The sequence below is a fragment of the Halomonas sp. GFAJ-1 genome (assembly GCA_002966495.1).
GTDB lineage: Bacteria > Pseudomonadota > Gammaproteobacteria > Pseudomonadales > Halomonadaceae > Vreelandella.
Genome location: CP016490.1, coordinates 2,937,991 through 3,053,333 on the forward strand (window position 1 = coordinate 2,937,991; position 115,343 = coordinate 3,053,333).

Below are 115,343 nucleotides of genomic sequence, written 5' to 3' on the forward strand. Positions count from 1 at the left end.
TAAAATTATTTGCTCTAAAAACTGAGAAATCGATTCAATATCCGCTTCACTGAGCGTATTTCTACCTAGTATGCCGCTTACCTGGGCACTATATTCAGTGTAATGCTGAGTAGATGACCAGATCAAAAATATCAGCCAGCGCGGGTCAACATCGTCCATTTTACCCTGTGCTGACCACTGACGAATAATTACCGCCCGAGAGGCTACCCACTCCCTCAGCTCTCCCGATAAATAGTCGCTTAAAAACGGGGCGCCGGCCAAAATTTCAGCGGCGAAGAGCTTCGAACCTTCTGGATAGCGTTGTCCAAGCAACATTTTGGTGCGAATAAACTCACTCAGCACCTGTCCAGGATCACTTTCAGGGGTAATGTCTTCAAGAACCGCATTCCATCGGCTCATCATGCGGTTCAGCAAACGCACGTACAGTGCCTGCTTATTCCCCATGTAATACAGAATGTTTGCTTTAGGCAAACCGGCTTGGTCGGCAATCGCCTGTAGGCTAGCGCCGCGGTAACCGTGGCGAGAAAACACCTGCTCAGCGGCACTTAAGATACTTCGTTCAATACGGTCTCGACTGGCATTTTCATGGTTAGCGGTCTCAGCCGACATGGAGATAGCTCCTTGATTTTTATACAGGTAGTGGACACTGGCGTATTCATGACACTCGAACCTTTTAGCGGTAACCAAGCACTTAATGGTAAACCAAGGGCCTGGCATCCGCTGGCGTTAATACCACCAAAGAGAGCATCTTAACTTTTTTCCATCATCGACAGAACTGACTAATACAAGCTGCCGCTACCCAATGCTTTGCTAGCTTTTTTCCTGTGAGTAAATATCTGACGATGTCTGTTCCGGCCATTCAGCGCTGGGCTTCCGGGGCTTTACGCATATTCTCCTTGAGACTCGCCTTTCGGGCTCGCTAAAGCAGTTCCCGCTTGTGCCCGACAAACAAACCATAGGGGAGACGCTTGTTTTCTTTCGCCCAAACAAAACACCCCAGCCTCAAATGAAGCTGGGGTGTTTCTTAATAAGTGCCTGACGATGACCTACTCTCGCATGGGGAGACCCCACACTACCATCGGCGCTAAGCGGTTTCACTGCTGAGTTCGGCAAGGGATCAGGTGGTTCACGCTCGCTATGGTCGTCAGGCGTAACTTTTAATGTACATCATGCTGATGTCGTCGATGACGTGTTTTGTGATCGTCTCTTGTCAGCAAGCGCCTTGGCTTGCTGCTGCGTATCCGGTTCTCGTTATTACTACGACCAGACCCCTTGGGTGTTATAGGGTCAAGCCTCACGGGCCATTAGTACACGTTAGCTCAACGCCTTGCAGCGCTTCCACACCGTGCCTATCAACCAGCTGGTCTCGCTGGGCCCTTTAGGAGGATCAAGTCCTCGGGGATGTCTCATCTTGAAGGGGGCTTCCCGCTTAGATGCTTTCAGCGGTTATCCTGTCCGACCATAGCTACCCGGCAATGCCACTGGCGTGACAACCGGAACACCAGAGGGTCGTCCACTCCGGTCCTCTCGTACTAGGAGCAGCTCTTCTCAAACATCCAACGCCCACGGCAGATAGGGACCGAACTGTCTCACGACGTTCTAAACCCAGCTCGCGTACCACTTTAAATGGCGAACAGCCATACCCTTGGGACCGACTTCAGCCCCAGGATGTGATGAGCCGACATCGAGGTGCCAAACACCGCCGTCGATGTGAACTCTTGGGCGGTATCAGCCTGTTATCCCCGGAGTACCTTTTATCCGTTGAGCGATGGCCCTTCCATACAGAACCACCGGATCACTAGAACCTGCTTTCGCACCTGCTCGACGTGTCTGTCTCGCAGTCAAGCACCCTTATGCTCTTGCACTCACTGCACGATGTCCGACCGTGCTGAGGGTACCTTCGTGCTCCTCCGTTACTCTTTGGGAGGAGACCGCCCCAGTCAAACTACCCACCACACACTGTCCTCGATCCGGATAACGGACCTGAGTGAGAACGCCAATGATGCCAGGCTGGTATTTCAAGGTTGGCTCCACCCGAACTGGCGTCCGGGTTTCAAAGCCTCCCAGCTATCCTACACAGGCAACATCAGCGTCCAGTGTGAAGCTATAGTAAAGGTTCACGGGGTCTTTCCGTCTAGCCGCGGGTACACCGCATCTTCACGGCGATTTCAATTTCACTGAGTCTCGGGTGGAGACAGCGTGGCCATCATTACGCCATTCGTGCAGGTCGGAACTTACCCGACAAGGAATTTCGCTACCTTAGGACCGTTATAGTTACGGCCGCCGTTTACCGGGGCTTCAATCAAGAGCTTCGGCCGAAGCCTAACACCATCATTTAACCTTCCGGCACCGGGCAGGCGTCACACCCTATACGTCCTCTTACGAGTTAGCAGAGTGCTGTGTTTTTACTAAACAGTTGCAGCCACCTGGTATCTTCGACCGGTTCGGGCTTAGAGAGCAAGTCTCATCACCCTACGCCGGCGTGCCTTCTCCCGAAGTTACGGCACCATTTTGCCTAGTTCCTTCACCCGAGTTCTCTCAAGCGCCTTGGGATTCTCACCCTGACCACCTGTGTCGGTTTGGGGTACGGTCGCACATGATCTGAAGCTTAGAGGCTTTTCCTGGAAGCGTGGCATCAGTGACTTCCTGACCGTGGTCAGTTCATCTCGTGTCTCGGCTTTAAGGTGCCGGATTTTCCTAGCACCTCGGCCTACTCACTTTCACCAGGACAACCAACGCCTGGCTCACCTAGCCTTCTCCGTCCCCCCATCGCAATCATGTCCGGTACGGGAATATTGACCCGTTTCCCATCGACTACGCCTTTCGGCCTCGCCTTAGGGGCCGACTCACTCTGCTCCGATTAGCGTCGAACAGAAACCCTTGGTCTTCCGGCGAGGGAGTTTTTCACTCCCTTTATCGTTACTCATGTCAGCATTCGCACTCGTGATACCTCCAGCGAACTTCTCAATTCACCTTCATCGGCTTACACGACGCTCCTCTACCGCGCATTCCTAAGAATGCACCCGTAGCTTCGGTACCTGGTTTAGCCCCGTTACATCTTCCGCGCAGGCCGACTCGACTAGTGAGCTATTACGCTTTCTTTAAAGGATGGCTGCTTCTAAGCCAACCTCCTAGCTGTCTGAGCCTTCCCACATCGTTTCCCACTTAACCAGGATTTGGGGACCTTAGCTGACGGTCTGGGTTGTTTCCCTTTTCACGACGGACGTTAGCACCCGCCGTGTGTCTCCCACGCTGATACTCACCGGTATTCGGAGTTTGCCTCGGGTTGGTAAGTCGGGATGACCCCCTAGCCGAAACAGTGCTCTACCCCCGGCGGTAATACGTGAGGCGCTACCTAAATAGCTTTCGAGGAGAACCAGCTATCTCCGAGCTTGATTAGCCTTTCACTCCGATCCACAAGTCATCCAAATCTTTTTCAACAGATCCTGGTTCGGGCCTCCAGTTGATGTTACTCAACCTTCACCCTGCTCATGGATAGATCGCTCGGTTTCGGGTCTATATCCAGCGACTGTGTCGCCCAGTTAAGACTCGGTTTCCCTACGGCTCCCCTAAACGGTTAACCTCGCCACTGAATATAAGTCGCTGACCCATTATACAAAAGGTACGCAGTCACAGAACAAGTCTGCTCCTACTGCTTGTACGCACACGGTTTCAGGATCTATTTCACTCCCCTCTCCGGGGTTCTTTTCGCCTTTCCCTCACGGTACTGGTTCACTATCGGTCAGCCAGGAGTATTTAGCCTTGGAGGATGGTCCCCCCGTCTTCAGTCAAGGTTTCTCGTGCCCCGACCTACTCGATTTCACATGATCAGATTTTCGACTACGGGGCTATCACCCGCTACGGCCGCGCTTCCCAGCGCGTTCGTCTAATCAGTCACATGCTTAAGGGCTGGTCCCCGTTCGCTCGCCGCTACTAGGGGAATCTCGGTTGATTTCTTTTCCTCAGGGTACTTAGATGTTTCAGTTCCCCTGGTTCGCCTCTTACGCCTATATATTCAGCGTAAGATACTCATCTTATGATGAGTGGGTTTCCCCATTCAGAAATGCCCGGGTCAAAGGTTGTTTGCCACCTCGCCGAGCCTTATCGCAGGCTACCACGTCTTTCATCGCCTCTGGCTGCCTAGGCATCCACCGTGTGCGCTTAATTGCTTGACCCTATAACCCGAAGGAGTCTGGATTTCGCAATAATAACGATTGCCGGATACGCTTGAGACGTATCACAAAACAATTACGTATAAACACTTCTACGAAGCGTTTATGTCAGCATGATATACATTGTTAAAGAGCAGCTGTTCAATGAACAGTGATAAAGCAGTATGTTAAAACAACGTGTTAAAACACAGTGACTTATCAATGGTCACGAAACATTCACAAACGGTCGTTAAGGTACGATAAAACAATATGTACAACACAGTACGTAATGGTGGAGCCAAGCGGGATCGAACCGCTGACCTCCTGCGTGCAAGGCAGGCGCTCTCCCAGCTGAGCTATGGCCCCATTGTTTTTTGCTGACCTTACCTCTTGCCATTAATTTCTGTGAAACAAGGCAAAATGCGACGACGTATAGCCTGCTATACGAGGAGCATTTTAACGCAGTATCGCAGGAATTTGGTGGGTCTGGGCAGACTTGAACTGCCGACCTCACCCTTATCAGGGGTGCGCTCTAACCAACTGAGCTACAGACCCAAGAGGGGATCGTGCTTAAACCGTTTGCTCTATATCTGATCAGGTAATTCATTGTGAGCGCTTACCGCGAGGAGTGATGCATCGTTTAAGGAGGTGATCCAGCCGCAGGTTCCCCTACGGCTACCTTGTTACGACTTCACCCCAGTCATGAACCACACCGTGGTGATCGCCCTCTTGCGTTAGGCTAACCACTTCTGGTGCAGTCCACTCCCATGGTGTGACGGGCGGTGTGTACAAGGCCCGGGAACGTATTCACCGTGACATTCTGATTCACGATTACTAGCGATTCCGACTTCACGGAGTCGAGTTGCAGACTCCGATCCGGACTGAGACCGGCTTTTCGGGATTAGCGCACTCTCGCGAGTTGGCAACCCTTTGTACCGGCCATTGTAGCACGTGTGTAGCCCTACTCGTAAGGGCCATGATGACTTGACGTCGTCCCCACCTTCCTCCGGTTTGTCACCGGCAGTCTCCTTAGAGTTCCCACCATTACGTGCTGGCAAATAAGGACAAGGGTTGCGCTCGTTACGGGACTTAACCCAACATTTCACAACACGAGCTGACGACAGCCATGCAGCACCTGTCTCTGCGTTCCCGAAGGCACCAAGTGATCTCTCACAAGTTCGCAGGATGTCAAGAGTAGGTAAGGTTCTTCGCGTTGCATCGAATTAAACCACATGCTCCACCGCTTGTGCGGGCCCCCGTCAATTCATTTGAGTTTTAACCTTGCGGCCGTACTCCCCAGGCGGTCGACTTATCGCGTTAACTTCGCCACAAAGTGCGCTAGGCACCCAACGGCTGGTCGACATCGTTTACGGCGTGGACTACCAGGGTATCTAATCCTGTTTGCTACCCACGCTTTCGCACCTCAGTGTCAGTGTCAGTCCAGAAGGCCGCCTTCGCCACTGGTATTCCTCCCGATCTCTACGCATTTCACCGCTACACCGGGAATTCTACCTTCCTCTCCTGCACTCTAGCTTGACAGTTCCGGATGCCGTTCCCAGGTTGAGCCCGGGGCTTTCACAACCGGCTTATCAAGCCACCTACGCGCGCTTTACGCCCAGTAATTCCGATTAACGCTTGCACCCTCCGTATTACCGCGGCTGCTGGCACGGAGTTAGCCGGTGCTTCTTCTGCGAGTGATGTCTTTCCTAGGGGGTATTAACCCCTAGGCGTTCTTCCTCGCTGAAAGTGCTTTACAACCCGAGGGCCTTCTTCACACACGCGGCATGGCTGGATCAGGCTTTCGCCCATTGTCCAATATTCCCCACTGCTGCCTCCCGTAGGAGTTCGGGCCGTGTCTCAGTCCCGATGTGGCTGATCATCCTCTCAGACCAGCTACGGATCGTTGCCTTGGTGAGCCATTACCTCACCAACTAGCTAATCCGACATAGGCTCATCCAATAGCGGGAGCCGGAGCCCCCTTTCTCCCGTAGGACGTATGCGGTATTAGCCTGGGTTTCCCCAGGTTATCCCCCACTATCGGGCAGATTCCTATGCATTACTCACCCGTCCGCCGCTCGTCAGCATCTAGCAAGCTAGATCTGTTACCGCTCGACTTGCATGTGTTAGGCCTGCCGCCAGCGTTCAATCTGAGCCATGATCAAACTCTTCAGTTTAAAATCATTGTGATGCTTACTCGTTACTTAAGGACTAGCCGAAAGCAACAAAAGCGCATCAAACTTGGCTCAAGGTTCAAACGAATTCATTCAAACTTACGTTTTCATGACCGCTTGCCTTGATATTTGGTGATTTATCACCCTCATCGGCAAGCGCCCACATGAATTACCTGATCAAATTGTTAAAGAGCTATCGAAGACTGCTGCCGTTCGATGTGTGCACATCATACTGGTATTTTTTTTCTGGTCAAGCACATGGCATGAGTTTTTTACTCTTAACTTTTACTGGCGGTGAATGAATGCATCAATCAACCGAAAAACAACCAAACCAGCAAATAATAAAGCAAATATAGTAGGTAGCAGATAGTCAGCCCGAGTGAGAACCCACAGGTGGTATATGCCGAGACCTGCGGAGATATAGATCAGCCTGTGCAACCAGTGCCAAGCTTTCCAACCCATTTTAGCGGGCACCCATTGAAAAGAAGTCAAAGCTAACGGTATAAGCAGTAGCAGTGCAGCAGCTCCATAGCGTATGTATTCAAGGGCAACCATTTCATGCCAAATCCACTGCCACTCCCAGTACTGCTCCAACCCCATCCATGAAAGCATATGTAAAATTAGCCAAAAAAAAGACCACAACCCTATTTGACGACGAGCCTTCATAAACCCTAACCAGCGTGTAAGCCGAAACGCAGGGCTAAACGCTATCGTGGCTAACAATAGTGACAATCCAACCCTGCCAGAGAAATGAACAACGGCTTCCGCCGGATTAGCCCCTAGATCACCGTAATGCCACTGCCATGTTAACCATAAGCCTGGCAGTAGACCTGCCGCGAACACGCATAAACGAAAAAAAGATACTGGCGTTGCTTTAACTGCCATAAATCACTCACTGCTAATCAATAATGTTTTTGAAGATCCATACCTTTATAAAGATGAGCGACTTCCTCGCCATAACCATTGAACATCAGCGTTTCCCGGCGGCCTGACTCGCCAATCCTACGCTCTCTTGCCTGCGACCAACGGGGATGATTAACATCCGGGTTTACATTGGCATAAAAACCATACTCTTCAGGATTACGCGCTTGCCAAGAGGTAGTGGGCGGCTCTTCAAGAATACGTATTTTGGTAATCGATTTAATGCTCTTAAAACCGTACTTCCATGGCACAACTAACCGAATGGGCGCACCATTTTGATTAGGCATTTTTTCCCCATACATGCCCACAGCTAGCAACGTTAACGGGTGCATTGCCTCATCAATACGCAGTGCCTCTCGATATGGCCAATCGATAATGGAACGGCGCTGGCCTCTTAAATTATCTGGGTCATATAGCGACTCAAATTCAACATACTTAGACCGGGATGTTAGCCCATGGTGATTGAGCAGATCCGCCAGAGGTATCCCAATCCAAGGAATGACCATCGACCACGCTTCCACGCAACGTAATCGGTAAATACGCTCCTCTAAAGAGTGGCGCTTAAGCATATCTTCAAGTGGTATAGCCCCTGTTTTGTCCAGCTCCCCTTCTAGGGAGATACTCCAGGGGTCAACTGGCAAATTGTGAGCAAAAACTTCAGGATCTCGTTTTCCTGTCCCAAATTCATAAAAGTTATTGTAGGTAGTGGCATCTCGAAAGTCGGTAAGCGCTTCACCGCCGGCCAATTCTTGGCTCGGCAAATCATTCTCAAGCGCGGGCTTAAGTACACCTGCCCAAGCATGCGCTTTTTTTGTCAAAAACATGCTGGGAGCCAGCATGACGGCAGCCCCAACAGCAAAACCCTGACGCAAGAAGTGACGACGATTGTCGAATACTGCCTTAGGCGTCACTTCCGATTCAGGAATAACAGGGTATCGGTAACGCGGCATATCACCTCCTTACTATAAAAGACTTAAGACACGTTTTATCACCAGGGTACCTCACCCTCCTTCCTCCATAACCACCCAGCGTAGAATAAACACTAAGCTTAGACAGAAATTGCGAGAAAACTTGACCCAGCGCAAGCCACCCCCTTACCCGACTATTACACTTGGTTGAAAACTAATATTAAAAGCACCTACCTTGACTAAGGCTAGATTAGCAAACTGCAGGACTAGCCGTTGTAAGTGCTATTTATGAGTGCTACTCATGCGAGGGGATCATCGATGAAAATGACGAAAAAAATTCTGCCCGGCATTATTGCCAGTGCAGCATTAATATCTACTGGGGCCATGGCAGCGGAAGACGGTTTTGAGGATTACCGCGACCGATTTGAGGCGTTGCCATACTTACCCCCTATACCTGCGCACAACTCACTTACCAAAGAGAAAGTTGAGTTGGGTAATATGCTGTTTTTCGAGCCGCGAATTTCTTCCAGCGGTGTCATCAGCTGCGCGACCTGCCATAACCCTGCATTGGGTTGGGCTGACCGTATCCCTCGCGCAGTGGGCCATGACGGCCAAGTCGGTGAGCGCAATACACCAACAGTCCTAAATAGTGGTTTTTTTGAAGCCCAGTTCTGGGATGGCCGCGAACCAGATCTAGAAGGGCAAGCACTTGGGCCTATCGAAGCCGATGTCGAAATGGCAATGGATCTTGAAATGGCGTTGGAACGCTTAACGGAGTTTGATCTCTATCAGGAGAAATTTGCTGAAGCCTATCCTGATGACGCAGATCCAATCAATGCCGACAACCTGGCCAAAGCACTTGCTTCTTTTCAGCGCACACTTAATACGCCAAACTCACCGTTTGACCGCTACCTCCGCGGTGACCTAAGCGCCATCAGCGACCAAGCTAAAGATGGTATGGCTGCTTTTGTTAACAATGGTTGTATTGCTTGCCACAGCGGGCCAGCGCTAACAGATAGCCGCTTCCATGCGATCCAAGTTCCAGGCTCAACCGACCTAGGCCGCTACCTAGTAACTGGTGAAGAGAGCGATAAATATCGCTTCAAGACACCTACGCTTAGAAACGTAGCCGTCACCTATCCCTATATGAACAATGGCGCTACTGAAACGCTAGAGGAAGCGGTCGCTATCATGGGCGAGGAGATGCTTGGCCGGGAATTTGATGATGCAACGATTAACGACATCACCGCATTTCTGCATACGCTCACCGGCGAGATGCCTGATTTCGAAATTCCAGCTCTCCCCTGACGCAGGCATTACACCTGAGTTAGCTATCACAAAACTGCCGGCCTTGCGCCGGCAGTTCTCTTTTATATACTCAACTTAAGCACGCTCTAAACGCCGCTTAAGTTCTTCGCGGCGCCCCTCACTAGTAAATGCTTCTTCTATCGCATTGCGATTTAACGTGCGAAAAACATCCTCACTCCAACCAAATGCTTCAGCACACGCCAAGTGATTTGTAAGCAAGCCACCCCCAAAGTACGCCGGATCATCTGAACTGATCGTGACTTTTAGCCCTTCCGCTAGCAGGATCGGGAGCGGATGGTCGCTCAATTGCTCAACCACCTTTAAGCTAACGTTTGAAAGCGGGCAAACGGTTAAGACGGTTTGCTGCTCACGAAGGCGCTGGATCACAGCGTTACTCTCTAAGCAGCGCACACCGTGATCAATACGCTGCACATCAAGCACATCGAGCGCTTCAACGATATAGTCCGCAGGCCCCTCTTCACCAGCATGGGCCACACGCACTAAGCCAACATCTTTAGCACGTGCAAACAGTGCCTGAAATTTAACGGGTGGGTTATCGCGCTCAGCACTATCAAGACCAATCGCATCCAGATGCTTCCAATAAGGCGCCGCTTGTTCAAAAACATGCAGCGCTTCATCCGCTGGCCGATCACGCAGGAATGCCATGATCATGCCAACAGACAAATCTAACGATGTTTCAGCCTCTTCTTTTGCTTGCAACAAGCCCGCCATCACAACCTCAAGGGGCACGCCACGCAGCAAGTGCGCTTGCGGGTCAAAATGCATGTCTATATGCACTACTCCCTCTTCGCGCGCTCGTTTAAAATAATCCATCGCCAAATCATAAAAATCTTGCTGGGTGCGCAGTACATCCATGCCTTGGTAGTAAAGATTTAAAAATCCTTGCAGATCATCAAATTGATAAGCTGCTTTCGCATCTTCAACCGTTGCATAAGGAAGCTCAATGTTATTGCGTTTCGCAAGCTCAAACATTAATGCTGGCTCAAGAGAGCCTTCAATATGCAAGTGAAGCTCTACTTTTGGCAGCCGACGTAAAAACTCATGCATATCGAATTCCTTTTTTTGCTTAGGTAACTAGCTACTTATGCCAGTATCAGCAATTAGCTGTCCCTCAGCAAGCCGCCAAGTGTACTCAACTCCGGGCAATAAACTCGCATCATCTACTTGATGAACAAAGTAAATCACTGTTTTATCCTGCAACCAGTCATCTAAAGCACGCGCTAGATGCTGTGCCGTTTGCGCATCAACACCAGCAAAAGGCTCATCCAGCAGCACCACGTTTGGACTACGTAAAAATAAGCGCGCTAAGGCAACCCGCCTGGCTTGCCCACCGGATAGCTGCTGCCCCTTCTCCCCTACTGACGTGCCCAGCTTTTGTGGCTGCTGCTGCGCCCAATCGCTTAACGCCACTTGATCCAAGGCACGCCATAGCTCCTTGTTGCTAGCGCTAGGCTTTGCGATACGTAAGTTTTCCGCCAATGATCCATCGAAAAGATCAACCTGCTGGGAAAGCATAGCGAAATGTGCTGCCCGGCTATCTTCTGTCAATGTAAACGGCGCAAACCCTGCCACGCTGACATCACCACTAGAGGGTGAAGCTCGCCCCATAAGCAGCTGAGCAAGTGTCGACTTACCCGCGCCGGAGACCCCTGTTATCACCGCTCGCTTAGCGGCTGGCAGCACAAACGAAACATTACTTAACGCGGGCTCAAGCATATTTGGATAGAAAAATGAGACGCTATTCAAACGAAGGGAGTAGGTCTGGTTCTCGAGGGGAAAGGCCACGGAAGCAGGGATAAGCGTATTAACCGACAAAATATTCAACCGCTGAACCGCCGCATAGCTTGCCCCTAATTTAATAAAGGCTGAAGGCAATAGGTTAAATGCTTCATTGATCCCCAAAATAATTAATACGGCCATCACCATAATTGGCCCGTTGACACGCCCCTCTCCCAAGGCGATGCTGGCAAGCCACAATACGGCTAATACCAGCATACCGGTCACAATGGAAACTAGTGCGTTACCTAGCGCGGCCCTAAGCGTCAAGCGTCTCTGATTAGCCGCAGCATCCATTTCATGACTGGCAATTTTTCGCTGATGCCAGGCACTGGTACCGTAGCTCATCAGCTCCGCAGAGGCTTGTACTTGATCAAGCACTAAGTGGCGCAGTTCTCTTTGATCGACTGTCTGCTGGTGGCTATTGGCAAACCCAAGCCAGGCATACCCCAGGGTAATAACTAGCCACAGCAGCCCTAACGAAACAGCCACCATGAGAGCAACGCCAGGTAGCCAGATAGCGATAAATGCCGATACAACAAGCAGGCATAACAACGCAACAAAGGGCGGTATCAGTAGACGAAGGTAAAAATTATCTAGCGTATCAATATCTGCTGTCAGGCGGCTTAGCCAGTCACTGGCTCTACGACGACGTAAGCTAGCATCATCAAGTCGCGTTAAGTACCCGAACACACGAAAGCGTAGATCCGCCAGCAGCGTTAACACCGTATTGTGGTTATAAAGACGCTCTACGTAACGTGCAACCGTTCGCAGCAAGGCAAAAAAACGAATGCCTCCACCAGGCACATAAATATCCAAAGAAGAAGGCAGACCTGCCGCTAACGCAATACCCGCAAGGGCGCAGGCAGCTATGAACCAGCCGGACAAACCTAATAAAGAGAGCCCTGCTAGCAGCGTAATCCAAACGAGGAAGACGCCAACTAAGAAGCGTTGACGACGTCGCAGTAAGAGAGCAAGCCAGGGTTTGAACTCACGGTAGACACGCCTCATAGGCTTACCTCGTTGAGCTTGCCCGCCTCGCACACAAAGTGGCGAGTAGCCGCATGAACAATAGCGGGATGGTGAGTAGCAATCACTAGCGTTCGCCCCTCTTTAGCCCACTCAAGCAGCGCCTGAATAACGGCTAGTTCTGCTGAGGCGTCCAAATTCGCCGTTGGCTCATCCAATACGACTAGCGGCGCCGTACTTAAATAAACACGCGCAAGGGCAAGCCGCTGGGCCTGCCCTCCCGAAAGACCAACGGCGCGCTCGCCAACAATGCTCTCTAGCCCAGCCGGCAATGCTTCTAATAAGGCCCCCAATCCAGCACGGCGCAACGCATCCGTCATGGCTGCCTCATTCGCCTCTGGATTAGCTAATCGAAGATTATCCGCCATGCTGCCCTGAATAAGACACGGGCTTTGATCAAGCCACGCCACTTTTGCTGACCGTCGGCGATACTCGCCACTTAATGGCGCCATAAAGCCTGCCAAAATCGCTAACAGCGACGATTTTCCGCTACCTGACTCGCCAGTAATAGCCACAACATCACCGACACAAACCGTCATGCTTACTGCCTGCAACGTCGGTGTCCGTCCAACATAGCCCACACTGATACTGGCTAACTCACACTCAACGCCTGGCGCTTGCGGCGACGCTATATGATGAGGAACTAATGCTGGTTCATTAAAAATTGTAGCAATACTTTCCGCAGCACCTAACGCCGCCGCACGATCGTGGTAGTGCTGAGAAAGCGTGCGTAAAGGCTGGAAAAACTCAGGCGCCAACAGCAACACTGCCAAGCCAGTGAATAGCGTAAGTGATGGCGATGGACCGTAATCGATGTAGCCTAGCAGACCAAAACCCACATACATGGCAACAACCGCAATAGCGACAGACGCAAAGAACTCAAGCACAGCGGAGGATAAAAACGCCAGTCGCAAAGTACGCATACTTAAGCGGCGATACTCATCCGTGGCATACCAAACGTCCTGCTGAGCGGAACGGGTGTGACCAAAGAGCTGCAACGTCGTCATACCGCGCACGCGATCAATAAAATGCGCAGATAAGCGTGAAACCGCTGCAAATTGATCTCGATTCAAACGCTCCGCGCCCATCCCTACCAAGGCCATAAACAGTGGAATAAGCGGTGCAGAAAGGAGCAAAAAAATAGCTACTAAGTAATCGAGCCACCCCACCACGCAGGCAATTAACAGCGGCAACGCCACCACGATACGTAGCTGGGGGTAAAAACGCGCAAAGTAGCCATCCAGGGCATCAATAAGTTCCACAGCCTGAGTAGCCAGAGCACCACTCTGCCGCTGGGTCAACCAAACAGGGCCGAGTTTCGCGATCTTCGCTAGCAACTCGGCCCTGGCAAATTGGCGAATACGCAGACTCGCCTCAGCGCTTAAGACTTCTTGCCCCCACTGAAAAAGAGAGCGGAGCCCCACGGCTAGGGCCAGCCCGCCAAAGAAGGGCAAAAGCTCCGCAGGCGAACGGCCATGAATCACTAGCTGGTCTATCAGCCAGGCAAGGCCCACCACCAGCACTACGGTTTGAACGCCAGCTAAAACACCGCAGGCTGCCGCACCTACCAACCGATTTCGCTCTCTGCGCGCGAGCATGTGAAGCCAGCGGCGCGGCGTAATGAGGGGCTCTTCGCTTTGATCCCGACCGGACATAGGATTAGTGATACCCGTCACCCACTCGTACCTTGCCGCGGAACACCCAGTAAGTCCAAGCGGTATAAGTAAGAATAATCGGGATAACGAACAGCACACCAATCAGCAGGAAAAGCTGGGATTCAGGGGCAGACGCAGCGTCCCAAAGCGTATAATTAGGAGGCACAATCACTGGCCATTTGCTAACGATAAGGCCCAAATAGGTAAATACATAGATGCCTATCGTCGCAACGAAAGGGATACCTTCCCTACGCCGCTTCACCGACCTATACACAGTGAACGCACATAGCAGCGCAAGCGCCGGAAATATCCAGATGATCTGAAGATGACCAAACCAACGCTCCCACACCACAGGATTCACGAACGGTGTCCAGAGGCTAATAATAGCAAACACGCCCAGCACTATTGCTAACAGCAGTGGCGTAATTTTGTAGGCCCAATCCTGAATGTGGCCTTCCGATTTAAGAATAAGCCATGTGGCGCCTAGCAGTGCATAGCCCGCCATTAAACCTAAGCCGGTTAAAACCGAAAACGGGGTAAGCCAATCAAAAGGGCCGCCAACAAAGGCGAAATTTTCTACTCGAAAGCCTTGGATATAGGCACCCACCACGGCACCTTGCGCAAAGGCAGCAATAGAAGAACCCCAGCAAAATGCTCGGTTCCACCAGTGCCGGTTACGACGTGACTTAAAACGAAGTTCAAACGCCACACCCCGGAATATCAGCCCTGCCAACATAAGAAAGACGCCAATATACAGTGCTGGTAAAAACACGGAATAGACCAGCGGGAAAGCGCCAAGCAACCCTGCTCCGCCAAGCACTAGCCACGTCTCGTTACCATCCCATACCGGCGCTACAGAGTTCATCATGACGTCACGGGCATCTTCATCCGGGGCGAAGGGATAAAGTATCCCAAGCCCCAAATCGAACCCATCCATCAGGACGTACATCATGATGCCAAAGCCGATGATGAACGCCCATATTAGCGTTAAATCAAACATTTCCATGTTTAGCTCCTAGCCGGATCAACGTCATCATCAAAGGGGGTATGGGCAGCAGACATTGGACGCATAGGACGATGGAAGTTATCGCCCACCGTCTCCCGCTCTTCCTCTGGCAGCATGCCATTACGCACAACACGCGTTAAGTAATAAATACCGGCATAGAACACCACGCCATAGACGAGCACATAGCCAACCAGAGTAAACAGCGCCATCGGCCCTGTTAGCGACGGCGTGACCCCTTCGGCATGGGTCATCATCCCGTATACCAACCAAGGAGCACGGCCCGACTCAGTGACTATCCATCCGGCCAGTACTGCCACAAAAGGCATAGCAATCATGCCAGTCAGCGCTTTCAGGAAAACAGGGTTATGGTAGATACGCCCTTTGCGGCGCAGTATTAACCCTGCCAAAGCAACAGCGATCATCAACAACCCAATGCCAACCATTACACGGAAAGCCCAGAAAACAATCGCAACCGGTGGCTGCTCATCCGGCGCCGCCTCTGAAATTCCTGGCACTTCCCCGTCTGCTGAGTGGGTCAAAATAATGCTCGCTAAACTAGGAATGCCAATAGCGAAACGATTGGTCTGTGCCTCTTGATCAGGAATTGCAAACAGCAGTAGCGGTACGTTAGTTGAGGTTTCCCAATTGCCTTCCATCGCCGCCACTTTTGTAGGCTGATATTCCAAGGTATTCAAGCCATGAAAATCACCGACAACCGCTTGAGCAGGCGCCAGGAACAGCAATAACCATAAGCACATTGAGAGCGCCCGGCGATTAGCTTCCGGATCGCGACCTCTCAGTAAGAACCAAGCGCTAACCCCTGCTACAACAAAGCCACCGGTAAGAAACGATGCCATCGCCATGTGAGCAAAACGGTATGGGAATGAAGGGTTAAAGATGGCTTCCATCCATGAAACAACATGGAAGCGATTGTCAATCAGCTCGACCCCTGCCGGCGTATGCATCCAGCTGTTAGCTGAGAGAATCCAGAAGGAGGAAATGAACGTACCAACGGCCACCATGATAGCGGCAAACAGGTGCACGCCCTGCGGTACTTTTCCTCGGCCAAATAACAGCACCCCAAGAAACGCCGCTTCTAAGAAGAAAGCGGTAACCACTTCGTAGCTTAGTACAGGCCCTAAAAAATTAGACGCTGCCTGGGAAAAGTTGCTCCAATTCGTACCAAACTGGAAAGACATAACGATGCCCGACACCACCCCCATGCCAAACACCACAGCGAACACCTTTGTCCAAAACAGCGACAAACGATCCCACGCAGGGTTTTTGGTTTTAAAATAGAGGCCATGAAGCAGGGCAATATAAGATGCCAAGCCTATGGTAAAAACAGGAAAAATAGCGTGAAACGATACAACGAATGCGAACTGTATTCGCGATAGCACCAGGGGGTCGAGTTCCATCACACTCTCCTAAGACCTGAACAAATATCCCATCACTGGGTCACACAAGCTTAGTTGAGCCTTAGTGGCACTGCATTTTAGTTATAAGCACTAAGCTTATTCTTTATCTAACGCCTATCTTACAGCTTCGACAATGGCTATACAGAGAAAGTTTGCCGTTAAGCTGTGTCGCATTGACGCAGAGTTAAAAGCACTTTAGGTGGTGACTACGATGCTCACCATATAGCCGGTATAAGCCAAAAAAAGCGCCAGCAAAATACCGCCTTCAACACGATTTATCCGGCGCGGTCGACCTCGCCAGGAAAATGCGAATAGAACCATTAGCAGCGTCATGCAGGTCATCACACTCCAATCACGCACCAGAACTTCGCGCCCCATCTCAATGGGGTGAATAACCCCAGCCAAGCCAACCACAGCCAGGCTATTGAATAAATTGGAGCCCACCACGTTGCCCAGCACCATATCGTGCTCTTTACGGCGTAGCGCACTAATAGAAGACGCCAGCTCAGGCAAAGAAGTACCTATAGCAACCACGGTCAAACCAATAATCAGGTCGCTAACACCAAAACCAACCGCTATCTCGACCGCTCCCCAGACCAACAGACGCGAACTCACAATCAGCAACACTAACCCCACGAGCGTCCACATGAGCGCTTTGCCCCGGGTCATGGGTTTACTGTCCAGCGACTGAGCAACTTCATCAACCAGCGGATCATTCGCTTGCCCGCGTGAGCGCACGATACTTACACCGATAAAGAGTACCAAGGCAACAAGCAGTACAACCGCCTCCCAGCGTGAAATCCATCCATCAAACAGCATAAAGCCGGTTAAAAGCATAACGGCGACTAATAACGGCATCTCTTTGCGAATAACATCTGAATGCACCGCCAAAGGTGCAATAAGCGCTACAAAACCTAACACGAGCCCGATATTAGCAATGTTTGACCCGTACGCATTACCTACTGCTAAGCCAGGATTTCCCTGCATGGCGGCTAACACCGATACGGTCATCTCAGGTGCAGATGTTCCAAATCCAATCACCAGCATGCCAATAAGCAAGGGTGAAAGCCCCAGCCAGCGTGATGTAGCCGCAGCACCATCAATAAATTTTTCGGCGCTCCAAATAAGTAACGCTAATCCCACCAGCACCGCTATATAAGCGAGCAACATTTCAGTTCCTTAATGTCGTAATGTTAGGCACTATCGCGGGTGCATCCTTGTCCAACCCTTCACATCAGTCAAGAAGAGTTTATTCGCGGGTTTGACAGCCAAGCACGCCCGCCGTATTAGTGTTAACTACTTAATGTATTGAGAGCTCGCTGTTGCCCCACTACCCTCTAAAAAAACGCCACTTACCGGTTAATACACCGCTGGTTGATCGCCTACCGCCTGAGCTTCGCGTTCAGCGTAGGCGGCTGCGTGCCTGCCATGAGTGCGACTGGGTTTCAGCACTGCCCCCGCTTAAATCTGGGGAGAAAGCTTCCTGCCCACGCTGTTCTCACGTCCTGGTTAAGCGTAACCGCTTTCCAGCCCAACGCAGCATGGCGCTTGCTCTCGCTTCGCTTATTGCCCTGCTGATTGCAGTATCATTTCCGTTTATCAGTTTTAACGTAGGTGGCGTGGGTAACCGCATTGAGCTCTCGCAGACAGCCACTACACTAATCGCCTTTCACCAGCCTATTGTCGCAATTGCGGTCATCATGACGATTATCGTGCTGCCAGCGGTTTATCTGGTGGGCGTCATTTGGCTGCAGTACGGCCTTTTACGCGGCAAACATATGTCATTTAGCCGTGACATCGCGCGCTCTTTAGCCCACCTAACCCCTTGGATGATGGCCGATGTCTTTATCATTGGCGCCCTGGTCAGTTTAATTAAAATTGCCGGCATGGCGCATATTGAGCTGGGTATCTCTTTTTGGTCGTTTTGTATGTTTGCCGTGTTATTGCTAAAGACGTCACAGTCTCTTGACGCCGACTGGATGTGGTTCTCGCTGGAGGGCGAACCCCTCGCGCCAGAAGGAACAAAAACTGGCACCACCGGCGCCAGCCAAGGGGTGACAGGGTGTCCAACCTGCGGCTTAGTGAATCGCCTTTCTCCTCAAGGCCAAAACCGCTGCACACGCTGCCATGAAAAGCTCCACCAGCGCTTACCTCACAGTTTACAGCGCACTTGGGCACTGCTCTTTGCCGCCACCATTATGTATATCCCGGCTAACGTCTACCCGATTATGACCACGACTAGCCTAGGGCACACAACACCTTCCACCATCATTGGCGGGGTAGTGCAACTGCTTCAAATGGGCTCATGGCCGATAGCTGCAGTTATCTTTATTGCGAGTGTCATCGTACCCGTAGGTAAGCTCGTCGCCTTGGCGTGGCTCTGCCTTGTAATAAAGCGCAGCAACGAACTGAACGCCCAAAGCCGCACTAAACTTTACAGGCTCACCGAGTTTATCGGCCGCTGGTCAATGGTCGATGTGTTTGTTGTTGCTATCTTAGTTGCCCTCATACGGGCCGGCTCGTTAATGTCAATTACCCCTGGCCCAGCTGCATTGGCATTTGGAGCCGTGGTAGTGTTCACCATGCTTGCTGCCATAACCTTTGACCCACGCTTGATTTGGGACGCCCCACCCACATGCTCTACTCGCCGTGAAACGGCCACCAAGGAACCTGTTGATGGCTAATGATTCAACCCCGCAGCAAAGAACAACGCCTTCAGAAGAGAACGACTTGCACAGGGCGAAGTCATCGCCTCAGACTAGGCTTTCGCCTATCTGGATTGTGCCAATTGTCGCTGTCATTATTGGCATGTGGCTGGTATACGACAACTATACAAGCCGCGGCACGCTGGTAACACTCAATATGGAAAATGCTGAAGGCATAGAGGCAGGCAGCACATTAATTCGTAGCCGCAACGTTGAAATAGGTCGGGTACAAAGCGTGCAGCTATCTGACGATCTTTCCCACGCGGTCCTGACTGCCCGCATTCAACCTGAAGCTGAAACTATGCTGCGCGAAGACAGCCGCTTTTGGGTCGTCAAACCACGTATTGGAAGGGAAGGCATCAGCGGCCTTGGCACCGTGCTTTCAGGTGCTTATATTCAGCTTGAGCCGGGTAGGTCTGAAGAGCCACGCCGTGAGTTTCAGGTCAGCGACGTTCCCCCGGTCGCGCCTGCAGGCCAAGCTGGGCTGCACATCAGTCTAGTGAGCCAGCTGGGCAATTCACTGCGTGTAGGGGATCCCGTGTCCTTCCAAGGCTATACCGTTGGCCGCGTTGAAGACACACGTTTTGAGCCTGAAACTCGTACCATGCATCACCATGTCTTTATAGAAGACCCTTATGCACAGCTTGTCACGGACAGCACTCGGTTCTGGACGTCTAGCGGCGTTGATTTTCGTTTAGACGCCGATGGCGTCCGTGTCAACGTAGAGTCCCTGGAAGCGCTGCTGGGCGGCGGGGTTACCTTTGGCGTACCCGAGGATTTACCCATGGGCCGCCCGGTAGAAGCCAATGCCAGCTTTAGCCTCTATGCAGATGAAGATAGTGCCCGCGAGGGGACATTTAACCGCTATCTCGAATACGTGCTACTGGTTGAGGATACGGTACGTGGGCTCTCAAAAGGGGCGCCCGTGGAGTTTCGAGGTGTCCGCCTGGGCACCGTTGCCGCCGTCCCCTGGAACTTTACCGCTCCACAACCTGATTCACGAGCTCAGTTTTCTATACCAGTATTGATCCGCATTGAGCCGCAACGTTTAGGTATTGAAAATGAGGATATTGATTTAGAGATGTGGGAAGAGCGTTTTCAGCGCATGTTTGGCATGGGCCTGCGCGCATCCCTGAAAAATGGCAACCTGCTCACTGGCGCCCTCTTTGTCGATCTGAACTTCCAGCGGGATTTAGCCGATCAATATTTGGCTGAGTCTTTTTCAGAACGCACCGTTTTCCCCACGGTGGCAGGCGGGTTTGCACAAATCCAAGCGCAAGTGACCAATTTATTGGATAAACTTAACGGATTAGAGGTAGAGCCGCTGTTGGCCGGCCTAGATCGCAATCTGCAGGCGTCAGAGAGCGTACTCAACGAAGTTCGTGAAGTCAGCGCGGCAATGAACCAGCTTCTAAATGACCCAGATACCCAAGCACTTGGCGGCAACCTGAACGCTACACTCGATGAGCTACGCAGCACACTACAAGGTGTTTCGCCCTCTTCGCCTGCTTACCAGGAGTTAACCACCGCGATTCAACGCCTAGACCGTTTGATGCGTGACCTACAGCCCCTTACCCGCACGTTGAACGAAAACCCCAGGGCATTGCTATTTGATAACCTGGACACTCAAGATCCAATTCCCCGTGCTCCACGCTAACAAGGAATGACTATGCGCTTTCTGACCCTTAAGGCTTTACTGTTGCTCGGCCTGAGCCTTCTGCTGTCGGCCTGTGCAAGCAGCGTTACCCCCCCGGCACGCTACATGCTACCGAGCAGCCCAGCGGTTAACGCCCCGGTTCAACCCCAAGCCACGCTTAAAGTAAGCGCTCCACGGTTAGCACATTATCTAGATGTTGATGGTATTGTTATGCAGTTAGATGATATTGCCCTCAACGAAGCGCGGGAGCATCAGTGGGCGGAAAGCATAGGCCGTCAGCTGGAGCGATCACTGCGGGTGCACCTTGCCCATGAGCTACCCACTATCCAAGTAGTTCGGGAAGAGATCAATGCACCTAGCGGTCCAACACTGCAACTTGAAATTGATCAGTTCCAGGGAAGGTATGATGGGGTTGCTGTGGCCAGCGGCCAGTGGCAGCTTCGAAGCAACAGCAATGAACTTTTGGCGATGAAAAGTGTTACTGCTGAAACAGAACTCAATGAAGATGGCTACCCAGCATTGGTACGCTCACTAGGCGAGAGTTGGGCCAGCATTGCCGGCCAGATCGCACATCAGCTACGCCAAGGCAACTTTTTTGAGTAGGTCAGCTTGGGCACCTCATGTCGACCTGCCTATTAACGGCTAAGCTACGTCAGAGACTCGGACAAGGACGCGATATGAATAGTGACAACACGTTAGACGTTGAGGCGCTACACAAGCAGCTTGCTAGCCTAACGCACTCTCTAAAAGCATGGCTTGAGGGCGATACATCACTCTCCCTATTAGAGACGGCCCTAAATAGCCATGAGGCTATCACCGTCATACTGGTTGCCCAGGGAGCCCCTGCACAGGCTATTGAGACACTGGGACGCATTGAACAGTTTGTTGCTGAACAAGCCCTTGAGCTATACAGCGCCCCCAGCTCTGCCCAACAGCAAGCACATATTCTTGAAAACTTTACCCGCCCGTTAATGACCCTAGATGGCATTGGCCCTGCCACGGCGGCGCAGCTATTTGATGCTGGCATAGCGCACCCCAACCAACTCTTTGAGCTTAGCGCCGATGAAGTCGCCTCGCTGCCACTGCCTGCTGCCAGTCATGCGCGGGTTACCAGCCTTTATGCGCAGCACATTGACCACCAATAAGCACGTTGAAAGGCACCGCCAGCTAGCAATCGTGATACACTGTAATGGTGTATCACGGTTATTTTTCAGCACTACCCCGTCACTTCCGAACAAGGCTTTGTCATACGTACTTGCCTTTTGCGGCTAATAAATGTCCATCGCGGCAGCGCACTTTATCTGGCAAACTTCGCTGCCGCGACGGTGTATCATCCTCGCTTTTTGAACATTACGCTTAGCAAACTGCCGCCTGTCGGTATGACTTGCTAGGTGATTGCGGAGAACGCATGAGCTTTTCTGAACTTGGTCTGCACGACGATTTACTGCGCGCCGTTACCGCGCAAGGCTATACCCAGCCAACCCCTATTCAATTAAAGGCTATCCCCGTAGTACTGGAGGGGCGTGACCTACTCGCCAGTGCCCAAACCGGCACAGGTAAAACAGCTGGTTTTACGCTACCGATGCTTCAGCGGCTCGCTAACGGCAAGCGCCCCGCGAAACGCCAAGTAAGAGCTCTCGTCCTCACTCCTACCCGTGAGCTGGCCGCCCAAGTGGGTGAAAGTGTTTCCGCTTATGGCCAACACCTTGCGCTTCGCTCCCACATTATTTTTGGTGGCGTTGGTCAGCAACCCCAGGTTGATGCCTTAAAAGCAGGCCTTGATGTCTTGGTTGCCACCCCAGGCCGGCTGCTTGACCTTCAACAGCAAGGCCATGTCGATTTATCCGCAGTGGAAATCCTTGTTCTCGATGAAGCGGATCGCATGCTCGACATGGGCTTTATTCATGACATTAAGCGGCTGCTGCGCTTGGTGCCAAAAAAGCGTCAAAACCTGCTATTTTCCGCGACGTTTTCAAATGAAATTCAAGCGCTCGCCCAGCAACTACTCGTCAACCCTGCGTTGATTGAAGTTGCACCGCGCAACACCACAGCCGAACGAATTGAGCAGGCCATTTATCGCGTAGATCGCGATAAAAAGCGTGAACTACTCGCTCATTTGATCCAACAGCATGGCTGGTTTCAGGTGTTGGTGTTTACACGCACCAAACATGGCGCTAACCGCCTAGCAGAGCAGCTCTCCAAGCAAGATATTCCTGCGATGGCAATCCATGGCAATAAAAGCCAAGGCGCCAGAACTCGGGCTCTAGGCGCTTTCAAAAGCGGTGACCTACAGGTACTGGTGGCCACCGATATCGCCGCGCGCGGGCTGGATATCAATGAACTACCCCACGTAGTGAACTTCGACCTGCCTAATGTAGCGGAAGACTATGTGCACCGTATTGGCCGCACAGGTCGTGCAGGTAGCAATGGTGAAGCCGTCTCACTGGTATGTGTCGATGAGCATGGTTTACTCAGCGGCATCGAACGGTTAATCAAGCAGACACTTCCCAAGCGTATTGAGCCCGGTTTCGAACCTGACCCCAACGCCAAGCCCGAGCCGATTGAAAATGGGCGCCGGGGCCAGCGGCAACCCCGCGCCAAACGTAAGCCTGACGGGCAATCCGCGTCTTCAAGCGGCGAACGCCGCCGCGCCCGCCGCTAGCCTGCCGGCAAGGAATATGCGAAGGTTAGCGCCCTGCATATTCCAGCATTACCACTGAATTGATTCATGGAGTGATCATGGCGTCGAAGCAACTAATTAATGAGTACCGTCAGTGGCTTGCCTTTCAGCATCAAGAGCAGCTGAGTCGCGAACATCAAGGTATTTCACAGCGCCTAGAAGATGCGCGTGCTTCTTCAGGACAAGTGCTTCAAGCATATCGCAGCATGGCCGAAAAGGCGTCGGTGGAAGGTGCCTGCTACCGTACGCTTTTTTTGCGCGAGCGCGACAGCAATGACGCGCTCCCCTGCGAAGGCTGGCTCTTCGTGCGGCGTGTACTGAGCGAAGGCAACAGTACGCGGGTGCGCGTGACCCTGCTTGAAACGTTTACCCTTGAAGAAGGCATTATCGCTCCTGGCGATAAACCTGCGCGCAAGCTAACCCTGGAAATCTATGATAAATTAGATATCAATAAAGGAATGCGCACCCAGGTACGGGTAGACTGCTTGGACACTCCTCAGGACTACCACTTTATTACCCTGCTCGATGCGGTGCGTGGAGATTTACGTCCACACCTTAAATAAGCGTAAGCGCCCGCCATGGTCTCTCGTCGTGCATTCACCTTCATCTTACTGATGTTCGTAGTAGGGCTTAATTTGCGCCCTGCTATGTCATCGGTTGCCCCACTGCTAAACCGCCTACAAGAGACCGCCGGATTAACACCTGCGGCCGCAGGTATTCTCACCACCTTACCGGTACTTTTCCTGGGCTTGTCGGCCCCACTCGCACCAATGTTGGCCCATCGGCTTGGTAGTGAACGTGCGCTAAGCGGAGCGCTATTACTATTAGCCAGTGGGCTAATAGTTAGGGGGCTACCGCTGCCCGGCAGCCTATTTATGGGTTCTGCTATGGCAGGCACAGCTATCGGGATTAGTGGTACGTTGCTGCCCGCCTTGGTCAAACGAGAACTGCCTGAAAGTGCCGACTTACTTACCGGGCTTTACACCATGGCGCTCTGCCTTGGGGGTGCGCTGGGCGCTGGGCTTAGCGTACCACTAATGCAATGGCTGGGAAGTTGGCAGCTGAGTTTAATGAGCTGGTCCCTGTTAGCGCTTGTGGCATTACTTCTATGGATCGCGAAGGCCCCCAAAACCCAGCAATCTCAGTTACCCACTTCACCAAAAGCACCGCTTCTGCATTTGCTACGCAAACCGCTGACTTGGCATGTCATGCTGTTTATGGGCATCCAGTCCTCAATGGCGTATATCGTGTTCGGCTGGCTGCCCACACTACTGGTATATCGCGGATACGATGAGGCCGCCGCGGGCTGGACAATGGCTATTTCAATCATGTGCCAGCTAGGCGCTGCACTATCCGCCCCTTGGCTGGCTCGCTTAGGCAAAGACCAGCGCCCCGCCCTGCTGCTGGTTCTGTTCAGCACTGGATTAGGCCTTTGGATGCTGCTAATCGCGCCATTGGCCTGGAAGTGGCCAGGGGCAGCGCTACTTGGCATTGGTCAAGGCGGCAGCTTCAGCTTAGCACTTAGCCTTCTGGTATTGAGAACCGCTAACTCACGTTTAGCCGGGCAGCTCTCTGGCCTCGTCCAGGGTGGAGGTTACACGCTTGCATCCCTTGGGCCATTTGGCGTGGGCCTGATGCTCCAAGCAGGTGCCGGCACTGAAGACATCGCTTGGCTACTTATTTTATTGATTCTAATCTGCTGCGGGTTTGCGCTTCTCGCTGGTCGTAAACGTCGACTAGATGACCAGTCAGGCAAACTGATAGTACATAACAACTAACTTACTAGTGACACTAAAGCTACCGATGCAAAGCGGCCCGTTAACGCAGTCATCGACCATTTCAGGATAATGCTTTGAGCACGACGTCTCCTTTAACATCTTCAGCTCCCACTAAAGAGCGCCTGCTGGTCATTTATACCGGCGGCACCATAGGCATGTTGCAACAGGCGAATGGCCTTACCCCAGGCGGTAATTTTCGTGACCGCCTACATCAAGCATTAAGCCACCTTCCCCTGGCACAACGGCAAAGCCTACCCGCGTACGATGTTATTAGCTACGCGTCGCTAATCGATTCAAGTGCTGCCACACCGCTTAACTGGCAGCAGTTAGCAAGAGACATCGCCGATAACGTCAACGCCTATCGCGGCTTCGTGATTATTCATGGCACCGACACATTAAGCTGGACGGCCGCCAGCCTTGCTTATCAGTTACAAGGAATAGATCGTCCCGTAGTGTTAACTGGCGCCATGCAGCCGCTAGAGGCCCCGAATAGCGACGCCTTGGATAACCTGTACGGCGCATTCCGCTTTGCCGTCCAACCTGCACTGCAAGAAGTGGCTATCTATTTTGCAAACCGGTTGTTACGAGGCGTTCGCTCCATCAAGCAGCACAGCAACGCTGTAGATGCATTCTCCTCCCCCAATTACCCACTTATTGGGGAGCGAGTAGGCGATGACTTTATACACTATCCTAGCCGGGGACTGGCCTGCCAACAGCGAGGTGCCCCACGCTTTGAGCTAGCCGACTATCTTGCAGTAGCCCAGGGTGAAGTCGCAAGAGTCGTCCTTTGGCCTGGTATTAGCGCGTGGCAATTGGAGAGCATACTTGGCGACTCACGCATCAAAGGCGCGCTATTACAGCTATGGGGGGCGGGAAACATTCCTAGCAACCCTGACTTACTCGCGCTCATTGCTAAGGCAAGTGGTGAAGGCAAACTCATTGCAGCAATTAGCCAATGCCCCCAAGGGAGCATTCATTTAGGTGCCTATGCGGCAGGCGACGGCCTTGCCGACGCTGGCGTGCTCTCAGGCGATGACATGACGCCCGAAGCTGCCTATACCAAGCTGGTTCACTTACTCGCCCAACCGCTCTCTTTTGAAGACCAGCGTCGCCGCTTTTTGACACCACTCGTCGGAGAACGCTAACGCGCTTTTTGAGAAAAGAGACTGGCATAGTCGCTCATTCACGCTATGTTTAAGTGTACGTTAACCAACGGAAAGGAAAGCAAAATATGGAACAACCCGTACACCATTTTAGCGAACTTTTTGAGCAGCTTGGATTACCCTCTGATTCAGAATCTATCGAGCGCTTTATACAACGCAACTCGCCGCTCCCCGAAGAGATGGCCCTAGCAGACGCTCCCTGCTGGAATGAAGGCCAAGCAGAGTTTCTACGCGAAGCCGTTGAAGCAGATGCTGACTGGGCAGAAGTGGTTGACCACCTTGACGCATCAATGCACAAAACCGGCTAACCACACGCAGCCATGCCCTGCGCTAAGTAGCCAGAGAGGTTAATACTCTTCAATAACGGCTAAAAATCACGCGCCGCTTCAACGCGGCGCCGATACCAGCCACCTACTAATAGCAGTAATGCCAGCGCCAAAAGTGGGAATATAACCTCAAACTGAAGGGCATTTTCCTCTTCTATTGCCTCAAGAGCGCCATAAATGGCACTGCTATAGACCGCCCACTTTACCGACAAGCCCAGCGCCGCCGCGATTAAATAGCGGCCCAGCGAAATGCGTCGCAGGCCAGCAGCAAAATTAATCACCGAATGCGGAAAGCCCGGTAGGATACGTAACGCGCACTGGGTAAGAAGGTCACTACGCGCCTCTAATGTTTCCATGACCTTAAGCGTCAACCCTTTAGGGTTCCAGCGGTCGCCCGCATTTGCCGCTAGCTGGTAAGCGCCCCACGCACCTGCAACACTGCTTATGGTCAACATAAACGTCGCAATCAGTGGTGAATAAAAAGGGGCAATCAACCACAAGCCAATACTGCCAGGTAAGCCAATGGCAAGGGTTACCGCCATTGTTACCATTACGCCAATGATCACCACCGGATGATGAGACATCGTGGCCGCCCAGCGCTTTACCGCCATTAAATCAGGGGAGTACCATAACCAAACATAAGCAAGCATGGCCACGACCGCGAAGCCCGCGGCCCAACGCCATGAGTAACGTGTGAAATTATTCATGTAACCGAGCTTCAACCCGTTCAAGTATTTGGCGGCTGACTTTACCTACTAAAGGTTTGGCAGCTTTGTTTACCGCTTTTTCCATTAAGCGATTACGAATATCATAGTGTAAGGTTAACTCAACCTCCGTTCCTTCAGGCACTGCACGCAGCTTATAGCGCCCCTGGTTTTTCACCCCTTCCAACGACTCCCACGCCAACACGTGAGGGGGCTGAATTTCTGTCACTACTACATCGAAGGACCAGTCCATACCCACCGCCCGTACATGCCAACGGTAACGGTCATTGCCTAACGTATCGATCGAACGAATTAAATCAGAATAGTCCGCAAAATCTTCAACGCGGCGTAACAGCTCAAATACGCGCTCTGGGGACGCTTTAATAATTTCACTATGTTCTATGGTGGCCATGAGCTTGTCTCTTACGGCTGGGATTAACAGCTTAACATGCCAAACCATGCCGACATACACAACGAAGCGGCGTGACTACCTCTGGTCAGATAACCCCACATTGCGTACACTGCCGCCCTTCCGGACCGGACCCCGGATCATCGCTTAGCGTGACGCTAACGCGCCTAAAAAATTCTCCGAACAGTGAGTATTAATCATGTCGTTAAACACCACTCTAGACGCAAACGCGTCTGCCACCGTTGTGATTTATTCCGGTGGCATGGACTCCTACACAGTACTTCATCGCGCGCTGAACGAAGGCCTCACCGTTCACGCGCTCTCGTTTGATTATGGACAGCGCCACGCACGAGAATTGACCACTGCACGAAACGTTTGCCAGCAGCTCGAAGTGCCTCATCAGGTGGTTGATATACGCGCCATTCACGGCCTGATTGATAACTCGGCATTAACCAGCGATGCCATTGCCATGCCCGAAGGCGACTACGCGGCGGATAACCTGCGCGCCACGGTGGTACCTAACCGCAATATGATCCTGCTTTCACTTGCGATTGCTAAAGCGGTCAATATTGGCGCCCAACGCGTCGATTATGGTGCCCATGGGGGAGACCATATTCTCTACCCTGACTGCCGTCCTGAGTTTGTTCAAGCCATGAACCACGTGTCTGGCATCGCTAATTTCGAACCCGTCACGATCCACGCCCCCTACCTGCAATCTACCAAAGCGGAGATTTTGCGTGATGGGCTTGCCATGGGCCTAGATTACCGCGATACCTGGACCTGCTACGAAGGGCGCGAACTCGCCTGCGGTAAGTGCGGCAGCTGCCGAGAACGTCTGGCCGCCTTTAGCGCTAACCATGCCACCGATCCACTCGCATATGAAAGTGGCGTTTTGCAGGGAATGCGCTGATGTACCAAGTTAAAGAGGCATTTTACACGCTCCAAGGCGAAGGCGCACAAGCGGGCCGCGCCAGCGTATTCTGCCGCTTCAGCGGCTGTAATCTTTGGTCAGGTCGAGAGATTGACCGCGCTAGCGCCAAGTGTACATTTTGCGATACCGATTTTATCGGCACTAACGGTATTAATGGCGGCCAGTTTGCTACAGCAAGCGCGCTGGCCAATCATATTCATGCGCTGTGGCCCCAGAGCTCTAGCCGAGCGACGCCCTATGTGGTTTTTACAGGAGGCGAGCCGCTGTTGCAGCTCAATGCCGAGCTGGTAGCTGCGCTGCACCGTTATGGGTTTGAAGTAGCCGTGGAAACCAACGGCACCCTTTTGCCACCGCCCGGTATCGACTGGCTGTGCGTGAGTCCAAAGGGCACTAACCCTCTTGCAGTGACCCACGGGGACGAACTAAAGCTGGTTTATCCGCAACCTGACGCGCTACCAGAAAATTTTGCCTCGCTCGATTTCAGCCACTTTTTTTTACAGCCCATGGATCGCGGTAGTGAGTCACTAAATGCTCAAACGGTTAAATCAACGACCGCTTACTGTATGGCTAACCCCCAGTGGCGCCTCTCGCTTCAAACGCACAAAATCGCAGGATTTGATTAATGTCGCTATTTGTTAACCACCTGACCCATATTGATGTTTCCCTCTGGTGCCCAGAAAAAGGCCTAAAGGGGTGCAGTTGGCAAGTAGATGCCCTATTAGACGGAGAGCTGGGTGAAGACGGCATGCTGTTTGACTTCGGTGAGGTGAAGCCCTGGATTAAACGAACGCTCGACAGCGGTCTTGACCATACACTGCTAGTACCCCTCAAGGCGCCAGGCATTGAAGTCAGCGAGTGCCCTGAAGGCATTTGTATTCGAACTACTACTCCCTACGCCATGGAAGTACGCGGCCCCGCCGAAGCATTTACACTGCTGCCATGGGAAACAATTACTATTGGAGATGTTACAGATCTACTGAGCGACACTCTCACTATGCAGCGGCCTGACAACGTTCATTATGTAAAGCTAAGCTTAAGTGATGAGGCTATTGAAGGCGCAGCTTACGGCTACAGTCATGGACTGAAACGCCACACAGGCAACTGCCAACGTATTGCCCATGGGCACCGCTCAAGACTCTATATATGGCAAGAAGGTGAGCGGCAAACTACCCTTGAGCAACAATGGGCTGACTGGTTAGACAATCGTTATTTACTTGAAGACGCGGATATCGCTTACCAAGATGATGCTACTTTGACCTGTCGCTATGAAGCCGCACAAGGAGAGTTTTTAATCACTATCCCTCAAGCTCGCTGCTGCGTATTACCTAAACCGACCACCGTAGAAAATATTGCTGCGTGGTTAGCTGAGAGAATAACCGAGCAAAGCGGAAAATCGTCCTCGGTTCAGGCATTTGAAGGGATTAATAAAGGCGCAATGGCTGACGTCTTAACATGAGCAGTGGAACAACTGCGCCACAGCCAACGGCTTGCCGTGTCGGCTGTGGCGCATGCTGTATAGCGCCATCCATCACCTCCCCCATACCAGGCATGCCCCATGGCAAACCGGCTGGGGTTAGGTGCGCTCAATTAAGCGATGACAACCTATGCAAGTTGTTTGGCCACCCTACTCGCCCTGCCGTGTGCAAGCAGTTCGAGTTTGATCGCCATGTGTGTGGCGACGACCGCGAACAGGCAATCGTCACACTCACATGGCTTGAAAAAACGACCGCCTAGAGAATGCATTTTCCTCTGCTTGAGCCTGCATTAGCTCTCCACACTTGTCGCCTGTGAACGACGGTCTAGCAGGCTCGTCCAGCGCACTAAAACAGGCGCATCACTGTGGCTGATTTCGCCTAGCAAGCCTCTAAATGCTTCTCTTGCCTGCTGGTCGCTAGGCGCAATGCGCGTCAACCAAAATTCCAGTGCTGCCAACTCCTGGTGGCGATTACCATGTTCCCGAGCCTGGTGAATCGCCATTTCCGCTAGCGCTTTTACCTCATTGGCTGGATGCCCAAGCAGATCGCGCACTTTAGCAAGTTGGGTAGCAAGCTCGGGTAAAAACAGCGTTGTTCGTTCACGAGCGATTACTAAGCACTGGTCTAGGTAATCTTCTGCTGCCGCTAACTCACCAAGTTCGATACAGGCATCAGAGTACCAGAGTACCGGCCGCTGAAAATGGTCGCGGCCTTTTAGCTCGGCCATTTGATCTAAGCTATCGCGCATCTGGACTAGCCCGCCATGATCGCCTGCCAGGGCACGTTGCCAACCTAATACACCCTGAGCGGAAATTTGCCAAAGCTGCAAGTCCGGGGTTTCTGTCATCGCTGCCGCGCGCTCAGCATGGCGCGCAGCAAGGTGAACATGACCAAGCTGACGATAAAGCGCTGCAGCAAACATTAACGCCATGGCTAAGGTGCCGGGGTGACCTATTTTTTCAGCCAATCGAATAGCGGACGAGACGTGCCGCTCGGCACGCTGGTAATCCCCACGCAAACAGAGCGCCCAACCTTGAAAACACGTCGCCGTTACCTGCGGGTGATCCGAGAACGGTAACCACTCAATCATCATCTGCGCGTTAAGTGGGTCGATCTCGTCTAGATGGTCGTGGGCCTGCTGAATACGCCCCGCCCAATACTCACACTGCGCCCTGGCATAGTCTGCCAGCCGCTGATAACGCGGATCTTCCAAGCGCTCAGCAATATCGGAAAGGGTAGACGCCAATGCAAATGCGTCCGCATGGGCATAACGCTGACTGCGACCCACCCACAGCCCCCACTTCACCAAGAAAATTTGCTCGAGATCTTCTGGCTCATCTGAAACCTCACCACAGGGGTGACGCAATAGCTCTCTGGCACGCACGAAACTTTCATGGGCCGTTGGCGAACCATGCCCTTCAAGAGCAAAGGCAGCTTGTCCACGCACCGTAAGCAGGCTTACCTCACGCTCTACTTGGTGTTCTACATGGCGCAGGCTAGCCAACCCAAAATCTGCCATGCGCAACGCCGTGCGGTTGGCACTCACCTTTAGGGCCTCGCGGGCAGCTAGTTCAAAGTAGCGGGCACCTCGAGCATAGTGACCACTGCGACGTAAATGGGTAGCAAAGTCGCCTGGATGGCGACTAATCCACACCGGAAAGCGCTCTTCGATCAGCGTTACCACCTGCTGGTGAAGCTTCACCCGAACATCTCTTGGGCAGGAAAGGTAAGCGGCTTCCTGAAGAAGCTGATGACTAAACTGGAACTCGTGCTCGCCGCTCTCTTTTTCAACTGGCTCGATAATCTCCAACCGCCGCATATGCTCAACCGCCTGGATAAGGCGAGCTTTTTCACACCCACTGCACTCGAGCAAAAAGTCGAGCCTGAAGCGCTTACCAAGCACTGCCGCCACGTGGGCTATTTCGCGGTCGCCTTCAAGTTGGTCAATGCGGCTAGCCAGTAGCCCTAACAAGCCTTTGGGCAGCTCGTCGAATTGCACGGTCCGCCCTTCACGGCGATCCATATCCAAGCGGCGGCAGATCTCCTGCAGGTAAAGCGGCACACCGTCGCAGCGCTCAATGATTTGATTTCGCAACCGTGGGCTTAAATGAATTCTATAGCGTCTTGAAAGCTGAGACAGTAGACGAGAGGACTGCAAAGCATCCAGCTTACTTAGGCTAATTTGCTGATCCCAATGCAGCTTAACAGGCAGCGGTTCACGGCCGTGGTGGCTAGCCACTAGCATAAAGGCAGTGTTAATGGGCAAGCGAGCCTGAAGGCCCGCTAACACCTTGAAAGAGGGCTCGTCCAACCACTGCAGGTCATCAATCATCAGCACTAGCGTTTTAGCACCAGACTGCTGATCTATTAACCGGTGCAGCAGGCGCACTACCAGCTCAACGGCCTCGCCGTTTTGGGTTAGCTGGGTAATCTCTTGAACATCGCGAACGCCCAAGGCTTCTTCAAGCAGTTGCTGGCGCTGCTCGTCCAGGGGTTCTATTTCTAAGCGCTTCTGTAACTGATATATAGAATCACTGGTGGGCGCTGCTTCCAAGAACCACGCGACTAGAGTACGGGCGACGCCATAAGGCTCTAATACCGAAAGGCGTGTGGTAGGCTGCCAGCAAATAGCCGCATCGCGGCTAAGTTCTAGCTGGCGGAACCCCACCATCAGAGCGGATTTGCCCATACCAGAAGCACCGCGTACCAAAACGCTCTGACGCAGCCCAATACCCGCCCGGGCAAGAGCGTCCCGCAACGTACGCAGCGATGTTTCACGGCCCACTAAACTGGGCGGTAACGCATCACGCCCACCCTCGTTTTGGCCTAATACCAGTGCGCGTAGGCGCACACGACCGTCGCTGGCCACCAAGCGCGAAACTAGCCGCGGCTGAAGATCAAGCGCGGGCGGCATGTGTTGGCTCGACTCCTGCGAGATAACCAACTCGCTGCCTTCTGCCGCGCTCATAAGTTCCAAGGAGACCTGAGTGACCTGGCCAAGAGGGTCTGCTAATTGGCGCTCCGGCAGATACACGACGCGCCCACTGTGCAGCCCAGCAGCAAGTTCAAACTTGGGCGGTTCGCCCTCTCCGGTCCAGTGCCGTGCAGACTCTTGAGGCAGCGCTTGGCGGCAGTGCTCGTATAGAGCCACGAGTTCCGCTAATTGGTGCGCAGGCCCATGAGTACCAAAGCAGGCAAGCCCCAAGCCGCCGGTAGCCCCAGGTAGCCAAAAGCCCCCTAGATGGTGGCACTGTTGCTCTAACCAGCGCAGTAGCTCTAATTGAAGAGCCAAGCAGTTGCGTGTTGCAGCACGCTCCTGCCAATCACCCTGAAGCCTCAGGCGAATCGCCATAACAGAGAGCTGACGAAGCTCGATTTCATCTTCACGCAACGGCTTACTGTCAGCGGCTAACGCACGGGAGAACGCCCCTTGAGGACTCATTGCCCGCGGGTCGTGATGGCCGTCAGACCAGTAAGTTGCTAGCTGTAAGAAGCTCGGCTCGGGCTGTTGACCAGAGAGTGCCAATAGCTGCAAGTAACTATTGAACTGCTCATGGGCTGCCGCCATTTGATTCTTTTCAGCGAGCTGGCGAACTAAACGCTCATGGAAAGGGCCATAGCCTGAGAAACGGCTAACCAACCCTTCTAACATGGGATCAGGTACATCGGCATGGGCATCTAGTACCTGCTCAGCAAAACGAATAACGCGTTGGCGCCATTCATTTCTTACCTGCACCAGCCAACGCTGGAATTCACTACAGTTAGCAAGCTGCAACTCTTCAATCAAATCGCCTTGATAACAGGCCATTACCGCTTCAAGAGTGGCTAAATCCCGCGGCCCTTCAAGCAATTTCTGCAGTTCATGTAAATCTACCTGCCAGTGGTTAGGCAGCTGAAAAGCAATGGTTTGGCGAGATACGTTCAGCACATGCTCAGCGTTGTCGCCCATGGATTGACGCAAACAGTGCAGCGCGTGGCGCAGGTTAGTCCTGCCAGATGAGAGGCCTTGGTCTGGCCAGAGCAGCTCAGCAAGCGCGGCACGATTTACCGGCTGGCGGTGCAACAACAAATAAACCAAAAGGGCTTTAACTTTGTCGTAACTGAAATGTGTCAGCACATCCTCGCCTTGCGTTAGCGAAAAATGGCCAAAAAGGGTCAGCTGGTCTGTCGGTTGAGCATCGCGCATGATACACATCCTGCCTTGGCTAGCAGTGGCTTAAGCTGGCACGCCACTATGAAAACGAAAAGCCGTATCTTGCGAAGTGATCAGCTCCGCTTCACGCGCCACGAAAAAGGCGATTCGGTCATCCAACGAATCATCTGTTTGCTGCCGTGCAAGCAATAAATAATCTTCAAAATGACGCCCCTCAGACTTCACCAGCGTGCGATAAAAGCGCGCCAGCTCTTCATCTAAATAAGGGATTAAGCGCGCAAAACGCTCACAGCTGCGTGCTTCTATTAATGCACCAATGATCAGCACATCGATCAGCCGCTCCGGGTCGTTGCTACGCAAATGCTTGCGCAAACCCTCGGCATAGCGCGAGGCCGTAAGATGCCGATACGCCACGCCCCGTTTCTCCATTAAAACGACTACCTGCTCGAAGTGCAGCAGCTCTTCACGGGCAAGCTGCGACATTTTGCTCAACAAAACAGGCTGATCGACATAACGATAGAGCAAGCTCATCGCCGTTGAAGCCGCTTTTTTTTCGCATTGCGCATGGTCGATTAGCAGCGTATTAGGGTTCTCTAGCGCCCACTCCAACCAAGCATCTGGCGTTGGGCACGCCAAAAATGCCTCAAGACTTTCCGGTAACAAATCATCAGCTTGCAGCCCATGACCCACCGGCTGTAGTGCTTTTAATTGTATTGACATAACACCATTACCAATTGCTTATCTCATTATTGTACAACATATAAACGCCTTATGGCGTTTGCTCCCTTTAAAACACTGCGCTATCTACCGTCATGTAACCTTAAACAAAGAGGTTCTTAACACCTCATTCAACTGACCTGAAACCACAACTACTTGAAACACGCCACGCCCGAGTAATACGACTTTTTGAGCACGCTTTTCATGCCATCAGCGTAATACATGGTAACGCGACATCACCATAATCACACTCGGACTTACCATTAATCACCCTTATTGGGTAAAAAACTTACAGCGTTTCGTCCAAAAATTTTAAAAAAGCCAGTTCAGGAAACTAAATATCAACTCATCAACATAAAGTACAACGCGCTCAACCGCTTGTCGCCTTAACATTGTCGACAGTTTGCCGTAGAATCCCAACCATCCACCAGACGCTGTTTGTCAAGCGTATGTCACGTGTACGGACGCATACTCAATACCGTGTGGGCATGCGTTCGCCACCATTAGAAGATGAGAGGGCCCCAACGTGCTTGAAGCTTACCGCCAACATGTCGAGGAACGCGCTGCTGAGGGCGTCCCGCCCAAGCCCCTAAATGCTGAGCAAGTCGCTTCCGTAATCGAGCTGCTGAAAAATCCGCCGGCGGGTGAAGAAGAAGTTATTCTTGACTTAATCACCAACCGTGTACCGCCAGGCGTTGATGAAGCTGCTTATGTTAAAGCAGGTTTCTTAACCGCGATTGCCAAAGGGGAAGCTACCTCTCCGCTAATCGACAAAATCCATGCTGTTAAACTGCTTGGCACCATGCAAGGCGGTTACAACATCGTCTCTATGGTTGAACTGCTGGATAATGAAGAGCTGGCTCGTGAAGCCGGCGAACAGCTGAAGCACACGCTGTTGATGTTTGACGCTTTCCACGATGTTGAAGAGCGCGCTAAAAATGGCAACAACGTCGCCAAAGATGTCATTCAATCCTGGGCTGACGCAGAGTGGTTCCTTTCCAAGCCTGCGCTGGAAGAGAAAATCACGTTGACGGTCTTCAAGGTGCCTGGCGAAACCAACACCGATGACCTCTCACCTGCCCCTGATGCTTGGTCTCGCCCTGATATTCCGTTACATGCCAACGCTATGCTTAAAAATGAGCGCGAAGGTATCGAGCCGGAAGTACCAGGCACCACTGGCCCGCTAAAACAGATCGAAGAAGTAAAAGCCAAGGGCTTCCCCGTTGCTTACGTGGGTGACGTGGTAGGTACCGGCTCTTCGCGCAAGTCCGCCACTAACTCGGTTCTGTGGTTCTTCGGCGATGATCTTCCCTACGTGCCAAACAAACGTGCAGGCGGCTTCTGCTTTGGTAACAAAATTGCTCCGATCTTCTTTAATACTATGGAAGACTCTGGCGCGTTACCGATTGAAATGGACGTCGCCAACTTAGCAATGGGCGACGTCATCGACGTTTACCCCTACGAAGGCAAAGTGTGCAAGCACGGCACCGACGAAGTGGTTTCCACTTTCGAGCTAAAAACTCAGCTAATTCTGGATGAAGTACGCGCGGGTGGCCGCATTCCGCTGATCATCGGCCGTGGCTTAACCGGCAAAGCGCGTGAATCTCTGGGCCTTGAACAGTCTGACGTATTCCGCCTGCCTGACCAGCCAAAAGACACGGGTAAGGGCTTTACACTTGCTCAGAAAATGGTCGGTAAGGCGTGCGGCCTGGACGGCGTTCGTCCTGGCATGTACTGCGAACCCAAAATGACCACGGTCGGTTCCCAGGACACCACTGGCCCGATGACCCGTGATGAGCTGAAAGACCTAGCGTGCCTGGGCTTCCAAGCCGATCTGGTTATGCAATCTTTCTGCCATACCGCTGCATACCCGAAGCCGGTAGACGTTGATACGCACCACACACTTCCCGACTTCATTATGAACCGCGGCGGCGTATCACTGCGCCCCGGTGATGGCATCATTCACAGCTGGCTTAACCGCATGCTGCTGCCTGACACCGTCGGCACCGGCGGCGACTCCCACACCCGCTTCCCGCTGGGCATCTCGTTCCCAGCCGGTTCAGGTTTGGTGGCGTTTGCTGCAGCCACCGGCGTTATGCCGCTTGATATGCCGGAGTCTGTACTGGTGCGCTTTAAAGGTACTCGTCAACCTGGCGTTACCCTGCGCGACCTGGTTCACGCTATCCCGCTTTACGCCATCAAGAAAGGGCTTCTCACCGTCGAGAAATCCGGTAAGAAAAACGCCTTCTCCGGCCGCGTACTAGAGATTGAAGGCCTTGAAGAGCTGACGGTAGAGCAAGCCTTCGAGCTTTCTGATGCCTCTGCTGAGCGTAGCGCTGCTGGCTGTACCATTACGCTGTCTGAAGAGAGCGTTACTGAATACCTAAAATCGAACATCACACTGCTGAAGTGGATGATTGCGAATGGTTACGGCGATGAGCGTACCATTAGCCGCCGCATCGAAGGCATGGAAGCATGGCTTGCTAACCCGCATTTGATGCGCGCTGATAAAGATGCAGAATACGCCGAGGTTATTGAAATTGACCTCAGCGAGATTAAAGAGCCGGTGCTTTGCGCTCCGAACGACCCAGACGATGCGCGCTTACTGTCTGACGTTGCGGGCCAAAAGATCGATGAAGTATTCATCGGCTCGTGCATGACCAACATCGGCCACTTCCGCGCTGCCGGCAAGCTGCTTGAGAAACAACCTGCAGGCAGCCTGAAGACTCGTCTATGGCTGGCACCGCCCACCAAGATGGATCAGCACCAGCTGACCGAAGAGGGTTACTACGGCATTTACGGCCGTGCAGGTGCCCGTATGGAAATGCCGGGATGTTCACTGTGTATGGGTAACCAGGCACGCGTTGCTGCGAAAAGCACCGTCGTGTCTACGTCTACACGTAACTTCCCGAACCGTTTAGGCGATGGTGCCAATGTCTACCTCGCCTCAGCGGAATTGGCAGCGGTCGCCGCTGTAGAAGGCCGCCTGCCAAGCGTTGAAGAGTACCAGCGCTACATGAGCGAATTTGACGCTATGGCAGGAGAGATATATCGTTACATGAACTTCCACGAAATCGAGGAGTATCAAAAAATCGCCTCGAACGTGATTCCGGTTGCACAAGAAGTTTAAGACCCTTGTTGCAATCGATCTATCGCCGATGCTCGCACCATCGCAGAACGGGTAATACTACCTTTTTCTGAGTCGATGACCGAACGCCCCGCCCTGTTCACAGGTCGGGGCGTTTTTTATAGCTAGCCATGCCCATTAATCTAGCTAAACGAACCATTGGCAAACCAACTGTTAATCAAGCCAACTGTTAAGAGAAAGGAGCATGTTATGACCACCAGTAACGCGATTGTGACCCCCGACTTGTGCGATGCCTACCCAGAGGTAACCGTGCTAGAACCGATGTTTGCCAATTTCGGCGGCGTTGACAGCTTTTACGGCCCTATTCGCACAGTAAAATGCTTTGAAGACAACTCTATGGTGAAGCAAGCGGTTGCCGAACCAGGTGAGGGCGCCGTGCTGGTTGTTGATGCTGGTGGCTCTAACCGTTGCGCCATGCTGGGTGACATGCTGGCCGAGCAAGCCGCTAAAAACGGCTGGGCAGGTGTCGTCATGTTTGGCTGTGTGCGGGATGTAGACATACTAGTAACCCTACCACTAGGCGTACAGGCCCTAGGCAGCCATCCCCGGCGTAGCGAAAAGCATGGCGAAGGGCAACGGGATATTCCAGTTACCTTTGCTGGCGCCACCCTACACCCGGGCCAGTGGCTATATGCTGATAATAACGGCATTATCATCGCGGATAAGGCGCTCCACATATCCCAATAGTGCAATCTTGCCAGGCGTGGCAGATAGTGCCACCCTGGTGCCTCACTCAGACATTTTTGTGACTATGCAGCCGTTAAATCAATTAGGTTACGCGTTATTAAAAACTCTTCGTGATCATCTACGTCCTCTGATTGCGTACCACCTGCTCTTCACAATACTCGCCACTGCTCTGCTAGTGCCCCTGATTGCCTGGGCGGCGCGGGCCGTACTGGCGCAACTTAATCGCGTGGTAGTTACCAATGATGCGCTGATTAGCTTACTGTTTAGCCCTCTTGGCCTTGTAGCTATGTTAGTAGGGCTTGGCTTTACCTTCTTGCTGATCTATTGGCAGCAAGCAGGAATGCTAATGGTGGCCGTAAAGCCGAAGGACAATCACTACGCGTTAGCGTTTGAAGCACTATGGCGCAGCACACGGCGCTTGCCCGCCCTGTCGGGCTTAGTCGTCTTGCAAGTAGGCGCCCACTTGCTGCTGCTGACTCCCTTTATGCTAGGCCTTGCCTGGCTATATGACGTCTGGCTGAGCGGACTTGACCCTTACTACGTGCAGCGCGTACGCCCCCCAGTATTTTGGTATTTCATTGCCTGCGCCCTTCCCCTTTTAGTCGTTTGGGCCAGCCTTGCGGCATGGCTCTACTTGCGGTGGCTGCTTGCTCTCCCGCTGGTGGCTTTGGAGAGCTATAACCCCTATCTAGCACTCAAGCGCAGCGTGGTGCTAACCCGTGGATGGCACCGCTCTATAGGCGTCGCGGTCCTGGCGCTACTGGTCATTATTATCGGCCTTCCTTTCATCGCAACGTGGCTGTTTGATCTTGTATTCACACCTCTTCTTTGGTGGTTACCTGAACGTAGCGCGGTGCTCATTCCCGCGATGTTTGCGTATTTAACAGGCTATATATTAGTAACACTTACCCTTACTTTTTTAGGTGTCGCAACCAACGCACTGCTTTCTGCCTGCCTCTATTTACAACTAGCGTATCGCGAAGTGCGCCCCTCACCTCGCTCTGAACAAGCACATCCGGGACGCTGGGCCTGGGCAATCGAGCTCAGTGTACTGATGATAGCGGCACTTCAAGCCTGGTGGATTCTCAATAGCTTCGAGATACGCGACAAAGTAACGGTGATTGCCCATCGCGGCAGCTCGATGGTGGCACCGGAAAACACCCTGGCTGCTGTAGAGCAAGCCTTAAAAGACCGCGCCGACTATGTAGAGCTGGATGTACGCCTGAGCGCTGATAATCATGTGCTGCTCTACCATGACCGCACCCTGGCGCGCTTAACCGGAGACCCCCGCGAATTTGGCGACTTAACACGAGAAGAGCTAAGTCATTTTGACGTGGGCAGTTGGTTTGGCGATGCCTATCAAAATGAAAAAATTGCAGGCCTGGATGAAGCTCTGGCACTGGTACGCGGTCGGGCAGGATTGATGATTGATATGAAACCTCTACCCGGTCAAGAGCGGGTGCTTGCCCGTGCCGTATTGGAAACGCTGGACGCCGAAAGCGACATTCGCTACCGCTGCTGGGCCACCCAAGAGAGCGCGCTAACGGCAGTCGCAAACTGCGGCTTTCCCAACGCCCTGATGGATATGCGTATAGCCACTATGTCGCCAGACACCGTTAGCTATATTAAGCAGCAGGCACCCGAACTACGTGTCACGCTGCTCGCCCAACTGATACTGCCAGGCAACCTGGATCGCCGAAGCTTTGATGCACTCGGGCTTAGGCATAACCGAATAAATCGCCAGGAAATACGTCTAGCAGCACTATATGGTTACGAGATACACGCGTGGACAGTAAATGACACGACGCGTATGTCGACCCTCATTGACCTGGGCGTTGATGCCATCATTACCGACTATCCGGATCGGCTGCGGGCGTTAGTGGAAGAGCGCCGCACCTTAAGCGACGGCAGCCTTATGCTGGTGAAGCTTCGCAATTGGCTGCGAGAGTAGCCGCTGCTGATAAATAGCCGCTCATCTCCCACTAAGCAAAACGGCGACCACATGGCCGCCGTTTGCTAATAAACCTTAGATTACTCGCCCATTACCACGCCCTCGCGACGTGGGTCCGCGCCGCCAAACAGCGAACCATCCTCTAAACGCATAATCGCCTGTAGGCCACTGGTAAGCTCTCGCTCAGTAACGGTATGGCCACGTTCGCGAAGGGCCTCTATCGTCTCTTCAGGAAAGCGCCCCTTCTCAATGGACACATCGCCACCTAAGGTAATCGCATGAGGTAAATTCAGCGCGGCTTGAGCGCTTTGCCCCCAGTCGCGCATTGCCACAAGCGTGCGAGCGGTATAGTGGATAATGGCGGCCCCACCGGGTGACCCTAAACTGGCGACTAACTCGCCACTCTCCTGGTCGAATACCAGCGTAGGGGCCATGCTAGAGCGGGGTCGCTTACCCGGCTCGACACGGTTTGCTACTGGCTCTCCATCAATCTCAGGTACAAATGAAAAGTCAGTCAGCTCGTTATTGAGCAAATAACCGCCGGGAAGCCCTGTCCCACCATCAGCCAGTATCCGCGCGCCAAAGGCTTGTTCAATCGTCGTCGTCATGGCAATGGCATTGCCCTCTGCATCTACGATACTAATGTGGCTAGTGCCATATTCGGGCTGTTCAGGTTGGCGGGCAAAGCTAACCGTTTGCTCCCCAGGATTGCCCGGTTCAGCGCTATCACCCATACTTTCTGAACCAATTAAAGCACTACGGCTGGCAAGATACTCCGGCGCTAACATTGATGACCAGTCGCCCCCGGGAGCCTCGACAAACGCTGGATCAGCGATATAACGACCACGGTCGGCAAAGGCTAATCGAGACGACTCCAGAAACTGGTGTAACCAGCCACTGCTGGCGGCAGCATTATCTAACGGAGCTTCTAAGAGAGGCTGTTGATCCAGCATGCCTAGAATCTGCATGACGGTGATATGCCCAGAGGAAGGCGGGGGAAAACCGCAGACCTCCCACTGCTGCCAAGGTGTACATAAAGGCTCACGCTCAAGCGCCTGATACTCACTTAAATCATCGAGCGTCATTGTGCCAGGACGAACGGGGTGGGTTTGAACACGGCTTACGAGATCTTCAGCGATATCGCCTTCATGTAGCGCTAAGCTACCCTCGCTGGCAATACGCCGCAAAATAGCCGCGAGGGCCGGGTTTGTCAGGGTTTCTCCCACCGCGATGGGCTCGCCACTAACGTCATAATAGAAAGCATTTGCCAGGGCATCTTGACGCAGCGCTTCATCGTTAGCCAAGCTGGTGTGCAGGCGCTGGCTAACGGCGAAACCCTCTTCAGCCAAGGTAATGGCAGGCTCAAAAAGCACCTCCCACGGGAGCTGACCATGCTCTGCGTGAACTTTTTCAAGCATCTTAAGCGTACCTGGCACGCCCACTGAAAGACCACTTGCCACGGCATCCATAAAGGCAAGCGGTTCGCCTTCCTCTATAAATAGCTCACCGGTAACTGCTGCGGGGGCTGTTTCTCGGCCATCATAGGCCTGGACCTTTACACCGTCGTAGTGCATGAGAAAAGCACCGCCGCCAATCCCGCTTGACTGAGGCTCTACCAAGGTAAGCACCATCTGCACCGCCACCGCTGCGTCAATGGCATTGCCACCTGCTTTCAATACTTGAAATCCCGCGTCGGTTGCCAAGGGGTTGGCTGCGGCTACCGCAAAGGAAGATGCCTCCCAACCTGGCTTATCTTCGTACCCTGAACCCACCTCCGGCGCCACGGAAGGTGCTTCATAGCTAAACCCGTAGCTATATAGCGGCATTAGCAGCAAGCCTGCTAACGTTAATTTTGCCTTAATGGGCAACATAACCCTACTCCCTAATAAGATTTTCTAGTAGCCCTAACACCCAGCGCCTCAGGCTTGGCACCCAACGACTAACGTTGCCCCAGCCAGAGCACTGCTACAGGCCAGCTCTCAAAACCACCTAACGAATAGTAGCCTATTAAACGCCTGCGCCCGGCACAATGGCCGGGCGCAATAACAACAAACAAGCAAATCGTGTTTAGGCGATGGTTTCGCCTGCCAGCATAAACCATGTTTCCAATACGGCATCGGGGTTTAACGACACCGAGTCGATCCCCTGCTCCATCAACCATTTAGCTAGGTCAGGATGGTCAGACGGCCCCTGCCCACAAATCCCCACGTATTTCCCTTGGGCTTTACACGCCTGGATAGCCATAGCGAGCAGCTTTTTGACGGCAGGGTTTCGTTCATCAAACAGATGCGCCACTATGCCTGAGTCGCGATCCAAACCTAGGGTGAGCTGCGTCAGGTCGTTTGAACCAATAGAGAACCCGTCGAAGTACTCAAGGAATTCATCAGCCAACAGCGCGTTGGCAGGCAGCTCGCACATCATGATGACTTTGAGGCCATCGGGATTCTCCGCCCCACCCCGCTTCAGCCCATTAGCGGCGAGCAGCTCAACCACTTCACGCGCCTCATCGGGTGTACGCACAAAAGGCACCATGATTTCGACGTTATCGAAGCCCATCTCTTCACGCACACGCTTTAGCGCCCGACACTCCAGTTCAAAGCAGGGACGGAAAGCCTCAGAAATGTAGCGAGACGCCCCCCGGAAACCGAGCATGGGATTCTCTTCGCCAGGCTCATACAGCTTGCCGCCGATAAGATTTTCGTACTCGTTCGATTTAAAGTCTGACAGCCGCACAATTACCCGCTGAGGATGGAACGCCGCCGCTAGCGTCGAAATACCTTCCGCCAGCTTATCAACGTAAAAGCTGACAGGGTCTGCGTAGCCAGCCGTGCGCAAGTCAATGACTTGCTGAAGATCAGCAGGCAACGTGTCGTACTCAAGCAGCGCTTTAGGGTGCACGCCGATCATACGGTTGATAATAAACTCAAGCCTAGCCAAGCCAACGCCCGCATGGGGCAGACTAGCAAAGCCAAAAGCGCGGTCTGGATTACCGACGTTCATCATAATCTTGAAGGGGATTTCTGGCATGGCGTCGACACTCGACACCTTACAGTCAAATGCCAGGAGTCCTTCATAAACGTGGCCGGTATCGCCTTCAGCACATGACACCGTTACGTCAATGCCTTCCCTAAGCTGCGTCGTTGCATCGCCGCACCCAACCACAGCGGGGATGCCCAGCTCACGAGCGATAATCGCCGCGTGGCAGGTACGTCCACCGCGATTGGTGACGATGGCAGAGGCGCGCTTCATGATCGGCTCCCAATCAGGATCGGTCATGTCGGTCACCAACACATCACCCTCTTGGATTTTATCCATCTCGTCGGGGGTAAGCACAATTTTCACCGCACCGCGGCCGATGCGCTGGCCAATGGCACGGCCGGTAATTAACGTGCGGCCTTTCTCACGCAGATGGAAGCGTTCAAGTTTGCCACCCTCTTGCTGGGAAACCACGGTTTCAGGGCGTGCTTGGACGATGTAGAGCTTGCCATCGTCGCCGTCAAGCGCCCACTCGATATCCATAGGGCGCTGGTAGTGCTGCTCAATGGTCATCGCCTGATGGGCAAGCTCCATTACCTGCGCATCGCTGATACAGAAGCGTCCGCGATCTTTCAACGGCACATCCACTGTTTCAACTGACTTGCCTGCACTCGCATCTTGACCGTAAACCATTTTGATCAGCTTTGAGCCAAGCGTGCGGCGCAGTACCGCTGGGCGACCTGCCGCCAGCGTGGGCTTATGTACATAGAATTCGTCAGGGTTAACCGCCCCTTGCACCACCGTTTCACCCAGACCCCAAGAAGCCGTGACAAATACCGCGTCGCGGTAGCCAGACTCAGTGTCTAGGGTGAATAGAACGCCAGAAGCACCCGTTTCGGAGCGAACCATTTTCTGTACACCCGCCGACAAGGCGACATTCTCATGGGCATAGCCCCGGTGTACCCGGTATGAGATAGCACGGTCGTTAAACAGCGAGGCAAAGACTTCATGCACCGCATGTTTGATGTTGTTAAAACCTTCAATATTAAGAAAGGTTTCCTGCTGGCCGGCAAAGGAAGCATCGGGCAAATCTTCGGCAGTCGCAGAGCTTCGTACCGCAACTTTTAGATCGGGGTGCTGGTTTTGTAGCTCTTCATAGGCACTACGCAGTGCTTTTTCAAACGCAGGAGGCAAGGGCGTATCGATAATCCATTGGCGGATCATGCTACCTGCCTGGGCTAGCGCTTTAACGTCATCGACATCTAAGCGCGCCAGGGTAGCGTTGATACGGTCATTCAGCCCTTCATGGGAAAGAAATTCGCGGTAAGCATGCGCAGTGGTAGCGAAACCACCCGGCACGGTCACACCAACACCCGATAAATTAGAAATCATTTCGCCGAGCGAGGCGTTTTTACCACCCACGCGTTCGACGTCTGCCATGCCAAGCTTATCGAACCACAGAATGTACTCTTCCACGCTACCCCCTAGCTTTTAGACTTCTTTGCGACCTTGCGGCCGACACTGAATGACCGTGCCACCCTAGCACCGTGGCCGGGTATTCGCCATTGGTCTAACAGCGAAGGAGGTGGAGGATTTTTACAACAAAGGTACTTTAAAGGCGTTTCCTGTAGTTGAACGGTCTTATTAGCGCGCATAAATAGCAGCAATTACTCACCAGCCGTTGTGCTACTTAACCGCTCCGCCCACAATAATGACGTTCAATAACGACATTTATTCTTTGGCGGATTTCAATATGAAGCGGACAGCTTTTTTTATTTCTGACGGTACCGGCATCACCGCTGAAAGCCTTGGGCGCAGCTTGTTAGCACAGTTTAGCGACATTGAAATCGAGATGTTGACCAAGCCTTACATCGATACGGTTGAAAAAGCCCAAGCCTTGGCAGAAATAATTGACTCCACTGCAGTGCGTGATGGGCACCGCCCCATCATCATCGACACTATCGTTGACCAACAAGTACGCGATGTAATTCGCCACGCCACTGGCTTTAAGGTAGATATTTTTTCGACATTTTTGAAGCCACTGGAGCAAGAGTTAGAGACCCACTCTTCCTACAGCGTGGGGAGAACACACTCCATTGGTAGCGATGCTGTGTATATGGATCGTATCCATTCGGTGCACTTTGCACTAGATAATGACGACGGCGCGCGCACCCACCAGTACGATAAGGCAGACATTATTTTGGTCGGCGTATCACGCTGTGGAAAAACCCCCACGTCGCTCTATTTGGCCCTTCAGTTTGGCATTCGCGCTGCTAACTACCCGCTAACGGAGGATGATCTTGACGAAGATGGCAGCCTAAAGCTGCCCAAAGTGCTCTCACCCCATCGTCAAAAGCTATTTGGGTTAACCATTGATGCACGTAGGCTTGCGGCTATTCGAAATGAACGCCGGCCAAACAGCCGCTACAGTTCGATGGACCAGTGTTTGCAAGAAGTGGAGCAAGCGGAGTCGCTGTATCGCTCCCTGAGCATTCCATTTATTGATACAACGCGTTTTTCCGTTGAAGAAATTTCCACGCGGATGATTGCAGAAACAGGCCTAGCGAGGCGCTTTTCGCCCCGCTAAGCCTCCTCAAAGCGCTGTACTGGGTGGCCTACATGCCCTTGGGGGCAAAAATCCCAGGGGCGTTGCGCCAGTAGCCTTTGTAGTCCATACCAAAACCGAATACGTATCGGTCGGCCACTTCGAGGCTGCAGTAGTCGGCTTTCAAACCCGGTACCGCTTTTCTATTGTGCTGCTTATCGACCAGTACAGCGGTGGTCACGCTGGCCGCTTGGGCTTCTTCGCAGTAAGCAAGAATTGCCGCAAGTGTTGACCCTTCGTCAAGAATGTCGTCAACGATAACCACATGGCGGCCCGCCATAGGTATTTCTGGAGAGACGCGCCAGAATAGCTCGCCCCCACGCAGTTCGTTACGGTAACGAGTGGCGTGCAGGTAGTCCACTTCTAGCGGAAAACCAAGCCGTGTTAGCAGGTGCCCGGTAGTAATTAACCCACCATTCATCACGCAGTAAAAAACCGGCAATTTATCACCCAAATCTTTGGTGATCGCTTCTGCCATGCGGTCTAAGGCACGCTCTACTTTTTCCTGAGAAATCAGGCAATCTGCGTTACCCATCAGTTCGCGCATCGAGTCCAGCGACTCAAGCGTTTCTTTATCCAGTTTGGACATTGAGCTACTCCAATACAGCGTAAATAGTGACCGGTTAACGAGTTCAAACAGGCGTACTTAGTTGGCTAGCGCTTCTAATTTGGCATGCGTGCGACGCCAACGACCCAATGCTGAGAGAGCATCGAGATCAGGTCTGGCACGGCCATAGCGTAATTTGGCGGGAGGTTTACCTTGCAAACCTTGGCAAGCGTCGACCACTTCCAGCGCAGCGGCTCGGTCATTACACACCAGAAGCATGTCGCACCCTGCCGTTAAGGCTGCGTTTGCCCGCGCCTTAGGATCCCCAGCCGCATGGGCGCCCGCCATACTCAAATCATCAGAAAAAATACATCCTTTAAAGCCCAGCGACTCCCTCAGCATGCCAAGCCAATTGGGTGAGAAACCCGCAGGCCGGGCATCAAATGCGCTATAGATGACGTGGGCAGGCATTACCCCATCCAATTGGCTCGCAAGCTGGGCAAAGGGCACGAGGTCGCGCTGCTTTATTTGCTCAAGGGAGCGATCATCAACAGGGAGTGCCACATGGGAGTCCGCAGCTACACCGCCATGGCCGGGGAAGTGCTTTCCCACCGCCGCCATACCAGCGTCATGTAGGCCTTGAATAAATCCATGGCCTAGTAGAGCGACATGGTCTGGATCAGTGCTGAAACTGCGGTCACCAATTACGCTAGAAATCCCGCTTTCCACATCCAGTACGGGGGCGAAACTGATGTCGAGACCGCAAGCGGCCATCTCCATTCCCAGTAGCCAGCCAGCATCTTTGGCCAACGTCATGCCCGCTTCTTGGTCATTAGCAAATAGGTCGCCAATGCGCGCCATAGGGGGCAACCTGGTGACGCCCTGCTTAATACGCTGGACACGCCCACCTTCTTGGTCGATGGCTAACAGCAGATCACCGCGTACCCGCCGGATATCGCTACACAGCTGGCGCGTTTGATAGGCATCCTCTACGTTACGCGCAAACAGGATGACCCCGCCAACCGCAGGCTCCAGCAATAGCTGCTTTTCCGCTTTGGTCAATCGCGGCCCTTCAAGGTCGAGTATGACCGGGCCTAGGGGTTGAGTCATTATGATGGATCCAACAAGGAGGGGCGCCAATTCTAGACGATCAATGTGGCGTGTCAAAATTTTCAGAGGCAGGAACGTAAGCATCGCCCCCATGAAGCCAAACCGACGTACCGGGACGTGTAAACCGAAACACCGTCAATAAATCGTGATTGCGCAACCGAATACAGCCATGGGAGGCCGGCACACCCATAGGTTGGTCCGGCGGCGTACCGTGCAAATAGATATAGCGCCGCTGTGAATCTACATGCCCGCCGCGATTTTTCCCCGTCTCCAAACCACACAGCCAAAGAATGCGTGTCAATATCCAATCACGTGAGGGGTAGGTTGCTGCTAACTCGGCAGAGTACACTTCACGGGTCCATCGGCGACCGCGAAACACTGCGTTTTCTGGCAAGCCTTCCCCAATCGCTGCGCGCACGTAGTGCCAGCCTTGGGGCGTTCGGCCACTACCCTCCTGCTGACCAACGCCCGCCTCCCCTGTAGAAACCGAGCACTCATGGCTCAGCACTCGCCCCTGCCAACAACGCAGTTGCTGCCTCTGCGTGTCTATCTCAAGCCAGTTATCGTCTAAAGGCGGTAGCTCAGCTAATGTGGGCGTTCTCATAGTGTCCTTCTTCTAGCACAGGGGGTAACGGTGCATGCATCGCAGCCACTACCACTGGGCGTAAACGTCTTACTAGGTCTCTAACGGTGACCTGCTCGTTGTAATCTTTAGCGGCGATATCGCGCAGCGCATCAAGACCCGATAAGGTAAAAATCACTGTACCTAACATGAAGTGTAGCCGCCAAAAGCGTTCAGCGTCCGGCAAGTCAGGGGTTGCTTGACGTACCAGTTCAGTGAAGCGGGTAAATACATCACCATACTCCTGCTGTATATAGCGCCGCAGATGCCCCTGAGCTTGGCTATAAGCTAAGCCTAGCAAACGCATGAATACCTTCAGGCTATTGCGCTCTGCAGGCACTGCCAGCACCGTTGATGCCATGGTTTCAAGCAATACTTCCAAGGGTATAGGCTCGCTTTCATAGCGTGCCTCCAGCTCATCCAGCGCGGTATGAAAACGCTGTGAAAAAGGCTCCAAATAACGTGCAAAAACGGCTTGGATAAGCGCTTTTTTAGAGCCAAAGTGGTAGTTGACCGCCGCTAGGTTAACCCGCGCCTTGCTTGTGATATTGCGCAGCGAGGTTTCGGCAAAACCGCGCTCTGCAAATAGCACCTCTGCGGTATCTAAAATACGCGTTACCGTATCAGACTGCGCCATCGCGCCCTCCAGAAAACAGGTGTTTAAAACATCGCAAAATACTATGCCATTAATTCGCTAGTCTCAATTCTTTATATGAAGACAACTGCCAGCTACCTGTCACTATTTTTCTAAACAATTCAAACGCTCGTGCCGCTTAGTACCTACATCATCAAGCCCTACATCAAGATACAGGCCAGCCATGTACTGGACAGAGGAACATACTGTATACTTAAACACATACTGATTAGCCGACATGTAGCTACTGTCTTTTCATTTTTTGGAGTTTGGTATGTCGCGTCCACTCACAGCACGTCAGCAGCACGTATTTGATTTTATCGTTAAAACAATGGGTGAATTCGGCTACCCCCCGACACGCGCTGAAATTGCCAAAGCACTAGGATTCCGCTCTCCCAACGCGGCAGAAGAGCATCTTCGCGCGCTAGAGCGCAAAGGGGCCATCCGGATTATCCGCAATACATCACGGGGCATCCGCCTGCCTAACCAGGATGCTTCAGAACTGACTGAGGCTGCTTCAGCACCCCCCTCTACCCCCCAGGTGGACACCCAGTTCATTGGGCTACCGGTCATTGGAGAGGTTGCAGCTGGCAGCCCCATTCTGGCCGCCGAGCACATTGACCGCTACTGCCCACTCCCCGCAGAGTATTTCACGCCAAAAGCGGACTACCTGCTGCGAGTGCGTGGGTTATCGATGAAAGACGTGGGTATCCTTGAAGGCGATCTACTGGCAGTGCATCGCACTGACCGAGTTCGCGATGGGCAAATTGTCGTTGCTCGCTTGGAAGATGAAGTCACCGTTAAACGCTTTAGGCGCCAAGGTCACCAGGTGACTCTAGTGGCTGAGAACGCCGACTTCGCACCCATTGAAATTGACCTACGCACTCAGCAGCTGGACATTGAAGGTGTCGGCGTTGGGGTTATACGGGGTGGCAACGGCCAGGCATTAGGCTAATAGCCCCCTACCACTACTGGCGCGCTTATTGAGAATCGATATAGCGGTGGTCATTGAACGTGGCCACCCAGCTAGGGTGATAGACCAATAAGATGCTTAACAGCATGCCCGTTAGAAACGCTTCGGAGGGCATTAAAAGCGGCAGAAACCGAGCATACTCCTGAGCAAGATAAACCGCCTCAGGGTCGGTCCCTGCCGCTACAATCAGCAGTACGGCGGTCAATCCAGCGCCCAACGTAGCTAAGGCTGCCCCGAAAAAACCACAGGCAAACATAAATACCATCAAGTTATCGGGCAACCGTCGGTCAACTAGACGCCAAACCACGCCAATGATAAACGCGGGCATGATTCCCGTTACCAAGACGTTAGCTCCCCAAAGCACCCAGTCATTACGCCCTATCACCACCATCGCTATATTAATCATTGCGTTACTTAGAAGCGCCAGGGGGATCCTAAATACCAAGGTCATTAGCACGGTAAAAACAAGATGTAGCGTAAGCCAGTCCACCGCTTGAGCACGCAGCTGCCACATCAGCATGACCGCTAGCGTAGCTGCCAACCAGCGATGCTGAAGCGCTACATCACTGTTCAGAACGTGCCAGGGGCGCTGCCATGCCACCCAAGCCAATACACCAAACGCTATTAACCAGGTAAGCACCAGCGCCCAGGGTGCAAGAACACTTTGTGCAAATGACATGGCAGCCCCTAACAACAGTTAACTGAACACAACCGTTTTATTTCCGTGGATTAGCACGCGATCTTCAAGGTGCCAACGTAACCCTCGCGCCAATACGGCTTTCTCAACGTCCCGGCCAAATCGCACAAGATCGGTGGGTGTATGACAGTGGCTAACGCGATGGATATCCTGCTCGATAATAGGTCCGGCATCCAACTCTTCGGTGACATAATGACAGGTAGCCCCTATGAGTTTCACGCCTCGCTCGTAAGCTTGGTGATACGGTTTTGCGCCAGCAAAAGAGGGCAAAAAGCTGTGATGTATATTAATCACGCGCCCGGCATACCGCTCGCATAGCGCGGGGGGCAAGATTTGCATATAGCGTGCTAACACGACGCAATCAGCGCGGGCGCTATCAATTTGTGCCTGCACCTTCTCAAACGATGCCTGCTTATTAGCTGCGTCAACCGGCACATGGTGGTAAGGAATGCCGTACCACTCGGTCAGCGAACGCATATCTTCGTGGTTGGAAATCACACCCACGATGTCGCAGTCTAGCTCACCTGCCTGCCAGCGATATAGCAAGTCCACCAAGCAGTGAGACTCCCGCGACACCATTAATACAACGCGGCGCCGCTTTTGGGTATCCATTAACGACCACTGCATATTGAACGCTTCTGCCACGGGTTCAAAAGCGTTACGCAGCGCCTCTGCCGACATTCCTAGTGAATCGGCTAAAATTTCATAGCGCATAAAAAACCGGCCTGTTTCAAGATCGGAATGCTGACTTGCTTCAGTAATTGAGCCCCCCTGCTCGGCAATAAAACTGGAAACACGCGCCACAATGCCCACTTGGTCAGGGCAAGAAACAACGAGACGATAATAGTGCGACATAGATAGCTACTCTTAATAGGTACTTTTAACAGGTGCTTTGATAGGTGCTTTTTTTAATAGGCAGTTTTAATCGGCACACTTAACTTATTTCAATGGCACGCTTAGGGTTAGTTTTCTGATGTTAAAAGCAACACATCAGTCTCTCTAGTGTACCGGAAGCCCTCTGGCTAAGCACCGGGGAGAAGCCACGGTGATTGTTAGCCGCCCCTGCCTTCCCGTATAGTTAAGGTCTTACTTTTTAGGCTTTTCGTGACTAATGCATCCAACACGCGCTCTACTTCGTCCCCGTCGTCGCCCACCATTGCGCCTGCTTCCGCTGGGCGGGTGCGGTGAAATTGGAATGAATCTGACGCTGTATGGATACGGCGATCAATGGATCGCCGTCGACTGCGGCATGATGATTCGCCAAGATTTACCCAATGCCCCCTTACAAGTACCCAATACCGACACCCTGGATACCTTAGGCATTAAGCCCCAGGCGCTCTTTATTACCCATGGGCATGAAGACCACATCGGCGCCGTTGCGTGGCTATGGCCAAAGTGGAACTGCCCGATTTATGCAACCCCGCTTGCCGCTGGGCTGCTGCGGCTGAAATTTGCCGAGCATCAGCTAAGCAGCGCGGCTATACAGGTCATTGAGCCGGGCGATGCCATGCAGCAGGGACCCTTTACGCTGCGCTACTTGCTGCTTACTCACTCTATCCCGGAAAGCTGCGCCATTATGATGATGGCGGGAGAATATCGCATTCTGCATAGCGGTGATTGGAAACTTGACCCCGAACCGTTAATTGGCACGCCGGTGAATGCAGCAAATTTCCGGGCCTTAGCGCCAATTGATTTGCTGGTGGGCGACTCGACCAATGCCCCAATGCCAGGTCACTCAGGTAGCGAAGGCGATGTGGCCAGAGCACTCGTTAAAACCTTAGAGAAGTGCACCGGACGCGTTGTGGTCTCATGCTTTGCCAGTAACTTAGCGCGGGTATTGGCTATCGGCCTGGCAGCCCAGCGATGCGGACGCCGTGTCAGCCTAATGGGGCGCTCCATGGAGCGCATGGTAAGCGTTGCTAAGGGCTTGGGGTACTTAGACGATTTTCCACCGCTCGTACCACCTCACGACCTAGGCTACTTGCCGCCTAATGAAGTTGTGGTGATTGCCACCGGCAGCCAAGGAGAGCCACGCGCCGCCTTGCAACGCTTAGCCCAAGGGCGGCATCCCTTTATGGATTTAGCGCCAGGCGATAGCGTCATTTTTTCCGCCAAGGCGATACCGGGAAACGAGCGGCCTATTGAGCAGCTTAAAAAACGCCTCTCCCAGCTTGGCGTCACTCTTTTCGATGAGATGAATCATCCAGAGCTGCATGCCACCGGGCACCCCGCCCAGGAAGAGCTGAAAAAGCTCTACCAGTGGGTAAGGCCAAAATCACTACTGCCCGTACACGGAGAGGCGCGCCATCAGGAGGCGCATCAAGCGATTGCCACCTCTCTTGGCATCAGCGCCCCATTGGCGCCGACTAACGGCGATATGATCGCCTTTGATAAACAAGGCTTGCGCTGTGAACAGCGTTACCCGCAACTACCCTGCATCGTTAATCAAAACAGCGTCATTCCCCACCCAGGGCTTGATGCATCTTCGTCCAAGGCGCGGCGTGGTAGCTTGTTTCTTGCATTGCCGGTCACCGCCAGCGAAACAGGCTGGTGGCGTATAGGGCGTTTAATGCTTGATGCTAGCAGCGCGAGTCCTCTTGATGAGGAGAGCTTTAGCGATTGGCTTGATGCTCAACTGGAGGAAATCGAAGCAGACACCCTGGCAGATTTACGCTTAGCCCTTCAGCCACGCCTTATTCAGTGGCTAGCCAACCACTGCCAACACATGCCTGATGTGCATTTACAAATCATGGCGACTGAAATGCCTTCCGCCGAGGAGCTTAATAGCCAGCCTTAGGCTCGGATGATGACCAGCGATCGGCATCCTGCTGATCACTATCGCGCTCTTTAACCCAGTAAGCCCCCTCACGGGAGTGCTCTTTTTTCCAAAATGGCGCTTGAGTTTTCAAATAATCCATAATGAAATCACAAGCGTTAAACGCATCCCGACGGTGGGCACTGGCAACCAGCACTCTGACAATCGGGTCGCCTGGTGATAAATGCCCTACTCGATGAATAATCCGCACGGCTTGCAACGACCAACGCTCCCACGCCTGCTCACCAATCTCAGCCAGGGTGCGCTCCGTCATCCCTGGGTAATGCTCAAGCGTTAGCCCCGTTACGTCGGGTGTTTCGTTAAAATCTCTCACCAGGCCAGTAAAGCTAACGATTGCACCAATATCTGTGCGTTGCTGAAGCGTTGACTCATAGCCGTAATCCATTGAGAACGGCGCTGCCTGCACCTCCACTGCAATATCCAAGACCGCGTCAGCCATGGGACTAGCCTCCCGTTACCGGCGGAAAGAAAGCAACTTCATCTTCATCGGTAATGCGCGACGTATCATTTGCCATCACTTGATTGATCGCACACAGCGCCCGTTGATCGGAAAGCACGCTAAACCGCGTATCCCGCTCGGCTAAGGCAGCTTTTAAACCTGCAACGTCACGGCTTGGCAACTTGTCAAGATGGATAGTTACATCGCTCTGCCCCACGCGTTCGCGCAGCTCAGCTAAGAACTTGACCCGCACACAGGGGGAAACACAGCGCTCGCCCAAGCGCACCTCACCCGCCGCCCCTTCACCGGTCACAATAGGCGCAGCGGTAGGCGCACGCTGGTAGTCACCGCGCACACCTCCGCGCTTACTATCTAGCTGAACGGCCTCGATACGCATCTCTTTGTCTACGGCCTTGCACATATCGTAAAGCGTCAAACACGCCACAGAGACGGCAGTAAGCGCTTCCATTTCTACACCCGTACGGCCATTGAGCCGACAAAGTGCCGAAACATTTACCCAGCCATTGGCATGGTCAACGTCAAAATCAACCGACACTTTGGAAAGCGCCAGCGCATGGCAGAGCGGAATCAGCTCATGGGTACGCTTTGCCGCCTGAATGCCAGCAATACGAGCTGTAGCCAGCACATCCCCTTTTGGCAGCGCGCCATCACTTAACAGCTGAAGAGTTTCTGGATGCATCACAATACGGCCAGAAGCCACCGCTTCGCGGCGCGTTTCATGCTTATCACCGACATCCACCATATTGGCTTCACCATGGGTATTGAGGTGGGTTAGCTGCATAACATTACCTTTTTTAAAAAACCACGGTACGGGATTGATCATTCACCCAGCTAATCACCCACTGAGTAACCGCCTCGATATCATCCAGATTAAGATGCGCTACCGTTGCGCTTAATGCTAGAGGCGCTGGCCCAATAGTGGCCACCGCCTGCACCCACTCATTGCTTACAATAGAAGGTTCGCCTATGCCTTCACGGTAGAGTACGAGCTTGGGGATTGGCCAGGCTTTAAAGCCCTCAACAATGACAAGATCAGGCTGGTGAGGAACCATCATTGCCAGCAATTTGCTCAAATCGGGCTCTGCTTGACCGGGGGTTTCTTGCATTAACGCGAAACGTTGCCGAGAAGCGATCAACATTGGCGCCGCACCGGCTTGACGAAGCTGATAGCTATCCTTGCCAGGCTTATCTATATCGAAGCTGTGGTGAGCGTGCTTAATCACCCCCACCTCTAGCCCATGCGCTCGCAAACGCGGTAATACTTGGGCTAACAGGGTGGTTTTGCCCGTACCGCTCCAAGCCGCAACCCCTAGCACTGGGAACGGGCTATCGATTGAGGTTTTCATGACCGGCACCGTTATTTTATTCAGCGTTTCAATGAGACTATTCGCCCTCTTTTTCAGCAGGTAGCAGCCAGTTTAACGCAATGCCCACCAGTGCCGCCAAACTAACGCCCTGCAAGGTAAATTGGCCACCGCCGAACTGCATCCCACCAATACCAAACACTAAGATTAGCGACACCACCACCAAATTACGCGCAGCCGTGAGCGACTGCCCAGCCCGTACTAACGTGTTCATCCCCACAACAGCGATAGAACCAAACAGCAGCGTCATGATCCCCCCCATGACGGGGCCAGGGATAGTTTGCAGAATCGCGCCCAACTTGCCCACAAAGGCCAAGATGATGGCAATAACGGCCGCAACCACCATATAACGAGGATTAAATGCCCGCGTTAAAGTGACCGCACCAGTCACTTCAGAGTAGGTCGTGTTAGGTGGCCCACCAAATAGAGCTGCTGTGGTGGTAGCCAGGCCATCCCCTAGTAGCGTGCGGTGCAAGCCAGGTTTTTCCAGGTAATTCTTACGGGTTACCGAGCCAATCGCCACCATGTCACCAATGTGCTCTACCGCAGGTGCAATCGCCACTGGAATCATGAATAGAATCGCCGCCCAGTGAAAGCTGGGTGCGGTAAAACTAGGCAGTGCCAACCAAGCCGCGTTATGTACCGGAGAAAAATCCACCACACCCATTATCAATGCCAAAATATAGCCTGTGGCAATACCCCCCATTATAGGCACGAGGCGCAATATCCCACGCCCAAACACGGCAAGTATCAGAGTAACCACCAAGCTTGCCATCGATAGAAAAATCGCCTGCCCGTAACCGATATTATCGCTGGTCTCACCCGTGGCCATGCTCACTGCAACAGGTGCTAAGGCTAAGCCGATGACCATAATCACCGGCCCAACCACCACAGGCGGCAGCAAACGGTGCAGCCATGCTGTCCCTTTCAAACGAACGGCTTGTGAAATAGCCACATATACAAGACCCGCTGCCATTAAACCGCCCATGGTGGCGGAAACACCGAAACTCGCAATCGAACCTTGAATCGGTGCGATAAATGCAAATGAGGAGGCGAGAAAGACGGGAACGGTTTGTTTGGTCACCCCATGAAAAACAAGCGTCCCCACCCCTGCAGTAAACAGCGCCACGCTTGGGTCCAAGCCAGTTAGCAGGGGCACCAGCACCAGGGCACCAAAAGCCACAAACAGCATTTGCGCCCCGGTAAGTAGTGTCTTAGGCCACGACTCAGGATTAGCAGTGTTACTCATCTTCAGGTTCCCATTGGTAAATTATGTGTAGTAACGGGCCAAAAAAATGCCCCTAACGCTAAGCGCAAGGGGCAATGTGGGGTAGCGGCTTAGCGCGTCCCGAATATCTTATCGCCAGCATCTCCCAAGCCCGGCACGATGTAGCCATTCTCATCGAGCCGCTCATCCACTGACGCGGTATAAATCTCAACCTCCGGGTATGCATCCTGTACGCGCTTAATGCCTTCCGGTGCCGCCACCAGCACAATCACTTTCATATGCGCGCAGCCACGCTCACGCAGCATATCCAGTGTGGCTACCATTGACCCTCCAGTAGCTAACATGGGGTCAATGACAATGGCCATACGCTCTTCGATGTCGTTAGCAAATTTGGCAAAGTACGGTACTGGCTCAAGTGTCTCTTCATCTCTGTAAAGTCCCACTACGCTTACCCGGGCACTTGGAATGAGGTCTGTTACCCCTTCCAACATACCTAGTCCTGCACGCAAGATAGGCACTACAGTGACTTTTTTACCTTTAAGGCGACGCGTCGCAATAGGCTCTCCATTCCAGCCATGAATCTCGTGATCCTCAAGCTCAAGACCCTTGGTTGCTTCATAGGTCAATAGCTTAGCCACCTCACCTGCTAGTTCACGGAAGCTCTTGGTGCTCAAATCAGCTTCCCGCATCAGTCCCAGTTTATGTTGAACAAGCGGATGGTTAATGGCATAGACACTCATGGGACTACCTCACTGCAGGAGATTCAGGATGGCGACTAGCGTCGCATCGACAGGCTTACAAAATTGCGCGCCATTCTACCCGCAACTGACCATTAGGTTAAGGGGTTTCCGGCAATTGCCACGCAATCGGCGAGCGCCCGTTATCTATCAAGAATTGGTTAGAACGGGAAAAGTGCTGATTACCAAAGAACCCCCGATGTGCTGATAACGGCGATGGGTGCGGGGACTCCAGCACTAAATGCCGCCCTTGATCAATCAGGGATTTTTTTTGGCGTGCATGGCTACCCCAAAGCAAGAAAACACAGGGGTCAGCATGTTGATTGACGGTTTCAATGGCGCGGTCGGTAAAAGGTTCCCACCCCTTCCCCCGATGAGATGCCGCATTGCCCTGCTCAACGGTTAGCGCTGTGTTCAAAAGCAGCACACCCTGCCTGGCCCAATGCTCTAGAAACCCATGGCGAACCGGCGTAAAACCAACATCACTGGCCAACTCTTTATAGATATTTACCAGTGACGGCGGCACCTGAATACCAGGCTGTACAGAAAAACAGAGCCCATGGGCCTGATTAGGCCCATGGTAGGGGTCCTGCCCCAATATAACGACCTTAACCTCACTCAACGGCGTCAGTTCAAATGCTCTAAACCAATTGGTTGAGTGTGGGTAGATAACTTTCTTGGCCGCTTTTTCCTGAGCCAAAAAGTGCTTCAAAGTCTTCATGTAGTCAGCCTGGAACTCTTGCCCAAGCCATTGATGCCAGTCGTTAGGTAAGGGGCTAGACATATTACTTTTTCATTTGATCGACGAGGGGTTCAACGTAGGCAATCCCCATATCCCAAGGGAACTGGATCCAACATTGTTGGCCCACTTCGGTAAGGTATTGATCTACCAAGGGGCGGCCATCCGGCTTAGCGTAAATAGTGACGAAATGAGCCTTGGGCAGCATTTTACGCACAGCACGTGCAGTTTTACCGGTATCGACTAGATCATCTACCAGCAGCCAACCGTCGCCATCATGGTCAACGCCTTTCATTATATCCAGACCACCCTGATCCATATGATCATAGCTCTTGATACAGACCGTATCGATCAGGCGAATATTCAGCTCCCTAGCAATCAGCGCCGCTGGAATTAACCCGCCACGCGTAATCGCCACAATGCCTTTAAAGTCACGCTCGATCATCTGATGGCACAGCTGGCGCACATCGCGGTGCAATTGATCCCAGGAAACGGTGAAGTGTTGGTGATAGCGTTCGCTGCTCATAGGAGGCATTACTCGTCTTCGTTAAATGAACATACCGCGAATACGCTATAACCAGCATCGCGAATTTTCTGAGATCCACCCAGTTCAGGCAAATCAATAATCGTTGCGGTCTCAACAACGTGGCCGCCGCTGCGCTGAATCAGATTAGCAGCCGCCAGCATGGTACCGCCGGTCGCAATAAGGTCATCCATCAGCAGAATCCGGTCATCTTTTTGAAAGGCATCCGAGTGAAGCTCAACTTCCGAATGACCATACTCAAGCGTGTAGGTTTCACTGATTGTTTTGAAAGGCAGTTTGCCCTTCTTGCGCACGGGTACAAAGCTGCAGCCCAGCTCGTAGGCTAATGGGGCACCAATAATAAACCCCCGTGCATCAATTGCCGCGATGGCATCTAAGTTCATCTCCTGGTAGCGGTGCACAAAGCTATCAATCAGCTTGCGAAAAGCAGCGCTGTTTTGTAGCAGGGGCGTAATATCTCGAAAATTCACCCCCTGCTCGGGCCAGTCGGGAACCGTGCGAATAACGGACTTAATGTAATCGCCGTAGATGCTCATCGCGTCTCTCATTGATTAGTAAAAAAACAGGGTATTAACCCAAGAATAGGAATTTTGCCGCAAACAGCAGGGCCAATATAATCACCGCTGGATTCAAGTCTTTGAAACGACCCGACAGCGTTTTAATTGCCACAAAGCTGATAAACCCTAGCGCTATACCTTCCGCAATCGAGAACGTAAGCGGCATAGCCAGCGCAGCAATAAGCACTGGCGCAGCATCTGTGGGGTCTTCCCAGTTTGCGTGAGCCAAGCTGCCCGCCATTAACACCGCCACATAAAGCAGTGCTCCAGCGGTTGCGTAGGCGGGTATAGACCCAGCCAGCGGCGCAAAAAATAGACTGATGAGGAAAAGCACACCGACGACTACTGCGGTTAATCCCGTGCGGCCACCGGAGGCAATACCCGCTGTAGATTCAATGTAGCTGGTAGTGGTGGATGTACCCAGTGCAGCACCGGCCATGGACGCTGTGCTATCTGCCATCATAGCGCGACCAATGCGCGGCAGTTTGCCGTCTTTATCCAACAGCTTTCCACGATGAGCAACGCCCACCAAGGTGCCAGAGGTATCAAATAGATCAACAAACAAAAATGCAAAAATAACGCTCAGCATCGCCACATCAAGCGCGCCCATCAAATCCATTGCCATAAAGGTTGGCGCGACAGACGGCGGCATCGACATAATGCCACCATACTGGTTATGGCCAAAAAGCATCGCCAGCACAGTGACACCTAAAATACCGATCATCACTGCACCAGTGACTTTCAGATACGCCAGCGCAGTAATAACAAAAAAGCCTAGCAGCGCATAAAGCGCAGGCGGCTGGGAGAGGTCTCCCAACGCGACATAGGTTGCAGGATTAGACACCACAATACCGGCATTTTTAAGCGCAATCATCGCTAGAAAAAGGCCGATACCTGCCGCAATACCTAGGCGCAACGAGAGTGGAATTGAATTAATAATCCACTCACGCACTTTGAAAATACTCAGTAGGAAAAACGCAAAACCTGAGAAGAACACCGCCCCCAAGGCAGCCTCCCAGGTATACCCCATTCCCAATACAACGCCATAGGTAAAGAAGGCGTTTAGGCCCATACCAGGCGCTTGAGCAATAGGGTAGTTAGCCCACAGCCCCATGATGAAACAGCCAATCGCGGCGGCAACACAGGTGGCAACAAAGACGGCGCCATAATCCATCCCAGCTTCTGAAAGAATGCTTGGGTTAACGAAGATGATATACGCCATGGTGAGGAACGTGGTGATACCCGCAATCACCTCGGTCTTCACGTTTGTCTTCTGCTCGGTGAGCTTGAAGTAGTTATCCAGTAGTTTCATGTAGTTTTTGTCCTTCGCGCTAACGCTGAATGCGTCCCTTGGTGCGAGAAAAGCCGCACATACTACCGAAAGGTACTACGCGATGCGAGTACCTAACGTGCGGCTAGCTAAAGCGGGAATATTACCCACTACTTATTGGCTAGCAAACTTCGGGCCATGAATTAACCGATCGGTCAGGGAATGCGAAAATAGAAGCTTACCGGAGGCCTGCCAGTACCCGCTCAACGGTCTCTACGATTACCTGTGTTTGCGGATCAATCTCTATGTTGACCTGATCGCCAATGACACGCTCTTTTAACATGGTGCGTAGCAACGTTTCAGGAATTAAATTCACACTGAATTCAACCCCCCCCCCATTAGGGCTAGGCCGCACATCGCCAACCGTTAAACTGATACCATCGACACCAATGTAGCCTTTCTCAAACACAAACCGACTAATCTCTTCAGGCAGTGAAAACCAAAGCCTGCGGTTGTTTGGCGCTTCTTCAATTGCCACCACCCTCGCCATACAAATAATATGGCCTGACATTGAATGTCCGCCTATCTCATCCCCAAAACGTGCGGCACGCTCTATATTGACGCACTGCCCTGGCGATATTGCACCAAGATTAGTCAATCTCAGCGTTTCACGCATCAGGTCGAAACTAACGTTGTCCCCGTCTATCGCCGTTACGGTCAAGCAGACACCGTTATGGGCGACCGAGGCACCGATTGCCAAACCTTCACGCATCTCTGCTGGCAATGCGACAACATGGGTACGAAACTCCTCAAGCTCGCGCACCTCCACCACCTCTGCAATACCCTGCACAATGCCGGTAAACATATTGCCACTCCTTATCGAAACGCTCGTCTGTTTAAAATGCGTATGAAAATTTGCGCAAGCTTACTACTAATGCGCCGACCTTGTGCAGGTATGCCCTTTAACGCAGCGCCCAGCCCCATGGTGGCTTAAACAATCGTTTTTACTGCTAGCGACTGCCTCTCACCCCTAAAAAAAGATTTAGACCTAAAAAACAACGCCTAAACAGTTTAAAACTCCATTTATATGGCTAAAACACATAAAAACGAATGGTTTGGTTTGACAAACCACCCTGGCCTCTTTAGACTTTCGCCGCAAATGTAATGACGCCGATTTGTACCCAGATTGCGGGCGTCCACCAAGCCTACGGCGTGGTGAAGTGCAGCTAAAAGGGTGTGTCCAGCGTTGATGGCCACCCGTCAGGGTGGCCTTTTTTTGTTTCCCGCCCTACGATCGCCCCCTCGCACTCCCCCGTCTTCGGCCTACGATCTAAGGCAGACGCTATGATTAAGCTTAGTAACGTTAGTAAAACCTATGGCAGCGGCAAAAATGCCGTCCATGCCTTAAAAGAAGTTAATTTAACAATACCCAAAGGCACCATCCACGGCGTCATTGGCCTTTCCGGCGCAGGCAAGTCAACGCTCATTCGCTGCGTCAACCTTTTAGAGCGCCCCACTAGCGGCAGCGTCACGGTTGATGGTCAGGAAATGACGCTATTAAAGCGCTCCGCCCTGAACCAAGCTCGCCATCGTATTGGCATGATTTTTCAGCACTTTAACCTGCTAACAACGCGTACGGTGTTTGATAATGTCGCGCTTCCCCTGGAGCTAATGGGTCAGAAACGCAGCGCTATTAAAGAACGCGTGCTGCCGCTGTTAGAGATGGTCGGCTTAGCCGATAAAGCCCAGCAGTACCCTGCCCAGCTCTCCGGTGGCCAAAAACAGCGCGTTGCGATTGCCCGCGCGTTAGCTAGCAAACCCAACGTACTGCTGTGCGACGAAGCCACTTCTGCCCTCGACCCACAGACAACGGGTTCTATTCTTGAGCTTTTAAGAAGCATTAATAAGCAGCTAGGTATTACTATTTTATTGATTACCCACGAGATGGAAGTGGTGAAGTCTATCTGCCACCGGGTTAGCTTAATTTCAGACGGCAAACTGGTTGAGGATGCCGAAGTAGGCGACTTTTTCACAGCGCCTAGCACTCAGCTAGGACGGGAATTTCTCAATGATTTTTTACAGTTAAGCCCACCCAAAGAGCTTATTGAACGTCTCAACGACTCACCGGGCGAGCACACACACCCTGTGGTAAGGCTAACCTTCTCGGGGGATGCGGTTTCGACACCGCTTATATCTCGTCTTGCCCGTGAATGCGGTGTTGATGTAAGCATCTTGCAAGCCAAGGTCGAATCTATCCAGGAGCGCACGCTTGGGCTAATGATTGCCGAACTGCTAGGCACCACCGCTCAAACCCAAGAAGCTATGGCGTATTTAGAAGCACATCAATTACAGGTAGAGGTACTGGGTCATGTCCAGCGCAATGTTTAATCTTATTTTACAAGCCACGCTGGATACGCTTTATATGGTGGCGATATCAGGGTTAATCTCAACACTGATTGGCCTGCCGCTTGGGGTCATGCTCTACGCAACACGCCCACGGCAAATTTTAGCCATGCCGGTGCTTAATCAGGTGCTAGGCATTGTTACTAATATTGGCCGCTCAATTCCCTTCATTATCCTTATGGTTGCGATTATTCCTTTCACCCGCATGCTAGTGGGCACATCTATTGGCATCAACGCCGCTTCGGTTCCGCTAACCATTGCCGCCATACCTTTCGTTGCGCGGTTAATAGAAGGGGCACTTAATGAAATCTCCCCCGGCCTGATTGAATCGGCGCAGTCCATGGGCGCAACGCCTTGGCAAATCATTTGCAAGGTGCTTATCCCTGAAGCAAGGGGCGGCATTATTACAGGCTTAACAATTACTCTGGTTACCCTGGTTAGCTACTCTGCTATGGCCGGCGCTGTGGGCGGCGGCGGGCTTGGCGATCTTGGCATTCGCTATGGCTACAATCGCTTCAACCCAACCATCATGCTCATCACCGTCGTTATTTTGGTGGTGATGGTGCAGGGCTTCCAAAGCCTGGGCGATTATTTGGTGCGTAAAAGCGACCGGAAATAGCCATACGAAGACATGCCACAAATATAACTAAAACGCATTAGACATTTGTTTTTTATTACCTCATTATTGGATCAGCTTCCAATAACGCTCCAGGAGAAACGCTATGCAAAAAGTCATTATCGGCAGTCTCACCGCCCTTGCCTTAGCCATTAATGTCGCCAACGCTGAAACACGCACCATCAAGATGGGCACCGTGGCAGGCCCAGAAACTGAAGTGATGGAAGTAGCGGCTCGAATTGCAAAAGAAGAGTTCGACCTAAACGTCGAAATCATTGAGTTCACTGATTACGTTACCCCTAACGCCGCCTTAGCCGACGGCAGCCTTGACGCTAACGCCTATCAGCACGAACCCTACCTACAGGCGATGGTAAACGACCGCGGATATGACCTTGCGATTGCAGGTTACACGTTCGTCTACCCTATTGGCGCATACTCTGAAAAGCATGACAGTATCGATGATCTACCCAATGGCGCGCAGATTGCCCTGCCCAACGACCCCTCTAACGAAGGCCGTGCGCTGATACTGATGCACAACAAGGGGCTAATCACGCTGAATGACCCTAGCAACCTTGAAGCTACCCCCATTGATATCGCGGAAAATCCGCGCAACTTCCGCTTCCGGGAAATTGAAGCAGCGCAGTTGCCCCGCGTACTGCCCGATGTTGACCTTGCCTTCATTAATAACACCTTTGCTCAGCCAGCAGGCCTGCATCTTGATGACGCGCTGATTAAAGAAGGCCCAGAGTCTCCCTACGTAAACTTGATTGCCGTGCGCGGAGGGGATGAAGAGCGCGAAGATATCCGCCAGCTAGTAGATGCTTACCAGCGTGATGAAGTTATCGCTAAAGCTGAAGAGCTGTTCAAAGGCGGCGCTGTACCGGGCTGGATCGAGTAATTTCAGCCTCAAAGCACGCTGCATGTCACTAGCATCAGGCCAGCCTAAGGGCTGGCCTGATGTGTTTTACCTCTTTCTATTTTAACCGCTTTAACCCAGGAGTCAGTATGGCCGCTGTGGATTATGCGCTGCTCAACCGCCAGCTTGAGTCACTGTTAGATACCCGGGACTGGTTAACCAACAGTGCCCAAACCTGCGCGTTTATTTACCAAGCCATTGGCGAGCTCAATTGGGTAGGTTTTTACCTGCAGCGCCAGCCCAATGTGCTTAGTCTAGGCCCTTTTCAAGGAAAGCCAGCCTGCAACCCTATTCCCTTCAATAAAGGGGTATGTGGTGCCGCCGCACGACAGCAAACAACCCAACGTATTGACGATGTTCACGCTATTGCCGACCACATTGCCTGCGATTCAGCGTCACGCTCAGAGTTGGTTATTCCCGTTATCGTAGATAACACATTATGGGGAGTACTTGATCTGGATAGCCCGCAGCACACTCGCTTTAGCCAAGAAGACCAAGCTGGAATGGAAGCGCTAGTGGCTACTTTTATAAGCCAAACCGACCTTCCTTGCGCGACCAACAACGACTAGCGCCCGCCTACCGACACAAAAAAACGCCCCGTTCAAAGAACGAGGCGTTTTTATCGAATCTTGGTAGGACCAGGCGGATTTGAACCGCCGACCTCCACGATGTCAACGTGGCGCTCTAACCAACTGAGCTATGGTCCTGTAAAAAAGGCTGCATGCATTGGTAGGACCAGGCGGATTTGAACCGCCGACCTCCACGATGTCAACGTGGCGCTCTAACCAACTGAGCTATGGTCCTGCTGTGCAACGGATGCGTATTCTACGGCTTCATAGCTGAATTGCAAGCTGTTTTTAAGTTTCTCAAGGGCAAAACTAAGGCGTTAAAAGGAAAAAAACGCGCTAATATCAGTGCTCATCTACCCAGGTAGCTACTCTAAACACACGTGCTCACGCCGAATCGCAATGCATCGGTTCTACTCAGGCACTCCCCCTTTCGTGAGTTCGGCGGGATCTAGCAACCGCTCAAGCGTTTTTCGGTCGAGATCCGTCTCTTCTTCCGCCACATCAATAATTGGCCGCCCAGCGTGATAGGCTTTTTTGGCAATCGCAGCTGCCGCGTTATAGCCAATAGTACTATTTAGCGCGGTGACCAAAATAGGGTTACGCGCCAGCGGCTCTTGCAGATTATCTTCCCTTACTTTAAACGTTGCGATAGCACGCTCGGCAAGTAGGCGTGACGCATTACTCATCAGTGTAATCGACGTTAGTAGGTTAGAGACTACTAGCGGCAACATAACATTAAGCTGGAAATTACCACTTTGCCCTGCCACGGTAATCGCTGCATCCAACCCGATTACCTGAGCGGCTGCTTGGGCCGCTGACTCCGGTATCACCGGGTTTACTTTTCCAGGCATGATGGAACTGCCTGGCTGCAACGCCTCTAACTCAATCTCGCCTAACCCCGCCAGTGGCCCCGAATTCATCCAGCGTAAGTCGTTGGCAATTTTCATAACGACGCATGCCAACCCCTTAAGCTGTCCCGACAACTCTACAGCGGCATCCTGAGACGAAAGGCTGGCAAAGAAACTATCGTTTGGCGTGAATGTGAGTCCGGTTTGCTGGCTAAGCTCACTTGCCATTTTTTCGGCAAACCCTGCGGGGGCGTTAATGCCTGTACCTACCGCGGTGCCACCCTGAGCCAGCCAGCACAGCCGTTGCATCGCGCTGTCAAACCGCTCAATGGCCTGGCTAACTTGGCTCGACCAAGCACCCAACTCTTGGTCCATACGCAGTGGCATGGCATCCATTAAGTGGGTCCGGCCTGTTTTAACCACATGTGCGAGAGCTTCACCACGTTGATCAATGGTATCGCGTAATGTTAGTAGTGCCGGACGCAACGACGCCTGCACGGCAATGGCGGCTGAAAGGTGAATAGCCGTGGGTATAACATCATTACTCGACTGCCCCATATTAACGTGGTCATTCGGCGTAACTTCCAAGCCTTCGCGGGACGCGAGCGTCGCCAACACCTCATTGACATTCATATTGGTGGAGGTACCAGAACCTGTTTGATAAACATCAATAGGAAACTGATCATCATGCTCACCATTGATCACTGAATTTGCAGCTTTTTCAATCGCATTTGCACGTGTTTCATCCAGCAGCCCCAACTGGTGGTTAGTGCGCGCTGCGGCCAACTTTATGCGCGCAACCGCATGCACAAAGGCCGCAGGCATAGGCATGCCAGAAACCGGAAAATTATTAATAGCCCGCTGGGTTTGAGCACCATAAAGAGCGTTAGCTGGCACCTCTAACTCGCCCATACTGTCTCGCTCAATGCGCATATTCATAATCTCACTCCTAGGTGGTAAACAGGGGATAAAAAGCTGAGCGTCTGCTGACGCTATCATTATTTCTAACCTAGTTGTCCCATTCGCATAGGTAAACACTGAGCTAAGAGAATGTTGATGGACTCCCTGTCAAACGTAAGACGAACCACATGTTGCACTGCACAAAACTAGCTGTTATGCTGCAACGCAAGATCAACGAATCAGCTGCGGTGAACGCTTTACATGTAACCGTCGCTGAATAACCCACACTAACCGGCTCTGCTTGAAGCCAATAAGCACTAGCAGTTTCGATTAGTGAGTAACGGCACAGGAGTGTTTACTATGACGACTTTCAATACGAATGAAATGAACCAGCAGTTTGATAACTTTTTTATGGCTCCCCTTCGCGCTTACACTGCACTGAGCATTGACTACTCTGAAAAGATGTTGAATGCCCAGATGGATGCCAACAAGGCTTACGTTGATACTGGCATCGCACAAATGCGTCAGCTGTTAAGCGTTAAAGACGCTGAAGGCCTTCGCGGCTACATGGAAAGCCAGCAGAAAGTTGCTAAAGAGCTAGCCGAGCGCGTTAAGGGCGATACCGATAAAGTTGTTTCTTTGCAGCAGGACTTTTTGCAAAAAAGCCAAAAGCTGACTGAACAGAGTGTTAAGCAGGCTCAAACAGCTGCCAGCTCAATGAGCAAAACCGCTTAAGCAGTCAACACTGCTTAGCGTTTGCCATAACGCAGCCGGTTAATGCTTAAGAATTAAAACCCTCGCCAGTTTGTTGGCGGGGGTTTTTACCAATTTAGGGCTGACTTTACGAAGGGAATAGTAAGCTTACGCTTAGCAGACAACGACGCTTGATCTAACGTTTCCAGCGCCCGGCACAGCTCGCCCAATTCTCTTGGGCCACGATGCAATATATAGCGCCCCACATCCTCGGGTAGCTGCATACCACGTACATTGGCCCGTAGTTTTAACGCCCCTAACCGCTCAGCGTCGTCTAAGGGATTTAGATGAAAGGTAACCCCCCAGGTTAGTCGAGAGGCTAAATCTGGCAGCACTACCTCTAACTGCCTTGGGGGTGAGCTGGAAGCGATAATCAACGCTTTACCCGCATCCCGCAGACGATTAAACGCATGGAATAGTGCCTCCTCCCAACGCTTACGTCCTACCACGTACTCCAAATCATCAATGGCTACTAGGTCTAGGCGCTCAATTTCTTCAAGCATTAATGGCGGAAAATGACCAAGATCAGCAAGGGGTAAATAGAGCGCACGCTTATCCGCATCAGAGGCTGCGTGACAAGCCGCTTGCAAGAGGTGGCTACGCCCACTGCCTGGCGCACCCCACAGGTATAAAAACGGCTCGGCCTCAGGTTGAAGCTGACGGGTAAAGTACTCGACTAATGCAGCGTTAGCGCTTGAGACATAGTAATTATTAAACGTCGCATCATCTCGCACCCCCACCCCTAGCGGTAGCTGCGCCGGCACTCGGCTCATCATGACTCCCTATCGTCGTAAAGACCAAGCCCATCATGGCGTGCTGGATGTTCTAATGAGCTTTGTTCAGCATCATAAAGGGCACTGTCTTTGTAGCAATCCTTAACTTCTCGCAGAAGAACCATAATAACAGCTGCTGCAGGAAGGGCTAATAGTACGCCAGTTAGCCCGAAAAGGTTACCGCCAGCCAATACAGCAAAAATAACCGCGACAGGGTGCAAGCCAATTTTATCGCCCAACAACTTTGGCTGCAGCACGGCGCTCTCTACAATTTGCCCCGCGGTGAATACCGCCAATACACCCAGCAGCGGCCACCATGAATCAAATTGAAACAGAGCAACAATTAGCGCAATCCCCAGCCCTACAATAAATCCTAGGAACGGCACGATACTCACCAGCCCTGAAACAACGCCGATCAGTAAGCCAAAGTTGAGCCCCATTACCGTCAAACCTAGGGCGTAGATAATACCCAAACACAGCATGACCAGCAGCTGCCCGCGTAAAAACGCCGATAGGACATCATCGCAACGTTTAGCTAAACGATACGTTTCATCGACCCACTGCCGCGGGATTAAGTCCGCAATGCTTGCCAGCAGACGGCTCCAGTCAAGTAATAAGTAAAAGGTTACGACTGGAATGAGCGCAACGTAGGTAATCCACGTAGCAAAAGCCATTCCCGAGCGGCCAATTTGTCCCAATGCTTGGGCTAAATACCCGCCTGCATCTTGCCAGTGCTCCGAGAGCGTCTCCTGCACATTATCCAACTCAGCACGGACGTCGTAACCTGTCCACTCCTGCACCTGGGGCGCCAGCACATTTTCAAACCATTCGAAAACACCGGGAACCGCATCACCCAACTGCTTTATCTGCTGCACAATAAGAGGTATGAAAATAAGCATACTGATCGCTAGCACCAGCAAAATGATTAAAAACACGCTAGAGACTGCCAGCGGCCGATTCATTCCCCACCGCTGAAAGCGATTGGCAATTGGATCAAATAGATAGGCAATTATCATTCCAGCAATAAACGGCATCAGCATTGCATCCAGCAAATACACTAGCCCCACTAGCAGCAACAATATAACGACGCCCCACCACGAATTTCGCATTCTGTTTGTCTCCCTCCTGGATAGATGGTTAGCCACCTAGCACGCTGAATGATGAGCGGCTTAGCGTTTGAATAGTAACAAAAGTAGCGCCTCACGCATCGGATAACGCCACTCATCGATGCGGCTTACGCCTCTGGATGGTACAATCCGCCCGTTATTGCCCCAGCACTGGCCAATTCGCCAGCACTACCGCACTGCTATAGGCTTCACAGGACCTGTCATGACCGAGACCTCCACTTCTCAGGCTACTCCTTCACTCAGCTATAAAGACGCAGGTGTCGATATTGATGCCGGCAACGCGCTGGTTGAACGCATCAAACACGTTGCTAAACGCACTTCACGCCCTGAAGTGATGGGCGGGCTAGGAGGCTTTGGCGCGCTTTGTGAGCTGCCTGCAGGCTATAAGCAACCCGTTCTAGTATCCGGAACCGATGGCGTAGGTACCAAGCTGCGGCTTGCTATGGATCTTGGCAAGCATGACACCATTGGCATCGATTTAGTGGCAATGTGCGTCAACGATTTGATTGTAGCCGGCGCCGAACCCCTGCTGTTTCTAGACTACTATGCCACGGGCAAGCTGGATGTGGATATCGCCGCTGATGTTGTCACAGGCATTGGTGCAGGCTGCGAACAGGCTGGCTGCGCCCTTGTAGGTGGCGAAACGGCTGAAATGCCTGGCATGTATGAAGGCAATGACTACGACTTGGCAGGCTTCTGCGTTGGCGTGGTTGAAAAAGCTGACATTTTAGATGGTAGCAAGGTCGGTGAAGGCGACGTTTTGCTTGGGTTGGCTTCTTCCGGCCCTCACTCCAACGGCTATTCGCTTATCCGCAAAATTTTAGACGTCAGCAATGCATCGCTGGACGAAACGGTTGATGGCAAGCCCCTGGGCGATGCGTTGATGGCTCCAACCCGTATCTACGTAAAATCGCTGCTATCGATGATGCGCGGCACCGATATTCCGGTGCACGCGCTTTCGCATATTACGGGTGGCGGTTTACTGGAAAATATTCCCCGTGTTCTTCCAGACAGCCTGGCTGCCGAAGTTGACCTTTCTACTTGGCAGCGCCCAGAGGTTTTTAACTGGTTACAGGCTAAGGGCAACGTTAACGAAGCCGAAATGCATCGTGTGCTCAACTGCGGTATCGGCATGGTTGTTGTAGTGCCCGCTGAGCAGGCGAAAAATGCCATGGCTCACCTTCAAGCCCAAGGCGAAACGGTCTACCAGATCGGGCAAATTATTGCACGCCAAGGGGAAGCCGTTGTGCTCCAGAACGGATTGGAGAACTCTCCGGCATGAGCAGCACCGAGTATCAAAGCGACACCCTGAATGGCATGACACCAGAGCCTGCCGAAGCACGTCGCATAGTGGTTTTGATTTCTGGTAGCGGCAGCAATCTACAGGCACTTATCGACGCCCAAAGCCATGACCGCCTGAGCGGTGAGATTGTAGCGGTTATCTCGAACGAGCCCGGTGCCTACGGTCTCAAGCGTGCCCATGAAGCCGGCATTGAAGCCGTTGCACTGCCGCACCGGGAATACGATAGCCGTGAAGCGTATGACGGTGCGTTAATCAAGGTCATTGAGCGCCACGAGCCTGATGTCATTGTACTCGCTGGCTTTATGCGCATCTTATCGCCGCGGTTTGTGCAGCGTTTTTTAGGCAAGATGCTCAATATACATCCCTCGCTACTGCCCGCTTACCAAGGGCTCAATACCCATGCGCGGGCACTCGCAGATGGCGTTTCTCATCACGGCTGTAGCGTCCACTTCGTCACCGAAGAGCTAGATGGTGGCCCTGTAGTGCTGCAAGCAGAGTTAAACGTGACACAGTATGACACGGAGGAAACCCTGAAAGAGAAGGTCCACGCTCGCGAGCATCTTATTTTGCCTATTGCCGTCGATTGGTTCCTTCAGGGCCGACTGCAGTTCAGTGCTGACGGCGCGTCTATGGATGGCCATCCGCTGCCGCCCTACGGTATGCGCTTATCCCATGCCGATGCTGCAGAAGAGCTCGATGAGGACATCGAACACAGCTAGTCCGCTATAACGCCATAAAAAAACGCCTTACTGCTCCACTTATGACGGAGTATTTAAGGCGTTTTTTGTTACAGGCAATAAATTAGGTGCGCGGCAGGGTAACCCCTCTTTGCCCCATATACTTGCCACCCCTGTCTTTGTATGAGGTTTCACACACCTCGTCAGATTCCAAGAAGAGCATTTGCGCCACGCCCTCGTGGGCGTAAATCTTGGCTGGCAAATTCGTCGTGTTAGAGAACTCTAGTGTTACATGCCCTTCCCACTCGGGCTCTAGAGGCGTCACATTGACTATAATGCCGCAGCGCGCATAAGTGGATTTCCCAAGGCAAATCGTTAGCACGTTGCGGGGAATCCGAAAATACTCCACGGTACGCGCTAGCGCGAACGAGTTAGGCGGGATAACACATACATCACCCTTCACATCCACAAAGCTTTTATCATCAAACGCTTTGGGGTCGACAATAGCTGAGTGGATATTGGTAAACACCTTAAATTCATCTGCACAGCGCACATCATAGCCATAGCTTGAAGTGCCGTAGGAGATCACCCGCTGCTCGTTGACGTAGCGCACCTGCTCCGCTTCAAACGGCTCAATCATGGCATCACTGTGTGCCATGCGGCGAATCCATTTATCAGATTTGATACTCATCGGTTACTTCATCACTCGCTAAAAGAAATTGTGGGGCTGCCGCTTTCGTTGCCGCTCACGGCCTGCGCCACCTGCTTGGCAATCTCAGCAAACGTTTGGCTGACAGCGCTTTCTGGTTCGGCAATCACGCTGGGGCGACCGGAATCCGCAAACTCACGAATAGAGAGTGTGAGCGGCAAACGTCCTAATACGTTAGTTTCGTACTCTTCTGCAATACGCTCACCACCACCGGTACCGAAAATCGCTGCCTCATGCCCACAGTTTTCACAGTGGTAAAGACTCATATTTTCAACAACACCAAGTACGGGCACGTTAACTTTGCGGAACATCTCAATGCCTTTGCGGGCATCTAGCAGTGCTATGTCCTGGGGCGTGGTAACAATAACGGCGCCAGCAACCGGCACTTTTTGAGCCAGAGTCAACTGGATATCCCCAGTACCTGGCGGCATATCAATGAGCAGGAAGTCAAGATTATCCCACTGGGTTTGGGTCAGCATCTGCTGGAACGCACCCACCACCATTGGCCCACGCCACACCATAGCTTCCCGGGTATTGACCATAAAGGCCATCGACATCGCTTGGAGCCCATGAGCCTCCAGCGGTAAGAACTTATTATCCGCAGCAGCCTGAGGCCGCACGCCTTCCTTAACACCCAACATTTGTGCCTGGCTTGGGCCATAAACGTCAGCATCCAACACCCCAACACGGTAGCCTTGCGCTGAAAGAGCCAGTGCCAAGTTAACGGTGACTGTCGACTTACCAACGCCTCCCTTGCCCGACGCCACCGCTACGATATGTTTAACCCCATCCATAATTGGCACTCCTATCGTTGCAACCGTTGTTAGCTTTGGATGAATGATACTCCTCGGGAGCCTAATCATAAACCAACAACCAAAAAAGCGGATGTAGGGGTTAGCTACATCCGCTTCTTCAACGCGCTGACCTTAGCTTAGCAATTACTGTTGCTGTGCTTGCTCTTCAGTGTCATCGCTCTCGTCGCCTTCATCACTAACGTCTTCATCATCACTATCGTCTTCATCATCGCTGTCGCTCTCTTCGAAGCCTGCTAGGGTTGGCACTTCACCGCTTGCGGCACTATCAACTTCGCCTAAGCGCGCGTCAAGGGCTGAGAGTTCGGTGCGCCACTCGTCAAGCTGAGCCTCTAAGCGTGCAAGTTGCTCTTCACGAGTCTCAATATCTCTTTCAACATTCGCGACCTCTTCACGCCCTATATCCAGCGCAACCATAAGGTCGTCCATCTCAGAGCGCACCTGGGTTAAGCTTTGCTCTTCTTCCTCGCGCAGCTCAGTCAGCGAATCAACTTCTTCCTGAATCGCATCACGCTCGCTGGTGGCAGATTCGCGCTCGCTACGGAGCTCTTCTAATTCGCTCTGTGCCGTTTCAATGTTTTCTTCTAGACTTGAGAGCTGCTCATTGGCATCGCTTACCTTAGTTTCTAGCTCTGCTAGGGCCTCTTCAGCGGCACTCATTTCTCGAACCGCTTCTTGCCGCTCCTCCTCAGCCTGTTGACGGGCTCCCTCAGCCTGCTGACGCGCCTCTTCAGCACTTTGGTGTGCATCTTCTATTTGTTGAAGTGTTGCTTGTGCTTCATCACGATCGCTGACGATTTGATCACGCTCTTCGCGCAACGTCTGCATCTCGCTTTCAGCATTTTCTAGCTGCTCACTTAGGCTATTCACTTCTTCCTGTAACGTATCGCGCTCGGCCTCTAACTCCTCAAGACGCGCATCAACGCTGCTAACATCTCGCTGCGCTGCCTCAAGGTTGGACTGCGCCTCGTCCTGCTGCTGCTCTAACGCCTGCAGCTCTTCGCGCATAGCCGTCAGGTCCATTTCAGCCTGCTCGACTTCTACTAAACGCTGGGTTAATTGGTTATTTTCTTGTTGAACATTAGCAAGACGACCTTCAAGCGTTTCAACGCGCTCTTTGTGGGTGCCAGCATTTGATTGCGCCATAATCGCCCAGATAACAGCGATCGCGGCAATGCCTGCGATTCCTTTGACGCGGTTATCTTTAAACAGCGTTTTCATATCCGGCTTATTGGCCGGTGGTTGATGATCCGAGTGGTTTGCTTCTGACATGCTGCGTCCCTCTCTTTTATAAGCTACCGATTCCAGCAGCGTTAAGTGGCATTTAAAGCGAGCTCACTATCCAAAAGTGTTCCTTACTAGCATACACAGCTAACAGCATCTAGCCAGTCGATGCGTAAACTCAATAGCCTATTAAGATTATAAGGCTCAAATAAAGTTGGCTATTCAGAGGCTTTGTAAGGAGTTTCAGGATGTTTACCTTCATCAAAGCCTACCGCACAGCCCTGCTGAGTCTCAAACCATGAAAGCGTTTCGTGTAGCCGCACAACACCGCCGATGACCAGCAGCGTGGGGGGTTTTATGCTTCCCGCGTAAAAGGCTGGGGGCAGCTGCTGTAAAGAGCCGATGTGGGTCTTTTGCTGCTGGGTCGTGCCTTGTTCAATCAGCGCTAATGGCGTTGAGGAATCTAACCCATGTTTTATTAACGCTTGGCAAATGGTGGCTAAATTGCTCAGCCCCATATAAAACACCAGGGTTTGGCCTGGCTGTGCCAATGTAGGCCAATCCAGCGTATTTTCTCCCTGCTGCAAATGGCCTGTAACGAAACGAACCGACTGTGCATGATCCCGATGGGTTAATGGAATGCCTGCGTACGCGGCACATCCCGAGGCTGCGGTAATACCGGGAATCACTTCGACCTTAACCTGGGCAGCCACCAGCGTCTCTAGCTCCTCACCGCCACGGCCAAAAATAAACGGGTCCCCCCCTTTCAAGCGGACTACCCGCTTCCCTTGCTGGGCCCAAGTAACTAACGCTTGGTTGATATCTTTTTGGGGCACACTGTGGGAAGAGCGCGCTTTGCCCACATAAAAACGGGCCGCCTGTGCTGGCAGCATCGCTAATATTTCATCACTCACTAGCCGATCATAAAGCACCACTTCTGCTGCCTGAAGCCGCTTGTAGGCTTTAAGGGTTAATAGCTCTGGGTCGCCGGGGCCAGCGCCCACTAAACTTACCATGCCGTCGTGCCTGCCTACACCGGCACTCCTACTGCTTGCCCCCAAAGCATTTCTATTGCCGTCAGGATGATCGGCTTGTGCATTCACAACGTCCAAGGAGAACTCCAGCTATAAAAAATCAAATCCATATGCAAAAAAGTAATAAAATTCGTTTTAAAGTGCCAATACTTCTCTGTTCAGTACTTATACCCAGGACAGAAAAAATACAATTTGTTATAAAAAACAACTTTTTAATGATAATTAACTATTAAAAATAATAGCATTGTCAGCAATGGCTTACATATTTGCTCAGCATTTAGGGCTAACCTGTTCGATCAATTTTAATTGACATTTTTTTGGAGATTCACGCATGCCCGTGGATAGCGTCATTTCTGCACCCCAGAGTGCCGATCTCCTGGTTCCCCTTATACCCGGGGTTGTGTTCCAATTTTACCGGTCCCACTGCGGGCAGATGCGCTTTTCATATTTGGAAGGCGGTGGCGAATCGCTAAAGCACATCGACCGGCACCAGCTTGCAAAAGATGCTAATCAACTGATCAAACAGCTAACCGATAGCGATCACCCAAAAATCATGTCTGCCATCGAGCGCTCTGCACGATGGATGCTGCCGCTTTCAACACGCTTTAGGCTGCCTTTTCCAAATGCTAAACCTCGCTGGATAGCGGTTAGTGCTAAGCCCGAGCCAGCGGCAAATGGCGTTTTTTGGAACGGGATTATGATGGATATTACCGACCAAGTAGCAGAAGAACAGCGGCTGCGTAAGCTATGCGATACGGACCCCCTAACCGGCTTACCAAACCGCCGCAAGCTAATGCTGCACTTGAACCACTTATCCTCTCTCAGTGCACGCCATGGCACGCCCCTTTCGATCATGATGATAGACATTGACCATTTTAAGCGGCTCAACGACCGCTGGGGTCACTTAGAGGGTGACAACGTACTTAAAAAGCTAGCCATAAAAACCCAGGCATTGTTGCGCAGTGAAGATATGGCTGCCAGGCTGGGCGGGGAGGAGTTTATGGTCGTGTTGCCGCTAACACCGCTACAGCAGTGCCATAAACTCGCTGACCGGCTGCGTGACGCTATCGCCAATCACGATTTTGGCGTAGGCACAGGCCAAGTAACTCTCAGCATTGGCGTGGCAGAATATCGCTGCGGAGAACCGCTTGACAGCTTAATTACCAGAGCCGATCAAGCCTTATACAGCGCTAAAGATGTTGGCCGCGACTGTGTCTGCCTTCTACCCTGAGGAGAGGTAAACAACAGGAGTACACCATGTCGAAGCTCTCCCAAATGTCTTGCGAACCCTGTGATGGCAATGCCGAACCGCTCTCTCCCCAAGCGTGCCAACAGCATCTTCAGGCACTTCCAGAGTGGCAGATTGTGGAGCACGATGGCATCATGAAGCTCACGAAACTCTTTTCGTTTCGTAACTTTGCTGATGCGCTTGCGTTTACCCAGCGCGTTGGCGACTTAGCAGAGCAGGCTGGGCACCACCCGGTGATTGTAACCCAATGGGGTAGTACCGAAGTGACGTGGTGGTTCCATGAAATCAAAGGCCTGCATATTAATGACTTCATTCTTGCCGCCAGAACCGACGAGGTAGTCGAATAAATGTTTGAGCATATTGAGCGAGTCCCTGGAGATGCCATTCTCGGGCTGATCGAAGCTTTTAAAAAAGATACCAACCCACAAAAAGTCGACCTAGGGGTTGGTGTATACCGCGATGACGCAGGCAACACCCCAGTGATGCGCGCCGTCAAAGAAGCTGAAGCTCGCCTGCTCAAGAATGAAACCACCAAGACCTACATTGGTTCTCACGGTGCTCCTGCCTATGGCGAAGTCGTTCTACCCATGGTGCTGGGCGCAGAATCACCGGTATTAAAAGCTAAACGTGCCAGCGCTACCCAGTCACCCGGCGGTACCGGAGCGCTTCGCTTAGCCGCTGATTTTGTGGCTACTCAGCTGCCTGGCAAAGGCATTTGGGTAAGCGATCCGACCTGGCCAAACCACCACGGTATTTTTACCGCTGCTGGCATTGAGCTGCACAAATATCCTTATGTCGACGCCGACAACCGCCTTGATTATGATGGCATGTTGGCCGCATTGAAAAAAATACCGGAAGGCGATGTCGTGGTGCTCCACGCCTGTTGCCACAACCCAACCGGCTTTGATCTCTCTACAGAGCAATGGCGAGAAGTGCTGGCCGTGCTGAGCGAACGTAAGCTGTTACCTCTGGTTGATTTTGCCTACCAGGGCTTTGGCCAAGGGTTAGATGAAGACGCTTACGGCGTGCGCCTGCTGGCAGAAAATTTAGATGAAGTTATTATCACCAGCTCGTGCTCTAAAAACTTCGGCATCTATTGTGAGCGTACCGGTTGTTTAATTGCAGTGGCTAAAGATACCGAGCAAATGGAAAACGTCCGCTCGCAAATCGCTATTGTAGCTCGCGAAAACTACTCCAATCCCCCCGCTCACGGCGGCGCAATTGTTAGCGAAATTCTCCATGATGCTGAGCTGACAAAAATGTGGCGTGAAGAGCTGACAGAAATGCGCGACCGCATTAATACGCTGCGTCGCGATTTTGTCGAAGCGCTCAAACCCTATGGCCTCGACCAGAAGTACGCCTGTGTAGCTGAACAACAGGGTATGTTCTCCTATACCGGATTAACTCCTGAACAGGTTGACCGCCTACGCGATGAGTTTGGTATTTACATGGTGCGTTCTGGCCGTGCCAACGTAGCAGGCTTCTCCCACGAAAACCTGCCCTACTTAGCCAAGGCTATTGCAGCGGTTAACGAATAAACCGTTAACACCGGAACGACTGCGCCCAGGCTTTCCGCCTGGGCGTTTTCTTTTATTTTTTATATACCTGCCTCTCAATCCTAAGCCTCATATTGTGTACAATTGCGCGCTTGCCGCCAGAGCCTGGGGCGCCCGCGCGGCGTCCAGCACAAAGCAATGCTTGACCGATTAGTCAGAGTTTCGGCACACTCAGCGTTGCCTTGTAAACAACACACTATAATCAAGAGGCCTAACATGGCGGCTGCCAGCACCCACTACCCGTGGTACAAAAAAGAAGATACCGACGCATTCTTCGCGCTGTTTCAGAACAATATTGCCAACTTTGTCATCATCTCGATTACGATGCTAGGCATGGGGTTCCCCAGCTCCATCGTTTATGGCCAAGTGCTCCCTGGCGCCGCTGTTGCAGTCATGGCAGGCAATTTTTATTACGCGTGGAGTGCTTCGCGTCTTGCCCGCAAAGAGAACCGTAGCGATGTCACGGCTCTCTCCTACGGCATTTCAACACCGGTCATGTTTGTATTTTTGTTTGGCGTACTGCTTCCAGCCAAGCAGTTAACCGGTGATGCTGAACTCGCCTGGAAAGTAGCGGTTGCCGCCTGTTTTATCAGCGGGGCGATTGAAGCCTTCGTTAGCGTTATTGGCCGCTGGGTGCAGTACCATTTACCCCGCGCCGCCATGCTTGGTGCCGTTGCAGGGGTTGCACTCACCTTTATTGCTGGCGAGATGCTATTTAAAACCTTGGAAATGCCAATCATCGGCTTACTGGTACTGGGTATTATCATCGTAGGCTTGGTGGCCCGTGTCAGCATGCCCTTCAAACTGCCAACGTCCTTATTCGCCATTGTAATAGGCACTGCCATGGCGTACCTGATTGGTGACGCTGGCAGCGAACGTTTCAGCGATGCGTTTACCCACTTAGGCTTCTACCCACTCCTGCCCAACCTCGCTTGGTTTGAGGGGCTTGGCTTGCTATTTACCGGCATGCTGGCTGTGCTCACCGTCGTGCTGCCCATTACGCTCTATAACGCCATTGAAACCATGAACAACGTTGAGGCCATGGAAGCCGCGGGCGACAAATACGACGTTCGTGAGTGCCAAGCAGTGGATGGCGCTGGCACCATGATTGGCGCGCTGTTTGGTGGGGTATTCCCTACCACGGTCTATATTGCAACCGTCGGGGCTAAGTGGATGGGCGCTGGCCGAGGGTACAGTATTTTAAATGGAGCCGTTTACGCACTGGCCACCATGTTTGGTTTGATTGCAGCGCTAGCCGCCATTATTCCCGTATCCGTCGTCGCACCTATTTTGGTGTTTGTCGGCATGTCGATGATTGCCACCGCATTCCAAGCCAACGACACTCGCTACTACCCTGCTATCGCATTGGCTATGTTGCCCTACTTCGCCAACTACGTGATGACCCGCTTTAATCGCGGCGCCGGTGAGGTGGTCAGCGATATTTCAAGCGCCATTGTGGTAATGGGCCAGGGCGCGATGTTTATGGCTATTTTCTTAGGTGCGATGACCGTTTCCGTCATCGACCATCAGTTCCGGCGCGCAGCTGTCTTTGCCCTTATTGCGGCTGGGTTCTCTTTCGTGGGTCTTATGCACGCTCCAGAAATAGCCTTTAACGCTGCCCCTGAATTTGTCATGGGCTATTTAGCAATGGCGGTTTTATTCGTCTACTTCTCTTTTCAGGAAGCTCCCCACAAACGCAATCTGTAAATAACGCGAGTATCAGGAGACATATCCCGCCTGCCGATGCGGGCGGGATAAGATGCGCCGCAGCAACACCCAGGCCATTAAACCCGCAGCCAGGTTACCGACCGCCGCACCGGCGGCTAAGCCAACCCACCCGTATAAGTAAGCGCCTAACCACAAGCAAGGCAAGTAACAGATAAACAGACGCGCACTTGAAAGTAGCATGGCACGTAGCGGCCACCCAAGTGCATTGCCTGCCGACACCACGAGCATACAGACGCCCAGAGCGGCGTAGCTGGGCAGTAAAAAGCGGATCACCAGTGCCAACTCTCCTTGCACTTCTGGGTTGCCCGCCAAAGCCATAGCGACCCAAGGTGCCGCTAATGCCAATAGCACGCCTAAGCTAAGTTGCCATATGACGGCCACTTTTATCGCTAAACGCATCAGTTGCTGAATCTGCCCCCAGTCTCCAGCACCATAGCAACGCCCCAGCCACGGCGGCAAAGACATCGTCATGGCTAATATCACCATCAAAGAGAGTGTTTCTAAGCGGCTAGCAAGTCCCCAGGCGGCAACGTAGGTATCCCCTAAACCCGCAACGGCTGTAATGGCTAGCATCGCCGCTAGCGGTGGCATCAACTGGCTCACCATGGCGGGCGCCGCAATGCCGGTAAAGGGTCGCCATGAACGTCGGCACTCCTGCCAAATATCCTGCCGTGTTACCCACTGGCAGCGCGCCAAAGTACCGCTCGTCAGTAAAAGCCCCACAGAAAAAGCGATAGCCGTTGCCCAAGCGGCTCCTGGCAACCCTAAGCCTGCCCACGGGCCTACCCCAAATATAAGCAGCGGGTCGAGCGCAAGGTTAATCAGGCTACTTAATACCATCATTTTACCAGGAGTTCGTGTATCGCCATGGGCGCGAAATACGCTATAGATAAAATAGAGCAGCGCCCCCAACCACGCAGAAAATAGCTGAGGCCCCCAGTAACTTCGAATATATCCCAGGGCTATTTCATCAGCGCCTAGCAGCTTAAATACGGGCACCTGAAGCAGCCATAGCACCACTACCAAACTGCCAATGACCGCTCCGCCAGCAATAAGTACTAGGCTGCTTAGCCGTTTAGCACGCGCCTTCTCCCCCGCGCCGAGCGCACGCGAGATAAGGGCGGCAATGGCAATCCCCATCCCCACCTGGATACCAATAATTAAAAAGGATAACGGGAAGGTAAACGACTGCGCGGCGAGCGGCGATGTACCTAAACGGGCAATGAAAGCACTGTCCACAAGTTGAAAACCCAATAGCGCCAAGACACCAATTGCCATTGGCCAGGTTTGCCGCCATAGGGTTATAGCCAACTCACGCTGTTGCATAAAAGCTGCCAAACGCATGCTCCCTGATCGATTAGAAACTAAAAAACCGCTAGAGCATCACATACAAAAGCGCCACCACCCCAACTGGGGTGGTGGCGCTTTTAGTTAAGCAAGACTTACTGGCGAATACCTTCAAACGTCACGTAAAGCTCTAGCTCGTGCATTGATTCAGGGAAGTCGCTCATGTCAATTCCGAAATCGCTAAGCGTCAGCATAGTGCTGCCTTCAAAACCTGCACGGTAGTTGCCCCAGGGGTCGTCACCTTCGCCCATTAAGGTAACCGGCATTTCAATTTCTTGAGTTTCGCCGTGCAGCGTTAGATCACCCGTTACCACGCCCTCGTTGTCGCCGGTTGATTCAAAACCTGTCGACGTAAAGGTTGCTGTTGGGTACTCGCTAGCATTGAGGAAGTCGCTGCTTAAGAAGTGGCGATCACGCTCAGCATGATTGGTGTTAAGGCTATTAACCTGCACTTCCATTTCTACAGAAGAGGCGTCTAAGTCATCCTCATCGTAGTAGAACTGGCCATCAAACTCTTCAAACGTACCAAGAATGTAAGAGAAGCCTAAATGGTTGATTTTGAACTGTACAAAGGCGTGCTGACCTTCGATATCAATCTGGTAGTCAGCGGCCTGTGCCTGGCTAAGGGGCACCATAGCAGCGGCAGCAATAGCGGTAGCAAAAGCAGTTTTCTTCAACATATTCAATGTATCCTCTCTTTCCTTAAGAATTACTACGGTGAGTATTACCCACCCTAGCAGCGTGCAGATTGAGTCTTTGTTCGAACAACGAGCGTTACTTGGGACGATGAGCCGGATTGACCATACGAACCAAGGTGGAGTGACGGTCAAGCCAGTGATGCTTAATAGCGGCAAGCGCATGTCCCGCTGCTAACAACATTAATGCAATCGCGCTGTACCAATGAATGTCACCCGCCAGACTCGCTTGATTAGGCAAACCATAAAGCACCGCTGGCATGTCAAACCAACCAAATACGCTGATACCCCTACCATTGGCGGTGGAAATCATGTAGCCGCTTACCATCACCACCAGCAATAAAGTGTAAAGGGCAATGTGTCCTAAATGGGCCGCGACTTTTTCTAGACGACTCCCTTCTCCCTTAGGGGTCGGTTGCATCAAGCGCCAACCAATACGTAGTGCCGTCGCCAACAGTAACAAAACGCCGATTGAGCGATGTATCCACGGCCCTTGATTGTACCAAGGGTCGTAGTAGCCTAGGCCCGTCATCCACCACCCTAGAATAAATAGCCCGATAATAGTAAGGGCACTCAACCAATGAAACAGAATACTTATGACACCCCAACCATACTGTGTGTTCCGCCACATTCGATTAATCCCCATCTCTACCATCTAATTTGATATGTGAAGCCTAAACGCTCTGTGATTAATTTTATTTATTCTATGAATGTCTAAAGCATAACGGGTGTTACACAAAAAGACTGCTGAAAAAAGCAGAACACTTCATTCGTAAAAACCGTTGATAACCTGAAGCTAGGTCGCAAAGTCAATAAAAAACCGGCCAACGGCGACCGGTTCAATTCATCGCTTAAACAGGCTAAGGGGCTACAAGCGCATCCAAACCACGGGCAAGATCCCGCTGGATATCTGCCTGACTCTCCAAGCCAACCGCCACGCGGACTAGCCCTGGGGTTATTCCCGCAGCCGCTTTTTGATCCTCAGAGAGACGACCGTGTGTCGTGGTAGCCGGATGGGTAATCGTGGTTTTAACATCACCCAAGTTTCCCGTGATCGACAACATTCGCGTAGCATCTATCACTTGCCAGGCACCTGCTTGCCCACCCGTTACTTCAAAGCCCAATACGGCCCCAAAACCCCGCTGCTGATGCTTAGCAAGGGAATGCTGTGGGTGTACTTCCAAACCGCTGTAGTAGACCTTATTTACCGCAGGATGCTGATCTAGCCAGCGCGCCAGCGTCATCGCATTCTCACAGTGGGCGTTCATACGTAGCGAGAGGGTTTCCAGCCCTTTGGTAAAAATCCAGGCGTTAAAGGGGCTCAAGCATGGGCCACAGGTGCGCACCACGCCAAATACCTCTTCCAACACACTGTGCTTGCCCACCACGGCACCGCCAACTGCGCGCCCTTGGCCATCCAGGTACTTAGTGGCTGAGTGGATCACCAAATCAGCGCCAAGTGCTATGGGCTGCTGCAACGCAGGGGTTAAAAAGCAGTTATCAATGGCCAGCAAGGCCCCACAGCGCTGGGCAAGCGCAGCCAGTGCCTGTATATCAGCCACTTCCGACAACGGATTAGAAGGCGTCTCTGCAAATAGCAGCTTGGTCGCTGGGCTAACAGCCTCTTCCCAAGCAGCGATATTCGACAGTTCGACGTAGCGGGTGGTAATACCAAACTTACCCAGGTATTTATCAAACAAGCTAACGGTCGAACCAAAGAGCGAGCGAGAGGCGACAATTTCATCCCCTGCCGATAACAGCGCAAGCGCCGTTGAGAGGATGGCCGCCATGCCTGAACTCGTCGCAACACAACGCTCACCGCCCTCAAGCGCTGCCAAGCGACGCTCAAAGGTATGCACAGTGGGGTTGGTAAAGCGGGAATAGACGTTACCCGCCTCCTGTCCACCAAATTTACGCGCTGCTTCCGCCGCGCTTTCATATACAAAACTAGAGGTCGGAAAAATCGGCTCCGAATGCTCTTGCTCAAAAGTACGCTGGTGGCCTGCGCGAATCGCTAACGTCTCTAACGACCACTCATCCTGCTGGCTATCATCGTGCATGGCTTAGCCCCCTGCTGAAGACATCGTGAACATGACTAGTCGTCAAAATCATCGTCTTGGTTATGCATACCTACCAAGGCATGGTCGCCCGCACTCTGATCTTTTGCCGCATCGTTACGGCCGGCTTCTAATACGGCTAAGTAAGCGTCATCGATGTCGCCGGTTATGTAATTACCGTCAAACACTGAGCAGTCAAATGCTTTCATTTCAGGATTGACTTCCCGGCAGGCGTCTTTCAGATCTTCCAGGTCTTGATAGAAGATACGGTCAGCACCAATCAGCTGACCAACCTCTTCTTCTGTACGGCCATGGGCAATCAGCTCCGAGGCAACCGGCATATCAATACCGTACACATTGGGGTAGCGAACCGGCGGAGCCGCTGAGGCAAAGTAAACGTTTTGAGCGCCCGCATCCCGCGCCATCTGAATAATCTGCTTACAGGTGGTGCCTCGCACAATGGAGTCGTCCACCAACAGAACATTCTTACCTCTGAACTCAACATCAATGGCATTGAGCTTCTGGCGTACCGACTTTTTACGCTGGGTTTGGCCCGGCATAATAAAGGTACGGCCAATATAGCGGTTCTTCATAAACCCTTCACGATAGGTCACCCCAAGGTGTTGGGCCATTTCCAGTGCCGAGGTACGCGAGGTATCGGGGATAGGAATCACCACGTCGATGTCATGATCGGGCCACTCATTGAGAATGCGATCGCCAAGCTTGCGGCCCATTTGCATGCGCGTGCCGTAAACATAGGCGCCATCCAGCAGAGAATCCGGACGCGCCAAGTAAACGTGCTCAAAAATACACGAATGCAGCTGCGGACGATCTGCACAGACCTGGGTATGCACTTGCCCTTGCATATCGACGAAAATAGCTTCACCAGGCGCCAAGTCACGCTCAAGCTCAAAGCCACCGACGTCTAGCGCCACAGACTCAGAGGCAATCATCACCTCTTGGCCGTTATCACCCTGACGCGTACCGAACACCACTGGGCGAATGCCAAAGGGGTCGCGGAATGCCACCATACCAAAGCCATTGATGATCGCGACCGCCGCGTAGCCGCCTTTGCAGCGCCGATGCACTCTACGAACCGCATCAAAAATATCTTCTGCTTCTAAATGAAGCCCCTGCTTGCCCAGCTCATGGGCGAAAACGTTAAGCAACACTTCAGAATCTGAGCTGGTGTTGATATGGCGAAGATCAGTTGAGAAAAGCTCCTGTTTCAACTGCTCGGAATTAGTCAAGTTACCATTATGCGCTAGCGCGATGCCGTAAGGGGAGTTGACGTAGAACGGCTGAGATTCTGCTTCGCTGGAAGAGCCTGCGGTGGGATAACGTACGTGCCCAATGCCCAGGTTACCTTTAAGACGAGCCATGTGGCGGGTGTGAAATACATCACGAACCAGCCCATTGCTCTTGCGCAGTAAGAAGCGTCCCTCGCTCCAAGTCATCATGCCGGCAGCGTCCTGGCCCCGATGCTGAAGTACGGTCAGGGCATCGTAGATTCCCTGATTTACCGCCTGCTTGGCCAGAAGGCCTACAATACCGCACATTCCAGTTACCTCGCTTTAATGCCATGGCTTACCAGGGTAAGCCCGTACGTTCATCAACTCACATGCACCTACGCCGAATGCAACAGCACAGGTGCTTCTTTAAAGGGGGCGTCGCTAATCGTGATGGCTACTCGTTATCCGGAGGAAGGCTCAATTGCTGCTCCGCAGGTGTTTGCCTGGCACGTATGTCGGGGAGCGAGATATCGCGTAGCGACTCTGGCGCCTGGGGAAGCTCTCGCTCCCATTGATCAAGCTGGCTAACTGCCCAGTCTCTAAGCTCGATAAACGTTGGTCGCAGTGTCGCTTCCTGCCATGCCTGAAGCCCACCCAATGGCGTTAGGGTTATCAGTACAGTGGCTATCAGGAGTATGACCGCACCACGGGCAATACCAAAGGCCGCGCCCGCAAAGCGATTCAACAACCCCATTCCCACCCACTCAACCGCCGCATGAACCAAGCGGATAACGATGCCGCATAACAAAATGACGGCAAAAATCACTAAGACAAATGCCAGCACTAACCGGGCATCAAAGCTTTCAATAAAGCCACTCATTAAATCGGCGACAGGCTCAGCTAGCACGCGCGCCACCATAAGCGCCACTACCCATGCCGCAAGGCCTAACGCTTCCCTTATAAAGCCACGCACAAAACCTGCCAGCATGGAAAGCCCCAAAACCGCCAAGAACAGCGCATCTATCCAAGTAAGCGCCATAAATTAATCTCTTACCCTAACCAGCAAGCCCTGAACATTGGCACGCTGCTTAATCTGCGCCATTGCCGCTTCACCCTCTTCAGATGTGGCATAAGGACCCACATAAACCGTGGTTAAATTATTATCCCGCTCACGCCGATAGGTGCTAAACCCTTCCCCAGATAGCTGTTCACTCAAACGCTGGGCATTAGACACGTCACCGAAGCTGCCTACCTGGATTGCCCACTCGCCCTGCTGAGTAGGCGTTGGCGCTGAAGAGCTTGAGGAAGTGCTACCACTCGTATTACTAGCCATTAATTCAGCAATCGGGTCTCTGACGGGGTCGGGTTCGCTAGTGGCTTCGCTCTCCTCAACCGGCTCTTGAGTCGATGAAGCGGCTTCACTTGGGGGTGATACTTGGCTTGTTTCCGGCTGCTGGGGTTCAGCGTCAATAGGCGTACTGATCACAGCGTCGCCCTCCTGGGACGAAGAGGAGGGCAAGGCATTAATTGTGGACGGCATTTCAGGTGCAGGCACATCCTGGCGTGCTACTTGAACAGGCTGTTCAATCACAAACGTAGGCTGGGGGCGCTCTTCCCGAGGAGCAGGGTCACTCATCAACCACGGCACAATGATCGCCAGTAGCGCGAGCAAAATTACAATACCGCTGATGCGTTCCGTTTTACCGTATTTCATATCCATCTCCATCAGGCTAAGCGAGCACCACGGTTAGGACCTTTAAGCTTGCGGCAGTGGGTTTGCCAAGAGCGCCGCCACGGTAAAAAACGACCCGGTGGCCAGCACTCGGTCCTCGGGGACAAGCCTTTCAGCCATAGCGGCCACGCCTTCTTCGGGGGACGCCGCGCAATAATGCACATGCCCGCCCCGCGAGGTAATACGCTCCGCTAGCTCAACCGCTGGACGCCCACGCTCTCCCTCCAGGGTAACGCACACCCAATCGGTAATTCGTGGGAGTAGCGCATCAATCACCCCGTCGGCATCTTTGTCGTTAAGCATACCGATTAACGCCCATTGCCGCCCACCGGCAGGTGGCATGGGTAAGCGACGAGCCACGTACTCAACAGCATGAGGGTTATGGCCCACATCCAGGCACCACTGCCCCAACCACTGCATACGCCCTGGAAGCCTGACTGCCTTTAGCGCTTCACTACAAGCGCGAGTGGATAGCCGCACACCGCAAACCGCCAGGGATTGTAACGCTGTGGCGGCATTATCAATCGGAAGCCCTGGATCAGGAAGCCCATCCAGTGAAATAGTTTCACCCTCCGCGGTTAACCCATACCAACACCAAGCTGCGGCGGCATCCAAATGCTCACCGGAACTTTCATCAGCATTGTCGATAAACGCTGCATGGTTAAACGTTGACCCTAGATGATAAACGGGCGCCGCCATCTCGATAGCCGTTTCAGCAACGCTAGACGGCAAAGATTGGCTACCCAGCACGGCTGGCTTCCGCGGGCGGAAAATACCCGCTTTCTCTCGGCCAATTTGGGCAATATCAGTGCCTAAAAAGTTGGCATGATCCTGAGCAATCGTTGTCACCACGCCTACATCAGCATCAATGATATTAATTGCATCCAAACGCCCGCCTAAACCAACTTCGAGGAGCGCCACATCAAGCTTTGCCTGGGCTAGGCACCACAGTGCGCAGAGTGTTCCTGCTTCGAAATAGGTTAGGCTAATGGAAGGCGACTGAAGCCTAGCGGCCTCTACTTCATTGAAACCTGCTACTAACAGCGAATCTTCAGCTTCTTGACCATCAATGGTGACACGCTCGTTGTAGCGCAAAAGATGGGGAGAGGTGTAGGTACCCGCCCGCAGGCCATGGGCGCGAGCAATGGCATCCATCATGGCAAGGGTAGACCCCTTGCCATTAGTGCCTGCAACCGTAATGACACGTGGCGCAATGGGGCTTTCCAGCAGCCCCATCCGCTTGGCCACCTGAGACACCCGCTCAAGCCCCATATCGATCCCTACGGGATGCAGGGTTTCAAGATAGTGTAGCCACTCGGCTAAAGACTTAGGCATTGCTAAAGACTTAGGCATTGCGTGTCGAGTCGTCGCTCTTGGCCGGGCTGTGCTCGCTGTGAGCTTCTGTCGGCGCGGCTTCAGCAACATCGGCAACTCGCTCTTCATCCACTAGCGGTTCAGCAATTTCAATGTCTCCAAGCACGCTCTCTTCAACGACTGGCGCACTATGGTGGGTCAGCTTACGCAACACACTTCCCACGCGATTACGCATCTCGTGGCGATGCACAATCATATCCACCGTGCCGTGTTCAAGCAGGAACTCGCTGCGCTGGAACCCTTCCGGCAGGGTTTCACGCACGGTTTGCTCGATAACCCGCGGCCCAGCAAAACCAATCAGTGCGTTAGGTTCGGCAATGTTAAGGTCGCCAAGCATCGCAAGCGACGCCGAAACACCACCGAACACCGGGTCAGTAAGCACAGAGATATAAGGCACACCTTCCTGCTTAAGCTTTTCAAGCGCCGCAGAGGTCTTAGCCATTTGCATTAGCGAGAACAGTGCTTCTTGCATCCGAGCGCCGCCTGAAGCTGCAAAACAGATCAGCGGTATACGCTCTTCAAGGGCAATGGTTGCAGCACGCACGAACTTTTCGCCCACCACTGCCCCCATGGAACCACCCATGAACGTAAATTCAAACGCAACGGCTACCACGGGCAAGCCATCCAGCTCACCGCGCATCGCTACCAGAGCGTCTTTTTCGCCGGTATCTTTCTGCGCCGCCGCTAGGCGGTCTTTATACTTTTTTGAGTCACGGAATTTAAGGCGATCGCTGGGTTCAATCTCAGCAGCCACCTCTTCCCGCCCCTGTTTATCCAGAAACCAGTCCAAGCGCTTACGGGCCGTTAAGCGTAAGTGATGGTCACACTTGGGGCACACGCTGTTGTGCTTCTCTAGTTCCGGCAGGTAAAGCACTGCTTCGCACTTGGGACATTTACGCCAGAGGCCATCGGGCACGCTGGCACGACGGTCTTTACGCTGGATACGCCCCATGGAGGGCACGATTTTATCTAACCAGCTCATATCAAAAAGGCTTCCATATACGTCAATGCCTGGCACCGCCAAGCTTGATGAGTGTCGTCATTCAAATCAGTGTAGACGATGAGAGCACACGCTTAGGCATCCATCGCGGTGCGCATTTCTGCCAGCACGCTTTTAAGCTGACCGGCTATGGTTTCGGGTGCATCAACGCTGTCAGCAATGCGGTTAACCAGCGCACTACCTACGATAACGCCGTCGGCCACTTTCGCTACTTCCGCTGCGGTCACCCCATCGCGAATACCGAAGCCAACACATAGCGGCAAATCGGTCATTTCACGCAGCGGTGCTAAGTGGTCAGCCACATCTGCAGCGTTAAGCGTCGCCGCACCGGTCACGCCCTTAAGCGAAACATAATATAAATAGCCCTCACCGTGGGCGCATATTGTAGCGGCACGGGCATGGGAAGTGGTAGGCGCAACCAGGAAAATCGCCGCTAAATCACGCGCTTTTAACAGCGGGCCAAACTCTTCAGCCTCTTCTGGGGGCATATCGACTACTAGTACACCGTCAACGCCAACGCTTGCGGCTTTGTCTGCAAACACCTCGTAACCAATTCGCTCGATTGGATTTAAATACCCCATCAAAACGACAGGCGTCGTAGCGTCTGATTGGCGAAACTCCGCCACCATCTCTAACAGGTCGACTAAGCGAGTGCCTTGCTTTAGCGCCCGCTCGCAGGCTTTTTGGATAACAGGGCCATCGGCCATGGGGTCCGAAAACGGCACGCCAAGCTCGATAATATCAGCACCCGCCTCCACCAAGGCATGCATAAAGCCAACGGTGTATTGCGGGGCAGGATCACCTGCCGTGATATAGGGGATGAGTGCCTTACGGCCCTGCTGCTTTAATTCTGAAAAACGCTGGTCAATACGATTCATGCTCGCCCTTAAAACTCAATGCCGTCGATGTTAGCCACGGTCATGATATCTTTATCACCACGACCCGAAAGGTTGACCACAATGTGCTGGTCAGGGCGCATTGTCGGTGCTAACACCTTGGCGTGCGCTAGCGCATGGGCAGACTCAAGCGCTGGCATAATGCCTTCCATGTGGGTTAGCTCACGAAACGCTTCCAGCACTTCTTTATCGTTTGCCGCCACGTAGTTGACTCGACCAACGTCTTTCCAAAGCGCGTGCTCAGGGCCAACGCCTGGGTAGTCAAGCCCTGCTGAAATCGAATGGGTATCCGACACCTGGCCTGCTTCATCAGACATCAAATAGGTACGGTTACCGTGTAGCACCCCCCGGGGAGCGTTAGACGAAAGCGGCGCCGCATGGCGGCCCGTCTCAACACCGTCGCCGCCAGCTTCAACGCCGTACATCGCGACCGCATCGTCTTCCACAAAGGGGTAAAAAAGCCCCAGGGCATTAGAGCCGCCGCCCACGCAGGCCACTAGCGCATCGGGCAGGCGACCAATTTGCGCCAATGACTGTTGACGCGCCTCACGACCCACCACCGCGTTGAAGTCACGCACCAACTGTGGGTAAGGGTGCGGGCCAGCGACGGTACCGATGATATAAAACGTGTTGTCAACGTTGGTCACCCAGTCGCGCAACGCTTCGTTCATCGCATCTTTAAGCGTGCGAGTACCCGACTCCACCGGAATAACCCGCGCGCCCAGCAAGCGCATACGGTACACGTTTAGCTTCTGGCGCTGCACATCCGCCGCGCCCATATACACATCGCACTCAAGGCCTAAGCGCGCAGCCACGGTGGCTGTGGCAACACCATGTTGGCCAGCACCGGTTTCCGCAATAACCCGAGGCTTACCGGTTTTTTTTGCAAGCAACGCTTGGCCAATGGTGTTGTTTACCTTGTGAGCGCCAGTGTGGTTTAAATCTTCACGCTTTAGCCAAATCTGCGCACCACCTAACGACTGCGACCAACGCTCGGCATGATAAAGCGGCGATGGACGCCCCACATAGTGGGCTAGGTCACGGTCAAACTCTGCTTGGAAGGCTGGGTCATCACGCAGACTAAGATAGGTCTGCTCCAGCTCTTCTAGCGCAAAGCTCAAGGTTTCTGACACAAACCGGCCGCCGTAAGGCCCAAAATGACCACGGGCATCCGGCATTCGGGTCAGGTCGCTGAACTTGGTTTCAGTTGCTGAGACAGTCACAGGCATACCTCACAAGATCGCCAGAACAGGCAAATAATGAATGAACTAACTTAGAAAGTAGCCGCCCGTTAGGCGACCACATAATGTACTTATTGAGCGTCGGCTAACGCTACCTGCTTAACAAAGGAGGCCATTAGCTCGACATCCTTTACGCCATGCGACGCCTCAATACCGCCTGAAACATCAACCGCATAAGGCGCGACTTGATTAACCGCTGCGGCAATATTCGCAGCCGTTAACCCACCGGCGAGGATAACAGGTTTTTCAAGAGCTGCGGGGATTCTAGACCAATCAAAGGTCTCTCCGGTTCCTCCCGGCGTACCGGGCCGATAGGCATCTAACAGTAGCGCCTGGGCCTGAACATACTCGTCAGCTGCACGGTGCAGGTCGATACCGTCACGCATGCGTAGTGCTTTGATCCAAGGCCGGTCGAACTGCTGGCAAAACGACGCCGGCTCATCCCCATGGAACTGAATCACATCTAAATAGGGCAAACACTGCTCAATCAGCTCAGCGGGCTGATTAACAAACAGACCCACCCGCGTTGCAAAGGCAGGCACGTGGGCCGACAGCGTGGCAAGCGTTTCCGGTGAGATGCCGCGAGAACTCTTAGGCCACATCACAAAGCCCAGCGCATCCACCCCTAGCGAGACCGCCTGCTCAACATCTTCCGGGCGTGTGAAACCGCAAAATTTGATTCGCGTACGTGCATAGCGCGTGCTCACGGGGAGGTCTCCTGGTGCTCGGGTATGGCTTTTTTCTTAAAGGTGAGATTCCGCCGAGCGGCTATTCGCGGGTTATCGGGCAATGGGCGCTCACCCGTCCACTCCCCGGTAAACGCCAGCAGATTGGGGCCAAGTGGCTCTTGAGGCAGCGCAAAACGCTCATCGTAAATGGAGTCTACAAAGTGCAGCCCGCAAGCAGGCGCGGTGACATCTCCTTTGCGGCGATTCTTCAGCGCCAGCAAGCGCTCAATATGGCCTTCATCCTGGGCACCGCGCCCTACACTCACCAGAGCACCGGCAATATTTCGAATCATGTGGTGCAAAAACGCGTTGCCCTGAATATCAATCACCACAATGGGGCCGTAACGCTTCACTTCGACAAAATGCATTTGCCGCCAAGGGGTTTTGGATTGGCAGCCCGCTGCCCGAAAGCTTGAAAAATCGTGCTCACCCACCAACGCTTGGGCGGCCCGATGCATAGCGTCGGCATCCAGCGGATCTCGGCACCAGGTCACGTTGCTGCGCTCTAACACCGGGCGACTGATTTGGTTGAGCAAAATATAGCGGTAGCGGCGCCCAAGTGCGCCTAAGCGGGAGTGAAAATCATCGCCCACCGGCTTTACCCAACGCACCGCCACATCCCTAGGAAGGTTCGTATTGGTTCCAAAAATCCAAGCTTTTTCAGAGCGCTGAACAGGCGGGTCAAAATGGATGACCTGGCGCGTAGCGTGAACGCCTGAATCAGTCCGGCCACTGGCGTGTATTTGAATAGGCGCACTCGCCACTTTTGCCAAGGCATCTTCTATCGATGCCTGCACCGAAGCCGCGTGTTTTAAACGCTGAAAGCCACAAAAGCGCGAGCCATCGTACTCAATGCCCATCGCAAGGCGGCCTGCCAGCGGTTGTGTCTCATCAAAGTGGTAGAACAGCGTCATTAAGCCACATCATCTAGAGGAGGTTAAAAGTTAGCCATTATCCCGGCGTCGAGGCTCGAATGCCACCTCTTCAATTTCCCACTCCTCTTCGGGCACCCTAGGCGTGTGTCGCGCAGTGTGGTTTGCCTGCTTAGATGTAGCTGTCGCACCATCAGCCGCCCCACCCTCAACAGCACTCTGCTCCCCGTCTTCATCTTGCTTCAATGATGGGGGACTGTAGTCAATGTAGTAATCAATAGGCTGAGAGCGCTGATCCTCTTCTTGCGCTTCGGGTTGCGCTACAGGCGCTGGGCTGTCCACGACTAGCGGCTCTTCTAGCTCTTTCTCGAGCTCCTCGCTCAGCATATCGATGGGTTCATCCACATACTTTTCGACAGGTTCAGCATCTGACTCATCGACTGACTGGGGAACATCCAGAAACGCCGCATTGAGCACCTCTTCGTCATCAGCGCTGCTAGCTGGCGAGCTCTCCTCAAAAGGTATTTCTTCTGGAGCATCATTATCTACGCTGGCGGGTTCTGCTGGCTTAGCAGTGCTGGGCTTAACCACTGGCGCCTCACCAAATGTTGACATACGTTGGCTTGATGCTGCGACACTCGGTTCAGCACCGCCGGGCACTGATTCACTCGCTTGAGAAGCACCAACGGGTTCGGCACTAAAAGGCTCGGCGGCATGGGGCTCTGGATTGCGAGATTCTGTGCTGTGCGAACCTGGATATTGAGCCTCCGCCATACGAGGCTCTGCGCGCCCCATGGATGCTGTAGATGCTGTAGGCGGTGTAACGGTACTAGGTGCCGTACTTAGTGGCGCCACTTCCCACTGACGCTCGCGGCGCTTGCGTGACCATACAAGCCCCGCTAACAGCAGCGCCAATGCAACGCTGGCAATAGGCCACTGGTAGTCAGAGATACGCTCTACAAAGCCGCGGTTGTCAGCAACGCTACGGGCATTAGAAGCGCCGAGAGCTGGCTCACCACTCACCTCTGGAGCAGTGACCGCAAGCGCCGCGACTGATTGAGCTTCCTGCTGGGAGGCGTTAAGCGCTTCCGTCAGCGCAGCCACTTCCTGGCGCAGCTCAGTCAGCTCAGCGCGCAGCTGTTCACGCTCTTCAAGCACTAGCTGAAGCATGGCCTGGCTTTCGCGCAACTGTTCCACCACGTCATTTAAGGCGAGTCCCGCCAGCTCGTTCTCCTGGCTTCCCTCTTGCTCTGACGCTTCCGCAGCGCCTTGCTCAGCATTTGACTGCGCTGCCGCCTCAGAAGTAGAAGCTGTCTCGCTCGTACCTGGGCTATTGGCAGGCTCTTCACCTGCTGCTTCTGCAGACGGCTGGCTAGCAGTACTTGAAGCATCAGCACGCTCGGTTGCGCGTCGCATGGTTTGTAGCGTTTGGGCGGCTTCCCCTGGAGTACGGGCCATTATCTGTTCACGACTGGGCACCGCGAGCGTTTGCCCAACCCGCATGTTGTCAATATTGCCGGAGGAGAAAACGTCTGGGTTGGCATCAACCAGCGCCACCATCATCTGCTGCACACTGGCGCTGGCAGGCTTAACCCGTTCGGCGATGCCCCAAAGTGAATCGCCGCTCGCCACGTAAGCGATGTTATTAGCCCTGGGAGCGCTATCACTTGACGCGTTTTGCGACGCTGGAACAGCCGCTGGTTGGGGCTGACTGCGAGGCTCCGCCGCATTCGCTGCCTGCTGCTCACTGGGAGATGCGCTACGGCTACTTGCGTTGAGCATGTCGGGCGGGTCAAACAGCAGCGTAAAGGCCTGGCTGGTTTCACCCTCTGGGGAAGAGACCGTTAAAAGCACATCCAGCCAGGGTTCATCGACTGCTTGCGAGGAGCTAAGCACCAACTGGCGTCCATCAGCCTGCTCACGCAGTTGGACGCGCAGCGATGAAACCAGCGGCGTCCACTCTAACCCTGCTGCTGTAAAATCCGCTTCATCAGCAACAGACACTCGCAGTTCGTCCAACGCATATTGGCTAGCGTCTAGTACTGGTACGGTCGCATTCAAGGGGGCATTCATCGGTGAGTTCACCGACGCCGGGCCTAAGCCGACGGCCAGTGCCAAGGAACTAACGGCACTGAGCGGTAGCCACAATAACCATGCGTGCGTCTGTTTCATTTAAGCCCCTGCTGCCTGCGAATCTCAACGATGTAACGACATTTAGCTGAGCGCGCTCATCATTATGTTTGGGTTCTTTTTATCATAACTTACCGTTTTTGCGCATACTTTAGAATGCCAAACGCGTTTGAGCTTTCTACTTAGCAGCGGCAAAAAAGATGGGAAGCTGCGAACAGCTTCCCATCGGGAACTACGTTGACGCTATGATATTGATGCTATAGCGACAGCACGCGCGTAACGGCTGTTACTGCTCGCGCAGAATCTTCAGCATACGCTTAAGCGGCTCAGCAGCACCCCACAGCAGCTGGTCGCCCACGCTGAATGCAGAAAGGTATTCGCCGCCCATATTAAGCTTACGCAGGCGCCCTACCGGAATCTGCAGCGTGCCCGTTGCGGCAGCAGGCGTTAGGCCAGCAATGGTGGCATCTTTATCGTTGGGGATCAGCTTAACCCACTCATTGTGCTTGGCAATGCGGTCTTCAATCTCATCAAGCGGCACATCTTGCTTCAGCTTAATGGTGAACGCCTGGCTGTGAGAGCGCATGGCACCGATGCGCACACAGAGACCATCAATGGGAATCGGATTATTCTCTAGGCCCAGAATCTTGTTGGTCTCAACGCTGCCCTTCCACTCTTCACGGCTCTGGCCGTTATCGAGCTTGGTATCGATCCACGGCAGCAGGCTGCCTGCCAAGGGCGCTGCGAAGTTATCAGTGGGGAAATCATTGCCACGCATGGCGGCCGTCACTTTGCGGTCGATGTCGAGGATCGCGCTAGAGGTGTCTTTTAACTCTTCACCGACGCTATCACGCAGCTGGCCCATTTGGTTCAGCAGCTCGCGCATGTGTTTGGCACCGGAGCCGGACGCCGCTTGGTAGGTCATGGAGGTCATCCACTCGACCATATCGGCTTCAAACAGCCCGCCCAAGCCCATCAGCATTAAGCTTACGGTACAGTTGCCGCCCACGAAGGTTTTCGCGCCTTTGGCTAGCTGGGCATCAATCACATGGCGGTTAACCGGATCAAGAATGATGGTCGCTTCATCTTCCATGCGCAGGGTGCTGGCGGCATCAATCCAGTAGCCTTTCCAGCCCGCTTCACGCAGGTCTTTGTAAACCGGCTTGGTGTAATCGCCACCTTGACAGGTAACCACTACATCAAGGGCTTTTAGCGCGTCAATATCGAACGCATCTTTGAGGGGAGGCACGTCGACGCCGATGTCGGGTCCCGGCTGGCCGACTTGGGAAGTGGTGAAGAAAATCGGCTCAATGCCTTTAAAATCACCATCTTCCTGCATGCGCTGCATCAGCACAGAGCCAACCATACCGCGCCATCCCACGAAACCGACTTTCAACATGTGAAGTCCTCCAGCTAAGAATGAGGTAAGTATTATACACAAATATTAGACACGACGTCGGCCACCCCAGGGGTGGCCGACCGGCACTGCTCTACAACACGCGCTATTTGGAATTGACTAGTGAGCAGGTGTGCTTGATACGTTACTGCTTGGCAAAGGCCGCGAGCACTGCATCGCCCATTTCCACGGTGGAAACGCGACGAGTGCCTTCTGATGCGATATCGGCAGTGCGCAGGCCATCATCCAACACACTGCCCACGGCGGCTTCAATGCGCTCGGCCATCGCTGTTTCATTCAGCGAGTAGCGCAGCATCATCGCCACCGAAAGCATCATAGCCAGCGGGTTAGCGATGTTTTGCCCAGCGATATCCGGGGCGCTGCCATGGCAAGGCTCGTACATGCCCTGCCCGCTCTCGTTGAGCGATGCAGACGGCAGCATACCGATAGAGCCGGTGAGCATAGCAGCGGCGTCAGAGAGAATATCGCCAAACATGTTGCCGGTCACCATCACATCAAACTGCTTCGGCGCGCGCACCAATTGCATGGCGGCGTTATCCACGTACATGTGGGAAAGCTCCACATCCGGGTACTCCGGCGCCAGGCGCTCCATCACTTCACGCCATAAAATCGTCACTTCCAACACGTTGGCTTTATCTACCGAACATAGCTTTTTGCCACGCTTCTGGGCCATTTCAAACGCCACGCGGCCGATGCGTTCAATCTCGCTTTCGGAATAGATGTAAGTGTTAAAACCCACCCGTTCGCCATTGCGCACTTCAATACCACGGGGCTGACCGAAGTAGATGCCGCCGGTTAGCTCACGGACGATCATAATATCCAGCCCAGCCACTAGCTCAGGCTTCAGGCTGGAGGCGCTGGCCAACTGCGGGTAAAGCATCGCCGGGCGCAGGTTGCCGAACAGGCCCAGGTTCTTACGCAGCCCCAGCAGGCCTTTTTCGGGGCGCTTGGTTAGGTCTTCGAGCTTGTCCCACTTGGGGCCACCCACCGCACCTAGCAGAATGGCGCTGGCAGCTTTGGCTTTCTCAAGGGTTTCCGCCGGGAGCGGCTCGCCGTGTACGTCGTAGGCCGAGCCGCCCACCAGGCCCTCTTCTACCTCTATATCCAAGCCCGCTTCTTGGCAGGCGTTTAACAAACGCGCCGCCTGGGCCGCGATCTCCGGACCGATACCATCACCGGGCAGCAGTAACACTTTATGAGTCATGCTCAATCCTTAGCACTTATAGTTGAATACTTATGCAGGCTGGCGGAACAGCCACGGGCGCTGCTGGCGGTGCTTCTCTTCAAAGCTGCGAATTGCGTCTTCGTCCTGCAGCGTGATGCCGATATCGTCCAGGCCGTTCAGCAGGCAGTGTTTGCGGAACTCATCCACCTCAAACTCAAGAATTTCACCGCTGGGGGTAATCACCCGCTGATTCTCTAAATCGACGTCTAGTTGATACCCTTCTCGAGCCTCTGCTTCAGCAAACAGACGGTCTACTTCCTCTTCCGCCAGGGTGATTAGCAAGATGCCATTCTTAAAGGCGTTGTTGTAGAAAATGTCCGCAAAGCTTGGCGCAATGACAACTTTAAAGCCAAAATCTTCCAGCGCCCACGGAGCATGTTCACGGGAGCTTCCGCAGCCAAAGTTACGCCGCGCCAGCAACACTTCCGCGCCTTGATAACGCGACTGGTTCAATACAAAATCAGGGTTCAGCGGGCGCTGGGAACAATCTTGCCCCGGCTGGCCTTCATCTAAATAGCGCAGCTCATCAAACAGGTTAACGCCAAAACCGGTACGCTTAATGGATTTCAAAAACTGCTTCGGGATGATCAAGTCGGTGTCGACGTTAGCCCGATCAAGCGGCGCTACCACCCCTTCAAAACGTTCAAACTTTTTCATGGCTTAGGCCTCCTGGGCGTGGGTAGCGTCGTTAGCAGGTAAAGTGCGCACATCAACAAAATGACCAGCAATTGCCGCTGCCGCTGCCATCGCAGGGCTAACTAAGTGGGTCCGACCACCGTAGCCCTGGCGCCCTTCGAAGTTACGGTTAGAGGTAGAGGCACAGTGCTCGCCCGCGCCCAACTTATCGGCGTTCATGGCCAAACACATGGAGCAACCCGGCTCGCGCCACTCAAAGCCCGCTTCGATGAAAATCTTGTCCAAGCCTTCCGCTTCCGCCTGGCGCTTCACCAAGCCAGAACCCGGCACCACCATAGCAAGCTTAATCGAATCCGCTACTTTATTACCTTTGGCTACTTTAGCCGCTTCACGCAGGTCTTCAATGCGCGAGTTGGTGCAGGAACCGATAAACACTTTATCCAACTTAATATCAGTAATTTTTTGATTCGCCTGCAGGCCCATGTACTCAAGCGCACGGGTGTGGCTGCGCTGCACAGTTTCATCTTGCGCAGCCTGCGGGTCGGGTACGTGGCCAGAAATACCGGTGACCATTTCAGGGCTGGTGCCCCAGCTTACCTGTGGCTCAATCTCTTCCGCGCTCAGGGTGACCACTTTATCGAACTGGGCATCGCCATCCGACACCAGCGAACGCCAGTCCGCCACGGCGGCTTCCCACTGCGCGGCTGTGGGCGCAAAGGGGCGCTCGGCAAGGTAGTTAATCGTCGTATCGTCAACGGCGATCAACCCCACGCGGGCACCGGCTTCAATCGCCATGTTGCACACGGTCATGCGGCCTTCCATGGAGAGCGACGCAATGGCGCTGCCCGCAAACTCAATGGCGTAGCCCGTACCACCAGCGGTACCGATCTTGCCGATAATCGCCAGCACCACATCTTTTGCCGTTACGCCCAGGCCAAGCTCACCTTCAACACGCACCTGCATGTTCTTCATTTTCTGCGCCAGCAAGCACTGGGTCGCCATAACGTGCTCAACTTCGGAGGTGCCGATACCGTGGGCCAAAGCCCCAAACGCGCCGTGGGTGGCGGTGTGGGAGTCACCACATACCACGGTCATGCCCGGCAAGGTGGCGCCCTGCTCGGGGCCGACCACGTGCACAATACCTTGGCGTGGATCGTTAATTTTGAACTCTTCAATACCGTACTCAAGGCAGTTGTCGTCCAGGGTTTGCACCTGGATTAACGACACCGGGTCTTTAATCCCGCTGTTGCCCTCAGCGCGCTCTTTCACCGTGGTAGGCACGTTGTGGTCTGGCGTTGCCAAGTTGGCATCCAAACGCCAGGGCTTACGGTTAGCCAACCGCAGGCCTTCAAACGCCTGGGGCGAGGTCACTTCGTGGAGCAGTTGGCGATCGATGTAAATCAGCGCGGTGCCGTCGTCACGCTGCTTCACCAAATGCTGGTTCCAGAGTTTGTCGTAAAGGGTTTGACCTGACATGTGGCTCTCCTGGGCAGTGCCCTGCTAGTTCGGTATGGCAGCCTCTACGTGCTGCTTAGTATGCAATAAAGAGAGTGTTACGCGACTCGCACATAAAAGCAATTCATGTTATTCATACTTTAGATTCCAAACTGGAATACATATTCAGGGAGTCACTCGTGGACACTCAAAGCCTGCAAGCGTTTCTGGCAGTTGCCGAAGCCCAAAGTTTCTCCCGTGCAGCGGAGCAGCTGCACCTGACCCAGCCTGCGGTGAGCAAGCGCATTGCCACCCTAGAGGAGTTGCTAGGCACGCGGCTATTCGACCGAATTGGGCGGCGCATTGCGCTGACGGAAGCGGGTAGCGTGCTGCTGCCTAAAGCCCAGCACATCCTGTTTACGGTAGACGATAGCCGCCGTGCGCTGGCTAACCTTTCTGGCCAAGTGGGCGGACGGTTAACCTTGGCCACTAGCCACCATATTGGCCTGCACCGCCTGCCGCCCCTGCTAAAGCAATACACCCAGCGCCACCCAGAGGTAGCCCTAGACTTACGCTTTCTGGATTCCGAACTGGCTTACCAAGGCATTGTTGATGGCACCCTGGAAATTGCGATTGTCACCCTCGCCCCTCACCCGGTTGAGCAGCTGCATGTGGTAGAGCTGTGGCGTGATCGGCTCTGCTTTGTTTGCGCCACCGACCATCCGCTGGCAGCGCGCGTTCGCCAAAGCCCCGGCCCACTTAGCCTAACGGAACTGTGTGAATTCAACTGCGTGATGCCGGGGGCCAAAACCTTTACCCGTACACTGATTGGCCATCGCTTTATTGAGGCAGGCCTAACCCTGCCCGTGAGCATGTCGACCAACTACCTAGAAACACTGAAAATGATGTGCAGCGTGGGGCTAGGTTGGAGCCTGCTGCCCGAAAACATGATCGACAGTGAGCTAGTAGAGCTACCGGTAGATACTGCCCCCATCCACCGTCCGCTGGGGTATCTAGTGCATACCAATCGCACGCTTTCTAATGCCGCGAGAAAAATGATTGAAGAGCTGGAAAATACGCGAGGTGCTAGAAAATAGCCCTGTTCCGGGCAAGTTTATCTAGGTTCAGAGTTATGGGTGACAACGTTGGGTACGGGCACGACACCCATTTGTAAACGCTCCATTGCCGGCCCGAGGGCGGCAACGCATCGTCGCCGCTAATTTCGTTAGCAAGGTACCCGCCCATTCGGCAAGTGCGCTAAGCGTTCAAGCCTGTGGGCTTGGAGATAACACCTGCACCGGTAAGCTCAACACCACTATTAAGGTTATAATCACAGGCTAAGCTAAACCTACTCGACTATTGAACGCCAAGCCTCAGGCCTATTACTGTGAATACCCCCCATCGACGTGAAGAAAGCCGAGCTAGACCTGTTCGTAAAGATCTACACCCGAAGAACCTACACAACCAGGGCTATGACTTTCCTGCCCTCATAAACAGCCATCCAGCACTAGCTCCCCATGTAAAACCGAACGCCCATGGCCGGCTTTCCATCGATTTCGCAGACCCTTTGGCCGTAAAAACGCTCAACGCTGCGTTGTTAAACCGATACTACAATATTGTCGATTGGGATATTCCAGAGGGCGCGCTTTGCCCTCCCATCCCAGGTAGAGCCGACTATATCCATTACATGGCGGATTTAATTGGGCTTGGGCGTGAGCAGCATAGCGTCAAGCTGCTCGATATAGGGACTGGAGCAAATGGCATCTACCCGCTACTAGCCTGCCAAATTTACGGCTGGCAGTGTGTAGGTAGCGACATCAACCCTGAGTCGCTTGAAAACGTAGCCACGATTATCACCCATAACCCCACCCTCAAAGACAGCTTCACGTTGCGCACCCAGCACGATAAAAACCATATTTTTGAAGGGATCATCCAAGCGGGAGAATTCTTTGACGTCAGCGTATGCAACCCACCCTTCCATGCCTCGCTCGATGAAGCACTTAAAGGTAGCCAGCTTAAACTCAATAACCTTGCGCGGAGTCGCGGCGAGCAAAAAACAAAAAAGGCATCCCCCACGCTGAATTTTGGTGGGCAGGGTGCCGAGCTTTGGTGCAAAGGGGGCGAACAGCTGTTTCTTAAAAAGTTAATAAGAGAAAGCCAACTATATTCAACTCAATGCCGCTGGTTTAGCAGCCTGGTTTCAAAAATCGACAATGTTAAGCCTGCCAAGAAGCTGATTCGTAAGCTAGGTGCCGTTGATTGCCGAGAAATAGAGATGAAACAGGGTAATAAGGTGACGAGAATATTGGCCTGGACGTTCATCTGAGCCGCTCTTGTAGTGGCGCATGAGTATGCGAAACATGCATGACATTGTGCCGCTGTAAGCCCATCGTCAGGAAGAAAACACGGCTAGTATAGATTTTGTGGATTTGGTAGTGCATTGCCTGCTCAAAACTTCCTGGCTGAAGCTGATATTGGTGGTTAATCAACACAATACGTTTTGATCGTGGTTATAAGGCTTGAAGCGCGGCATGCTGACCACTCCTCATCTATTTTTTCTCGATCCTGCCAAATTTAGCGGACAAAGAGTTTTTTCTACAGCCTCAACGCCGAAGCTTCAGGGGCGAGGGGCCGATGCGCTGAACTAAGCGACTCACGCGAAATCATGCCAGGCCCTCGTCCCCTGCAAGCGTTGGTTAGGCTGCTGTTGGTTGAGGCAATCCTAGCACGAGGATTTCGTCTCCGTTAGCATCCCATTCGCCAGTGGGGTTCCATCCATGAGTTCGATAGAAGCCGTGCGCTCGGATTCTGGGATCTGGCGAGGCTGCCAGCCAGAGCCGAGTGTGCTGCCCCCGTGTTCGCAAGTCCTGAACAACGTGCGACAGGAGTTGCCTGCCTACGCCCCTGCCTTCGTATTCAGGCAATACGGCAAGCACAAGAACCTCTCCCGAAGACAGGTCGCCACTGCAAAATCCAACAACCTGATGTTCATGAACAGACACCCAGCTGCAGATCGCCCCCGCTTTCATAGCGGCGGCAGTAGATTTGGGGGTGATGCCCATAACGGCGAGCCGCTCCTTCGGAATCGGATTCTCTCTGGTTCGGCCCCGCACAGCGAACAGCTGTTCAATATCTGCCTCACGCGTTTCCCGAAACTTCAACTCCAAAGCTACCTCCACACATTAGTACGACGCCTAACGCCGCGCTTTGCGGCTGCTTAGTAGCGCCAGCGGAAAAGCAGTCCGCCAACAGCGTCTTGTTACAACTTGCCTCAATTGTGGCATACTGCTACAATTGAGCCAAATATACGTTGGAGGTACAGATGGCTACTAACAGCATTCGTTTAGATCAAAACCTTATTGAAAAAGCCACCATTATAGCCAAAGCACTTAATCGAACCCCGCCCAAGCAAATAGAGCACTGGGCAAAAATCGGCGAGATGATGGAAGATAACCCCGATTTACCCTATGAGTTTGTGAGGCAGGCCATCATCGCGCAGGCCGAACGGGACGCCGGAAAACTGGAGGCCTACGATTTTGGTTAAGGCCACGAGTGTATTACAAACTCCTACATTCAAAAAGGCGGTAAAGAAACTCAAGCCCAACCAGAAAAAAGACCTTGATTTGGCCATTAAAGAGCTAATGACCAACCCCAGCATTGGCGAGCAGAAGCAAGGCGACCTGACCTTTCTGCGAGTCCATAAATTCAAAATGAACAAGCAGCTCACTCTGCTGGGTTACAGCTTTGACGATGGCGCTCTTGTCCTTGAATTGATGGCCCTGGGCTCACACGAAAATTTCTACCGCGATATTAAGCGTAAGAAGTGACGTTGTAACGCTCCAAACACCGGCGCAGATTTCTGCGTCCGAGTGCTTTGGCTTGTTAACTCTTTACCCTGACAGATATTCAAATACAGCAGAAGTGGCTTCATTTTTGATATATCTAGACCGGACTTCGCCAACATAGTAAGCCCGCTGAATAGTTTCTTCTGTTGCGTCAAGAACATCTTTGATCGTATTTAACGACAAGCCCTTCAATGAATTTATAAGCCACTCTGGAAGATCGAGAAAATCTACAGGCTTTTCTAATTGCTCACTCAATGCTGAACTGATTGTTTGGTCATCAAAGTCTTCTAGTTCAGTCACTAGCGATGAGTATGCTGGGTGGTTAGACCCGTACTCCGTCATTCTCTTTACGGTAAGACTCTTTACAATGGCAGTTCCAGTCGAGGCTGGCGTATTTTCAAGTGACAACAGGCATCCCAAGTTAACGCTGTATCTAGCACCAATATCGCTTCTTGTAGCTTTTATGGCATCAGAATGCAGCGAAATTATCCCTGTATAGCAAAGCAACCCAAGCGCCTTTTTTATCCGAGCGGGAGCATCTTTATGAATCCAAAAAAAGCGTGACGTTTTTTTATCACCCTCTAAGTAGGAGTCATTTTTCAATTTCATTTCGAGCAGAACAGTCTCCTCGACGAAATCTCTGCCCCAATTAATGAACGCAACGAAACCAGAGTATTTATCCGCCAACAGAGAATGCTCTTCCCATATGTCGCTCTTGTAGAACTCCTTTATTACAGCATTAACCTCTCGCGAGGAAACTGACGGAGTCTTCACCAATGTTTTCAATAAAACCCTAGGATTTCCATTAGCCGCATATGCTAGCAGGGAGAAATTGCTACTGTTCTGTGCGATTTTCCCAAGGAGTCGGCTATCAGCCTGCTTCTCTACCATGTTTCTCATATTCTCAATATATCCGACGCTAGTAACATCTCTTTCAAGGTTGATAAAGATTGCGTCATGGATCGGCTGAAAATAGTCGCCAAACGATGTGACTCCTGGATAAACTGCTGCGTTACAATTTATATATGGGCTGTTGATATCACGATACAAGCCAAAAAATTGACGCTGTTGAGCGGGCCTAAGTATATGAGCCGCTTCATCAATGAAAAAATTGACGGATTCTATTTCTGCTTCTTCACAGATATCTTCAACGGCCTCTTTGAAGTCATCTATTGATGGCAAAAACTGAGTGTCAACATCTTGTGCTAGGCCAGGTTTCCAAGAATTCTCAAATTCATTTACTAACCGGGTCAGGTATTCTTCTTGAGCATCTTCTCCATTTGACAAAATAGTATGTGGAAGAACAAATCCCGATTTTTTAAGGCTTCTGATAAATGACGAACATAGTTTTGCAAGCATCCATTGGTAGAACTGGATTTCATCTGTAAGTTGCAACACGGCGCCTTGAGTAAAAGACACGTATACAGGAAGTACGCATTTTTGGGCCATGTCTCGCTTGAGCTCAGCTTCAGCGACCCTTAGCAGAAAAGATTTACCCACCCCGCGGCTACCCACTAATATCACGGGAGAATCACTTTTCAATCGCTCAATTATCGCTCGATCTTCCTTTGTTTCTACAAAATATTCTAGAATCTTCGTAGGCTTTATGGTTTCGGTGCGTATCTTAAAATCTGACATAACCGCGTTTCCCTCAATCAGCGAATAGAAGGTTGAATTCTTCTATTCCTCCTAATTCTTCTTTTGCCATATCTTCAATTCTCGCGATCTTTTGCTTATCGATATCTTTAGAGAACCTCATAAACAAAAGAAATAACGCTACGAGCTTACATGTCCCCATAAAATCAATCCACCTAGCCACCAGAAATGAATTAAATTCTATATTGCTCGGCAGCTCTTCGAGTTTGCTGAAGTTGCCATGTATGAACTCGGATGATTCTCTATAAAGTTTCGATGCAATCGTGATTAAATGTTCCCCTTCAACTTCAACCTCTGGGTAAAAAGCCCTTATAAACAATTTAGATAATACACCATTCTCTTTGTCCGATAGCGCACCCCATGAGATATCTCGCAGACCAAGTTTCCAATGTCGAAGATGTAGCTCGTTAGTTGACAGGTATATAAAGCGACATATTTGCTCCAAAAAGTAACGCTGCGCTATGAATGCGTATCTATACTGTCCGCCTACGACAGCCTGAAAACCCAATTCGAATTCTTGAACGGCGCTAATGAGGATGGTTCGATCCGTTCTATCGCTGAGCAGTTCAAGCCATACATTTAAATCTTCTGAAAACTGAAATAGCTCAGTTAGAGTAGCGCCATGTTCTGAAGCGAACGATTCGTCGATCACTCTGCCAATTTTCCTGTTCAGGTTGGCGAAGTGCTCTTTACTGTGATTTTCCATGGAGATTAGTCCCTACTCTATCTTGGGTGACTCGGGGAGTTAACAGTGATTATATAGCCCACCGCATAACACCAATAACTGTGCGGTCACAATCATTGATGTTATACAGCCCCAAAAAAAACACATAATTGATTGATTTTATTTGTTGCCGTCCTAAGCCGGGCTACATATCCCCTATTATCATGCCCGCTCGTTTTGCCGTTCTAATCATACTCTATTAACAAATTCAGCTTAGGTCACGCGTTCAGTTAATTTTTCTGTTGCGCCTGATTGGCCTGCGTGGCGTTATCGTTGGGATGGTGGCTTTATCATCGCGCGCTGAAGCGCCCTCTCACACCTTCCATCTCTCACATCTGTCACCTCGCATACCTGTCGTCTCACTTACCCCGTCACTTCTTGCTACTAGCCTTCTCTCGCAAACCCGATTAGCCTGCTAACTCAACCAGTAAGGGATTGAGATGCAAGAGACAACAACGCGGCAGCGCTTGGCGGGTGTTTTGATTCTGCTTGGGCTGTTGGCACAAATTATTGGCTTTACCGGGGCGGTGCCAACAGCGCAGCCGGTGAGCTATTTATTGTGGGCGGCGGTGGCGCTTTTGTGGCGGGATATTCCTAAGCGCTCGCGCGTTCAAGCGGGGGTGTTGATTGCCATTGGCGCGCTGATGTTGGTGGTGGCACGGGTGGTGTATGGCGCCGCGGTTAACTGGCCTGCCATGCTACAGGGCAACGTTTTTGTGGCCACGATGCTGGTGGGCGTTAGCTTTATTTCTTTGATTGGCACCCAGGGTAACAAACGCCCACCGGGTAAGCGGGTCACCGGCGCGGATGGCGTGCTGCGCACGTGGCTGGGGGTGCATTTTCTTGGCACCATTTTGAATCTTTCCACGGTGTTTATGGTGGGCGATCGTTTAGCACGGCGCGCTCCGTTAACCACGCCACAACTATTGGCGTTAAACCGTGGGCTAAGTAGCGCGGCGCTGTGGTCGCCCTTCTTTGCGTCTATGGCGGTGGTAATCGCGCTAGCCCCGTCGGTGCAGTATGGCCACATTGCGCTGATTGGTTTTCCACTGGCGATGCTCTCGGGGCTACTCACCACGCTGGAGATGAGGCGGCGGTTTGATTTGGCTGAGGTGGATGGTTTTTCGCTATCACCGCGCAGCCTCTTCATGCCTGCGGGCATGGCGGCGCTGGTGATGGTGTTTCACTTCTGGCTTACACCTTCACTCACTATTGTCAGCATTATTACCTTTTTGCTGCCCGGGGTGGCGCTGCTTAGCAACCTGCGGGAAGGCCCGCGCTTTACTCTGCGGCGTATTCGCCAACACACCACAACTCGGCTACCCGCAATGCGCGGGGAAATCTCGCTGTTTTTGGCGGCGGGCTTATTAACGCTGGGGCTTTCTACGCTGGTGGCGGCGGCGGCAGGCGATGAGTGGACGCTGTTTGCCCGCTTTGGCACGTGGCAGGCCATGGTGAGCTTCGTCGCCATCACGCTAAGCGCGCTGGTAGGGCTGCACCCAATTATTGGCGTTTCGGTGTTGGCATCAATTTTGAACTTGAACGGCGGTGAGCAAACGCTGTTTGCCTTTGTGGCGCTTAGCGCCTGGGCGGTGGGCACCAGCGTAGGGCCGCTTTCCGGCATCAACCTTTCACTGCAGGGCCGCTATGGGGTCAGCGGCTACCAAATGATGCGGGATAACTTACCCTACGCTGGGATGATGAGCCTGCTCTCGCTAGGGGCGATTGCAGGCCTCAGCTGGCTAGTGATTTAGAGCGTAGCGCCGGATCAGGTTTCGATAATTTTGTTGGGGAAGCGATAGAAGTAGCGGTGGCCACACTGGTGGCAGGGTTCTAGCCGGGACACCTCATTAAGCATTACCTGGGCATCACAGTGTACGCAGGCCATTAAGCCCGGGGCGGCCATTTCGCCTTCACAGTAGTCGGCACGGGCCGCTTCCAGGTCATCTTCAAAGCGCTCGCGATCAACCACACTGCGGTCGGCAATGGACAGCAGTGATTCGGCAACCCGGCGGGAAAGGCCGTCAATATCAATGCCCAACCAGCTGGCTACTTGCTTGCCGGTATCCGCCATGTAGTAACGCATATCTTTCAAGTCGCGCTCTACCCAGGCGCGTAGCAGCGCTAGCTCGTCTTTGGTGTACTCCTCAAGTTCAGCTTCAAAAGCAACGGCGTCGTCCAAGTCCTTTTGTAGGTTGTCCCAAGTGAGTTCGTTGGCGCCATCTTGCATGCGCTCTAATAGGCGCTCGTAGCCTTCGCGCAAACGATGATCGTTATGTTGTTCCATGGTACCTCTCCTTTTGTCGACCCAGAGTGTTCCTATCATCGGCTAGCCGTTCAAGGATACACCCGCATAGGATACAATCGACGCTACTTATCTGACACCCGTCATCTACTATTCACTTTGCGCCCTAATTAGGGGCGAATTACCCCAAGGCATTGAAAACACCGATGGACGCACAATACAGCCCCCGCGAAATTGAACGTGACGCTCAGCAGTACTGGGACAAACACCAGTGCTTTAAAGCCGTAGAAGACGCCAACCGCGAGAAGTTCTACTGCCTTTCCATGTTCCCCTACCCCAGCGGTAAGCTGCACATGGGCCACGTGCGTAACTACACTATCGGCGACGTTGTATCTCGTTTCCAGCGCATGAAGGGTAAAAATGTCATGCAGCCCATGGGCTGGGACGCCTTCGGCATGCCGGCGGAAAATGCCGCTATTCAAAACCAAGTGCCCCCCGCTAAGTGGACCTACCAAAACATTGATTACATGCGTAACCAGTTGAAGGCACTGGGCTTTGCCTACGACTGGAGCCGTGAGTTCGCCACCTGCGATACCAGCTACTACCGCTGGGAGCAGTGGTTCTTCACCAAGCTGGTGGAAAAAGGCTTGGTCTATAAGAAGATGTCGACGGTGAACTGGGATCCGGTGGACCAAACCGTACTGGCCAATGAGCAAGTCATTGACGGCTGCGGCTGGCGTTCCGGCGCGCCGGTAGAGCGTAAAGAGATCCCGCTGTGGTTCTTGAAGATTACCGACTACGCCGATGAGCTACTGGCGGATTTGGATAACGTCGAGTGGCCCGAGCAGGTCAAAACCATGCAGCGCAACTGGATTGGTAAATCCCGCGGCGTTGAGATGACCTTTGAAATACAGGCGGAAGACGGCAGCACCTGCGAGCCGCTGGCGGTGTACACCACCCGCCCAGATACGCTGATGGGTGTCACCTATGTAGCCGTGGCCGCTGGCCACCCGCTGGCGAAGCAGGCAGCCGCACACAACAGTGAATTGGCGGCGTTTTGTGACGAGTGCGCTAAAGGTGGCACCTCAGAAGCGGAGATGGCCACCAAAGAGAAGCTGGGCATGCTCACAGGGCACAAAGCTATTCACCCGCTGACCGGCGATGAAGTGCCGGTATTTGTGGCTAACTTTGTACTCATGGAGTTCGGCACCGGCGCGGTCATGGCCGTACCCGCCCACGACCAGCGCGACTGGGAGTTTGCTACCAAATACGGCGTTGAACTGAAGCCGGTGGTGGCCGATGAACACGGCAACACGCCGGATATCTCGGAAGGCGCGTACACGGAACACGGCACGCTGATTCATTCCGGCGAGTTTGATGGCCTGGAGTTCCAAGCGGCGTTTGACGCCATTGCCGCGAAGCTTGCTGAGCTTGGCCGTGGCGAAGTAAAAACCAACTACCGCCTGCGCGATTGGGGTATTGCCCGCCAACGTTACTGGGGCGCTCCCATTCCCGTGAAGTACGGCCCGGAAGGCCAAACTGTGCCGCTCTCTGATGAGGAGCTGCCGGTAGCACTCCCCATGGAAGTGACAGTCGACGCTTCTGGTTCGCCGCTTAAGAGAATGCCGGAGTTTTCTGAGCTGGGCGATGGCTGGGTGCGGGAAACCGATACCTTCGACACCTTTATGGAGTCCTCCTGGTACTTCGCCCGCTTCTGCTGTGCGGATAACCACGAAGCGATGCTGGATGAGCGCGCCAACTACTGGCTGCCGGTGGATCTCTACATTGGCGGTATTGAGCACGCGATTCTGCATCTCCTTTACGCTCGATTCTTCCATAAACTGCTGCGCGATTTCGGCATGTTGGACTCCGACGAGCCGTTCCAGCAGCTGTTAACTCAGGGCATGGTGATCGCAGAGACCTTCTACCGCGTTAAAGATAATGGCGGTAAAGAGTGGTTTAACCCCGCTGATGTAGAAGTGAAGCGCGACGAGAAAGGCCGCCCACTAAGCGCCCTATTAATGAGCGACGGCCAGCCCGTTGAGATGGGCGGCATCGAGAAGATGTCCAAGTCGAAAAACAACGGCGTTGACCCGCAGTCGATGATCGACAAATTCGGTGCTGACACCGTGCGCCTGTTTATGATGTTTGCCGCACCGCCAGAACAGTCGCTGGAGTGGTCGGATTCCGGCGTGGAAGGCGCGCATCGCTTCTTGAAGCGGATTTGGCGCCAGGTTACCGAGCATCTTGCTGCGGGCACACCGGGCGAACTGACCATTGAAGCGCTGAACGACGAGCAAAAAGCGCTGCGCCGTAAAACCCACGAGACGATCAAGAAAGCCAGTGATGACATTGGCCGCCGTACCACCTTCAATACCGCTATTGCTGCGGTGATGGAGTTGTCTAACGCGGTGGGTAAGTTCGACGATACGTCTGAACTTGGCTTAGCGGTTAGCCGTGAAGCACTTGAAGCATGTGTGCTGCTGCTGGCCCCCATCACCCCGCACCTGTGCCACAGCCTGTGGCAGCAGCTGGGCTATGAGCAGCCCGCCATTGAAGCCCAGTGGCCAAAAGTGGATGAAGCCGCGCTTACCCGGGATAGCATTGAGCTGGTCGTGCAGGTTAACGGTAAACTACGCGCCCGCCTGGAAGCACCGGCAAGCGCCGATAAAGCAGCCATTGAGACGCTTGCGATGGAGAACGAAAACGTCCAGCGCCACCTTGAAGGTAAAACGGTACGCAAAGTGATCGTGGTACCCGGCAAGCTGGTTAACATCGTGGTGAGTGGATGAAGCAAACCAACCCGCTAACGCGCCGTCGTTTCCTCACTGCTAGCATCGCCGCTTCTGCGGCGGTGCTGCTCAGCGGCTGTGGGTTTCGGCTACGCGGCACCGAATCAATGCCGCAATTGCCCCCCCTTGCCCTAGAGGGAAACAACAGTAGCGCTTTAGCACAGCAGCTACGTAGCCGCCTGCAGCAGCAGGGTACTGAAGTGAGCGCTGGCGCTCCCTGGCGGGTAACGCTGGGGACACCCGCCCTGCAAGATAGGCGGATTGGCGGTGAAAGCCGTTCCAGCCGCGAGCATGAGCTTATGCTCAGCGCAACGCTTTCCGTGCAGCAGCGGGAAACCAATGCCTACGCGCTCAATAACGCAACGCTCTCTACCAGCACGCGGCTTCGCGTTAGCGATGACGACCTGCTTAACCGTGAATCGCTTTTTCAAGAAGCAGAACAAGCCCTCACGCGGCAGTTGGCTCAGCGTATCATTGAGCGGCTGGCTAACCTTGAGGCCATGCAGTGAAGGTATTTTCCGACCAGCTACCTGCTGCGCTAGCCAAGAAGCTGCCTAAAGCGGTTATTGTGGCCGGTGATGAACCCCTGCAACACCGCGATGCCTGCGATGCCGTGCGCTTAGCCGCCAGGCAAGCAGGCATCGAAGAGCGGGAAGTTCTCGACGTTGAAGCTAATTTTGCTTGGGGGCGCCTATTGGAAACCGCCAGCAATCTTTCTCTGTTTGCTTCTAACAAACTTCTAGAACTGCGTTTAGGCCACCATAAGCTCGGCCAGGAGGGTAGCAAAGCCCTGGCGCAATACGCTGAGATGATGGATGGCAACGATGACCTACTGCTCGTCAGTATGGGCAAGCTGGATGCCAAACAGCAAAAAAGCGTATGGTTTAAAGCACTGGATAAACAGGGCCTGTTCGTGCCGGTGTGGCCCGTTGATGTATCTCGCTTAGGCTACTGGCTACGGGATCGCGCCTCGCTCCACGGGCTGCAGATTGAGCTAGATGCGGCGCGCCTGCTTGGCGAACGTACCGAAGGCAACTTGCTGGCTGCAGATCAGGAGCTGCAAAAGCTTGCCCTTATCTATCCGCAAAACACCCGTCTTAACGCAGAACATATAGCCCAGGGCGTTGAGGATAGCTCCCGTTTTGATGTTTTTAACTTGGCAGACGCCTGCTTGAAAGGCGAGCCTAGTCGCGCGTCTAAAATCGTGACCGGTTTAAAAAGCGAAGGGGTAGAAGCCCCCATTGTGCTTTGGGCGCTAAGCCGCGAGCTGCGCACCCTGCTCTCTCTACACCAGCACCTAGACCAAGGCCAAAGCTTTGAGCACGCCTGCAAAACTCAAAAGCCGATGATTTTTGATAAACGACGCCCCGCCTACCAAAAAGCCATTAGCCGCCTATCCATGAAGCGCCTGCACAAGCTTCTATTGATGGCCCAACGTTTGGACCTTTCCGTAAAAGGCGCATCACAGGTGCCGCTATGGCCAGGGCTTCACGACCTCGCCATTACCATGGCCGGTGCAAAAGGCCTTTTAGCTGAAACGCCCTGGACCTATCGCATTAGTGCAAATAATTAGCACTTTGCAGTTAAGCCTTAAACCCCAAGCCATTTATTTCTATACTGTTGTTTCAATCAATAAAAACACCTGCTCCCCGACCAGTCTAAGGATGAAGACGATGAAAACATTGCGTGCTTACCTCTCGACCCTGCTAATTGCCGCTCTTGTGATTACCAGCCTACCTGTTGCAGCATCACCGATTGCCCCGCAATCTATGGACTTAGTGACAACGCAATCTGCTTTATCAGCTGACCGTGCTGGTGCTGACCGCGAACGTATTTACAACGTTCTAGCTCGGGCCGATGTGCAAGACCAGCTGCTAAAGCAGGGTGTGGATCTTAACGAAGTTGAAGCCCGTGTTGCCGCGCTAAGCGATGCCGAAGCACAGCAAATGGCCGAACAGCTAGAGCAAATGCCTGCAGGTGCGGGTGTTATTGGCGTGCTGTTTGCGGTGTTCATCATTTTGTTGGTTACCGATATTCTTGGTTTAACCGACGTTTATCCGTTCACTCGCTAAGATCCTCAACATGCCGACACTGTTTAAAAACGCCCGCTTTGCGGGCGTTTTACTATTTGCCCTATTACTCACCGCCTGCGCACGCAGCCCAGTGCTGCTAGAAAGCACCAAGGCGAACCTTACTCCCCAAACTGAGCTCATCCAGGTGCCGTTTTATGCGCAAACTGAGTACCAGTGTGGCCCGGCAACCCTTGCTATGGTGCTTAATCATCAGGGTGTGGATGCCAGCCTTGAGCAGTTGATCCCCCAAGTTTTTTTGCCCGGTAGAGAAGGCAGCGTTCAGCCTGAAATGCTGGCCACGGTGCGCCGCTATGAACAGCTGGCTTTCCCCATACGCGGCACCATGGATGCGCTACTTAGCCATCTGGAAGCAGGTGACCCGGTGGTCGTAATGCAAAATCTCGCGCTACCAGCGTTTCCCATGTGGCACTATGCGGTAGCGATTGGATACGATTTGCCTAATAAGACACTGATTTTGCGCAGTGGTGAAATCGAGCGACATACAATGTCGTTTAGCCGCTTTGATGCCACCTGGGCACGCACCGAACGCTGGGGGTTTGTGGTGAGCGAACCAGGCAAGCTGCCAGAAGGGGTGACTGCACGAAATGCCTTGGAAGCCATCAGTGCCTTTGAAGAACAGCACGGTTCTTTGGCCTCACTAAGTAGCTGGCAAGCCTTTGCCGAACGCTACCCTACCAATCCTCTTGGCCAATTCGCCCTCGGCAATGCCCTATATGCGGCAGAACAGCCAGATGCCGCACTGCGGGCCTTTGAGTCTGCCACACAGCTTGACCCTGCCATGGGCGCCGCGTGGCTCAACGTAGCCCTAGTGCGGCTTCGACAGGAAGACACAACCCGCGCTCACGAAGCGCTAAGACAAGCAGCCGCGTTAGAGGGCGAATGGCAAACGCGCGCAATTGAAATACTGAAAACTTTAAACCTCTCATTCCATAAAACTAAACAAATTAAGTAGATGTTAATGTTAAAAACAATACTAAATTCATTATTACAAAGGATGGCTATTGCAACGAAACTTTGTTTAAGTTCACACAGACATTGACAACCGCATGACCAAAATTGGCATCTCAGGGAGCTTCAATATGTCTGTCCACCCGCGCGTAGCGCAGATTCAGTGGTTTCGCTTTTCCCCCGCCGCCATTTTGATCAGCGTGCTAACGTATTGGATATTTATACCAACACTCCACGCGGACGGGGCTGTGGTGCCTAGCCAGTACCCAAACTCTCAAAACCAAAAACTTGTTTTAAGCGTCACCATTGGCTACGACCAACACTGGCTATCCCTGGCAGATATCGAAACATTGCCTATTTACGATATAGAAATGACGCACCCTGAAGGCATCAGCGGCCGTTTTACTGGCGTGTGGCTAAATGATCTCATTGAACAACAGGGTATTTCGGCCGATCAACGTATCCGCCTCATCGCCTTAGATAACTATACGGTTTTTTTAGAAGGAAAGGAGCGAGCGCGAACCCGGTATTTCCTTACAACACGGCTCGATGGTGAACCCATAGCATTAGACCAGCTTGGCCCATTAACGTTGATCGCGCCGGATAATCTCGCAGCAGTGCGCGCTGGCACCATGCCCCTAACACGCTGGATTTGGTCTATTAAGGAGCTTAGAAAGCAATGAAAGCCCTATGCCGCCCTTCCATTCCTTGGCAGTTAGCCGGGTTGTTGGCAGTGGGCGTCAGCATTTGTGCCTTATTAATTGCAAGCTACGTTTATAATGCCAGACAACAGTTGGGCGCTGACTATACTGCCCTCGTCGGCGATATCGTTCGTGCCCAGCAAACAACACCACAATTTCAGATCGCCCTCGAGGGATTTATAGATCAGCCTGAAGCCATCCACTTACGCCAGATTAACCATATAACCTGGCTATCCCGACAATATCTTGCCCATGTTGAACACGGTTTAGCCCAACACCCTCAGCTATTGCGACGCGCTGACTACTTACAAAATGATATGCAGGCGTTACCTGAACAGCTCAACGCATTAGAGCAAAGCGCTCAACGTGCTGTTAACAC

The 115,343-nt window shown here is 52.8% G+C and carries 102 protein-coding genes, 4 tRNA genes and 3 rRNA genes (2 of these 109 only partly in view); 42 read left to right on the plus strand and 67 right to left on the minus strand.

Going from position 1 to position 115,343, the window contains the following annotated elements:
* The 8 genes from BB497_13230 to BB497_13265 form a co-directional block, all read right to left on the minus strand.
* Nucleotides 1-609, minus strand: the 5' portion of a protein-coding gene (locus BB497_13230; protein ID AVI63600.1) for a TetR family transcriptional regulator. Its footprint begins 51 nt before the window's first position; only the first 609 of its 660 coding nucleotides appear in the window; its start codon is at nt 607-609; its stop codon lies beyond the left edge, outside the window.
* Between the two features lie 424 nt (nt 610-1,033).
* A 5S ribosomal RNA gene (rrf, locus tag BB497_13235) occupies nt 1,034-1,149 on the minus strand.
* A 118-nt stretch (nt 1,150-1,267) separates the two neighbouring features.
* A 23S ribosomal RNA gene (locus BB497_13240) occupies nt 1,268-4,182 on the minus strand.
* A gap of 259 nt (nt 4,183-4,441) precedes the next feature.
* Nucleotides 4,442-4,517, minus strand: a tRNA-Ala gene (locus tag BB497_13245).
* Between the two features lie 112 nt (nt 4,518-4,629).
* Nucleotides 4,630-4,706: transfer RNA gene (locus BB497_13250), tRNA-Ile, on the minus strand.
* Nucleotides 4,707-4,787: 81 nt separating this feature from the next.
* Nucleotides 4,788-6,325: ribosomal RNA gene (locus BB497_13255) — 16S ribosomal RNA — on the minus strand.
* The 16S, 23S and 5S rRNA genes sit together here with 2 tRNA genes alongside, the layout of an rRNA operon.
* Before the next feature lie 282 nt (nt 6,326-6,607).
* A complete protein-coding gene (locus tag BB497_13260) occupies nt 6,608-7,207 on the minus strand; it encodes a sulfoxide reductase heme-binding subunit YedZ (GenBank protein AVI63601.1) in 600 nt (199 codons plus the stop codon).
* 17 nt (nt 7,208-7,224) lie between these two features.
* Nucleotides 7,225-8,193 carry a mononuclear molybdenum enzyme YedY gene (locus tag BB497_13265; GenBank protein AVI63602.1) on the minus strand — a complete coding sequence of 323 codons (969 nt, stop codon included), beginning with the start codon at nt 8,191-8,193 and terminating at the stop codon, nt 7,225-7,227.
* 276 nt (nt 8,194-8,469) lie between these two features.
* Between BB497_13265 and BB497_13270 the strand changes: the two genes are divergently transcribed.
* Nucleotides 8,470-9,459, plus strand: coding sequence for a cytochrome-c peroxidase (locus tag BB497_13270; protein ID AVI63603.1), 990 nt, complete (start codon nt 8,470-8,472; stop codon nt 9,457-9,459).
* 75 nt (nt 9,460-9,534) lie between these two features.
* On the opposite strand, the gene BB497_13275 is transcribed toward BB497_13270, so the two are convergent.
* The 6 genes from BB497_13275 to BB497_13300 all read right to left on the minus strand — a co-directional run bounded on the left by BB497_13275 (nt 9,535) and on the right by BB497_13300 (nt 17,534).
* Complete coding sequence (locus BB497_13275) at nt 9,535-10,527, minus strand: adenosine deaminase (protein AVI63604.1); 993 nt, start codon at nt 10,525-10,527, stop codon at nt 9,535-9,537.
* A gap of 27 nt (nt 10,528-10,554) precedes the next feature.
* On the minus strand, nt 10,555-12,267 hold the full coding sequence (locus BB497_13280; GenBank protein ID AVI63605.1) for a thiol reductant ABC exporter subunit CydC: 1,713 nt from the start codon (nt 12,265-12,267) through the stop codon (nt 10,555-10,557).
* The gene (locus tag BB497_13285) at nt 12,264-13,940 is read right to left on the minus strand and encodes a thiol reductant ABC exporter subunit CydD (protein ID AVI63606.1); all 1,677 of its coding nucleotides are present in this window, start codon (nt 13,938-13,940) and stop codon (nt 12,264-12,266) included. Before BB497_13285 ends, BB497_13280 begins: the two co-directional genes overlap by 4 nt.
* Nucleotides 13,941-13,944: 4 nt before the next feature.
* The gene (locus BB497_13290; GenBank protein ID AVI63607.1) at nt 13,945-14,946 is read right to left on the minus strand and encodes a cytochrome d ubiquinol oxidase subunit II; all 1,002 of its coding nucleotides are present in this window, start codon (nt 14,944-14,946) and stop codon (nt 13,945-13,947) included.
* Nucleotides 14,947-14,948: 2 nt separating this feature from the next.
* Nucleotides 14,949-16,364, minus strand: a complete 1,416-nt coding sequence (locus BB497_13295) for a cytochrome D ubiquinol oxidase subunit I (GenBank protein ID AVI63608.1) — start codon at nt 16,362-16,364, stop codon at nt 14,949-14,951.
* Between the two features lie 195 nt (nt 16,365-16,559).
* Nucleotides 16,560-17,534: a calcium/sodium antiporter gene (locus BB497_13300; GenBank protein ID AVI63609.1), complete on the minus strand. Its 975-nt coding sequence runs from the start codon at nt 17,532-17,534 to the stop codon at nt 16,560-16,562.
* A gap of 152 nt (nt 17,535-17,686) precedes the next feature.
* Here BB497_13300 and BB497_13305 point away from each other — a divergent pair, with 152 nt between their 5' ends.
* The 9 genes from BB497_13305 (at nt 17,687) to BB497_13345 (ending at nt 26,655) form a co-directional block, all read left to right on the plus strand.
* Entirely contained in the window at nt 17,687-19,048 is a 1,362-nt protein-coding gene (locus tag BB497_13305) for a paraquat-inducible protein A (GenBank protein ID AVI63610.1), read from the plus strand.
* On the plus strand, nt 19,041-20,726 hold the full coding sequence (locus tag BB497_13310) for a mammalian cell entry protein (GenBank protein ID AVI63611.1): 1,686 nt from the start codon (nt 19,041-19,043) through the stop codon (nt 20,724-20,726). The genes BB497_13305 and BB497_13310 overlap by 8 nt, the downstream gene beginning before the upstream one ends.
* Nucleotides 20,727-20,738: 12 nt before the next feature.
* Complete coding sequence (locus BB497_13315; GenBank protein AVI63612.1) at nt 20,739-21,329, plus strand: hypothetical protein; 591 nt, start codon at nt 20,739-20,741, stop codon at nt 21,327-21,329.
* A gap of 74 nt (nt 21,330-21,403) precedes the next feature.
* The gene (locus BB497_13320; GenBank protein AVI63613.1) at nt 21,404-21,871 is read left to right on the plus strand and encodes a hypothetical protein; all 468 of its coding nucleotides are present in this window, start codon (nt 21,404-21,406) and stop codon (nt 21,869-21,871) included.
* Nucleotides 21,872-22,134: 263 nt separating this feature from the next.
* Nucleotides 22,135-23,388 (plus strand): ATP-dependent RNA helicase RhlE, encoded by a 1,254-nt coding sequence (locus tag BB497_13325; protein ID AVI63614.1) that lies wholly within the window; start codon nt 22,135-22,137, stop codon nt 23,386-23,388.
* A gap of 77 nt (nt 23,389-23,465) precedes the next feature.
* On the plus strand, nt 23,466-23,969 hold the full coding sequence (locus tag BB497_13330; protein ID AVI63615.1) for a hypothetical protein: 504 nt from the start codon (nt 23,466-23,468) through the stop codon (nt 23,967-23,969).
* A 15-nt stretch (nt 23,970-23,984) separates the two neighbouring features.
* A complete protein-coding gene (locus BB497_13335; GenBank protein ID AVI63616.1) occupies nt 23,985-25,184 on the plus strand; it encodes an MFS transporter in 1,200 nt (399 codons plus the stop codon).
* Between the two features lie 74 nt (nt 25,185-25,258).
* A complete protein-coding gene (locus BB497_13340; protein ID AVI63617.1) occupies nt 25,259-26,329 on the plus strand; it encodes an L-asparaginase 1 in 1,071 nt (356 codons plus the stop codon).
* Nucleotides 26,330-26,415: 86 nt separating this feature from the next.
* Complete coding sequence (locus tag BB497_13345; GenBank protein ID AVI63618.1) at nt 26,416-26,655, plus strand: hypothetical protein; 240 nt, start codon at nt 26,416-26,418, stop codon at nt 26,653-26,655.
* 59 nt (nt 26,656-26,714) lie between these two features.
* On the opposite strand, the gene BB497_13350 is transcribed toward BB497_13345, so the two are convergent.
* Together BB497_13350 and BB497_13355 are read right to left on the minus strand one after the other, a co-directional pair.
* On the minus strand, nt 26,715-27,380 hold the full coding sequence (locus BB497_13350; GenBank protein AVI63619.1) for a sulfurtransferase: 666 nt from the start codon (nt 27,378-27,380) through the stop codon (nt 26,715-26,717).
* Nucleotides 27,373-27,789, minus strand: coding sequence for a cyclase (locus tag BB497_13355; protein AVI63620.1), 417 nt, complete (start codon nt 27,787-27,789; stop codon nt 27,373-27,375). The genes BB497_13350 and BB497_13355 overlap by 8 nt, the downstream gene beginning before the upstream one ends.
* Before the next feature lie 196 nt (nt 27,790-27,985).
* Here BB497_13355 and BB497_13360 point away from each other — a divergent pair, with 196 nt between their 5' ends.
* The 3 genes from BB497_13360 to BB497_13370 are packed head-to-tail and all read left to right on the plus strand — an operon-like array spanning nt 27,986 to nt 30,173.
* Entirely contained in the window at nt 27,986-28,696 is a 711-nt protein-coding gene (locus tag BB497_13360) for a 7-cyano-7-deazaguanine synthase QueC (GenBank protein AVI63621.1), read from the plus strand.
* The gene (locus BB497_13365; protein ID AVI63622.1) at nt 28,696-29,340 is read left to right on the plus strand and encodes a 7-carboxy-7-deazaguanine synthase; all 645 of its coding nucleotides are present in this window, start codon (nt 28,696-28,698) and stop codon (nt 29,338-29,340) included. Before BB497_13360 ends, BB497_13365 begins: the two co-directional genes overlap by 1 nt.
* Nucleotides 29,340-30,173 carry a 6-pyruvoyl tetrahydropterin synthase-related protein gene (locus BB497_13370; protein ID AVI63623.1) on the plus strand — a complete coding sequence of 278 codons (834 nt, stop codon included), beginning with the start codon at nt 29,340-29,342 and terminating at the stop codon, nt 30,171-30,173. The genes BB497_13365 and BB497_13370 overlap by 1 nt, the downstream gene beginning before the upstream one ends.
* A 308-nt stretch (nt 30,174-30,481) precedes the next feature.
* Here the strand turns inward: BB497_13370 and BB497_13375 are convergent, their stop codons facing one another.
* Both BB497_13375 and BB497_13380 read right to left on the minus strand, forming a co-directional pair.
* Nucleotides 30,482-34,378, minus strand: coding sequence for an ATPase (locus tag BB497_13375; protein AVI63624.1), 3,897 nt, complete (start codon nt 34,376-34,378; stop codon nt 30,482-30,484).
* Nucleotides 34,379-34,408: 30 nt separating this feature from the next.
* Entirely contained in the window at nt 34,409-35,065 is a 657-nt protein-coding gene (locus BB497_13380; protein ID AVI63625.1) for a tRNA hydroxylase, read from the minus strand.
* 523 nt (nt 35,066-35,588) lie between these two features.
* Between BB497_13380 and BB497_13385 the strand changes: the two genes are divergently transcribed.
* The 3 genes from BB497_13385 (at nt 35,589) to BB497_13395 (ending at nt 40,848) form a co-directional block, all read left to right on the plus strand.
* Nucleotides 35,589-38,192: a bifunctional aconitate hydratase 2/2-methylisocitrate dehydratase gene (locus BB497_13385; GenBank protein ID AVI63626.1), complete on the plus strand. Its 2,604-nt coding sequence runs from the start codon at nt 35,589-35,591 to the stop codon at nt 38,190-38,192.
* Between the two features lie 207 nt (nt 38,193-38,399).
* A complete protein-coding gene (locus BB497_13390; protein AVI63627.1) occupies nt 38,400-38,897 on the plus strand; it encodes a ribonuclease activity regulator protein RraA in 498 nt (165 codons plus the stop codon).
* A gap of 7 nt (nt 38,898-38,904) precedes the next feature.
* Entirely contained in the window at nt 38,905-40,848 is a 1,944-nt protein-coding gene (locus BB497_13395; protein ID AVI63628.1) for a glycerophosphodiester phosphodiesterase, read from the plus strand.
* A gap of 80 nt (nt 40,849-40,928) precedes the next feature.
* Here BB497_13395 and BB497_13400 read toward each other — a convergent pair whose 3' ends face one another.
* Together BB497_13400 and BB497_13405 are read right to left on the minus strand one after the other, a co-directional pair.
* Nucleotides 40,929-42,719: a gamma-glutamyltransferase gene (locus BB497_13400; protein AVI63629.1), complete on the minus strand. Its 1,791-nt coding sequence runs from the start codon at nt 42,717-42,719 to the stop codon at nt 40,929-40,931.
* A 196-nt stretch (nt 42,720-42,915) separates the two neighbouring features.
* A complete protein-coding gene (locus tag BB497_13405) occupies nt 42,916-45,300 on the minus strand; it encodes a phosphoenolpyruvate synthase (protein AVI63630.1) in 2,385 nt (794 codons plus the stop codon).
* A 277-nt stretch (nt 45,301-45,577) separates the two neighbouring features.
* On the opposite strand from BB497_13405, the gene BB497_13410 reads away from it, so the two are divergent.
* Nucleotides 45,578-46,411 carry a phosphoenolpyruvate synthase regulatory protein gene (locus BB497_13410; GenBank protein AVI63631.1) on the plus strand — a complete coding sequence of 278 codons (834 nt, stop codon included), beginning with the start codon at nt 45,578-45,580 and terminating at the stop codon, nt 46,409-46,411.
* A 28-nt stretch (nt 46,412-46,439) separates the two neighbouring features.
* Here BB497_13410 and BB497_13415 read toward each other — a convergent pair whose 3' ends face one another.
* Genes BB497_13415 through BB497_13430 form a run of 4 tightly spaced genes read right to left on the minus strand, consistent with a single transcriptional unit; the run spans nt 46,440 to nt 49,345 of the window.
* Complete coding sequence (locus BB497_13415) at nt 46,440-47,018, minus strand: hypoxanthine-guanine phosphoribosyltransferase (protein AVI63632.1); 579 nt, start codon at nt 47,016-47,018, stop codon at nt 46,440-46,442.
* Between the two features lie 57 nt (nt 47,019-47,075).
* The gene (locus BB497_13420) at nt 47,076-48,086 is read right to left on the minus strand and encodes a beta-N-acetylhexosaminidase (protein AVI63633.1); all 1,011 of its coding nucleotides are present in this window, start codon (nt 48,084-48,086) and stop codon (nt 47,076-47,078) included.
* Nucleotides 48,087-48,126: 40 nt separating this feature from the next.
* Complete coding sequence (locus tag BB497_13425; GenBank protein AVI63634.1) at nt 48,127-48,690, minus strand: hypothetical protein; 564 nt, start codon at nt 48,688-48,690, stop codon at nt 48,127-48,129.
* Nucleotides 48,668-49,345, minus strand: a complete 678-nt coding sequence (locus tag BB497_13430; protein AVI63635.1) for a TetR family transcriptional regulator — start codon at nt 49,343-49,345, stop codon at nt 48,668-48,670. Before BB497_13430 ends, BB497_13425 begins: the two co-directional genes overlap by 23 nt.
* A gap of 271 nt (nt 49,346-49,616) precedes the next feature.
* On the opposite strand from BB497_13430, the gene BB497_13435 reads away from it, so the two are divergent.
* Nucleotides 49,617-50,297, plus strand: coding sequence for a repressor LexA (locus BB497_13435; GenBank protein AVI63636.1), 681 nt, complete (start codon nt 49,617-49,619; stop codon nt 50,295-50,297).
* 25 nt (nt 50,298-50,322) lie between these two features.
* Here BB497_13435 and BB497_13440 read toward each other — a convergent pair whose 3' ends face one another.
* Entirely contained in the window at nt 50,323-50,994 is a 672-nt protein-coding gene (locus BB497_13440) for a hypothetical protein (GenBank protein AVI63637.1), read from the minus strand.
* A gap of 18 nt (nt 50,995-51,012) precedes the next feature.
* Complete coding sequence (locus tag BB497_13445) at nt 51,013-51,867, minus strand: formyltetrahydrofolate deformylase (protein AVI63638.1); 855 nt, start codon at nt 51,865-51,867, stop codon at nt 51,013-51,015.
* 340 nt (nt 51,868-52,207) lie between these two features.
* Here BB497_13445 and BB497_13450 point away from each other — a divergent pair, with 340 nt between their 5' ends.
* Nucleotides 52,208-53,809, plus strand: a complete 1,602-nt coding sequence (locus tag BB497_13450) for an MBL fold metallo-hydrolase (GenBank protein AVI63639.1) — start codon at nt 52,208-52,210, stop codon at nt 53,807-53,809.
* Here BB497_13450 and BB497_13455 read toward each other — a convergent pair.
* The 10 genes from BB497_13455 to BB497_13500 form a co-directional block, all read right to left on the minus strand.
* Nucleotides 53,793-54,287 (minus strand): molybdenum cofactor biosynthesis protein E, encoded by a 495-nt coding sequence (locus tag BB497_13455; GenBank protein ID AVI63640.1) that lies wholly within the window; start codon nt 54,285-54,287, stop codon nt 53,793-53,795. The two genes, BB497_13450 and BB497_13455, sit on opposite strands and share 17 nt — an antisense overlap.
* Before the next feature lie 4 nt (nt 54,288-54,291).
* Nucleotides 54,292-55,089 carry a molybdenum cofactor biosynthesis protein C gene (locus BB497_13460; protein ID AVI63641.1) on the minus strand — a complete coding sequence of 266 codons (798 nt, stop codon included), beginning with the start codon at nt 55,087-55,089 and terminating at the stop codon, nt 54,292-54,294.
* Between the two features lie 13 nt (nt 55,090-55,102).
* Complete coding sequence (locus tag BB497_13465; protein ID AVI63642.1) at nt 55,103-55,654, minus strand: molybdopterin-guanine dinucleotide biosynthesis protein B; 552 nt, start codon at nt 55,652-55,654, stop codon at nt 55,103-55,105.
* Nucleotides 55,655-55,691: 37 nt separating this feature from the next.
* Nucleotides 55,692-56,921 (minus strand): uracil permease, encoded by a 1,230-nt coding sequence (locus BB497_13470; GenBank protein ID AVI63643.1) that lies wholly within the window; start codon nt 56,919-56,921, stop codon nt 55,692-55,694.
* 89 nt (nt 56,922-57,010) lie between these two features.
* A complete protein-coding gene (locus tag BB497_13475; GenBank protein AVI63644.1) occupies nt 57,011-57,640 on the minus strand; it encodes a uracil phosphoribosyltransferase in 630 nt (209 codons plus the stop codon).
* 97 nt (nt 57,641-57,737) lie between these two features.
* Complete coding sequence (locus BB497_13480; GenBank protein ID AVI63645.1) at nt 57,738-58,421, minus strand: uracil-DNA glycosylase; 684 nt, start codon at nt 58,419-58,421, stop codon at nt 57,738-57,740.
* A 1-nt stretch (nt 58,422) separates the two neighbouring features.
* The gene (locus BB497_13485) at nt 58,423-58,902 is read right to left on the minus strand and encodes a xanthine phosphoribosyltransferase (GenBank protein ID AVI64355.1); all 480 of its coding nucleotides are present in this window, start codon (nt 58,900-58,902) and stop codon (nt 58,423-58,425) included.
* Nucleotides 58,903-58,910: 8 nt separating this feature from the next.
* Nucleotides 58,911-59,456, minus strand: a complete 546-nt coding sequence (locus BB497_13490; protein AVI63646.1) for an adenine phosphoribosyltransferase — start codon at nt 59,454-59,456, stop codon at nt 58,911-58,913.
* Between the two features lie 34 nt (nt 59,457-59,490).
* Nucleotides 59,491-60,789 carry a guanine permease gene (locus tag BB497_13495; GenBank protein AVI63647.1) on the minus strand — a complete coding sequence of 433 codons (1,299 nt, stop codon included), beginning with the start codon at nt 60,787-60,789 and terminating at the stop codon, nt 59,491-59,493.
* 196 nt (nt 60,790-60,985) lie between these two features.
* Entirely contained in the window at nt 60,986-61,612 is a 627-nt protein-coding gene (locus BB497_13500) for a riboflavin synthase subunit alpha (GenBank protein AVI63648.1), read from the minus strand.
* Between the two features lie 479 nt (nt 61,613-62,091).
* On the opposite strand from BB497_13500, the gene metN reads away from it, so the two are divergent.
* The 4 genes from metN (at nt 62,092) to BB497_13520 (ending at nt 65,251) form a co-directional block, all read left to right on the plus strand.
* Nucleotides 62,092-63,135 (plus strand): DL-methionine transporter ATP-binding subunit, encoded by a 1,044-nt coding sequence (gene metN, locus BB497_13505; GenBank protein ID AVI63649.1) that lies wholly within the window; start codon nt 62,092-62,094, stop codon nt 63,133-63,135.
* Nucleotides 63,116-63,769 carry a methionine ABC transporter permease gene (locus BB497_13510; protein ID AVI63650.1) on the plus strand — a complete coding sequence of 218 codons (654 nt, stop codon included), beginning with the start codon at nt 63,116-63,118 and terminating at the stop codon, nt 63,767-63,769. Before metN ends, BB497_13510 begins: the two co-directional genes overlap by 20 nt.
* Before the next feature lie 103 nt (nt 63,770-63,872).
* Entirely contained in the window at nt 63,873-64,664 is a 792-nt protein-coding gene (locus tag BB497_13515) for a hypothetical protein (protein ID AVI63651.1), read from the plus strand.
* A gap of 107 nt (nt 64,665-64,771) precedes the next feature.
* Nucleotides 64,772-65,251 carry a histidine kinase gene (locus BB497_13520; protein ID AVI63652.1) on the plus strand — a complete coding sequence of 160 codons (480 nt, stop codon included), beginning with the start codon at nt 64,772-64,774 and terminating at the stop codon, nt 65,249-65,251.
* Between the two features lie 61 nt (nt 65,252-65,312).
* Here BB497_13520 and BB497_13525 read toward each other — a convergent pair.
* The 3 genes from BB497_13525 to aspA form a co-directional block, all read right to left on the minus strand.
* Nucleotides 65,313-65,389, minus strand: a tRNA-Val gene (locus BB497_13525).
* A gap of 20 nt (nt 65,390-65,409) precedes the next feature.
* A tRNA-Val gene (locus tag BB497_13530) sits at nt 65,410-65,486 on the minus strand.
* A gap of 175 nt (nt 65,487-65,661) precedes the next feature.
* On the minus strand, nt 65,662-67,038 hold the full coding sequence (gene aspA / locus BB497_13535) for an aspartate ammonia-lyase (protein AVI63653.1): 1,377 nt from the start codon (nt 67,036-67,038) through the stop codon (nt 65,662-65,664).
* A gap of 321 nt (nt 67,039-67,359) precedes the next feature.
* Between aspA and BB497_13540 the strand changes: the two genes are divergently transcribed.
* On the plus strand, nt 67,360-67,734 hold the full coding sequence (locus BB497_13540; protein ID AVI63654.1) for a phasin family protein: 375 nt from the start codon (nt 67,360-67,362) through the stop codon (nt 67,732-67,734).
* Nucleotides 67,735-67,820: 86 nt separating this feature from the next.
* On the opposite strand, the gene BB497_13545 is transcribed toward BB497_13540, so the two are convergent.
* Both BB497_13545 and BB497_13550 read right to left on the minus strand, forming a co-directional pair.
* Nucleotides 67,821-68,525: a DnaA regulatory inactivator Hda gene (locus tag BB497_13545; protein ID AVI63655.1), complete on the minus strand. Its 705-nt coding sequence runs from the start codon at nt 68,523-68,525 to the stop codon at nt 67,821-67,823.
* The gene (locus tag BB497_13550) at nt 68,525-69,634 is read right to left on the minus strand and encodes an AI-2E family transporter (protein ID AVI63656.1); all 1,110 of its coding nucleotides are present in this window, start codon (nt 69,632-69,634) and stop codon (nt 68,525-68,527) included. Before BB497_13550 ends, BB497_13545 begins: the two co-directional genes overlap by 1 nt.
* Nucleotides 69,635-69,854: 220 nt before the next feature.
* Here BB497_13550 and BB497_13555 point away from each other — a divergent pair, with 220 nt between their 5' ends.
* Nucleotides 69,855-70,934 carry a phosphoribosylformylglycinamidine cyclo-ligase gene (locus BB497_13555; GenBank protein AVI63657.1) on the plus strand — a complete coding sequence of 360 codons (1,080 nt, stop codon included), beginning with the start codon at nt 69,855-69,857 and terminating at the stop codon, nt 70,932-70,934.
* Nucleotides 70,931-71,674: a phosphoribosylglycinamide formyltransferase gene (locus tag BB497_13560; GenBank protein AVI63658.1), complete on the plus strand. Its 744-nt coding sequence runs from the start codon at nt 70,931-70,933 to the stop codon at nt 71,672-71,674. The genes BB497_13555 and BB497_13560 overlap by 4 nt, the downstream gene beginning before the upstream one ends.
* 82 nt (nt 71,675-71,756) lie before the next feature.
* On the opposite strand, the gene dcd is transcribed toward BB497_13560, so the two are convergent.
* The 4 genes from dcd to BB497_13580 all read right to left on the minus strand — a co-directional run bounded on the left by dcd (nt 71,757) and on the right by BB497_13580 (nt 75,393).
* Entirely contained in the window at nt 71,757-72,323 is a 567-nt protein-coding gene (gene dcd, locus BB497_13565) for a deoxycytidine triphosphate deaminase (GenBank protein AVI63659.1), read from the minus strand.
* An 11-nt stretch (nt 72,324-72,334) separates the two neighbouring features.
* Nucleotides 72,335-73,135, minus strand: a complete 801-nt coding sequence (locus BB497_13570; GenBank protein AVI63660.1) for an ATP-binding protein — start codon at nt 73,133-73,135, stop codon at nt 72,335-72,337.
* 144 nt (nt 73,136-73,279) lie between these two features.
* Nucleotides 73,280-74,425: a kinesin gene (locus BB497_13575; GenBank protein AVI63661.1), complete on the minus strand. Its 1,146-nt coding sequence runs from the start codon at nt 74,423-74,425 to the stop codon at nt 73,280-73,282.
* Nucleotides 74,426-74,595: 170 nt separating this feature from the next.
* Nucleotides 74,596-75,393, minus strand: coding sequence for a uroporphyrinogen-III C-methyltransferase (locus BB497_13580; protein AVI63662.1), 798 nt, complete (start codon nt 75,391-75,393; stop codon nt 74,596-74,598).
* A 349-nt stretch (nt 75,394-75,742) separates the two neighbouring features.
* Here BB497_13580 and BB497_13585 point away from each other — a divergent pair, with 349 nt between their 5' ends.
* From BB497_13585 to BB497_13600, 4 genes are all read left to right on the plus strand, one after another.
* On the plus strand, nt 75,743-76,642 hold the full coding sequence (locus BB497_13585; protein AVI63663.1) for a nucleotide cyclase: 900 nt from the start codon (nt 75,743-75,745) through the stop codon (nt 76,640-76,642).
* Nucleotides 76,643-76,668: 26 nt separating this feature from the next.
* On the plus strand, nt 76,669-77,007 hold the full coding sequence (locus tag BB497_13590) for a 4a-hydroxytetrahydrobiopterin dehydratase (GenBank protein AVI63664.1): 339 nt from the start codon (nt 76,669-76,671) through the stop codon (nt 77,005-77,007).
* Entirely contained in the window at nt 77,008-78,198 is a 1,191-nt protein-coding gene (locus tag BB497_13595; protein ID AVI63665.1) for an aromatic amino acid aminotransferase, read from the plus strand. It abuts the gene before it with no gap.
* Nucleotides 78,199-78,432: 234 nt separating this feature from the next.
* The gene (locus BB497_13600) at nt 78,433-79,923 is read left to right on the plus strand and encodes a uracil permease (protein ID AVI63666.1); all 1,491 of its coding nucleotides are present in this window, start codon (nt 78,433-78,435) and stop codon (nt 79,921-79,923) included.
* 12 nt (nt 79,924-79,935) lie between these two features.
* Here BB497_13600 and BB497_13605 read toward each other — a convergent pair whose 3' ends face one another.
* The 18 genes from BB497_13605 to BB497_13690 form a co-directional block, all read right to left on the minus strand.
* Nucleotides 79,936-81,270, minus strand: a complete 1,335-nt coding sequence (locus BB497_13605; protein AVI64356.1) for an MATE family efflux transporter — start codon at nt 81,268-81,270, stop codon at nt 79,936-79,938.
* Nucleotides 81,271-81,386: 116 nt separating this feature from the next.
* Complete coding sequence (locus BB497_13610; GenBank protein ID AVI63667.1) at nt 81,387-81,971, minus strand: hypothetical protein; 585 nt, start codon at nt 81,969-81,971, stop codon at nt 81,387-81,389.
* 94 nt (nt 81,972-82,065) lie between these two features.
* Complete coding sequence (locus BB497_13615; protein AVI63668.1) at nt 82,066-82,617, minus strand: cytochrome b; 552 nt, start codon at nt 82,615-82,617, stop codon at nt 82,066-82,068.
* 229 nt (nt 82,618-82,846) lie between these two features.
* Nucleotides 82,847-84,046, minus strand: a complete 1,200-nt coding sequence (locus BB497_13620) for an O-succinylhomoserine sulfhydrylase (GenBank protein ID AVI63669.1) — start codon at nt 84,044-84,046, stop codon at nt 82,847-82,849.
* A gap of 35 nt (nt 84,047-84,081) precedes the next feature.
* Nucleotides 84,082-85,602, minus strand: coding sequence for an amidophosphoribosyltransferase (locus BB497_13625; protein AVI63670.1), 1,521 nt, complete (start codon nt 85,600-85,602; stop codon nt 84,082-84,084).
* A gap of 127 nt (nt 85,603-85,729) precedes the next feature.
* Nucleotides 85,730-86,314, minus strand: coding sequence for a colicin V production protein (locus tag BB497_13630; protein ID AVI63671.1), 585 nt, complete (start codon nt 86,312-86,314; stop codon nt 85,730-85,732).
* Nucleotides 86,315-86,317: 3 nt separating this feature from the next.
* Nucleotides 86,318-86,989 (minus strand): hypothetical protein, encoded by a 672-nt coding sequence (locus tag BB497_13635; GenBank protein AVI63672.1) that lies wholly within the window; start codon nt 86,987-86,989, stop codon nt 86,318-86,320.
* Nucleotides 86,990-87,031: 42 nt separating this feature from the next.
* Entirely contained in the window at nt 87,032-88,360 is a 1,329-nt protein-coding gene (locus BB497_13640; protein AVI63673.1) for a bifunctional folylpolyglutamate synthase/dihydrofolate synthase, read from the minus strand.
* Nucleotides 88,353-89,363, minus strand: coding sequence for an acetyl-CoA carboxylase subunit beta (locus BB497_13645; protein AVI63674.1), 1,011 nt, complete (start codon nt 89,361-89,363; stop codon nt 88,353-88,355). The genes BB497_13640 and BB497_13645 overlap by 8 nt, the downstream gene beginning before the upstream one ends.
* Before the next feature lie 92 nt (nt 89,364-89,455).
* Entirely contained in the window at nt 89,456-90,259 is an 804-nt protein-coding gene (locus BB497_13650) for a tryptophan synthase subunit alpha (protein AVI63675.1), read from the minus strand.
* A gap of 8 nt (nt 90,260-90,267) precedes the next feature.
* Nucleotides 90,268-91,506, minus strand: a complete 1,239-nt coding sequence (locus tag BB497_13655) for a tryptophan synthase subunit beta (protein AVI63676.1) — start codon at nt 91,504-91,506, stop codon at nt 90,268-90,270.
* Between the two features lie 83 nt (nt 91,507-91,589).
* The gene (locus BB497_13660) at nt 91,590-92,225 is read right to left on the minus strand and encodes an N-(5'-phosphoribosyl)anthranilate isomerase (protein ID AVI63677.1); all 636 of its coding nucleotides are present in this window, start codon (nt 92,223-92,225) and stop codon (nt 91,590-91,592) included.
* Nucleotides 92,222-93,160 carry a tRNA pseudouridine(38,39,40) synthase TruA gene (locus tag BB497_13665; GenBank protein AVI63678.1) on the minus strand — a complete coding sequence of 313 codons (939 nt, stop codon included), beginning with the start codon at nt 93,158-93,160 and terminating at the stop codon, nt 92,222-92,224. The genes BB497_13660 and BB497_13665 overlap by 4 nt, the downstream gene beginning before the upstream one ends.
* A 30-nt stretch (nt 93,161-93,190) precedes the next feature.
* Nucleotides 93,191-95,290, minus strand: a complete 2,100-nt coding sequence (locus tag BB497_13670; GenBank protein ID AVI63679.1) for a hypothetical protein — start codon at nt 95,288-95,290, stop codon at nt 93,191-93,193.
* 244 nt (nt 95,291-95,534) lie between these two features.
* Nucleotides 95,535-96,647 (minus strand): aspartate-semialdehyde dehydrogenase, encoded by a 1,113-nt coding sequence (locus BB497_13675; protein AVI63680.1) that lies wholly within the window; start codon nt 96,645-96,647, stop codon nt 95,535-95,537.
* Between the two features lie 142 nt (nt 96,648-96,789).
* Nucleotides 96,790-97,869 carry a 3-isopropylmalate dehydrogenase gene (locus tag BB497_13680; GenBank protein ID AVI63681.1) on the minus strand — a complete coding sequence of 360 codons (1,080 nt, stop codon included), beginning with the start codon at nt 97,867-97,869 and terminating at the stop codon, nt 96,790-96,792.
* Nucleotides 97,870-97,899: 30 nt separating this feature from the next.
* Nucleotides 97,900-98,547, minus strand: a complete 648-nt coding sequence (locus tag BB497_13685; protein AVI63682.1) for a 3-isopropylmalate dehydratase small subunit — start codon at nt 98,545-98,547, stop codon at nt 97,900-97,902.
* Nucleotides 98,548-98,550: 3 nt separating this feature from the next.
* On the minus strand, nt 98,551-100,002 hold the full coding sequence (locus BB497_13690) for a 3-isopropylmalate dehydratase large subunit (GenBank protein AVI63683.1): 1,452 nt from the start codon (nt 100,000-100,002) through the stop codon (nt 98,551-98,553).
* 158 nt (nt 100,003-100,160) lie between these two features.
* Here BB497_13690 and BB497_13695 point away from each other — a divergent pair, with 158 nt between their 5' ends.
* The gene (locus BB497_13695; GenBank protein AVI63684.1) at nt 100,161-101,057 is read left to right on the plus strand and encodes a LysR family transcriptional regulator; all 897 of its coding nucleotides are present in this window, start codon (nt 100,161-100,163) and stop codon (nt 101,055-101,057) included.
* A gap of 290 nt (nt 101,058-101,347) precedes the next feature.
* Nucleotides 101,348-102,286, plus strand: a complete 939-nt coding sequence (locus tag BB497_13700; GenBank protein AVI63685.1) for a 23S rRNA (adenine(1618)-N(6))-methyltransferase — start codon at nt 101,348-101,350, stop codon at nt 102,284-102,286.
* A 370-nt stretch (nt 102,287-102,656) separates the two neighbouring features.
* Here the strand turns inward: BB497_13700 and BB497_13705 are convergent, their stop codons facing one another.
* Entirely contained in the window at nt 102,657-103,127 is a 471-nt protein-coding gene (locus BB497_13705) for a GCN5 family acetyltransferase (GenBank protein ID AVI64357.1), read from the minus strand.
* Between the two features lie 155 nt (nt 103,128-103,282).
* Here BB497_13705 and BB497_13710 point away from each other — a divergent pair, with 155 nt between their 5' ends.
* Nucleotides 103,283-103,504: a hypothetical protein gene (locus tag BB497_13710; protein AVI63686.1), complete on the plus strand. Its 222-nt coding sequence runs from the start codon at nt 103,283-103,285 to the stop codon at nt 103,502-103,504.
* Nucleotides 103,497-103,787: an addiction module toxin RelE gene (locus BB497_13715; GenBank protein ID AVI63687.1), complete on the plus strand. Its 291-nt coding sequence runs from the start codon at nt 103,497-103,499 to the stop codon at nt 103,785-103,787. The genes BB497_13710 and BB497_13715 overlap by 8 nt, the downstream gene beginning before the upstream one ends.
* 63 nt (nt 103,788-103,850) lie before the next feature.
* On the opposite strand, the gene BB497_13720 is transcribed toward BB497_13715, so the two are convergent.
* Both BB497_13720 and BB497_13725 read right to left on the minus strand, forming a co-directional pair.
* Nucleotides 103,851-105,443: a hypothetical protein gene (locus tag BB497_13720; GenBank protein AVI63688.1), complete on the minus strand. Its 1,593-nt coding sequence runs from the start codon at nt 105,441-105,443 to the stop codon at nt 103,851-103,853.
* A 13-nt stretch (nt 105,444-105,456) separates the two neighbouring features.
* Nucleotides 105,457-106,167, minus strand: coding sequence for a hypothetical protein (locus BB497_13725; protein AVI63689.1), 711 nt, complete (start codon nt 106,165-106,167; stop codon nt 105,457-105,459).
* Between the two features lie 458 nt (nt 106,168-106,625).
* On the opposite strand from BB497_13725, the gene BB497_13730 reads away from it, so the two are divergent.
* On the plus strand, nt 106,626-107,939 hold the full coding sequence (locus tag BB497_13730) for a hypothetical protein (GenBank protein ID AVI63690.1): 1,314 nt from the start codon (nt 106,626-106,628) through the stop codon (nt 107,937-107,939).
* A 14-nt stretch (nt 107,940-107,953) separates the two neighbouring features.
* Here the strand turns inward: BB497_13730 and BB497_13735 are convergent, their stop codons facing one another.
* Complete coding sequence (locus BB497_13735) at nt 107,954-108,472, minus strand: hypothetical protein (protein ID AVI63691.1); 519 nt, start codon at nt 108,470-108,472, stop codon at nt 107,954-107,956.
* A 164-nt stretch (nt 108,473-108,636) separates the two neighbouring features.
* Here BB497_13735 and BB497_13740 point away from each other — a divergent pair, with 164 nt between their 5' ends.
* The 7 genes from BB497_13740 to BB497_13770 all read left to right on the plus strand — a co-directional run.
* Entirely contained in the window at nt 108,637-111,222 is a 2,586-nt protein-coding gene (locus tag BB497_13740) for a leucine--tRNA ligase (GenBank protein AVI63692.1), read from the plus strand.
* Nucleotides 111,219-111,731, plus strand: a complete 513-nt coding sequence (locus tag BB497_13745; GenBank protein AVI63693.1) for a hypothetical protein — start codon at nt 111,219-111,221, stop codon at nt 111,729-111,731. Before BB497_13740 ends, BB497_13745 begins: the two co-directional genes overlap by 4 nt.
* Entirely contained in the window at nt 111,728-112,795 is a 1,068-nt protein-coding gene (locus tag BB497_13750) for a DNA polymerase III subunit delta (protein ID AVI63694.1), read from the plus strand. The genes BB497_13745 and BB497_13750 overlap by 4 nt, the downstream gene beginning before the upstream one ends.
* A gap of 100 nt (nt 112,796-112,895) precedes the next feature.
* A complete protein-coding gene (locus tag BB497_13755) occupies nt 112,896-113,294 on the plus strand; it encodes a hypothetical protein (protein AVI63695.1) in 399 nt (132 codons plus the stop codon).
* A 10-nt stretch (nt 113,295-113,304) separates the two neighbouring features.
* Nucleotides 113,305-114,267 carry a hypothetical protein gene (locus tag BB497_13760; GenBank protein ID AVI63696.1) on the plus strand — a complete coding sequence of 321 codons (963 nt, stop codon included), beginning with the start codon at nt 113,305-113,307 and terminating at the stop codon, nt 114,265-114,267.
* 127 nt (nt 114,268-114,394) lie between these two features.
* On the plus strand, nt 114,395-114,946 hold the full coding sequence (locus tag BB497_13765; GenBank protein ID AVI63697.1) for a hypothetical protein: 552 nt from the start codon (nt 114,395-114,397) through the stop codon (nt 114,944-114,946).
* Nucleotides 114,943-115,343, plus strand: partial view of a hypothetical protein gene (locus BB497_13770; GenBank protein AVI63698.1) — the 5' end (the start) only. It continues 778 nt past the right edge of the window; only the first 401 of its 1,179 coding nucleotides appear in the window; the start codon lies at nt 114,943-114,945; its stop codon lies beyond the right edge, outside the window. The genes BB497_13765 and BB497_13770 overlap by 4 nt, the downstream gene beginning before the upstream one ends.

Coding starts and splice junctions, on each gene's coding strand:
- BB497_13260 (AVI63601.1), bottom strand. CDS start 7,207: ATGGCAGTTAAAGCAACGCCAGTATCTTTTTTTCGTTTATGCGTGTTC.
- BB497_13265 (AVI63602.1), bottom strand. CDS start 8,193: ATGCCGCGTTACCGATACCCTGTTATTCCTGAATCGGAAGTGACGCCT.
- BB497_13270 (AVI63603.1), top strand. CDS start 8,470: ATGAAAATGACGAAAAAAATTCTGCCCGGCATTATTGCCAGTGCAGCA.
- BB497_13275 (AVI63604.1), bottom strand. CDS start 10,527: ATGCATGAGTTTTTACGTCGGCTGCCAAAAGTAGAGCTTCACTTGCAT.
- BB497_13280 (AVI63605.1), bottom strand. CDS start 12,267: ATGAGGCGTGTCTACCGTGAGTTCAAACCCTGGCTTGCTCTCTTACTG.
- BB497_13285 (AVI63606.1), bottom strand. CDS start 13,940: ATGTCCGGTCGGGATCAAAGCGAAGAGCCCCTCATTACGCCGCGCCGC.
- BB497_13290 (AVI63607.1), bottom strand. CDS start 14,946: ATGGAAATGTTTGATTTAACGCTAATATGGGCGTTCATCATCGGCTTT.
- BB497_13295 (AVI63608.1), bottom strand. CDS start 16,364: ATGGAACTCGACCCCCTGGTGCTATCGCGAATACAGTTCGCATTCGTT.
- BB497_13300 (AVI63609.1), bottom strand. CDS start 17,534: ATGTTGCTCGCTTATATAGCGGTGCTGGTGGGATTAGCGTTACTTATT.
- BB497_13310 (AVI63611.1), top strand. CDS start 19,041: ATGGCTAATGATTCAACCCCGCAGCAAAGAACAACGCCTTCAGAAGAG.
- BB497_13315 (AVI63612.1), top strand. CDS start 20,739: ATGCGCTTTCTGACCCTTAAGGCTTTACTGTTGCTCGGCCTGAGCCTT.
- BB497_13320 (AVI63613.1), top strand. CDS start 21,404: ATGAATAGTGACAACACGTTAGACGTTGAGGCGCTACACAAGCAGCTT.
- BB497_13325 (AVI63614.1), top strand. CDS start 22,135: ATGAGCTTTTCTGAACTTGGTCTGCACGACGATTTACTGCGCGCCGTT.
- BB497_13330 (AVI63615.1), top strand. CDS start 23,466: ATGGCGTCGAAGCAACTAATTAATGAGTACCGTCAGTGGCTTGCCTTT.
- BB497_13335 (AVI63616.1), top strand. CDS start 23,985: ATGGTCTCTCGTCGTGCATTCACCTTCATCTTACTGATGTTCGTAGTA.
- BB497_13345 (AVI63618.1), top strand. CDS start 26,416: ATGGAACAACCCGTACACCATTTTAGCGAACTTTTTGAGCAGCTTGGA.
- BB497_13350 (AVI63619.1), bottom strand. CDS start 27,380: ATGAATAATTTCACACGTTACTCATGGCGTTGGGCCGCGGGCTTCGCG.
- BB497_13355 (AVI63620.1), bottom strand. CDS start 27,789: ATGGCCACCATAGAACATAGTGAAATTATTAAAGCGTCCCCAGAGCGC.
- BB497_13360 (AVI63621.1), top strand. CDS start 27,986: ATGTCGTTAAACACCACTCTAGACGCAAACGCGTCTGCCACCGTTGTG.
- BB497_13365 (AVI63622.1), top strand. CDS start 28,696: ATGTACCAAGTTAAAGAGGCATTTTACACGCTCCAAGGCGAAGGCGCA.
- BB497_13370 (AVI63623.1), top strand. CDS start 29,340: ATGTCGCTATTTGTTAACCACCTGACCCATATTGATGTTTCCCTCTGG.
- BB497_13375 (AVI63624.1), bottom strand. CDS start 34,378: ATGCGCGATGCTCAACCGACAGACCAGCTGACCCTTTTTGGCCATTTT.
- BB497_13380 (AVI63625.1), bottom strand. CDS start 35,065: ATGTCAATACAATTAAAAGCACTACAGCCGGTGGGTCATGGGCTGCAA.
- BB497_13390 (AVI63627.1), top strand. CDS start 38,400: ATGACCACCAGTAACGCGATTGTGACCCCCGACTTGTGCGATGCCTAC.
- BB497_13400 (AVI63629.1), bottom strand. CDS start 42,719: ATGTTGCCCATTAAGGCAAAATTAACGTTAGCAGGCTTGCTGCTAATG.
- BB497_13410 (AVI63631.1), top strand. CDS start 45,578: ATGAAGCGGACAGCTTTTTTTATTTCTGACGGTACCGGCATCACCGCT.
- BB497_13415 (AVI63632.1), bottom strand. CDS start 47,018: ATGTCCAAACTGGATAAAGAAACGCTTGAGTCGCTGGACTCGATGCGC.
- BB497_13420 (AVI63633.1), bottom strand. CDS start 48,086: ATGACTCAACCCCTAGGCCCGGTCATACTCGACCTTGAAGGGCCGCGA.
- BB497_13425 (AVI63634.1), bottom strand. CDS start 48,690: ATGAGAACGCCCACATTAGCTGAGCTACCGCCTTTAGACGATAACTGG.
- BB497_13430 (AVI63635.1), bottom strand. CDS start 49,345: ATGGCGCAGTCTGATACGGTAACGCGTATTTTAGATACCGCAGAGGTG.
- BB497_13435 (AVI63636.1), top strand. CDS start 49,617: ATGTCGCGTCCACTCACAGCACGTCAGCAGCACGTATTTGATTTTATC.
- BB497_13440 (AVI63637.1), bottom strand. CDS start 50,994: ATGTCATTTGCACAAAGTGTTCTTGCACCCTGGGCGCTGGTGCTTACC.
- BB497_13445 (AVI63638.1), bottom strand. CDS start 51,867: ATGTCGCACTATTATCGTCTCGTTGTTTCTTGCCCTGACCAAGTGGGC.
- BB497_13450 (AVI63639.1), top strand. CDS start 52,208: ATGAATCTGACGCTGTATGGATACGGCGATCAATGGATCGCCGTCGAC.
- BB497_13455 (AVI63640.1), bottom strand. CDS start 54,287: ATGGCTGACGCGGTCTTGGATATTGCAGTGGAGGTGCAGGCAGCGCCG.
- BB497_13460 (AVI63641.1), bottom strand. CDS start 55,089: ATGCAGCTAACCCACCTCAATACCCATGGTGAAGCCAATATGGTGGAT.
- BB497_13465 (AVI63642.1), bottom strand. CDS start 55,654: ATGAAAACCTCAATCGATAGCCCGTTCCCAGTGCTAGGGGTTGCGGCT.
- BB497_13470 (AVI63643.1), bottom strand. CDS start 56,921: ATGAGTAACACTGCTAATCCTGAGTCGTGGCCTAAGACACTACTTACC.
- BB497_13475 (AVI63644.1), bottom strand. CDS start 57,640: ATGAGTGTCTATGCCATTAACCATCCGCTTGTTCAACATAAACTGGGA.
- BB497_13480 (AVI63645.1), bottom strand. CDS start 58,421: ATGTCTAGCCCCTTACCTAACGACTGGCATCAATGGCTTGGGCAAGAG.
- BB497_13485 (AVI64355.1), bottom strand. CDS start 58,902: ATGAGCAGCGAACGCTATCACCAACACTTCACCGTTTCCTGGGATCAA.
- BB497_13490 (AVI63646.1), bottom strand. CDS start 59,456: ATGAGCATCTACGGCGATTACATTAAGTCCGTTATTCGCACGGTTCCC.
- BB497_13495 (AVI63647.1), bottom strand. CDS start 60,789: ATGAAACTACTGGATAACTACTTCAAGCTCACCGAGCAGAAGACAAAC.
- BB497_13500 (AVI63648.1), bottom strand. CDS start 61,612: ATGTTTACCGGCATTGTGCAGGGTATTGCAGAGGTGGTGGAGGTGCGC.
- metN (AVI63649.1), top strand. CDS start 62,092: ATGATTAAGCTTAGTAACGTTAGTAAAACCTATGGCAGCGGCAAAAAT.
- BB497_13510 (AVI63650.1), top strand. CDS start 63,116: ATGTCCAGCGCAATGTTTAATCTTATTTTACAAGCCACGCTGGATACG.
- BB497_13515 (AVI63651.1), top strand. CDS start 63,873: ATGCAAAAAGTCATTATCGGCAGTCTCACCGCCCTTGCCTTAGCCATT.
- BB497_13520 (AVI63652.1), top strand. CDS start 64,772: ATGGCCGCTGTGGATTATGCGCTGCTCAACCGCCAGCTTGAGTCACTG.
- aspA (AVI63653.1), bottom strand. CDS start 67,038: ATGAATATGCGCATTGAGCGAGACAGTATGGGCGAGTTAGAGGTGCCA.
- BB497_13540 (AVI63654.1), top strand. CDS start 67,360: ATGACGACTTTCAATACGAATGAAATGAACCAGCAGTTTGATAACTTT.
- BB497_13545 (AVI63655.1), bottom strand. CDS start 68,525: ATGAGCCGAGTGCCGGCGCAGCTACCGCTAGGGGTGGGGGTGCGAGAT.
- BB497_13550 (AVI63656.1), bottom strand. CDS start 69,634: ATGCGAAATTCGTGGTGGGGCGTCGTTATATTGTTGCTGCTAGTGGGG.
- BB497_13555 (AVI63657.1), top strand. CDS start 69,855: ATGACCGAGACCTCCACTTCTCAGGCTACTCCTTCACTCAGCTATAAA.
- BB497_13560 (AVI63658.1), top strand. CDS start 70,931: ATGAGCAGCACCGAGTATCAAAGCGACACCCTGAATGGCATGACACCA.
- dcd (AVI63659.1), bottom strand. CDS start 72,323: ATGAGTATCAAATCTGATAAATGGATTCGCCGCATGGCACACAGTGAT.
- BB497_13570 (AVI63660.1), bottom strand. CDS start 73,135: ATGGATGGGGTTAAACATATCGTAGCGGTGGCGTCGGGCAAGGGAGGC.
- BB497_13575 (AVI63661.1), bottom strand. CDS start 74,425: ATGTCAGAAGCAAACCACTCGGATCATCAACCACCGGCCAATAAGCCG.
- BB497_13580 (AVI63662.1), bottom strand. CDS start 75,393: ATGGTAAGTTTAGTGGGCGCTGGCCCCGGCGACCCAGAGCTATTAACC.
- BB497_13585 (AVI63663.1), top strand. CDS start 75,743: ATGCCCGTGGATAGCGTCATTTCTGCACCCCAGAGTGCCGATCTCCTG.
- BB497_13590 (AVI63664.1), top strand. CDS start 76,669: ATGTCGAAGCTCTCCCAAATGTCTTGCGAACCCTGTGATGGCAATGCC.
- BB497_13595 (AVI63665.1), top strand. CDS start 77,008: ATGTTTGAGCATATTGAGCGAGTCCCTGGAGATGCCATTCTCGGGCTG.
- BB497_13600 (AVI63666.1), top strand. CDS start 78,433: ATGGCGGCTGCCAGCACCCACTACCCGTGGTACAAAAAAGAAGATACC.
- BB497_13605 (AVI64356.1), bottom strand. CDS start 81,270: ATGCAACAGCGTGAGTTGGCTATAACCCTATGGCGGCAAACCTGGCCA.
- BB497_13610 (AVI63667.1), bottom strand. CDS start 81,971: ATGTTGAAGAAAACTGCTTTTGCTACCGCTATTGCTGCCGCTGCTATG.
- BB497_13615 (AVI63668.1), bottom strand. CDS start 82,617: ATGTGGCGGAACACACAGTATGGTTGGGGTGTCATAAGTATTCTGTTT.
- BB497_13620 (AVI63669.1), bottom strand. CDS start 84,046: ATGCACGATGATAGCCAGCAGGATGAGTGGTCGTTAGAGACGTTAGCG.
- BB497_13625 (AVI63670.1), bottom strand. CDS start 85,602: ATGTGCGGTATTGTAGGCCTTCTGGCCAAGCAGGCGGTAAATCAGGGA.
- BB497_13630 (AVI63671.1), bottom strand. CDS start 86,314: ATGGCGCTTACTTGGATAGATGCGCTGTTCTTGGCGGTTTTGGGGCTT.
- BB497_13635 (AVI63672.1), bottom strand. CDS start 86,989: ATGAAATACGGTAAAACGGAACGCATCAGCGGTATTGTAATTTTGCTC.
- BB497_13640 (AVI63673.1), bottom strand. CDS start 88,360: ATGCCTAAGTCTTTAGCAATGCCTAAGTCTTTAGCCGAGTGGCTACAC.
- BB497_13645 (AVI63674.1), bottom strand. CDS start 89,363: ATGAGCTGGTTAGATAAAATCGTGCCCTCCATGGGGCGTATCCAGCGT.
- BB497_13650 (AVI63675.1), bottom strand. CDS start 90,259: ATGAATCGTATTGACCAGCGTTTTTCAGAATTAAAGCAGCAGGGCCGT.
- BB497_13655 (AVI63676.1), bottom strand. CDS start 91,506: ATGCCTGTGACTGTCTCAGCAACTGAAACCAAGTTCAGCGACCTGACC.
- BB497_13665 (AVI63678.1), bottom strand. CDS start 93,160: ATGACGCTGTTCTACCACTTTGATGAGACACAACCGCTGGCAGGCCGC.
- BB497_13670 (AVI63679.1), bottom strand. CDS start 95,290: ATGAAACAGACGCACGCATGGTTATTGTGGCTACCGCTCAGTGCCGTT.
- BB497_13675 (AVI63680.1), bottom strand. CDS start 96,647: ATGTTGAAAGTCGGTTTCGTGGGATGGCGCGGTATGGTTGGCTCTGTG.
- BB497_13680 (AVI63681.1), bottom strand. CDS start 97,869: ATGACTCATAAAGTGTTACTGCTGCCCGGTGATGGTATCGGTCCGGAG.
- BB497_13685 (AVI63682.1), bottom strand. CDS start 98,547: ATGAAAAAGTTTGAACGTTTTGAAGGGGTGGTAGCGCCGCTTGATCGG.
- BB497_13690 (AVI63683.1), bottom strand. CDS start 100,002: ATGTCAGGTCAAACCCTTTACGACAAACTCTGGAACCAGCATTTGGTG.
- BB497_13710 (AVI63686.1), top strand. CDS start 103,283: ATGGCTACTAACAGCATTCGTTTAGATCAAAACCTTATTGAAAAAGCC.
- BB497_13720 (AVI63688.1), bottom strand. CDS start 105,443: ATGTCAGATTTTAAGATACGCACCGAAACCATAAAGCCTACGAAGATT.
- BB497_13725 (AVI63689.1), bottom strand. CDS start 106,167: ATGGAAAATCACAGTAAAGAGCACTTCGCCAACCTGAACAGGAAAATT.
- BB497_13730 (AVI63690.1), top strand. CDS start 106,626: ATGCAAGAGACAACAACGCGGCAGCGCTTGGCGGGTGTTTTGATTCTG.
- BB497_13735 (AVI63691.1), bottom strand. CDS start 108,472: ATGGAACAACATAACGATCATCGTTTGCGCGAAGGCTACGAGCGCCTA.
- BB497_13740 (AVI63692.1), top strand. CDS start 108,637: ATGGACGCACAATACAGCCCCCGCGAAATTGAACGTGACGCTCAGCAG.
- BB497_13745 (AVI63693.1), top strand. CDS start 111,219: ATGAAGCAAACCAACCCGCTAACGCGCCGTCGTTTCCTCACTGCTAGC.
- BB497_13755 (AVI63695.1), top strand. CDS start 112,896: ATGAAAACATTGCGTGCTTACCTCTCGACCCTGCTAATTGCCGCTCTT.
- BB497_13760 (AVI63696.1), top strand. CDS start 113,305: ATGCCGACACTGTTTAAAAACGCCCGCTTTGCGGGCGTTTTACTATTT.
- BB497_13765 (AVI63697.1), top strand. CDS start 114,395: ATGTCTGTCCACCCGCGCGTAGCGCAGATTCAGTGGTTTCGCTTTTCC.